The sequence below is a fragment of the Bacillus sp. FSL K6-1006 genome (assembly GCF_038593175.1).
Classification (GTDB): Bacteria; Bacillota; Bacilli; order Bacillales; family Bacillaceae; genus Bacillus; species Bacillus safensis.
Map to the genome: position 1 here is coordinate 228355 of NZ_CP151970.1, position 115343 is coordinate 343697.

General features: G+C 42.5%; 107 protein-coding genes (1 of these 107 running past the window's edge). 71 read left to right on the top strand and 36 right to left on the bottom strand.

The genetic code is table 11. From position 1 onward, the window contains the following. The first annotated feature begins 39 nt into the window (after positions 1-39). On the top strand, positions 40-867 hold the full coding sequence (locus NSS65_RS01310; RefSeq protein WP_034283114.1) for an aldo/keto reductase: 828 nt from the start codon (positions 40-42) through the stop codon (positions 865-867). Between the two features lie 51 nt (positions 868-918). On the opposite strand, the gene NSS65_RS01315 is transcribed toward NSS65_RS01310, so the two are convergent. Then, on the bottom strand, positions 919-2001 hold the full coding sequence (locus NSS65_RS01315; RefSeq protein ID WP_144496774.1) for an iron-containing alcohol dehydrogenase family protein: 1083 nt from the start codon (positions 1999-2001) through the stop codon (positions 919-921). Between the two features lie 197 nt (positions 2002-2198). On the opposite strand from NSS65_RS01315, the gene NSS65_RS01320 reads away from it, so the two are divergent. After that, positions 2199-3167 (top strand): rhodanese-related sulfurtransferase, encoded by a 969-nt coding sequence (locus tag NSS65_RS01320; RefSeq protein ID WP_039176148.1) that lies wholly within the window; start codon positions 2199-2201, stop codon positions 3165-3167. Between the two features lie 343 nt (positions 3168-3510). Then, positions 3511-5130 (top strand): APC family permease, encoded by a 1620-nt coding sequence (locus NSS65_RS01325; protein WP_034283122.1) that lies wholly within the window; start codon positions 3511-3513, stop codon positions 5128-5130. 35 nt (positions 5131-5165) lie between these two features. Here the strand turns inward: NSS65_RS01325 and NSS65_RS01330 are convergent, their stop codons facing one another. Further along, entirely contained in the window at positions 5166-5366 is a 201-nt protein-coding gene (locus NSS65_RS01330; protein WP_144496773.1) for a hypothetical protein, read from the bottom strand. 185 nt (positions 5367-5551) lie between these two features. Between NSS65_RS01330 and NSS65_RS01335 the strand changes: the two genes are divergently transcribed. The 5 genes from NSS65_RS01335 (at position 5552) to arr (ending at position 10821) form a co-directional block, all read left to right on the top strand. Continuing rightward, on the top strand, positions 5552-6388 hold the full coding sequence (locus NSS65_RS01335) for a PRD domain-containing protein (RefSeq protein WP_024424409.1): 837 nt from the start codon (positions 5552-5554) through the stop codon (positions 6386-6388). 235 nt (positions 6389-6623) lie between these two features. After that, entirely contained in the window at positions 6624-8480 is a 1857-nt protein-coding gene (locus NSS65_RS01340; protein WP_034283128.1) for a beta-glucoside-specific PTS transporter subunit IIABC, read from the top strand. A gap of 19 nt (positions 8481-8499) precedes the next feature. Next, positions 8500-9921 carry a glycoside hydrolase family 1 protein gene (locus NSS65_RS01345; RefSeq protein ID WP_342467331.1) on the top strand — a complete coding sequence of 474 codons (1422 nt, stop codon included), beginning with the start codon at positions 8500-8502 and terminating at the stop codon, positions 9919-9921. Positions 9922-10080: 159 nt separating this feature from the next. Beyond that, positions 10081-10293, top strand: coding sequence for a hypothetical protein (locus NSS65_RS01350; protein ID WP_342467332.1), 213 nt, complete (start codon positions 10081-10083; stop codon positions 10291-10293). A 111-nt stretch (positions 10294-10404) separates the two neighbouring features. Next, the gene (gene arr / locus NSS65_RS01355; protein ID WP_217008858.1) at positions 10405-10821 is read left to right on the top strand and encodes an NAD(+)--rifampin ADP-ribosyltransferase; all 417 of its coding nucleotides are present in this window, start codon (positions 10405-10407) and stop codon (positions 10819-10821) included. Between the two features lie 57 nt (positions 10822-10878). On the opposite strand, the gene NSS65_RS01360 is transcribed toward arr, so the two are convergent. Genes NSS65_RS01360 through NSS65_RS01385 form a run of 6 tightly spaced genes read right to left on the bottom strand, consistent with a single transcriptional unit; the run spans position 10879 to position 18366 of the window. Beyond that, complete coding sequence (locus tag NSS65_RS01360; RefSeq protein WP_342467333.1) at positions 10879-12798, bottom strand: PRD domain-containing protein; 1920 nt, start codon at positions 12796-12798, stop codon at positions 10879-10881. Then, the gene (locus NSS65_RS01365) at positions 12795-13679 is read right to left on the bottom strand and encodes an ROK family protein (protein ID WP_214755583.1); all 885 of its coding nucleotides are present in this window, start codon (positions 13677-13679) and stop codon (positions 12795-12797) included. Before NSS65_RS01365 ends, NSS65_RS01360 begins: the two co-directional genes overlap by 4 nt. A 56-nt stretch (positions 13680-13735) precedes the next feature. Then, positions 13736-16399 carry a mannosylglycerate hydrolase gene (gene mngB, locus NSS65_RS01370; RefSeq protein WP_342467334.1) on the bottom strand — a complete coding sequence of 888 codons (2664 nt, stop codon included), beginning with the start codon at positions 16397-16399 and terminating at the stop codon, positions 13736-13738. Between the two features lie 28 nt (positions 16400-16427). Then, entirely contained in the window at positions 16428-17546 is a 1119-nt protein-coding gene (locus NSS65_RS01375) for a PTS fructose transporter subunit IIC (protein WP_065215390.1), read from the bottom strand. A gap of 35 nt (positions 17547-17581) precedes the next feature. Then, a complete protein-coding gene (locus tag NSS65_RS01380) occupies positions 17582-17911 on the bottom strand; it encodes a fructose PTS transporter subunit IIB (protein WP_046313689.1) in 330 nt (109 codons plus the stop codon). After that, complete coding sequence (locus NSS65_RS01385; RefSeq protein ID WP_046313691.1) at positions 17908-18366, bottom strand: PTS sugar transporter subunit IIA; 459 nt, start codon at positions 18364-18366, stop codon at positions 17908-17910. The genes NSS65_RS01380 and NSS65_RS01385 overlap by 4 nt, the downstream gene beginning before the upstream one ends. A gap of 242 nt (positions 18367-18608) precedes the next feature. On the opposite strand from NSS65_RS01385, the gene NSS65_RS01390 reads away from it, so the two are divergent. Together NSS65_RS01390 and NSS65_RS01395 are read left to right on the top strand one after the other, a co-directional pair. Beyond that, positions 18609-21275 carry a S8 family serine peptidase gene (locus tag NSS65_RS01390; protein WP_342467335.1) on the top strand — a complete coding sequence of 889 codons (2667 nt, stop codon included), beginning with the start codon at positions 18609-18611 and terminating at the stop codon, positions 21273-21275. Between the two features lie 107 nt (positions 21276-21382). Next, positions 21383-21865, top strand: a complete 483-nt coding sequence (locus NSS65_RS01395; RefSeq protein WP_061110437.1) for an Ig-like domain-containing protein — start codon at positions 21383-21385, stop codon at positions 21863-21865. A gap of 308 nt (positions 21866-22173) precedes the next feature. Here the strand turns inward: NSS65_RS01395 and NSS65_RS01400 are convergent, their stop codons facing one another. The 3 genes from NSS65_RS01400 to mmuM all read right to left on the bottom strand — a co-directional run bounded on the left by NSS65_RS01400 (position 22174) and on the right by mmuM (position 25295). After that, positions 22174-22794, bottom strand: coding sequence for a hypothetical protein (locus NSS65_RS01400; protein WP_024427434.1), 621 nt, complete (start codon positions 22792-22794; stop codon positions 22174-22176). A gap of 112 nt (positions 22795-22906) precedes the next feature. Then, positions 22907-24310, bottom strand: coding sequence for an S-methylmethionine permease (mmuP, locus tag NSS65_RS01405; protein WP_024427433.1), 1404 nt, complete (start codon positions 24308-24310; stop codon positions 22907-22909). A 46-nt stretch (positions 24311-24356) separates the two neighbouring features. Then, entirely contained in the window at positions 24357-25295 is a 939-nt protein-coding gene (gene mmuM, locus NSS65_RS01410) for a homocysteine S-methyltransferase (protein WP_065215435.1), read from the bottom strand. A gap of 336 nt (positions 25296-25631) precedes the next feature. Between mmuM and NSS65_RS01415 the strand changes: the two genes are divergently transcribed. From NSS65_RS01415 to NSS65_RS01430, 4 genes are all read left to right on the top strand, one after another. After that, on the top strand, positions 25632-26462 hold the full coding sequence (locus tag NSS65_RS01415; protein WP_034283328.1) for a YitT family protein: 831 nt from the start codon (positions 25632-25634) through the stop codon (positions 26460-26462). Between the two features lie 99 nt (positions 26463-26561). Further along, positions 26562-26879, top strand: a complete 318-nt coding sequence (locus tag NSS65_RS01420; protein ID WP_024424392.1) for a PadR family transcriptional regulator — start codon at positions 26562-26564, stop codon at positions 26877-26879. Further along, positions 26872-27459 (top strand): DUF1700 domain-containing protein, encoded by a 588-nt coding sequence (locus tag NSS65_RS01425; RefSeq protein ID WP_326134897.1) that lies wholly within the window; start codon positions 26872-26874, stop codon positions 27457-27459. Before NSS65_RS01420 ends, NSS65_RS01425 begins: the two co-directional genes overlap by 8 nt. Continuing rightward, positions 27456-27626: a hypothetical protein gene (locus NSS65_RS01430; RefSeq protein WP_183002034.1), complete on the top strand. Its 171-nt coding sequence runs from the start codon at positions 27456-27458 to the stop codon at positions 27624-27626. The genes NSS65_RS01425 and NSS65_RS01430 overlap by 4 nt, the downstream gene beginning before the upstream one ends. Before the next feature lie 584 nt (positions 27627-28210). On the opposite strand, the gene NSS65_RS01435 is transcribed toward NSS65_RS01430, so the two are convergent. The 3 genes from NSS65_RS01435 to NSS65_RS01445 form a co-directional block, all read right to left on the bottom strand. Next, positions 28211-28414, bottom strand: a complete 204-nt coding sequence (locus NSS65_RS01435) for a hypothetical protein (RefSeq protein WP_034283153.1) — start codon at positions 28412-28414, stop codon at positions 28211-28213. Positions 28415-28430: 16 nt separating this feature from the next. Then, positions 28431-29123 (bottom strand): hypothetical protein, encoded by a 693-nt coding sequence (locus NSS65_RS01440; RefSeq protein WP_326134898.1) that lies wholly within the window; start codon positions 29121-29123, stop codon positions 28431-28433. Between the two features lie 657 nt (positions 29124-29780). Then, positions 29781-30998 (bottom strand): multidrug effflux MFS transporter, encoded by a 1218-nt coding sequence (locus tag NSS65_RS01445; protein WP_041116512.1) that lies wholly within the window; start codon positions 30996-30998, stop codon positions 29781-29783. Between the two features lie 213 nt (positions 30999-31211). Here NSS65_RS01445 and NSS65_RS01450 point away from each other — a divergent pair, with 213 nt between their 5' ends. Then, positions 31212-31760 carry a GNAT family N-acetyltransferase gene (locus tag NSS65_RS01450; protein ID WP_326134899.1) on the top strand — a complete coding sequence of 183 codons (549 nt, stop codon included), beginning with the start codon at positions 31212-31214 and terminating at the stop codon, positions 31758-31760. 47 nt (positions 31761-31807) lie between these two features. On the opposite strand, the gene NSS65_RS01455 is transcribed toward NSS65_RS01450, so the two are convergent. Further along, positions 31808-32011, bottom strand: coding sequence for a hypothetical protein (locus tag NSS65_RS01455; protein WP_041116516.1), 204 nt, complete (start codon positions 32009-32011; stop codon positions 31808-31810). A gap of 111 nt (positions 32012-32122) precedes the next feature. On the opposite strand from NSS65_RS01455, the gene NSS65_RS01460 reads away from it, so the two are divergent. Further along, on the top strand, positions 32123-32662 hold the full coding sequence (locus tag NSS65_RS01460; RefSeq protein ID WP_342467336.1) for a DUF402 domain-containing protein: 540 nt from the start codon (positions 32123-32125) through the stop codon (positions 32660-32662). A gap of 39 nt (positions 32663-32701) precedes the next feature. On the opposite strand, the gene NSS65_RS01465 is transcribed toward NSS65_RS01460, so the two are convergent. Then, positions 32702-34315 carry a S8 family serine peptidase gene (locus tag NSS65_RS01465; RefSeq protein WP_326134900.1) on the bottom strand — a complete coding sequence of 538 codons (1614 nt, stop codon included), beginning with the start codon at positions 34313-34315 and terminating at the stop codon, positions 32702-32704. 187 nt (positions 34316-34502) lie between these two features. Here NSS65_RS01465 and NSS65_RS01470 point away from each other — a divergent pair, with 187 nt between their 5' ends. The 4 genes from NSS65_RS01470 to NSS65_RS01485 all read left to right on the top strand — a co-directional run bounded on the left by NSS65_RS01470 (position 34503) and on the right by NSS65_RS01485 (position 38989). Beyond that, positions 34503-35984, top strand: coding sequence for an amidase (locus NSS65_RS01470; RefSeq protein WP_326134902.1), 1482 nt, complete (start codon positions 34503-34505; stop codon positions 35982-35984). Positions 35985-36021: 37 nt separating this feature from the next. Continuing rightward, positions 36022-36594, top strand: coding sequence for a TetR/AcrR family transcriptional regulator (locus tag NSS65_RS01475; RefSeq protein ID WP_231293947.1), 573 nt, complete (start codon positions 36022-36024; stop codon positions 36592-36594). An 80-nt stretch (positions 36595-36674) separates the two neighbouring features. Further along, positions 36675-37697 (top strand): quercetin 2,3-dioxygenase, encoded by a 1023-nt coding sequence (locus NSS65_RS01480; RefSeq protein ID WP_081123937.1) that lies wholly within the window; start codon positions 36675-36677, stop codon positions 37695-37697. Between the two features lie 158 nt (positions 37698-37855). Further along, entirely contained in the window at positions 37856-38989 is a 1134-nt protein-coding gene (locus NSS65_RS01485) for a zinc-dependent alcohol dehydrogenase (RefSeq protein WP_326134903.1), read from the top strand. A gap of 23 nt (positions 38990-39012) precedes the next feature. Here NSS65_RS01485 and NSS65_RS01490 read toward each other — a convergent pair whose 3' ends face one another. Further along, positions 39013-39450 (bottom strand): MarR family transcriptional regulator, encoded by a 438-nt coding sequence (locus tag NSS65_RS01490; protein ID WP_012008812.1) that lies wholly within the window; start codon positions 39448-39450, stop codon positions 39013-39015. A gap of 261 nt (positions 39451-39711) precedes the next feature. Here NSS65_RS01490 and NSS65_RS01495 point away from each other — a divergent pair, with 261 nt between their 5' ends. From NSS65_RS01495 to NSS65_RS01510, 4 genes are all read left to right on the top strand, one after another. Further along, a complete protein-coding gene (locus NSS65_RS01495; RefSeq protein WP_041116520.1) occupies positions 39712-41220 on the top strand; it encodes an AMP-binding protein in 1509 nt (502 codons plus the stop codon). Between the two features lie 66 nt (positions 41221-41286). After that, the gene (locus NSS65_RS01500; RefSeq protein ID WP_058837256.1) at positions 41287-42669 is read left to right on the top strand and encodes an amino acid permease; all 1383 of its coding nucleotides are present in this window, start codon (positions 41287-41289) and stop codon (positions 42667-42669) included. 100 nt (positions 42670-42769) lie between these two features. Beyond that, a complete protein-coding gene (locus NSS65_RS01505; protein WP_025092526.1) occupies positions 42770-43135 on the top strand; it encodes a VOC family protein in 366 nt (121 codons plus the stop codon). A 307-nt stretch (positions 43136-43442) separates the two neighbouring features. Then, positions 43443-44303 (top strand): alpha/beta hydrolase, encoded by an 861-nt coding sequence (locus NSS65_RS01510; RefSeq protein WP_034283180.1) that lies wholly within the window; start codon positions 43443-43445, stop codon positions 44301-44303. 39 nt (positions 44304-44342) lie between these two features. Here NSS65_RS01510 and NSS65_RS01515 read toward each other — a convergent pair whose 3' ends face one another. Together NSS65_RS01515 and NSS65_RS01520 are read right to left on the bottom strand one after the other, a co-directional pair. After that, on the bottom strand, positions 44343-45770 hold the full coding sequence (locus NSS65_RS01515; protein WP_070326641.1) for an alanine/glycine:cation symporter family protein: 1428 nt from the start codon (positions 45768-45770) through the stop codon (positions 44343-44345). A 33-nt stretch (positions 45771-45803) separates the two neighbouring features. Further along, positions 45804-46784, bottom strand: a complete 981-nt coding sequence (locus tag NSS65_RS01520; RefSeq protein ID WP_024427212.1) for a glutaminase — start codon at positions 46782-46784, stop codon at positions 45804-45806. Between the two features lie 496 nt (positions 46785-47280). On the opposite strand from NSS65_RS01520, the gene NSS65_RS01525 reads away from it, so the two are divergent. The 3 genes from NSS65_RS01525 (at position 47281) to NSS65_RS01535 (ending at position 50787) form a co-directional block, all read left to right on the top strand. Next, positions 47281-48567 carry a sensor histidine kinase gene (locus tag NSS65_RS01525; protein WP_326134905.1) on the top strand — a complete coding sequence of 429 codons (1287 nt, stop codon included), beginning with the start codon at positions 47281-47283 and terminating at the stop codon, positions 48565-48567. Positions 48568-48571: 4 nt separating this feature from the next. Further along, entirely contained in the window at positions 48572-49510 is a 939-nt protein-coding gene (locus NSS65_RS01530; protein WP_034283187.1) for a response regulator, read from the top strand. 191 nt (positions 49511-49701) lie between these two features. Continuing rightward, entirely contained in the window at positions 49702-50787 is a 1086-nt protein-coding gene (locus NSS65_RS01535) for an SEC-C metal-binding domain-containing protein (RefSeq protein ID WP_065215376.1), read from the top strand. A gap of 46 nt (positions 50788-50833) precedes the next feature. On the opposite strand, the gene NSS65_RS01540 is transcribed toward NSS65_RS01535, so the two are convergent. The 4 genes from NSS65_RS01540 to NSS65_RS01555 form a co-directional block, all read right to left on the bottom strand. Beyond that, positions 50834-51874, bottom strand: a complete 1041-nt coding sequence (locus NSS65_RS01540) for a DUF4352 domain-containing protein (protein WP_034283192.1) — start codon at positions 51872-51874, stop codon at positions 50834-50836. Positions 51875-52187: 313 nt separating this feature from the next. Continuing rightward, positions 52188-52844 (bottom strand): response regulator transcription factor, encoded by a 657-nt coding sequence (locus NSS65_RS01545; protein ID WP_061110424.1) that lies wholly within the window; start codon positions 52842-52844, stop codon positions 52188-52190. Next, positions 52841-54055: a sensor histidine kinase gene (locus NSS65_RS01550; RefSeq protein ID WP_326134907.1), complete on the bottom strand. Its 1215-nt coding sequence runs from the start codon at positions 54053-54055 to the stop codon at positions 52841-52843. Before NSS65_RS01550 ends, NSS65_RS01545 begins: the two co-directional genes overlap by 4 nt. Positions 54056-54073: 18 nt before the next feature. Then, positions 54074-54595 (bottom strand): DUF1453 domain-containing protein, encoded by a 522-nt coding sequence (locus tag NSS65_RS01555; protein WP_326134908.1) that lies wholly within the window; start codon positions 54593-54595, stop codon positions 54074-54076. A 102-nt stretch (positions 54596-54697) separates the two neighbouring features. Between NSS65_RS01555 and NSS65_RS01560 the strand changes: the two genes are divergently transcribed. After that, positions 54698-55627, top strand: a complete 930-nt coding sequence (locus tag NSS65_RS01560) for an aldo/keto reductase (protein WP_024424368.1) — start codon at positions 54698-54700, stop codon at positions 55625-55627. A 32-nt stretch (positions 55628-55659) separates the two neighbouring features. Here the strand turns inward: NSS65_RS01560 and NSS65_RS01565 are convergent, their stop codons facing one another. Both NSS65_RS01565 and NSS65_RS01570 read right to left on the bottom strand, forming a co-directional pair. Beyond that, positions 55660-56625 carry a GHKL domain-containing protein gene (locus NSS65_RS01565; protein ID WP_326134909.1) on the bottom strand — a complete coding sequence of 322 codons (966 nt, stop codon included), beginning with the start codon at positions 56623-56625 and terminating at the stop codon, positions 55660-55662. Between the two features lie 11 nt (positions 56626-56636). Then, complete coding sequence (locus tag NSS65_RS01570) at positions 56637-57338, bottom strand: LytTR family DNA-binding domain-containing protein (RefSeq protein WP_025092773.1); 702 nt, start codon at positions 57336-57338, stop codon at positions 56637-56639. A 161-nt stretch (positions 57339-57499) separates the two neighbouring features. Here NSS65_RS01570 and NSS65_RS01575 point away from each other — a divergent pair, with 161 nt between their 5' ends. Together NSS65_RS01575 and NSS65_RS01580 are read left to right on the top strand one after the other, a co-directional pair. After that, on the top strand, positions 57500-58240 hold the full coding sequence (locus NSS65_RS01575; RefSeq protein WP_025092774.1) for an ATP-binding cassette domain-containing protein: 741 nt from the start codon (positions 57500-57502) through the stop codon (positions 58238-58240). Continuing rightward, the gene (locus tag NSS65_RS01580) at positions 58240-59415 is read left to right on the top strand and encodes an ABC transporter permease (protein ID WP_326134912.1); all 1176 of its coding nucleotides are present in this window, start codon (positions 58240-58242) and stop codon (positions 59413-59415) included. Before NSS65_RS01575 ends, NSS65_RS01580 begins: the two co-directional genes overlap by 1 nt. Positions 59416-59471: 56 nt before the next feature. Here NSS65_RS01580 and NSS65_RS01585 read toward each other — a convergent pair whose 3' ends face one another. The 4 genes from NSS65_RS01585 to NSS65_RS01600 all read right to left on the bottom strand — a co-directional run bounded on the left by NSS65_RS01585 (position 59472) and on the right by NSS65_RS01600 (position 63716). Continuing rightward, complete coding sequence (locus tag NSS65_RS01585; protein WP_326134913.1) at positions 59472-60023, bottom strand: hypothetical protein; 552 nt, start codon at positions 60021-60023, stop codon at positions 59472-59474. A 16-nt stretch (positions 60024-60039) separates the two neighbouring features. Then, positions 60040-60906 carry an SAR2788 family putative toxin gene (locus tag NSS65_RS01590; protein ID WP_326134914.1) on the bottom strand — a complete coding sequence of 289 codons (867 nt, stop codon included), beginning with the start codon at positions 60904-60906 and terminating at the stop codon, positions 60040-60042. A gap of 15 nt (positions 60907-60921) precedes the next feature. Then, positions 60922-61809: a S8 family serine peptidase gene (locus NSS65_RS01595; protein WP_052470340.1), complete on the bottom strand. Its 888-nt coding sequence runs from the start codon at positions 61807-61809 to the stop codon at positions 60922-60924. A gap of 845 nt (positions 61810-62654) precedes the next feature. Beyond that, complete coding sequence (locus tag NSS65_RS01600) at positions 62655-63716, bottom strand: DUF4352 domain-containing protein (RefSeq protein WP_024424362.1); 1062 nt, start codon at positions 63714-63716, stop codon at positions 62655-62657. Between the two features lie 527 nt (positions 63717-64243). Between NSS65_RS01600 and NSS65_RS01605 the strand changes: the two genes are divergently transcribed. Together NSS65_RS01605 and NSS65_RS01610 are read left to right on the top strand one after the other, a co-directional pair. Further along, a complete protein-coding gene (locus NSS65_RS01605; RefSeq protein ID WP_024424361.1) occupies positions 64244-64672 on the top strand; it encodes a cell wall hydrolase in 429 nt (142 codons plus the stop codon). A gap of 119 nt (positions 64673-64791) precedes the next feature. Further along, positions 64792-65571, top strand: a complete 780-nt coding sequence (locus tag NSS65_RS01610; protein ID WP_034283207.1) for a glucose 1-dehydrogenase — start codon at positions 64792-64794, stop codon at positions 65569-65571. A gap of 20 nt (positions 65572-65591) precedes the next feature. On the opposite strand, the gene NSS65_RS01615 is transcribed toward NSS65_RS01610, so the two are convergent. Both NSS65_RS01615 and NSS65_RS01620 read right to left on the bottom strand, forming a co-directional pair. Further along, on the bottom strand, positions 65592-66632 hold the full coding sequence (locus NSS65_RS01615; RefSeq protein ID WP_098677396.1) for an acyltransferase family protein: 1041 nt from the start codon (positions 66630-66632) through the stop codon (positions 65592-65594). A gap of 210 nt (positions 66633-66842) precedes the next feature. Then, complete coding sequence (locus NSS65_RS01620) at positions 66843-67835, bottom strand: LLM class flavin-dependent oxidoreductase (protein WP_034283209.1); 993 nt, start codon at positions 67833-67835, stop codon at positions 66843-66845. Positions 67836-68241: 406 nt separating this feature from the next. On the opposite strand from NSS65_RS01620, the gene NSS65_RS01625 reads away from it, so the two are divergent. From NSS65_RS01625 to NSS65_RS01695, 15 genes are all read left to right on the top strand, one after another. Next, positions 68242-68844 carry a TerD family protein gene (locus NSS65_RS01625; RefSeq protein WP_061110417.1) on the top strand — a complete coding sequence of 201 codons (603 nt, stop codon included), beginning with the start codon at positions 68242-68244 and terminating at the stop codon, positions 68842-68844. A gap of 20 nt (positions 68845-68864) precedes the next feature. Further along, positions 68865-69446: a TerD family protein gene (locus tag NSS65_RS01630; RefSeq protein ID WP_039176267.1), complete on the top strand. Its 582-nt coding sequence runs from the start codon at positions 68865-68867 to the stop codon at positions 69444-69446. A gap of 39 nt (positions 69447-69485) precedes the next feature. Beyond that, a complete protein-coding gene (locus NSS65_RS01635) occupies positions 69486-70064 on the top strand; it encodes a TerD family protein (RefSeq protein WP_007498343.1) in 579 nt (192 codons plus the stop codon). Between the two features lie 139 nt (positions 70065-70203). Further along, on the top strand, positions 70204-70983 hold the full coding sequence (locus NSS65_RS01640; RefSeq protein ID WP_034283214.1) for a TerC family protein: 780 nt from the start codon (positions 70204-70206) through the stop codon (positions 70981-70983). A 99-nt stretch (positions 70984-71082) separates the two neighbouring features. After that, entirely contained in the window at positions 71083-72270 is a 1188-nt protein-coding gene (locus NSS65_RS01645; RefSeq protein ID WP_111927571.1) for an HpcH/HpaI aldolase/citrate lyase family protein, read from the top strand. Further along, entirely contained in the window at positions 72260-73591 is a 1332-nt protein-coding gene (locus NSS65_RS01650) for a phosphoribosyltransferase family protein (protein ID WP_144496797.1), read from the top strand. Before NSS65_RS01645 ends, NSS65_RS01650 begins: the two co-directional genes overlap by 11 nt. Then, on the top strand, positions 73584-74693 hold the full coding sequence (locus tag NSS65_RS01655; protein ID WP_046313744.1) for a cysteine protease StiP family protein: 1110 nt from the start codon (positions 73584-73586) through the stop codon (positions 74691-74693). Before NSS65_RS01650 ends, NSS65_RS01655 begins: the two co-directional genes overlap by 8 nt. Then, positions 74690-75505, top strand: a complete 816-nt coding sequence (locus tag NSS65_RS01660; protein ID WP_120208450.1) for an HAD family hydrolase — start codon at positions 74690-74692, stop codon at positions 75503-75505. The genes NSS65_RS01655 and NSS65_RS01660 overlap by 4 nt, the downstream gene beginning before the upstream one ends. A gap of 70 nt (positions 75506-75575) precedes the next feature. Beyond that, on the top strand, positions 75576-77192 hold the full coding sequence (locus NSS65_RS01665) for a YceG family protein (RefSeq protein WP_041116552.1): 1617 nt from the start codon (positions 75576-75578) through the stop codon (positions 77190-77192). A gap of 14 nt (positions 77193-77206) precedes the next feature. Beyond that, the gene (locus NSS65_RS01670) at positions 77207-78301 is read left to right on the top strand and encodes a toxic anion resistance protein (protein WP_034283225.1); all 1095 of its coding nucleotides are present in this window, start codon (positions 77207-77209) and stop codon (positions 78299-78301) included. Positions 78302-78700: 399 nt separating this feature from the next. Beyond that, on the top strand, positions 78701-79969 hold the full coding sequence (gene opuAA, locus NSS65_RS01675) for a glycine/proline betaine ABC transporter ATP-binding protein OpuAA (protein ID WP_034283228.1): 1269 nt from the start codon (positions 78701-78703) through the stop codon (positions 79967-79969). A gap of 10 nt (positions 79970-79979) precedes the next feature. Continuing rightward, positions 79980-80825, top strand: coding sequence for a glycine/proline betaine ABC transporter permease subunit OpuAB (gene opuAB, locus NSS65_RS01680; RefSeq protein WP_034283343.1), 846 nt, complete (start codon positions 79980-79982; stop codon positions 80823-80825). Continuing rightward, positions 80825-81706: a glycine betaine ABC transporter substrate-binding protein gene (locus tag NSS65_RS01685; RefSeq protein ID WP_034283229.1), complete on the top strand. Its 882-nt coding sequence runs from the start codon at positions 80825-80827 to the stop codon at positions 81704-81706. Before opuAB ends, NSS65_RS01685 begins: the two co-directional genes overlap by 1 nt. A gap of 107 nt (positions 81707-81813) precedes the next feature. Continuing rightward, positions 81814-82566: an alpha/beta hydrolase gene (locus NSS65_RS01690; RefSeq protein ID WP_098677402.1), complete on the top strand. Its 753-nt coding sequence runs from the start codon at positions 81814-81816 to the stop codon at positions 82564-82566. 110 nt (positions 82567-82676) lie between these two features. Further along, positions 82677-83399, top strand: coding sequence for an SDR family oxidoreductase (locus NSS65_RS01695; protein ID WP_034283231.1), 723 nt, complete (start codon positions 82677-82679; stop codon positions 83397-83399). 48 nt (positions 83400-83447) lie between these two features. Here the strand turns inward: NSS65_RS01695 and NSS65_RS01700 are convergent, their stop codons facing one another. Beyond that, the gene (locus NSS65_RS01700; RefSeq protein WP_098677403.1) at positions 83448-84575 is read right to left on the bottom strand and encodes a M20 peptidase aminoacylase family protein; all 1128 of its coding nucleotides are present in this window, start codon (positions 84573-84575) and stop codon (positions 83448-83450) included. Positions 84576-84728: 153 nt separating this feature from the next. Between NSS65_RS01700 and NSS65_RS01705 the strand changes: the two genes are divergently transcribed. The 3 genes from NSS65_RS01705 (at position 84729) to NSS65_RS01715 (ending at position 88990) form a co-directional block, all read left to right on the top strand. Beyond that, positions 84729-86159: a YfcC family protein gene (locus NSS65_RS01705; RefSeq protein WP_034283233.1), complete on the top strand. Its 1431-nt coding sequence runs from the start codon at positions 84729-84731 to the stop codon at positions 86157-86159. A 217-nt stretch (positions 86160-86376) separates the two neighbouring features. Continuing rightward, positions 86377-87324, top strand: a complete 948-nt coding sequence (locus tag NSS65_RS01710; protein WP_070326655.1) for an L-lactate dehydrogenase — start codon at positions 86377-86379, stop codon at positions 87322-87324. A 43-nt stretch (positions 87325-87367) separates the two neighbouring features. After that, the gene (locus NSS65_RS01715; protein WP_098677404.1) at positions 87368-88990 is read left to right on the top strand and encodes an L-lactate permease; all 1623 of its coding nucleotides are present in this window, start codon (positions 87368-87370) and stop codon (positions 88988-88990) included. Between the two features lie 44 nt (positions 88991-89034). On the opposite strand, the gene NSS65_RS01720 is transcribed toward NSS65_RS01715, so the two are convergent. Continuing rightward, positions 89035-90024, bottom strand: coding sequence for a LacI family DNA-binding transcriptional regulator (locus NSS65_RS01720; protein ID WP_024424341.1), 990 nt, complete (start codon positions 90022-90024; stop codon positions 89035-89037). 109 nt (positions 90025-90133) lie between these two features. On the opposite strand from NSS65_RS01720, the gene NSS65_RS01725 reads away from it, so the two are divergent. From NSS65_RS01725 to NSS65_RS01755, 7 genes are all read left to right on the top strand, one after another. Next, complete coding sequence (locus NSS65_RS01725; protein WP_098677405.1) at positions 90134-91459, top strand: DegT/DnrJ/EryC1/StrS family aminotransferase; 1326 nt, start codon at positions 90134-90136, stop codon at positions 91457-91459. Next, the gene (locus NSS65_RS01730; protein WP_098677406.1) at positions 91434-92300 is read left to right on the top strand and encodes an HAD-IIB family hydrolase; all 867 of its coding nucleotides are present in this window, start codon (positions 91434-91436) and stop codon (positions 92298-92300) included. Before NSS65_RS01725 ends, NSS65_RS01730 begins: the two co-directional genes overlap by 26 nt. After that, the gene (locus tag NSS65_RS01735; RefSeq protein ID WP_098677407.1) at positions 92297-93343 is read left to right on the top strand and encodes a Gfo/Idh/MocA family oxidoreductase; all 1047 of its coding nucleotides are present in this window, start codon (positions 92297-92299) and stop codon (positions 93341-93343) included. Before NSS65_RS01730 ends, NSS65_RS01735 begins: the two co-directional genes overlap by 4 nt. Before the next feature lie 54 nt (positions 93344-93397). Beyond that, positions 93398-94588, top strand: coding sequence for an MFS transporter (locus NSS65_RS01740; protein ID WP_098677408.1), 1191 nt, complete (start codon positions 93398-93400; stop codon positions 94586-94588). Positions 94589-94680: 92 nt separating this feature from the next. Beyond that, entirely contained in the window at positions 94681-95310 is a 630-nt protein-coding gene (locus NSS65_RS01745) for a LysE family translocator (RefSeq protein ID WP_024424337.1), read from the top strand. 104 nt (positions 95311-95414) lie between these two features. Continuing rightward, positions 95415-95798 carry a UPF0715 family protein gene (locus tag NSS65_RS01750; RefSeq protein ID WP_034283242.1) on the top strand — a complete coding sequence of 128 codons (384 nt, stop codon included), beginning with the start codon at positions 95415-95417 and terminating at the stop codon, positions 95796-95798. A 191-nt stretch (positions 95799-95989) separates the two neighbouring features. Then, complete coding sequence (locus NSS65_RS01755) at positions 95990-96748, top strand: YqcI/YcgG family protein (RefSeq protein WP_098677409.1); 759 nt, start codon at positions 95990-95992, stop codon at positions 96746-96748. On the opposite strand, the gene NSS65_RS01760 is transcribed toward NSS65_RS01755, so the two are convergent. Further along, positions 96743-98059 (bottom strand): amino acid permease, encoded by a 1317-nt coding sequence (locus NSS65_RS01760; protein ID WP_034283246.1) that lies wholly within the window; start codon positions 98057-98059, stop codon positions 96743-96745. The genes NSS65_RS01755 and NSS65_RS01760 overlap by 6 nt on opposite strands. 112 nt (positions 98060-98171) lie before the next feature. Between NSS65_RS01760 and NSS65_RS01765 the strand changes: the two genes are divergently transcribed. The 9 genes from NSS65_RS01765 (at position 98172) to NSS65_RS01805 (ending at position 108066) form a co-directional block, all read left to right on the top strand. Continuing rightward, entirely contained in the window at positions 98172-98768 is a 597-nt protein-coding gene (locus tag NSS65_RS01765; protein WP_034283248.1) for an urea carboxylase-associated family protein, read from the top strand. 198 nt (positions 98769-98966) lie between these two features. Next, positions 98967-99788, top strand: coding sequence for an ammonia-dependent NAD(+) synthetase (gene nadE, locus NSS65_RS01770; RefSeq protein ID WP_061110406.1), 822 nt, complete (start codon positions 98967-98969; stop codon positions 99786-99788). Positions 99789-100105: 317 nt separating this feature from the next. Continuing rightward, positions 100106-100963, top strand: a complete 858-nt coding sequence (locus NSS65_RS01775; protein ID WP_098677410.1) for a citryl-CoA lyase — start codon at positions 100106-100108, stop codon at positions 100961-100963. Continuing rightward, the gene (locus tag NSS65_RS01780; RefSeq protein WP_098677411.1) at positions 100960-102393 is read left to right on the top strand and encodes an aldehyde dehydrogenase family protein; all 1434 of its coding nucleotides are present in this window, start codon (positions 100960-100962) and stop codon (positions 102391-102393) included. Before NSS65_RS01775 ends, NSS65_RS01780 begins: the two co-directional genes overlap by 4 nt. 9 nt (positions 102394-102402) lie before the next feature. After that, positions 102403-103176 (top strand): type I 3-dehydroquinate dehydratase, encoded by a 774-nt coding sequence (gene aroD, locus NSS65_RS01785; RefSeq protein WP_098677412.1) that lies wholly within the window; start codon positions 102403-102405, stop codon positions 103174-103176. Between the two features lie 38 nt (positions 103177-103214). Next, positions 103215-104975 (top strand): thiamine pyrophosphate-binding protein, encoded by a 1761-nt coding sequence (locus NSS65_RS01790; protein WP_034283256.1) that lies wholly within the window; start codon positions 103215-103217, stop codon positions 104973-104975. 23 nt (positions 104976-104998) lie between these two features. After that, entirely contained in the window at positions 104999-105379 is a 381-nt protein-coding gene (locus tag NSS65_RS01795) for a cupin domain-containing protein (protein ID WP_034283259.1), read from the top strand. Positions 105380-105504: 125 nt separating this feature from the next. Continuing rightward, the gene (locus NSS65_RS01800; RefSeq protein WP_080701232.1) at positions 105505-106707 is read left to right on the top strand and encodes a CoA transferase; all 1203 of its coding nucleotides are present in this window, start codon (positions 105505-105507) and stop codon (positions 106705-106707) included. A 45-nt stretch (positions 106708-106752) separates the two neighbouring features. Further along, complete coding sequence (locus tag NSS65_RS01805) at positions 106753-108066, top strand: MFS transporter (RefSeq protein ID WP_025092799.1); 1314 nt, start codon at positions 106753-106755, stop codon at positions 108064-108066. A gap of 39 nt (positions 108067-108105) precedes the next feature. Here NSS65_RS01805 and NSS65_RS01810 read toward each other — a convergent pair whose 3' ends face one another. Then, the gene (locus NSS65_RS01810) at positions 108106-109464 is read right to left on the bottom strand and encodes a hypothetical protein (protein WP_326134929.1); all 1359 of its coding nucleotides are present in this window, start codon (positions 109462-109464) and stop codon (positions 108106-108108) included. Between the two features lie 148 nt (positions 109465-109612). Here NSS65_RS01810 and NSS65_RS01815 point away from each other — a divergent pair, with 148 nt between their 5' ends. The 5 genes from NSS65_RS01815 (at position 109613) to NSS65_RS01835 (ending at position 114904) form a co-directional block, all read left to right on the top strand. After that, positions 109613-110386, top strand: a complete 774-nt coding sequence (locus NSS65_RS01815) for an IclR family transcriptional regulator (protein WP_034283265.1) — start codon at positions 109613-109615, stop codon at positions 110384-110386. Positions 110387-110471: 85 nt separating this feature from the next. Continuing rightward, complete coding sequence (locus NSS65_RS01820) at positions 110472-111029, top strand: shikimate kinase (RefSeq protein ID WP_003214270.1); 558 nt, start codon at positions 110472-110474, stop codon at positions 111027-111029. 344 nt (positions 111030-111373) lie between these two features. Then, positions 111374-112321 (top strand): dihydrodipicolinate synthase family protein, encoded by a 948-nt coding sequence (locus NSS65_RS01825; protein ID WP_034283267.1) that lies wholly within the window; start codon positions 111374-111376, stop codon positions 112319-112321. 77 nt (positions 112322-112398) lie between these two features. Then, on the top strand, positions 112399-113406 hold the full coding sequence (locus tag NSS65_RS01830; protein ID WP_041116583.1) for a LacI family DNA-binding transcriptional regulator: 1008 nt from the start codon (positions 112399-112401) through the stop codon (positions 113404-113406). A 121-nt stretch (positions 113407-113527) separates the two neighbouring features. Then, complete coding sequence (locus NSS65_RS01835) at positions 113528-114904, top strand: MFS transporter (protein WP_041116585.1); 1377 nt, start codon at positions 113528-113530, stop codon at positions 114902-114904. 222 nt (positions 114905-115126) lie between these two features. On the opposite strand, the gene NSS65_RS01840 is transcribed toward NSS65_RS01835, so the two are convergent. Next, a protein-coding gene (locus NSS65_RS01840) for a class I SAM-dependent methyltransferase (protein WP_326134934.1) crosses the window boundary here: on the bottom strand, positions 115127-115343 show its end. 557 nt of this gene lie beyond the right edge of the window; 217 of the gene's 774 nt are visible here — the last part of the coding sequence; the start codon falls outside the window, past its right edge — the gene reads right to left on this strand; it ends in the stop codon at positions 115127-115129.

The window sequence follows — 115343 nt, forward strand, 5'->3', positions numbered from 1 at the left end:
TAGTGCTTGGTAAGTAAAAAGGAAGCGGAGGTTTGTTTGATGAGTGGATTAACAGATACAGTCACATTAGCAAACGGAGTAAAAATGCCGAAGCTAGGCTTTGGTGTATGGCAGGTAAAAGATGGAGATGAGGCTGTAAATGCAGTCAAAGACGCTCTTGAAGCGGGCTACCGCAGCATTGATACAGCAGCCGCCTATCAAAATGAAGAAGGGGTAGGCAAAGCCATTCAGCAATCAGGTATCTCGCGCGATGATCTATTCATTACGACAAAGGTCTGGAATAATGATCAAGGCTATGAATCAACACTCGAAGCCTTTGAAACAAGTATGAACAAGCTGGGATTAGATGTATTAGATCTTTATTTAATTCATTGGCCAGTTGAAGGCAAATATAAAGAAACATGGAAAGCGCTAGAGAAACTATATAAGGATGGACGCGTTCGAGCGATCGGAGTGTGTAATTTCCATCAGCATCATTTAGAGGATTTATTGGAAGAGGCAGAAGTTGTGCCAATGGTGAATCAAATCGAGCTGCATCCGAAGCTGACGCAGGAGCCTTTACGAGACTACTGCAAATCGAAAGGAATTCATGTAGAGGCGTGGTCGCCATTAGGCAGCGGGAAGCTTCTAAACCATCCTGTTCTCCAGGATATCGCGAAAAAACATGACAAGTCAGTAGCGCAAGTGATTCTTCGCTGGGACTTGCAGCATGGCATTATCACCATTCCAAAATCTGTGACGAAGAGCCGAATCATCGAAAACACACAAGTCTTCGATTTCGAGCTGTCCGCACGTGAGATGGGTGTCATTGATCAGCTCAATGAAGATGAGCGCACAGGTCCAGATCCAGATAACTTTGATTTTTAATCGAAAGAAAAGCACAGGTGCGATGCCTGTGCTTTTTTATTTCCCTCATCTTTAGACAGATTTTTGGGGGTGATAGGTCTCAATGATTTGAATGGCGTCAACAATCTGTTCTTTAGAATAGTCTCCAATTAAACAAAAGGTTTCATCTTTACGTGCCGCATGGTTTGCTACCGTAAGGGCCGCTTCTTCCAGTTGAGTTGTCATACCAAGATCGCGCATATTTCTAGGTAATCCGAGAGTTTTGTAGAGTTCAAGTAATTCCTCAACCTCGGACATTCGGTTTTCTGCGGCAAGCTGGACGAGGATGCCATAAGCTACTTTTTGTCCATGTAACACATGATGCGTTTCTTCAATAAATGTCAATCCATTATGAACGGCATGGGCTCCTGCCATTCTTCCATAGCGTCCCCCATAGCCGCCGACTGTTCCTGCTAACGTAATAATCGTATCTGTCACATCTGCGAATGCTTGTGAAAGCTGACCTGTTTTTAAGCTGTTGACAGCTTCTTCACTATGAGAAAGAAGAATGTCTCGAACATATACCGCCTGCTTTAGTGCTGCATGTACCATGAGCGGCAAGGCGCCTTTTGTGTTACGAATAATCGCTTCTGCTTCATACCATTTTGCCAGCGTATCACCAATTCCGCTTTGAAGATAGGAAAGAGGAGAGGAAAGCAAAAAAGTATGATCAATTAAGGTGAGGTAGCTGGATCGTTTATGATAATCAACTCTCATGAAATTTCCTTTGTCATCATAAATGACGCTGAGAGGTGTAGACGCAGCACATGTGCCGGGAATCGTTGGCACCATGATGACTTCGATTTGAAGAACGTCTGCAACTGATTTTGCGGTATCTAAAATCGTTCCGCCCCCGATGCCGATGATCACATCTGACCCGTTAAGCTCTTCTGCGATCTGTGTGACCGCATTAGGTGAACTGTATCCTTTGTGCTGAATGAAAGGCCACTCGGACGGCAGCTTTGTGTATTGTGAAAAAGCTTGGTATGAATCATATCCTGTCACTACAGCAGGTGACTGAAAAGGAGAAACAAGGGATTCAAGTTCATGATAGATTCCCTTTTGAGAAATAAATTGGTTAGGGCCGCTTCTGACAATATCTTCTGGCTGGATCATGGATCATTGCTCCTTTACACATCATATTGTTCATAAATCATCTCATTTTACAGAAAGTTCTGTCAAATAGTCAAATATATGAGAAGAAAGGCCCTTCCGTTTTATGGAATTGAGCCGCCGACATTGCCTTTAGGTATGTATTTCCTGTATGATAAAGAATGGTATGTTTTGATTAAATTTAAGAGGTGTTTATATAGATGGAAAAACAATATCGCGTTTTACTTTACTATCAATATGTCCCCATTGAGGACCCAGAGACGTTTACAGCAGAGCATTTAGCATTCTGTAAGGAGCTTGGTTTGTTAGGCCGTATCCTCGTATCAGCAGAAGGCTTGAACGGAACGGTTTCTGGAACTATTGAGCAAACGGACAAGTACATGCAAGCGTTAAAAGAAGATCCGCGCTTTGCGTCTATGCCGATCAAAATTGACGAAGCAGATGGTCATGCGTTTAAAAAAATGCACGTCCGTCATCGGAATGAACTAGTGAACCTCAGCCTTGAGGATGATGTGAATCCGTTGGAATTAACGGGGAAACATCTTAGCCCGGTTGAATTTTACGAGCAAATGCAATCACCTGATACTGTTGTGATTGATGCGCGTAATGATTACGAGTTTGATGTTGGTCACTTCAGAGGGGCAGTTCGTCCTGATATTGAGACATTCCGTGAATTACCTGAGTGGATTCGTGACAATAAAGAGATTCTTGAAGGCAAAAAAATCCTGACTTATTGCACAGGCGGCGTACGCTGTGAGAAGTTTTCAGGCTGGTTAAAGCGTGAAGGCTTTGAAGATGTTTCTCAGCTTGACGGCGGAATTGTCACTTACGGAAAAGACCCAGAAGTACAAGGGAAGCTATGGGACGGTCAATGCTATGTGTTTGATAATCGCTTAACAGTACCAGTGAATCAAACAGAGCATGTGGTTGTCGGAAAAGATTTCTTCACTGGTGAGCCTTGCGAGCGTTATGTGAACTGTGCGAACCCTGCATGTAACCGTAAGATGATTGCCACTGAAGAGAGTGAGCATAAGTATATGCGCAGCTGCAGTCATGAATGCCGCACAAGCGAACGGAACCTGTATGTGAAACAGCACAATTTATCTGAAGAAGAAGTTCAAGAAAGACTAGCTGTTATTGAAAAAGAACAAGCGATTTCACAAGGATAGAGGGAACCCCCTTTATCCTTTTTTTCTTTACATGGCGTGGGTTAGAAGGGAGAGGAAGTCATTTCCTCTATTTTTTTTTGTTTTGTTTTTTTCAAAATAAGGGTAAAGGTAGTTATTCAGTCTAATAGATTGAACAGGTGAAAAAGCGCTTTCTTTTGAAATAAGCATGTTCGACTATTTCAGAAAATGAAGAATTGAGAGATAATATAACAGGCGAAAAAATGAACAAGAGTAAAGGTTCATTAGAAGAAATATTTGCCAGTAAAATGAAAAGTGAGCTGCTTTGAAAGAAAGACGCTTGCTTGACACATGCTCTGTATTTTAATCGAAAGGTGTTATGAACATGAATCATTTGCATCGTAGGATGGGAACTTTCGCTTTAATGATGGTAGGTCTTGGCTCAATCATTGGTTCAGGATGGCTCTTCGGTGCTTGGCGTGCTGCTCAAATCGCCGGTCCTGCTGCTATTTTATCCTGGTTGATTGGGATGGTTGTGATTTTATTTATCGCTTTGTCTTATAGTGAACTCGGATCGATGTTTCCAGAGGCAGGCGGAATGGTGAAATATACGCAATATTCACACGGATCTTTTATTGGGTTTATTGCAGCTTGGGCGAACTGGATCGCCATTGTCTCGGTGATACCAGTGGAGGCGGTTGCTTCCGTCCAGTACATGAGCTCATGGCCTTGGGAGTGGGCAAAGTGGACATCTCATTTGGTCACAAAAGGGGTATTGACGACAGAAGGTCTTATGGTTGCCAGTGTGCTGCTTGTGATTTACTTTCTGCTTAATTATTGGACAGTTGGGTTATTTTCAAAAGCAAATACATTCATTACCGTGTTTAAAATTGTCATTCCAGGATTAACAATTGGTGCGCTCTTATTCGTAGGTTTTCATAGTGAGAATTTTACTTCTGGAACAAGTATTGCCCCTAACGGCTGGGCGAGTGTGCTGACAGCTGTTGCGACATCTGGGATTGTGTTTGCCTTCAATGGCTTCCAAAGCCCGATTAACATGGCCGGTGAGGCAAAAAATCCAGGCCGGTCGATTCCAATTGCCATTGTCGGATCGATTTTCATTGCGACTGTGATTTATGTCCTTTTACAAGTCGCCTTTATCGGTGCTGTTGATCCATCTATGATCGTGAATGGATGGGGTCATTTGAATTTCAACTCGCCATTTGCGGACCTTGCCATTGCGCTTGGGATTAACTGGCTTGTTCTGATTTTATATGCGGATGCGTTTGTGTCGCCTTCTGGTACGGGAATTACGTATACCGCAACGACGTCTCGTATGATTTATGGAATGGAAAAAAACAAATACATGCCAAGTGTGCTTGGCCGTCTGCACCCTATTTACGGCGTGCCTCGTCCAGCAATGTTTTTTAACTTAGCCGTATCGTTTATCTTTCTGTTTTTATTTAGAGGCTGGGGTGTACTTGCTGAAATTATCTCTGTCGCAACACTCATTTCTTATCTGACTGGACCAGTGACCGTCATGACGCTGAGAAAGACAGGGACAGATTTATATCGACCGCTTCGAATAAAAGGACTCAGCATCATTGCTCCTCTCGGTTTTGTCTTTGCCTCATTGACACTGTATTGGGCAAGATGGCCGTTAACAGGTCAGGTGCTGTTCATTATTCTCATTGGTCTTCCTATCTATTTTTACTATCAAGCAAAAGCGAAGTGGAAAGGCTTCGGCCGCAACTTTAAGGCGGGTGCTTGGATGGTTGTGTACCTGCTTGTGATGATGACGATTTCCTGTCTTGGCAGTGATAAATTCGGCGGTTATAACATCATTCATTATGGCTGGGACATGGCACTGATTACGGTGGTAGCTCTGCTATTTTATATGTGGGCACTCAAAAGTGGATATGAAACAGAGTTTTTAGAGGATGCGAAAAAAATCAATGATGAGCTGCGTGCTTCTCAGAAAGAAGCTGCAGCAACCAAAGAATAAAGAAACGGCTGCCTGAACATTCCGGGCAGCCGTTTTTATTTGGCTGAATGATGCATCACATGCCGTTTCAGCCAAGTGGTGACGCCGCGCAAAACGGCCGCTGTGACAAGTGAAATGAGCACATATCTCCAAAGCTGGCCTAAGCCTTGTCCACTCAGCCAGAATACGATGCCTAGAATGATGAGGGTAAACATGAGCAAGAATAAAAATGATGCAGACCAGAAAAAAGATTTCACAGAAGGTCACCTCCTCAGGAGTATTGTATGCAGGCAATTGAAGGAACAGACCAGCTATGAAAGGGTAGAATCATGGTGAAATCTATTGCAAAAGTCAGATAAAAGCACCAAGTGATTTGACAATTGTGTTAAGATGAGAGCATATTTTGAGTAAAGTTGTTGGTCATAGACGGAGGTGTTTGGAAATGCAGATTCAAAAGGTTCTAAACAATAATGTCATTAGTGTCATAGATGAACATGGAAAAGAAATCGTCGTCATGGGCAGAGGCATCGCTTTCCAGCGACGTCCCGGGGACCCGGTGGACGAATCGTTGATTGATAAAGTCTTCCGCCTGGAGGATCATTCCGTTCACGAGCGGATGAAAATGCTGCTTCAAGAGGTTCCGTATGATGTGGTCAAGGTGACCGAGGAAATGATCCAATATGCACATACAAAGCTGAACCGAAGATTAAACGAAAGTCTGCATGTATCGCTGGCAGACCATATTCATTACGCCATCGAACGGCTGAAGAAAAATCATCTGATTGAGAATTCGCTTATTTGGGAGATTAAACGCTTATACAAAGATGAATTTCTTGTGGCAAAGGACTGTCTTGAGATGATTGAAGAGCGTCTTCATATTGAACTGCCTGAGGATGAAGCAGGTTTTATTGCCATGCATATCATTAACGCAGAGCTCAATGAGGATATGAATACGACGGTCAATATCACAAAGGAAGTTAATGCCATTCTCACCATTGTGAAATATCATCTCAACATGGAATTTGATGAGGACTCGCTTAACTTTTACCGTTTTCTCACGCATTTGCGCTTTTTCGTCCAGCGTCTGATCAATGAAACACTCCTTGTCAGCGAAGATCAGGACTTATATCAGCTGATCAAAGTGAAATATCCGAAAGCTTACGATTGCGCAAAGAAAATCGCAGAATATGTCTATCAAACCTATCACCGAGATCTTACATCAGAGGAGATGCTGTATCTATCAATTCATTTGAATCGACTGATCAAACGAGAAAAATAAAGATAGATTTTAAAAGAAAGCGTTGACATGAGAAAAGGTGAGTGGTACTATTTGCTCATAAACATAAAAGAATACGGTTTCACAATGATCGTCTTAGAGGATTGTGACTGTTCGGCAGGCAAAACCTAAACGTTCACTGAAAAAGCGCAACAGCAAGCTGCGACTATTTTTGGTGCCCGTTTAGGTTTTTATTTTGCCCAAAAACGTATTTTTTTGAAAAAAAGGGGGTTTTTTCATGAGTTATCGTCAATTAGCAGAAGACATTATTAAACACATTGGTACAGAGAAAAACGTTCATTCATTGGTGCATTGCGCCACAAGGCTTCGCTTCACCTTAAATGACAGATCAAAAGCAGATAAAGCGGCCATTGAAAAATTAAATGGCGTCGTTACCGTTATGGAAAGCGGCGGCCAATTTCAAGTGGTCATTGGCAATACCGTACCAGAGGTATATCGAGAAATTGGAGAGTTTACGAATCTATTAGAGGATTCCGCTGCTTCATCTGCAAAATCAGGTGAAGAGAGCACAAGCCTTTTCGGGAAATTCGTCGACATTGTATCGGGGATTTTCACACCACTTCTCGGTGTCATGGCGGGAGCAGGTATTTTAAAAGGTCTCTTAGGCATCTGTATCAACGCGAAATGGTTATCTCCTGAAGATACGTCGTATCAAATTTTATTTGCTGCATCTGACAGCTTGTTCTACTTCCTGCCATTATTGCTCGCATTCACTTCTGCTAGGAAGTTTAAAGCGAATCCGTTTGTCGCTGTGACGATAGCAGGTGCACTGATTTACCCAACCATTCAAGAATTGTCAAAAGGCGGCGGAGATGTGACATTCTTCGGGATTCCAGTCGTCTTAATGTCTTATACATCTACGGTCATCCCAATCATTTTGGCAGTGTTTGTCATGGGGTATATCGAACGTTTCTTTAACAAAGTCATTCATGAAAGTGTCAAAAACTTTATTACTCCACTCATTTTGCTTGTCACGGTTGTTCCGCTGACACTCATCGTATTCGGACCATTTGGTGTGTATGCAGGGAATGGCATTGCAGCTGTTTTGCTGAAAGTATTCTCCTTTAGTCCTACACTTGCAGGTGCTTTAATTGCGATGGCTTGGCAGATTCTTGTCATCTTCGGTATCCACTGGGGACTTGTGCCAGTGATTTTAAATAATATCGCAGTCCATGGGAAAGATCATATCAAGCCGGCCACTGCGCCAGCTGTATTTTCACAAGCCGGTGCTTCCATCGGTGTTATGCTGAAAACAAAGAATAAAAAACTGAAATCACTGGCTGGATCAACAGCAGTTTCTGCTGTGTTTGGGATCACAGAGCCAGCTGTATACGGGGTCACACTTCGTTTGAAAAAACCATTTATTGCAGCTGTTATCTCTGCTGGGGTCGGCGGTGCGATTATCGGTTATTCACAAAGTATTGCAATTGCGTCAGGCCTTCCAAGTTTACTGACACTGCCGATTTTCTACGGTCAAGGATTTACAGGGTTCATCATCGGTATCTCGGTCTCGTTCGTCCTTTCGATCATCTTAACTTATTTGATTGGATTTAAAGATCCAGTAGATGAAGATGAAACGCCGGCCGCTTCTGCACCGGTAATTGAAAACGAACATGGGGTCAAAGCCGCTCATGTGAAAAGTCCTTTAAAGGGCGAGGTCATCAAGCTGGAGGAAGTGCAGGATAAAGCATTCTCATCTGGTGCATTAGGAAAGGGCGCAGCCATCATTCCATCAGAAGGAAAGCTGTTTGCACCAGTATCAGGAGTCGTGACAACGGTTTTCCCAACAGGCCATGCGTATGGTCTAACTTCTGAAAGCGGAGCAGAAGTACTCATTCACATTGGACTGGATACCGTACAATTAGGTGGAAAGCATTTTACCCCGAAGGTTGTTCAGGGGCAAACCATCACAGAAGGCGAACTGCTTGCTGAGTTTGACATAGAAGCCATCCAAGCAGCCGGCTTGTCCGTCACAACACCAGTGATTATTACCAATTCAGGTGAGTTTAGCGATATCATTGAAACAGAAGAGAAACAAATCACACCAGGGCAATCATTTTTACATCTAGTTTAATCAAGAGGAGGAAGAAATCATGAGATATTCAACACTAGCATCATTTCCAAAAGACTTTTTCTGGGGCGGATCTACTTCCGCCTATCAGGTAGAAGGTGCGTGGAATGAGGATGGCAAGGGGCCTTCTGTCATTGACATGAGAGCAAGTTATCCTGAAGGGACAACGGATTTTAAAGTCGCAAGCGATCACTATCACCGTTATAAAGAGGATGTGAAGATGTTTGCGGAAATGGGCTTGAAGGCTTATCGCTTTTCCATTGCGTGGACACGGATCATTCCAGATGGAGATGGGGAGATCAATCAAAAGGGGATTGAATTCTATCATTCTCTCATCGATGAATTGCGCCGCTATGACATTGAACCAATCGTGACAATGTATCATTTTGATCTGCCTCATGCGCTTCAAGTAAAGGGCGGGTGGTCTAACCGCGGGACAGTGGATGCGTTTGAACGCTATGCAGAGGTGCTATTCAAGGAGTATGGTCAGAAGGTAAAATATTGGCTGACCATTAATGAACAAAACATGATGATCTTACATGGATCAGCGCTCGGTACACTTGATCCAAATTTAGAAAATCCGAAAAAAGAACTGTATCAGCAGAATCATCATATGCTCGTTGCACAGGCAAAAGCCATGACGCTTTGTCATCAAATGCTGCCTGAAGCGAAAATTGGACCAGCGCCAAACATCGCGCTCATTTATCCGGCTTCTCCAAAGCCTGAAGATGTGCTTGCTGCGGCGAATTACAATGCGATCCGAAACTGGCTTTATCTTGATATGGCGGTGTTCGGCCGTTATAACAACCTCGCTTGGGCGTACATGAAAGAAAAAGACATTCTTCCTGCCATCGAAGAGGGAGATATGGATATATTGAAAAGCGCGAAGCCAGACTTCATTGCCTTTAACTACTACACTTCTCAAACGGTTGAAGCGAGTAAAGGAGATGGCAACGACGAATTTGCACGCGGCGGAGATCAGCATTTGAAATCCGGTGAAGATGGCGTCTACAAAGGCGGCAACAACCCATTCTTAAGCAAAAATGCGTTTGGCTGGGAGATTGATCCTGTCGGCTTCCGTTCAACGATGCGCGAGATTTATGACCGCTATCAGCTGCCGCTTATTATCACGGAAAACGGATTGGGTGCTTTCGACAAGTTAGAAGAAGATGGTTCAATCCAAGATGATTATCGAATTGATTATTTAGAAAAACATATTGAACAAATCAAATGGGCGATCACAGACGGCGTTGAGGTATTCGGATACTGCCCGTGGTCAGCCATCGACTTAATCAGCACACACCAAGGATGCTCCAAGCGCTACGGGTTCATCTACGTCAACCGCGACGAATTTGACCTAAAAGACCTCAAAAGAATTCGCAAAAAGAGTTCTTATTGGTATGAAACCTTGATTCAGCAAAATGGAGACAACATCGGGAAGTAACATATCAAAAAGCCAATCACCTTATGAGCGGGTGGTTGGCTTTTTTTCTTTCTTCACTCTATTGGTAAGATCATATTGTTCGAGTTGTTCTAACATGATAGTCTGATGATATATTGTAAAAATTGGATAAAAATCCATTATCAGAAAGGGGTTGTTTATATGATGACGATTTTTTTTATGTTCTTCACATTGTTTTTGATTTTTTATGGTTTGAATTATATAGGACAGAAATTAATTGCGAAGGAATATCCAATGAACCATGGATTGATTGTGATACTGTCAGCTGTGGAAGGTATTCTTGTTTTCGTCATTGTTGGTGTGAATGCGAAATTTCCGTTTTTATTTACAGTACTTATGTCTGTTCACATCTAACTCTCTACTATCATTATACCCCGAATTTAATCTCATTTATAGACTGTTTCTCGCCCAGATCAGGCCGTATACTGTTATACGCAAGTCAAAAACGATAAGGGGTGTGGCTGTATGAATGACAAGCAAAAGGTGTTAGATCCCGGGCCGTTTTTTCATGGGACAAAAGCGGAATTGAAGATTGGAGATCTGCTTGAACCGCTTTATTTATCCAATTATCAGGATAAAAAATCGAACCATATCTATTTCACCGGAACACTAAACGCGGCCAAATGGGGTGCTGAATTAGCTAGGTCTGATGCGAAAGAAAGAATTTATATTGTAGAACCGTTAGGCGAGTTTGAAAATGATCCAAATGTGACTGATAAAAGATTTCCCGGCAACCCAACACGTTCTTATCGATCGAAATCTCCGTTGAAAATAGTCGCAGAATTAGGTTCTTGGGAAAGACATTCCGATGAAGAAATCAATCATATGCTGAGCTCCTTAAAAAAATTAAGTGAAGAAGGAAAAAATGTCATATACGATTGATGATGTATATCTAAATAAAAAGGCCGCCTCATGAACTGGGCGGCCTTTTGTTTGATCTTATTGAAATAGCGCATCCATCAGCTCATTAAATGTGTTGGCTTGCTTGAGGGAGTGAATGCGGTCTGGATTGTCCAGTAAATCGACGGCCTGTTCAAAGAATTGGTTCATACAGGCAGCGTCATCCTTATGAATCGCTAATAAAAAGACAAGTGAAACTTGGTCGCCCTGCCAGTCAATTGGCTGTTTTAAGTGTGCGATGGCTACAGAGGAGGTGCCTTCATTTGTGATAAGCGGATGCGGCATTGCAATACCGCTGCCAAGATAGGTAGACGACATTTGCTCACGCTCAAACACCGAGGGCCGAAAAGAAGACGATACTAGCTGATGCGCCTCTAAACGGCTGCATAATATATCTAATACCTCATCCTTGCTGCTTAGATCAGCATTCATGAAAGTCAATCGCTCTTGAAAAAACGCCATCAGCTCTTTTGAGGGTGCCCCGTGTCCATTTAATAAATGAATGACTTCATTCACACGCTGTATATCATGATGTTCAAAAAAGGCGCTGACCTGAATGACTGGTTTCCCCTTTGATGTGAGAGGCACGGTTGTGATGATGACGTCACACGGCAAAGAGGAGCTCATGAGATAATCCTGATAGGAATAGAGCTCAACAATGTCAAGCTCGTGCTGAAAGGCTGCCTTCAATTTGATTTCAAGCAGTCTGGCCGTCCCTAGTCCAGACCCGCACACGATAATGGCTTTCTTTTTTTGCGAGGTGTCGAGCTGACTTCTTTCAATTGAAGCAGCGATATGCAGGGCAACATATGCCGCTTCATCTTCATTTGGCGTCCGCACCAGCTGTAAGGCATTCAGCCCGCTGACAGCCAAATCAAACGGATAAGGATAGGACGTCTTGATCTCATGCAAAAGCGGATTTTGTAATGATACGCCATATTGGATGCGATTTAATAACGGCTTCATATGAAGCATTAAGTCTTGCTGCAGGATGCTGTCATCAGCAAAACGATGGCCGCTTGTTTTTTCAATGTGCTGTAGAAAGACTGTAACCGCCTGTTGAACTTCCACTGTCGTCTGATGCTGGGCGGCTTCTTTCCACGTTTGGTTCGCCAATAGATGCATGACTAAGTAATCTGTTTCATCCTCTGATAAGGTCACATAAAAAGTGTCACTCACCTGCTGTATGATTTTTTGTGCAATTCTCATCAAAACGGGTGATCTTTGTGTGCGGACGGTACTGGCGGATATCCGCTGGTTTTTTCGTGTTTGCTGAATCGCAATGGCTAAGTGAATGACTAAATTTTTTAAGGCAATGTCTTTAATGAGCAATGACTCTTGATGCAGGTTCGTCAACACAATAGATCGAATGGTTTCAAGAGATATATCAGGAAAATGGAGCTGCTCCCGCTCGGTGATATGAGAGAGAGCAGGCTCTTCTTCAAGAAGTAAGTCTGCATAGCACGTTCTTTTTTGCAGCTCATCTCCTTCAATCTTTAAGCCAAATCCAGGCTTTGACACAAGGGTCATGCCGTAACGGGCTAACATCTCTCGTCCTTTTTTTAAATCACTGCTGACCGTCATGCGGCTGATAAACAGTTCTTCAGCCAGCTGGTCAATTTTTAAGTAATCTGATTGAAGCAGCAGCTTTCTCATCATAAATCGTACACGCTCTTCTGGCATGACGGGGACAAGAGAGCGGGCAGGAAGCTTTTGCTGATGTAGCCAAAGCAGGAAAGCGTCTTGGTCACTCGTTAAAAGAGTATATCCCTTTCCGCGGATCGTTTTAATCATAGCGCCAGCTTCCTTTAAATACTCATTTGCCTCCTTGATTAAATTGCGGATAGAGCGGTCAGATAAGCGAAAAGAGGCAGTGAGCTCCTCCAGCTTCACGAACTCCTTTGTTTCAAATAGCCGCTGAATCAGCTGATAGGTTCGAGGATCTGCCGTCATCATCATTGCGCGGCTCCTTGCGCCTGTAAGGCATCAGTTCCAAGAGCGATGGCGCCCATTAAACCAGATAATCCATCAAAGGATGGTTTTGTGATAATTTCATGTAAAGGCTTTGGCAGCTGCAAATAGCCGCGAAGCCTCTTGTCTGTTTCATCAAGAATAAGCGGCAGCATAGCCGGCTGTTTCATCACGCCTCCACCTAGAATGATGCGTTCTGGTGAAAGGGTGAGCAGCAGGTTAGCAGTCATTTGCCCGAGATAGTAAGCATGAAGTGACCAAGCAGGATGATCCTCTGGCAGCATGGGTGCCAGTGTATGATAGCGTCCTTCTATGGCAGGTCCAGATGCCAGTCCCTCTAAACAGTCATGATGTATAGGGCAGCAGCCTCCGTAAGTGTCATGAGGATGCCGCTGAACGGTGATATGACCCATTTCTGGATGCAGCAATCCGTGAATCAGGCGATGTTCAATATAGGCACCGCCGCCTATTCCAGTCCCAACAGTAATATAGACCAAGGAGGCAGGCTTTTCTGCTTCAGTTGAAAAACGGGCTTCTCCGAGTGCTGCACAGTTTACATCGGTATCAAGCTTCATCGGGAGCCCAAGGGCTTGTTTTAAGGTAGAGAGGATAGGGAATTGGCGCCAGGCTGTTTTTGGTGTGTCTAAAATCGTCCCATAGCGTGGGCTTTGCTCTCTCACATCGACAGGTCCGAATGCCCCAATTCCAATGGCATCGACACGATGCTTTGTAAAGTAATCGATCACTTGCCGGCATGTTTCATCTGGATTCCCTGTTGCAAAGGAAGTCATGTGTTCAATCGTTCCGTCTGTTGTTCCGTAGCCGCAGACAAATTTCGTTCCGCCTGCTTCAATGCCTCCAATTCGCATGATCAATGCCCTCCATTAAAGAGGGGCGGAATCCATTGGATCCCGCCCCTACATGTTCATTTTTTCTTTACAATGTAGGTTTGTACCTGACAAGGTGTAAGCGGTTCAATGTGTAATGATCCATGTTGTGCTTTGAGTATATGTCCTTCAGGTGTTTCTCCTAAATTCGCTGTTTCTCCGTGTTGTAGAGATGAACTATTGATTGAAGCGGCTGTTTGACGCGTTAAATATGGATTGAAGAGACGAATGACAATGCCTGTTCCGTGCTCTTCTTTTTTCAGAGCGCTTAGAATGGCTCCATCTGTCTCGATGTCAAGCAGGCTATAAGTAGATTGTAAGTCTTCTTTTTCATCTCGGAAAGAGAAAATTAAACGACCGTTTAAAAAGTCTGCCCGCTCGTAGCATTGAACAGGTGTGGTATACCGTTTGGCAAGCTGCGCTAGGTGTCCCTCGCTGACTGCATCCTTGCTATAGTGCATACCAAATGTGAATGACAGTGCACCTTGCAGCTGAGCGTCAGGCGTATCCACAATTTTTTCCCCAGATGCGCGTCCTGGACGGTAAAGAAGGTTTTCTTTCCCCATTTTCCCGAAACAGCGGAAGAGCGTATATGCAATCGTTGTATAGCCTTCTCCTGTGATCTGATATTCTCTCACGCAGTCGGTCAACAGAGCGGCACCATATGCTTCATCACGAAGTGCAGCAAAGGATTGCATCGGTTCAATGGTGATCGGTTTTTCTTCCCAATGTTCATTGTTCCACCATTCAAGCTCTTGCGTCAGCTCTGTTGGGCGTTCGATTGTACCAAACTGTTGATCGCTCAGTGATACGTTTGATGCGATGCCTGTATCAAAAAGAACACGCAAGCGATGGTCCAATGCATGGTTATCAACATTTACATGAAAACGGATGACAGCATCGTCTTTGTTTAATGCCACCTTCGCTGTGATCGGAAGTGAAGTCGCAGCCAATTGCTTAGAGCGCTCCTCTAGGTCGTAAGGGACAGTGAGCTGAAGCTTGATGGTCAGCTCTTGCTGCAGACCGCTTTTAGCCACTGAGATGTCTGCTGATGAAAGATCCTTGGATGACACATACAGGTCCTCACGAGGGGGTGAATAGTTGTAGGAATCCCCATCATCTCCGTTGTCTTCAAAGATCATTTGCTCAGAGAATGTCCGGCCAGTTTGCTTATCTGTGATGTCCAGTGATCCGTTGTCATTTGCCGCAATGCGATAATACATATTTTCAATCACTCGTCCTTCAGTTTGTTCCCATGCCGATTCGCTTGATTCATCGAAAACCATGCTGACCTGTGTATAACCAACTGACGGTAAGTTGATGGCTTCAATCAGCAGAACGGCTTTCCATACTTGCTTTGGCATGTACACTTCTTTACTTGGGTTAAGAGAAATTTGCTGTGCCAGCACATAATCTGTGACATCGGTTTTGCTTTTCACTGTGTACTGAAGCGTTCTTCCATTAGCATCCTTTAACGTAAATGGACGTTCCGTGATAAAGGTTTCGACTTCAATGACATCAGAACGCTTTGAAGGCAGGGTATTGAACAACGTAAATGTGATTTCTTGCTCTGCTTGCAGTCGAATAGCGATGAGACGCATGTGCAAGTCCACAAGATTCTCGGCGATTTCCTTTGCCTGTTTGTAGCGGAAGAAGACGTCTTGATTCGTCGTGTCACTATTACAGCCGCCAATGCTGTCATGCGCTGCATTTTCAAACATGAGGTACCAAATATCGCGAACCGTATCATGCGGATAGTCGTGTCCGAGAGAATAGCTGATCGTGAGGATGGGCTCCATCACATTCACGAGATAGTTTTCAATTTGATTGTTTAAGATTTTTAAATCCGCTCGTGTTGAAAAAATAGATTTATGAATCCGCATATGCTTCGCATGAATGAGCTCTCCGTGTAATGTCTCAAAAGATGTCCGCTCTTTTTTCACGGCTGCAATATAATCTTCTAAACTGCTGATTTCATAGTGATGCTCGTCAAGTTCATTGGCTTTTTCTAATAAGTCAGGCAGGTTTTTGCGAATCGGTGCTTGGTCAAAGCCATTCGGGAAATAGACATTCTTTGTGGTTGCCTTTGCTTGCAGCGCACCAATCTTTTCAGATAAAAAGGCTTGTAAGTCCTCATCTTTCTCAGGGATATTTCCACCGTAGTAGTAGCCGAATGGCAGGTTCACAGCAAAGACTTCACTGCCGTCAGCACCGCGCCAATTGAATTCAGTATGGTTCGTCATATGGTCAGAAACGCCGCGCCAAAATGCCGTATCGACAATGCCGAAGCCGCGATAAATTTGAGGCATTTGTGCGGATTGACCGAAGGAATCAGGGACATAGCCGACTTTCATCACGTGGCCGAACTGCTGACAGCGTTCAATCCCATATTGCAGGTTCCGCACAATCGATTCACCTGAAATGACGAGCTGGTCGGTTTGGGTATACCATGGGCCGATGATGAGACGTTTCGCTGTGACAAGCTTTTTGATTCGATTCTCATCCTCTGGACGCCATTTCAAATAATCATCTAATAAGGAAGCCTGGGCATCGAGCATGAAGTAATGGAACCTTTCATCTGTTTCAAGGGTATCTAAGATGTCCATTACGCTTTTCATTAAGTAAATACGGGAGCGGGAGGTGGTGAAATACCATTCCCGGTCCCAGTGAGTATGTGGAATCACATGTACATTGACAGTCATTGATCAACGACACCTTTCTTCGTTCAAATTATCCTTCTAGCACAAGGTCAAAATCGTCTTCTTCTTTCTGCTTCTGATCATGTTCCGGCGTTTTTGGCTCTTTTTTCTCAGAGAAATTCACAAGCAGGTTGGCGCCAATACCGATGACAAGTGCGCCAGTAAGGGCTCCGATTAAATAAGCCCACCAGTTTCCGACTGAGAAGAAGCCGTATAGCCCGCCAATTGGCGGCATGATGTCATGAACTCCTAATAATGCAGCGACCCCGCTTCCAGCAGCACATGCGACAACATTGAGCGGAATCAATTTCAAAGGATTGACGAGGGTAAAAGGGATCGCCCCTTCCGTAATACCGATAATCCCCATGACAAGGCCGCCTCGTCCGGCTTCTCTAAAGGTTGGGGAGAAGTTGCGTTTTCGAATCAATGTCGCAAGCCCGTATCCAAGAGGTGGAATGACAATCGCAATATTGACGAGAATGGCAGGGAGGTAGACACCTGATAGGAAGAGGGCGTTACCAGCCATCCAAGCTGATTTATTCACCGGTCCGCCAAGATCGAAGCCAATCATCGCCCCTAAAATGAGAGCGAGCGCGAGTGTGCTTGTTCCATCAGCCACCATGCCTTTGATCCATTCAATTAATGCCGTGTTCAAAGCACCTAATGGTCCGCCCAGAAGAACTGACATAAGAAGTCCGGTTAAGCCAACGGTAATGAGCGGCAGGATGAGCAGAGGGACGAGCCCGGCTGCAGAGCCTTGAATTTGAATTTTTCTTTTCACAAAAAGAGCAACATATCCTGCGAAGAAGCCTGCAATGACGGCACCAATAAATCCAGCATTGGTTGAGCTGGCGAGGGCACCGCCGATAAAACCGGCTGCAAGGCCTGATTTATCCGCTATGGAATAGGCGATAAATCCAGCAAGCAGGACGTTCATTAAGCCAATACCTGTCCAGCCGACCTGCTCCATTAAATAGGCGCCGTGCAGTATGCCGCCAGCATCCTTATAGGGGTTTAAATCTGAAACACCAAACCCTAATCCGACCAGTTTTGCTAAACCAACGATTAGTGAGGCGCCGATGATTACAGGAAGAATATAAGAAATACCGGTCATAAGATGGCCTTCAATGACTTTTAATTTTGCTTTCATTTTCTTTGCTCCTTTCTATATGGCATTGCTCATGTTTATTGAGATTCAGACTTTTTCTTTTCAACAAGTTCTACAGCTTTGGTGATAATTTGCTCGGCATTTTTTAAGGCACGTCCGATCTCGACACGTACAGTGGGAATGCCTGAGAAGCGTTCCGCATCGTTGATATGCTGATTTGAGGCAATGATGCAGAGGTCTGCCTTCTGCGCTTCCTCTGCTGTAATGCCGTTCACCTGTCCCATAATCCCTTGCTGTTCGATTTTGATCTCGTGTCCGAGCTGTTTACCTGCATTTTCTAACGCTTTGGCTGCCATTGGAGTATGAGCTAACCCTGCTGGACATGAAGTGACACCGACAATTTTCATTGTGTAATCCCCTCTTTCAATTGTTGTTCAATGACGTCGTAATAGTAATCAGCTGTTTGACCTGGTTGAATCTTCTCGATAAAAGCAGGTTCCATTAGACTGGTCGCAATACCTGACAGTAATTTCAGATGTGTGACATTTGCTTCTTCTAGTGGAACGAGCAGTGTAAATAAATAGCTTGTGGGCAAATCGTCGAAGCTTCCCCATTCAATGGGTTGTTCAAGTTCTAAAAAAAGAAGTGAAGCCGTTTGTACAGCGGAGCTTTTTGTATGTGGAATGGCGAAGCCTTGCTGAAGTCCTGTTGAGACTTCGTCTTCGCGTGTCAACAAATCTGCTAATAGCCCCGCCTGATTGTTTGTAATCTGAAGGTCTTCAGCTTTCTCGGAAATGTATTGTAAAATCTCATTCTTTGATCGTCCGTTTACTTGTGTGAAAACATGATCTTTTTGGAACAAGCTGATCCCTTCTCTCTTGTTTGTTAAGCGCTTACAAGTTGATTGTAATGTACTTTTCCGCATGGTTAAATAGCATCATTTTCCGTTTGAAATGGCAAAAAGTTTATGAAGCTATCCGTCTTGCTGACTGAATATCTCAAATCCTAGCTTAAAACGAGTTTAATTATGTAAAAAACAGATTCTACTAAATGTATTTCTGTGATATTCTTCCAAGGTATCATAAAAGATAAGGGGGTCTTTTCATGTTCAAAAAGCAGGTCAAATCCTGTGTGATCGTACTCATGGCCATCATTCTATGTATGGCAGCATTACCTGGATACGAGGCAGCAGCTGCCACTCATGGAACAAGTGTCAATGAAGCCATTGGGTTAAAAAATGGTGAAGTCATCTCAGGTACATTACAGAATGAAAAGGAAGAGTCGTGGTATCAAATCACGCCATCTGCACAAGAGGTGGCAAAACATACCCACATGCAAATTTCTGTGAAAAGTAAACAAGTGCTGTCCGTATCGGTCTATCCAAGTAAGGACAGAGCGATGAAGGATGACACATATTCAAGATATCGCGTGGACACAGCAAGCGGAGAGACAGAGATCAACTTCCCGCATGCATGGTCAGGTCCCTATTATGTCAAAGTGCTCTACTTAGGGTCGGAGGAAGACAGCCGTGATGAGGAAGAGGATGCGGCATATACAATCGGATATAAAGGAGCTAACCTTCCGCCTTCTGAACCTGTTTTTCCTGAAGAAGATGAGCCTGAAATCATCATTATTGAGAAAAAATACGGGCGTGAAATTCTTCAATCGATTCGTACAATTGAAGATAAACGATTCAATGAAACGGCAGAAGGTCAAAAGCTTTCACGTCTGCTCCAAAAGACAAAGCCGTTTCTCAAATCAAAGCTCATCAAACATCAAAAAGAGCAGCAAAAGGTATACAACCATCTGCTCACATTAAAAACACTGCTAAGTGACGTAGAGAAAAATGGTGCATTTAGTGGTCATATCGTAACAGAAAAAGAACAACAGGCGATCGGGTCCCTTTTTGATATGCTCAAAGAAGCAAGTCCGGCATATTTAAAAAAGGAATTAGAAGCCGTCAGTCAAAAAATGGGCATCGATCAGCTTGAAGGAAAGTCAGTTGGTTATGTATTAGAGAAACAAAAGCTTGTAAAAGAAGAGAAGGTTAAAACGAATAAGATCATTTTTAAATTAAAGGATGGCCAAACACTTCAATCTGCGAAAAAGAAAATGAAAAGCTACGGCATCCAAGAAAACCGTGTGACCTCACAGTCAGTTAGTCCTTTATTCAAAGGAATGTATGTCTATGATGTGCCAGCCGGGCAAGAATCAGCTGGAAAGACACTAAAAGCAGGCAAAGCGGTCATCAAAAGCACGGCAAGAAAGCTCTCCAGCATGCCAAATGTTGAATTTGCAGAGCCTGTTCAAACCTATCGTGCGCTAAGCAGCGACGCGCAGTATGGTTATCAGTGGCCGCTGAAAAACAGTGCGCAAAACAGCGGGAAAAAAGGCGCTGACGTCAAATTTGAACAAATGAATACACTGATTGGCACAAGCAAAATGAAGCAGACATTAATTGCTGTTGTGGATACAGGTGTAGACAGCCGTTTGACAGATTTAAGCGGGACTGTTCGTACAGACTTAGGTGCGAATCTCATTGGACGAAACAAAGATGCGATTGACGACAATGGACACGGTACGCATGTGGCAGGCATCATTGCCGCAAAATCCGATAATCATTACTCAATGGCAGGCCTTAACCAACATACCGGCATCATTCCGGTGAAGGTGCTGGATGCCTATGGCTTTGGCGATACAGAGCATATTGCACTTGGGATCAAACATGCAGTGGACAAAGGCGCAAAGGTGATCAACATGAGCCTTGGCGGCTATTACAGCAGAGTGATTGAATATGCAATGAATTATGCTGCACAAAGAAATGTACTAGTGGTCGTGGCAAGTGGAAATGATGGCGTACCAGAAATGGGCTACCCTGCGACGTCAAAATACGCAATGGCGGTTGGCGCAAGCAACCGTATGGATATTGCCGCTGAGTTTTCAAGCTATGGCAAAGGACTGAGCATGTCAGCACCAGGGTCGGATATTCCGAGCCTCATGCCTGATGGGAATGTCTCATACCTGAGCGGGACATCAATGGCGACACCATATGTGGCAGCAGCAGCAGGGTTACTGCTTTCTAAAAATCCATCTTTAAAGCCAAATCAAGTGAGAAATCTTTTGCAAAGTACAGCAGATGACATCTCATTTAAATCGATTGATGGAAAAGACGACGTTTTCTATGATGAAAACGAGGAGCCAATTGTCGATCCGAAAATCCCAGGAATTGATTGGATGACAGGACATGGCAGACTGAATGCATTTGCTGCATTAAGTGCTGTCGAATTAAATGCATCAGTGAACAAAGTGGAAGATCAGCATCAAAAGGTGACAGGTAAAGCAAAAGCCGGCGCTGCTATTTCTGTGTATAGAGGCAAAACCCTGCTAGGAAAAGGCACAGCAGGCAAAAAAGGAACCTTTAGTGTGAAGATTAAGCATCAGAACAAAAACAAGGTCCTTCACATTAAAATGTCAAAAGGAAAGGCCGCTACGACGCTCAAAACCGTCGTGAAAAAAGGCAAAGCACCAGCTAAACCGAAAGTGAGCAAAGTAACCATTAAAAGTAAAGCGGTCAAAGGGACTGCGGGTGCAGGCTTGACCATTAAAGTGAAAAACAAATCAAAGAAAGTCATTAAAACAGTCAAAACCAATAGCAAGGGCGCATTTACTGCCCAAATCAAGCCGCAAAAAGCCAAAACAGTTTTGTATGTGACCGCATCAGATGTGAGAAAAAGAGAAAGCAAAGCGGTAAAAGTGGTTGTGAAAAAATAAAAAAAGGACTTCCCTTTCTAAAAAAAGGGAGGTTTTTTGTTTTTAACTGGAAAAATACCAATTAATGTCGATAGTAATATAGTAGGAAAAAAAAGGAGGATTTATCGATGAAAAAAATCATGTTTGCTTTCTTTCTATCATTGCTTCTCGTATTCCCAAGCTTTGCACATGCTGAAGAAACAGGTGCAGTACCAGCATCCGTTCAAGTAACAAGTGTCACAGCAGCCGATAGTGGAATAGTGAATTACGGCTATGGCAGTAAATATCGCGTGGGTTCTTATTATCCAGCTACGTTTAAAGGGACACTCAAAGATGCAAGCGGAAACCTCATGCCTAATCAGCCGATCAAGCTTTATTTTGAAGCAGCCATCAAATCATATGCTCAAACAGCGACAGGCACAACAGACGAGAATGGACAGTTTTCACTGACGTTTCAAGTTCCTGCAGGTGCAGGCTACCAATCATACAATAATGCAGGCTGGTCAACACATTACTACGATATCGTTCCAGTGACGTTCACGTCAAACGACATCAAACTATCTTCAAATGTCACAAGTGTGTACCATTTGGCATATACATCACGTTATTAATCTCATAGAAAAAAAGGATGTCATCAGGTGACATCCTTTTCTTTTTGTTAGCAAACCTGCTGGGCGGCAACCGAAAGAGTCGATAAACAAACACTCATCAGCCGTTATTCCCAGATTCGATCGAGCATTTAACTTTTAACCTTGAGCTTTGATAGATAAGAACTTTCACACTTGAACTTTGATCCTTGAACATTCAGCTTTGAGCTTTTATCAAGGATCATCCTAAGATGATCATCAGATGAGGAGGGAATGACCTTTCCCTCGAAGGTGTTTAGTCCTATCGATTTTCGGCTCACTAACAAAATCAATTAATCAATCTGTATTTTCGTTAGTGTATTGCTTTCAGACAAGGAAAAATCAACTTCCATTTGGAAATCTTCAATTTCTTTCGAAAGCTGTTCAATTTTCACTCGAAGGCGAAGCGGATCGATAATCACCGCCTCATTTTCAGCTAGAAAAGACTTCACGATCTCTTGGTTGGCAGCCGCTTGTGTCTTTCCATCTTTCCCAAACAAGGTTTCTAAATGCTGATCAAGTCTCATTTTCACATCTTCATTCGTTTGTTCAGCTTTGTCGACCAGCTCTTTGTACACCTGTTTCATTTTCCGTAAATAACGAATATCGTAGTCTATCGACGTCTTTCGTTCAATCGCTTCTGCCACCGTCATACGGACACCCGCCACATCAATCATTGTGGTTGCATTTGATACAACGATGGCTGATTTGATGGCATTCCGGCGTTTGATTAAAGCTCGAATCGATTGATCATCAGCCTTCGCCTTTTTTTCAATCTCTTCTTGATTCTGAAATCCGTGCTGTATATGTTTCCCGATCATCAATCCACCGAGTACGGCTTCATCAACGGTTCGGTTGATTCTTTTATCTAACATTTTCAGTTCACTTAATGCTCTTGTAATGGTCATTTCCATATTCACGACAACTCCCTTGGTTCATCCTGAAATCATAGATTCCTATCATATACCAAAGTGTGCTTCTTTTACTAGCGATATCCTTTTTTGTCAGATGAAAAAACCCTGATGTTTATACACCAGGTTTTTCTCGCTTTTTCTGAATCCAAGCTGTCACGTAATAGGCAGCATAGCAGAGCGCAATGAAAGGAATGCCGCAGATGAGGGCAATCCGCTGATTTGGATCAAAGGCAATACCGATGACAGATGCAAGACATAGGAGGAAGGCTGCAATCGGAACTACTGGATAGAGCGGTGTTCGAAAGGATAAATCATGAAGCTGTCCGCCTTCCTGTAAAAATCTTTTCCGAAACATAAATTGTGAGGCAGCAATCCCCATCCATACGACCACAACGGCCAGTCCAGAGATTGACACAAGGACAAGGTATACCGTTTCTGGTGCGATCACGCTCGATAGCAAAGAAAGAATCCCACCGATCATACTTAAAATGAGTGCATTCAAAGGAATGCCTTTTGACGTCAGCTTCGCTAGTTTTTTAGGAAGTGTCCGTTCCTCAGAAAGCGACCAAAGCATACGAGATGATGCGTATAATCCTGAGTTTGCGGCAGATAAGATCGCGGTCAGGATGACAAAATTCATGAAATCTGCGGCATAAGGAATCCCGATACGATCAAATACCACGACAAATGGGCTTTTGATCACCCCGGCTTCTTCTACTGGAATCAAGCCAGCCAACACAACGATCGTTCCAACGAAAAACAGGACGAGACGCAGGACGGTTGTGCGAATGGCTCTTGGAATGGTCTCGTCAGGATTGACGCTTTCACCCGCAGCAATCCCAATCAACTCCGTACCTGAAAAAGCAAAATTGACCGCAAGCATCGTCATTAAAATCGGTAAAAAGCCGTTTGGGAAAAGTCCGCCTTCGCCAGTGAAATTAGAAAAGAACGGAGCGGCCTCACCGCCCTTTAGTGGGATCAAACCAAACATGGCAGCTCCACCAAGAATAATAAAGAGAATAATAGCCATCACTTTAATACTGGAAAACCAAAACTCTGATTCTGCAAAAAACTTGACTGTAAATGCATTCAGTAAAAAGATGAGAAGAGCAAAAACACCACTCCACATCCAAACTGAAGTGTCTGGAAACCAGCGCTGCATTAATAGTCCTGCGGCTGTAAATTCCGAACCGAGTGCCACTGTCCATGTCAGCCAGTATAGCCAAGCAACCGTATAGCCTGTACCAGGTCCAATGTATTTTGTTGCATACGTATGAAAAGCCCCTGTGACCGGCATTGCGACAGACAGCTCACCTAAACAAAGCATCACGAGGTAGACAATTAAAGCCCCGACAAGATAGGCAAGAATGGTCCCCGCAGGTCCGGCCTGATTGATGGTATACCCAGAGCTTAAAAAGAGCCCTGTTCCAATGACGCCGCCTAGAGAAAGCATGAACAGGTGCCGGCTCGTCATTTTTCGTTGATATTGTTGTGACTGATCTTTTGCTTGTTCCATGTCTTCCCGCCCTTTTGCTTAGAAGTATGTGTGATGATTCATGATGCTACGATGTGGTTCGTTTTAAGATGTCATTGATATCTTCTGGGGTCGTCCGGCAGCAGCCGCCGATGATATGCGCGCCGTCTTTGTACCATTGATGCGCACATTCCCCAAAAGTAAGATGAGACGTATCTCCGTTCCATACTTTTTCTTCAGGATCATATATTTCACCTGAGTTTGGATATACCACAATCGGTTTGCTCGTTCCCTTTTTCATTTCTTGAATAAGAGAAGTAATAAATTGCGGCGGCGTACAGTTCACGCCGACGGCAGCGATTTGTTCATAAGGCTCAAGCGCCTGTACACATTCTCGAATGGAATCACCTTCACTAATGTGCAGGCCATCCTTTGCGCTGAATGTGATCCAAGCAGATACACCGCTGAATTCATCCTGCAGCAGCTTTGCAATGGCAGTTGCTTCAATCAGACAAGGAATCGTTTCGCATGCAAGAATATCTGCACCCGCTTCTACTAATGCCTGAATTCTTGGTCTGTGAAAATCAATAAGAGCCTGCTCTGAGAGTCCATAATTTCCTTTATATTCTGAACCATCAGATAAATAAGCGCCGAATGGCCCCACAGATCCAGCAACAAATGGTTTTGTCCGTCCTTCACGACGCGCTTCATCCTGCCAAAAAAGATCGCGTGCCTCTTTCGCAAGAGTGACAGAGCGTTTCATGAGTTCAATCGCTTCTTCTTTTGTATAGCCTTTTTCAGCAAAGCCTTCAATCGTTGTTTGGTAGCTGGCGGTTGTTGCGCAGTCAGCACCTGCTTTGAAGTAGTCTAAGTGTACTTGCTGAATCAATTGTGGCTGTTCAATAAGTATTTTGGCTGACCATAAACGATCGTTTAAGTTACAGCCCTTTCGTTCAAGCTCTGTTGCTAATGCACCGTCTAAAATCAAAGGTGCGTGAGCCTGTAAACGGCTTTGAATAGGATTCATCGGAATCAAACAGCCTCCTTTTTAGATCGGAAATGATGGATATGATATGAGGCAGTAGTTTAAATGACTAAAGTGTTTTTGTCAAGGAGAGGAAAAAGCATCATAGGGCGGAAAAACCCTGAAAACATGCGGGTTTTGATGCATAAAAATGCAGTCAAAATAATAGAAAACCAAGTCATTGACAGCCTCTGAAAAGAGATATATATTATGGAAAGATTGATTTCAGAAAGCTTCATCAAAAGGCGCCGTCTTTTGATTTTTATGTTGTCCAACGACTGTCTTCTTTCGTGCAGAAAGAGGGTTTTTTATATGCTTAAAAAAGGAGGAAAGAAGAAATTGAAAAAATGTGTAAAAGATATAGCGATGATTCTAGTTGGTTCTTTTTTATTTGCCGCAGCAGTGAACATGTTTGTCATTCCGCTTGAATTTGGTGAAGGCGGCGTCACGGGGCTGTCCATTATTTTTTATTATTTGTTTGAGATTGCACCGTGGCTGACGAACCTCGTGTTTAATGCCATCTTACTGCTTGTCGGCTATAAGTATTTAGACAAGAAGACCACGATTTATACTGTGGTTGCCGTCGCAAGTAACTCTCTATTTTTGCACCTGACCACAACATGGGTCGTGAATGTTCATGAATTGATCATTGGAGCGATTTTTGCAGGAATTATCATCGGAATTGGGATTGGTCTTGTGCTCAGAGCAGGTGGAACAACGGCGGGTTCTGCCATTCTCGGAAGAATTGCCAACAAGTATTTAGACTGGAACGTGAGCTATGCCATCTTGTTCTTTGATCTGATCGTTGTATTTGCTTCCTATTTTATTATTGGTGCGGAAAAATTAATGTTTACCATTGTGATGCTGTACGTGGCGACAAAGGTGATGGACTTCGTGATAGAAGGACTTAACACGAAAAAGGCAGTGACGATTATTTCTTCATGCAAAGATGATATTGCGGAAGAAATCAATCACACCTTAGATCGAGGCGTAACGATTTTAAACGGACGCGGTCATTATTCAAAGGAATCGAAGGAAATTCTTTACGCGGTCATTCAAAAGCAGGAGCTCATGCGCCTTAAGAAAATTATTAAGAAAATAGATCGAGACGCATTCGTTGTTGTCCATGACGTACGCGATGTGTTCGGAGAAGGATTTGTGAATATATAAAAATGAAAAGACCCTAAAAAGGGTCTTTTTTTTATTCTCCATACCTCTTGTCACACAATACTATGTAATGTATAGTATAAATAGTTAGGGGTTGTAAACATGAATGCACAATTAAAAAAAGGATTACTGGAATTTTGTGTACTGGCGGTATTAAAGAAAGGCGATTCCTATGGTTATCAAATCATTAAAGATATGTCCCATTGTATTGAGATTTCAGAATCGACATTATATCCGATTTTAAAACGTTTAGAGCAAAACAATTATGTGGAGACCTATTCCCAGGAACATAACAGTCGATTAAGAAAATACTACCGCATGACAGAAAGCGGGCGGGAGCATATGGCGCAGTTTTTAGAGGAATGGGATCAGGTGATGGCGATTTACGACTTTATTTCTGGAGGACAGGGCAATGAATAAAAAAGAATTTTTGAGCAGCCTAAAGAAGCATCTGCATCTTCTAGGCGAAAAAGACAGTGATCGGTTTATCGAATACTACGATGAAATGATTGAGGATTATCAGGAAGATGGCTATAGTGAACAGGAAGCGGTTCAGCAAGTCGGACAGCCTGCTATGATCGCTGAAGGGATTATGAAGGAACAAGGTATAAAAACCGTTCAGGTGCCGACGTTTGGAGAAAAAGCCACAAGACTCTCCATTCTCATTTTAGGCTTTCCGTTATGGGGCAGTATTCTAGCAACAGTCTTCCTGCTGATTCTTTCTGTGTATATGGTGATTTGGTGCATTCCACTCGTGACAGGTGCATTGACGCTTACTGGTCTGCTCGGCGGTTTTTGGAGCATCATTGGTTCTCCATTTATTTTTCAGGACGGTTTGCATGTGGTGGTGACGCAGGTTGGCGTTGGTATTCTTCTATTAGGTATCGGATTATTAAGCGGCATAGCCACGGCGTATTTGACAAAGCTATTTGTGCAAATGACTATTCAAACAACTAAGGCATTCATGGGAATGTTTAAAAAGAAGGTCGTGAGAGTATGAACGTGAATGATTTAAAAAAGCAATGCATCAAATGGGGGATCATCTTCACCGTTGCCGGAGGAATTGTCATGACAATTGGTTTTGGACTATCAGGCTTTGATTTAGATGCATATTACAACAATGACGAGAGTAACGTGTTCCGCACCATCAATTGGAGCAAGCCATAATAAATGAAAAAACCCGCTTATGCGGGTCTCAGCGTGTAGACAAACCCCGGCAAGATTGCCAATGCATATAAGGTGAACAAATCTGTGTTCATGATGGATCTTGTAAAGTGAAATTATAGAATATGAAGATAACAAAAAAGAGCTTGCATAAGCTCTTTTTTATTTTGCCTTCTTAATAATTTTATTTTTTTTAGAAAGTGCAACAAGAGCTGCTGCCTGTTTTTTGGTCATGTATTTTTCGGTTTGTCTGGCCATTGTCTTCAATCCTCTCTTTAGATGTTTCTTGTTACTCATCCTTTTCAAATATTCTTTGTTCCCTCTATCTTGGACAGTATGCTTTAATATGACCATTTGACCCAGTGAACATGATATAAGAAAGCAAAAAACTTTAAAAGAGAAGGGGGAGGTAGGATAATGTGTTACCGTTGAATGATCCCTCTGGTGTCTTTTTTATTGTAAAAATGTTATTGAAATACAGGTCCCTGTACAATACCTGAATTCAATTGAAACTAAACAGCCAGACATCGAAAGATTTTCGACAACTGGCTGTTTTTATAAAGGTATATTTATCCCTTAGAGAGGATTTACTTTTTATCACTTAAGTGATTCAAACGTTTTCGAAGAACTAGGGATGAGACAGTGAAAACTGTGAATGCGCCAGCTGAACCAGCAGCAAACATCAGCACAAAGTTTTCGTTTGGGTCTTTGAATAACAAAGAGACCGAGAGAACTAAAGCCGCACCACTAATTCCTAATCCTAATATTGACATCGCTAATAATTTATTCATAGAAACACCCTCAGACTCATAATTTGAAACAAGCAACTACTGCACCCATCCCACCAGCTCCAAGAACTGCATATGCGCCAATACATGCTGCACATATTGGAGCAGTAACCGGCGTTGGAGCTGCACATGAACCAGCACAACCAACCGCAATTAAATAAGCCGCACCACTACCAATTCCAAGCACTGATGCAATGCAAGCTGCTTTTGCTTTTACGCCCTGTGTTTGAATTTCAGGAGGATTTTCTGCAAGTAATTCTTCATCTGACATATAAGATAGCTCAGTATCAACTGACTTTACAAGAGAACCATCCACATAAGTCTCAACCTTGAAATTACCCTTATCATTCTTTGTCACCAACATTTCATTTGCCTGTAAGACGGTATGATCCTCATCAATGAAAAGAGTGATATTACTAGGAAGGCTATAATCTCCATTTATAGGAACTGTAACAGCTGTAACTCCACCACCCACTTTATAAACACTGGATTTTTTCAATCCGTATGTATCTACAGGTGCTATAGCTTTAACTTCCCCGTTCTCTATAGTATCAAGCGCTATATTGACCATTTCAGTGGCAGCATCTCCCTTGATTGGAACAATTGAAGAATCACCTTCTTTCGCAGAAATCCCTGCAGTTGAAGAAAAACTAAAACAAATCAGGGAAAAAATCAATATTAATTGCAAGAATGATTTTTTCTTCTTAGACATAAAAATTGCCTCCTATTTATATTTTTGTTGCATTTAACTATTTATATGTAAATATTATATTTACCTTCCTTATTTGGTATTTTTGCAAAAATGAGTAATAACACCTAATTATTGTCCGTACAATCGACATTATTAATAGTATTTGCTTTTAAGAGAATAATTCTAAATCACTAGTAAAAGGTGTAGAGGTTACAAAAATTATGTGGGGAATATAATTTGTAATGATTCAGAAGAGTTGTGGAAAGAGAAAGAGCGATGTAAAAAAAGACATATTTATGAAGTACTTAGACATGTTAGGGTGTATCGATAAATACCATGATATTTCTTTAAAGAGAAGTAAAAGGAGACTTTTAAACTTCACAGCTGCAAAATGGAGATCAAAACTCGCTATATTCTTTCTTCAGACGCAATTTTAAATTGAGACCTAAATTAGCGAGATAGCTATTGATTTGCCAGTAGAAACTCAGTATCCGTATATGATATATAGTGTTTCGCATTCTTTGTCAGTTCTGCGCTCCGGTGCTCACGAATGTCAAATTCGCTCCGCTCCGATGCTTGTCCTTCCTAGGGCTGCAAAGGTTTTCTATCACGCTGAAAAGAAGACAAAGAGCTAAAATCAAGATCATTTTAGCCCTTTGTCAACAGTCTGAAACCCGCTTATGCGGGTCTTTTTTTCGCTCGGGCCACAAAGAAGAAATAACAGCAAAGTGCGCCTAGATCACAAAGCATAATGATCAGACCCATTGGAAAGGCTGTTTGGCTTCCGGCTAGTCCGACAAGAGGTGTCATGCAGGCGCCTAGCAGCATTTGCGCCACACCGATCAGTGCAGCTGCACTTCCTGCATGCGCTCCGTGATGCTGCATCGCAAGAGACGGGGCAGAGGTGCCGACAATTCCAACGCTTGAGACAACAAAAAACAGCGGAATCAGAATACCGTACAATCCTGCATCAATTGAGATCATGAAAAATAAAGTGACTCCCCCTAATGCAGCTGTCAGCAATCCAATGCGAAGGACTTTCTCTTCACCAATTTTCGCAGCAACTCGGGCAAATACTTGTCCAGCCGTGATGATCCCAAGACTATTTACCGCAAAGGCCGCACTAAATCCTTGTGGAGAAAGGTTGAAAATATCTTGAAGCACAAACGGTGAACCAGAAATATAGGCAAACATCGCTGCGAAGACTAGACCTTGTGATAGGGCATATCCAACAAAGAGACGATCGCTCGCTAGAATTTTCATCGCACCTAGGATCTGTTTGAAGCCCCCAGTCTGTCTGCGTTCCGCAGGTAAGCTTTCTTTCAATGAAAACATTGATCTTAGGAGCATTAGCGCTCCGAGGATTCCTAGAAGAACAAACACACCCTGCCACGTCGTGAACCGTAACATTTGTCCGCCCACGATAGGTGCCGCTGCCGGAGCAACCCCATTGACTAACATCAGCAATGCAAAGAATTTCGTCATTTCTGATCCTTCATAATGATCTCGTACGATGGCTCTTGCAATGACAATGCCTGCTGATCCAGCAAGTCCTTGAATCAATCTAAGAAGAATGAACGTCCAAATCGATGTGACCACTGTACAAAGAAGGGATGCCGCAATAAAGATGGTCAAGCCAATCATCAGCGGTTTTCTTCTGCCGATCGTATCGCTGATCGGGCCTGCAATCAGCTGGCCAAGCGCCAGTCCAATGAGACAAGCCATCAGACTTAATTGAGACAACGCCGTGCTTGCTTCAAAGTCACGGGCGATATTAGGTAAAGCAGGTAAATACATATCCATTGCCAGCGGAGCAAGGGCGGTTAAAGATCCGAGCAATGCGGCAAGGAGAAATCGATTTTTTTTCGATTCTTGGGGATAAGATAAAGAACTCATATGATGACAACACTCCTCGTATACTTCCTCAACACAGCATAATGAATCAAGCGTTCCTTTTCAATGAAAATTTTTCAAAGATGATTTCGTGCAAAATGATTGATCTTTCGAATGAGACTCTTTACATTGAATGAGTAGAGAAAAGAGTAAGGTGATCGCATGCAGTGATTGCATGATACGTATATCCACTAATAGAGAGCAGGAGGTGCTGACATGAAGCAGCAAGAGCTGATCATTCGTCAAGCAGTCAAAGAAGATCATGAGGCTATCACACGCGTGCTGATCAAATCCTATGCACAGTATGAACCTCAATTTACAGAGGAAGGCTGGCAAAATTATTCTGCCGCGCTTGCAGCAGCTGTAGATAATCCGAACATGGAGCTGATGCTTGTGGCGGAGCTTGGCGGCAAAGTCGTAGGGACGCTTCAAATGTTCCGCTCATCAGAGCAAGCGTATGATAAACCCGAAATGGGCATTACATCAGCCATCGTCCGGTTTTTAGGAGTAGATCCCGATGTGAGGGGAAAAGGCATTGCAGAGTCATTGCTGCGTAAAAGTATTGAACTGACGCAATCATGGGGCGAAAATGTCCTGTATCTTCATACATCTGATAAAATGCAGGCCGCCATTCGCTTATATGAACGAATGGGCTTTGAGCGTGCGCTTGATAAAGAATTTGTGAACCAAAATGGGACACATGTCAAGAGCTATCAATATGTGATCAAGAAAGAACAGCCGGCAGGTTCATCAAATCACACGTAATAAAAGGAAGAGCAAGTCCTGCACGGGCAGCTCTTCCTTTTTTCAATTTACGCCCACAGTGCCAGCGCCCAATATGATACCCCCCAGGATATTAAACCGAACATGACAAAGAATTTTAACATGCGCTCATAAGGAGACAGCTTTCGTTCTCTCTTCGTTTTCACCAGCTGCCAATAAAGGACATAGCCGCAAATCATGAGGATGATTTGTCCAAGCTGTGTAAAGTTTTCAAGAATCGTGATTCCGTTCATTTCTTTCACCTCATCATAGGTCTTCCATAAGTAAATACGGCAATCCTTTATTTCTTCAGAAAAAATCGGTGTATACTGGAAAGAAACGAGATGTTTAGAGGGAGTTGTGACATGTTGTTTTCGCTGCATGCGGGTCGTTGGGTTGAAGTCATCGAGAGAAAAATCAAATACGATCAGAAAGTTGTGGAACATACCTGTCAGCTGTTAGATGCACAGGGACAGCAGGCTGTGCTGTTTCACAAGATTGAAGACCCATTTACGATGAGGGCAGGTGCTGGTTTTCTGACCATTCCAAAAGGGAGCTATACGACCGCCTATTATTGGAAGGATCGTCCTTATAACATATATTTCTGGAGAGATGATCAAGGAAAGGAACTAGGATCTTATTTGAATATGGTGGGAGATACACAGTTCAACGGGCAGCTGGTCATGTTTGAAGACCTCATTATTGATCTTCTCGTTCTTCCGAATGGTGATGTCTTTGTGCTGGATGAAGATGAATTGCCGGAGAGTTTAACGGATTTTGAGAACGGCGCAGTACGGCGGGCATTAGAAGGCGTGACGGCTTCGTTAGAAAGCATTCTCGATCAAGTGAGGGCAGATGCCGAAGGGAAATATCATCACAGCTTGTTTGAGCCAATGTTGAAATAGAAAAAAACGATTCCTCGATGAAAGGAATCGTTTTTTCTGTTAAACCTTAATACGGTTTAATCGTTTTTGTAAATTGGTTTTTGTTTTGGAGGCTTTTAGCTGTTTGACAGCGCTTTGAGCCGTTGCTTTTGTTTTCTTTGTTCGTTTGGCTTCTGCTTTTTTGACCTTTTGTTTAGCATCTGTCACTTTCTTTTGATAAGCGACTTGTTTTTTGACTTTGTCAAGCCGGTTTTGCAGGCTTGTTTTTTCTTTGCCTTTGTTTAGTTTTTTGATGGCCGTTTGAGCACTTTTAATAGCGCTCTGTGTTTTGTTCTTTTCGGCTGCTTTGACCTTTGCACGTGCCGATCGGATATCAATGGCTGCTTGGACTTTCTTCACCCGTTCTGTGAGTGCTGTTTTTTGCTTGCTTGCAGTGAGCCGGCCAATTCTCGTTTTGGCTTGATTGACATCTGCCTGCTTTTTAGATGTTTCGGCTTTTTTGACAGCACTTGCCGCAGCCTTTAAAAAGGTGGATTGCGTCACATATTGCACGCGGCCATAGCCGAATTGCGGATCCTTCCCTTTTGCACCAAGATCCACTGTATAGCTGCGCAATAAAGTGCGAAGCTGTGCATTTGTTTTCTTCGGATGAAGCTGCTTTAACAGTGCCAGCATTCCTGTGACATGCGGTGCAGCTTGTGATGTCCCCGTTGCATACCAATATTCATTTTTTAAATAAGTGCTGATGACGTTCTCGCCAGGGGCAGAAAATTCAATCCCTTTCCCTGTATTCGAGATAGACGCAAGTTTGTCTTTGTCAGTCGTTGCAGATACGGCAATGACACTATTGTAAGCGGCAGGGTAGCTAATATGATTCTTTTTTCCATCATTTCCGCTTGCAGCAACCACGAGCAGTCCTTTTTTATAGGCTTCATCTACTGCTGAACGCAAGATGGGGATATTGTCTTCAAAGCCTAAACTTAAATTAATAATGTCCATCTTGTTGGTAATCGCCCAATCGATGCCTCGAAGCAGACTATACAGGTCGCCTTCTCCCTTTTTATCTAACACTTTCACAGCATACAGCTTCACACCAGAAGCAACGCCGACTGTTCCATAATCGTTATTAAGCGCACCAATCGTGCCGGCGACATGTGTGCCATGTCCTTCATCATCTTTATAAGAGGATGTGTAGTTCACGAATGATTTACCGCCGGATACCTTTAAATCCTCGTGTGAGAAAATGCCAGTATCTAAAACGGCTACTTTTACATTTTTACCAGTGACGCCTTCTTTTATTGCTTGCTTGATATTTAGTTTTTGCAGATTGTAAGATTTTTGTACCAATGCATCCTGATTAGTAGCAGCGGCTGTTTTCTTCACAGTAGAAGCCGCGAGTTTAACCTTTACGTTTTTTGAGACGTAAGCGATGTTTGGGTCTTTTTTGAGTGAGGTGACCGCTTGTTCATCTGCTGTCACAGCGACAGCGGGAAGATGTATGTACTGTGCGTTCACTTTCTCACTTTCCTCAATCGCTGTTTGTTTTCCTTTTTGATTTTTATAGACGATGATGACATCTGTTTCTTTTGGCGGTGCAGCTGCCTGCGAATGGAAGGGCAAAGCAGTTGTCAACGCAAGAAGAAACGCAATGACGATAAGTAATTTCCTTTTCAATGCGTGGCTCCTCTCATCCGATGATCTCGGTCTTTTTTTCTCTATTATATCGGAGAAAGCAGAGGGATGGGATAGTAGAATTGTCGTCTTGTTCAGAAAGTTATTTTTACAAGTAACCTGAAATTGAAATTCATAGAATTCTAGTAGACAATAGAGACATCATGATAAGAGAAAGAAGGACATGCTGATGAACGTAAAAGAGTATATGACGTATGATGCGGCTGGCTTGGCAGCACTTGTGCAGAATAAGCAGGTAAAGCCCGAGGAGCTTATGCAGGCTACATTTGATAGATTGAATGAGGTCAATCCAGAACTAAACGCTGTGATACGGACGAGACAAGAACAAGTTTTAAAAGACATCAAGGAGTTACATGAGTATCAGCCATTTGCTGGTGTTCCGTTTGTGCTGAAAAATATATCGCAAGGGATTAAAAATGAACCGCTGACAGCAGGAGCTTTGCTGTTAAAGGATGTAAAAGCAAATTCGGATTCGCACTTTGTTGATCGGTTGAAGCAGGCTGGTTTTCTCATGATCGGACATACAAATACACCGGAATTCGGTTTAAGAAATGTGACAGAGCCTGCTTTACATGGTCCAACGAGAAATCCTTGGAATACGGACTATTCTCCGGGCGGCTCAAGCGGCGGGACAGCAGCAGCTGTTGCAAGCGGCATTGTACCTGCTGGCGGAGCAAGTGATGGCGGTGGTTCCATCCGGATTCCAGCATCCTTTACCGGTTTGTTCGGCCTTAAGCCCACGCGGGGAAGAACGCCGGTAGGCCCAGGCGCAGGAAGGCAGTGGCAAGGGGCTTCCATCGACTTTACACTCACAAAAACAGTACGGGACAGTGCAGCCCTTCTTGATCTACTTCAAGTCATTCAGCCTGAAGCTGCTTTCCAAACTCCGTTATACGATGGCAGTTACCAAGAGGATCTGGCGAAACGTACATCTTCTATGCGAATTGCTTACAGCGTAGAATCTCCAGTTGGCACGAAGGTCAGTGAGGAGGCGAAGCGGGCGGTTCAGCAGACAGTGAAATGGTTGAGTGAGCAGGGTCATCAAGTAGAAGAAGCCAAGCCAGAAATTGATGGGGTTCATCTCATGCAGCAATATTACGTGATGAACAGCGGAGAAATGTCTGCGTTATTCACTTCCTTGGCTCGTTCGTTAGGGCGTCCAGTAAAGCCGGAGGAAACGGACATCGTGGCATGGGTGCTGGCGGAGGCTGGCAAGAATGTGACCGCTGCTGCTTATACAGAAAGTCTTGATGCGTGGGATCGGGCTGCTGCACAAATGGCATCATTTCATCAAACCTACGATCTCTATGTGACACCAGCTACTGCCTATTCAGCTCCAAAGGTAGGTGAGCTTATGCATTCAGATCAGGAAACAGCCGCACTTTTACGTGTGTCATCCCTTTCAATGCAAGCACAGCAGGATCTTATTTATGACATGTTCCTCAAGAGCTTGACCTACACCCCATTTACACAGCTTGCCAACTTAACAGGTCAGCCATCAATGAGTGTTCCTGTTCATCTGACTAGCGCGGGCATGCCTTTAGGGGTACAGGTGACAGCACCTAAAGGAAAAGAGGACTGGCTGCTCAGGCTTGCGGCGGAAATGGAGACATCCTCGATTTGGAAAGGAACTAGTCAATTAAATCGATAACGCATGATCAGCGACTTTGGTCTATGGAGGGAAAAGAGTGTCACACGTGAGTACGAAGGACAAAATCATTCAAACGGCAGCACTTCTTTTACGTAAACAGGGATACCATGCGACAGGATTGAATCAAATTATCAGAGAGAGCGGCACACCTAAAGGCTCTCTTTATTATTACTTTCCAAATGGAAAAGAAGAGCTGGCTATTGCATCTGTTGAACACATTAGTCAAAAGGTCATTAATCAAATTGAAGAAGGCTTTGCCTATTCGGATGACCCATATATCGCCATCGATCGTTTTATGACAAAGATCATTCGAGGATTTATGGAGAACGAAAGTGAAAGAGGGATTCCAATTGTCTTGCTGGCGGCAGAGTCCAAGCCTGAAAACGCGCAGCTTCATGCTGCATGCAAACAAGAAATGATCCGCTGGCAGGAGCTTGTAAAAGAAAAGCTAATGAACAGCGGGTATGAAGAAAACAAAGCGGATGAGCTGGCTTCTCTCCTTCACTCAATGGTCATCGGGGGTTTATCGATGACCACTGCACTCAAACAAACGACCCCTTTAGAACACGTAAAAAGGTACCTTAGACATTTATTTATGCGAGAAGAGTAAAATCTCTCGCATATTCTCTATCTATTATATCAATTGGTCTATATAATATAGATAGTCAATTTGTCACGAGGAGTGATGGGATGTCGGAGCAACCGCAATCGATGAAGCAATCCGAAGGTACCTCTTTTTATACCGTGTCTGGTTCCGGAAAGCTGTATGGGCTGGAGAATCAGCTTGTTCATATGCTGGCAGAAGCAAATCAAACGAATCAGCTGTTTGAGCTTGCCTTAATCACAGGGGGGAAAGGAGCTTATTTCCCGCTGCACTGTCATGAGCACTTATTTGAAACTATTTTTGTGCTGGAAGGAAAGCTTGAAGTGATGCTGGACGGTAAAAAATACATGGCCACAGCCTTTGATTATATTCATATCCCGCCCAAAACGATTCATGGCTACAGAATGCATAGTCATAAAACAAGATTTATTTCATATACGCTGGGCGGAAAAATGACAGATGTCTATCAGCAAATTGGAAAGAGGCTTTTTCAGAATGAATGGTCTATGACTCATCATGCTTTCGATGCAGCCAGTTTTCAGCAGGCTGAAAAAGAAAGCGATATCATCCTGATGCATGGAATCAGAGAACTGTCTAATACAACGAGGCCCTCCGTTTTATTTCATAGTCAGCTTCCTCACGAGGTACAGCCTTATGTATTAGAGGCTGGTGAAGGGAAGCAATACATCATTGATGGTCAGATTCATGAGCTGATTGCAACAGTAGAAACAACAGGAGGCGGATTCAGTCATTTTGTGGTTGAAGGAGCGAAGGAGAAATATTTCCCGCCGCATTATCATCAAGTTCATACAGAAGCAATCTATTGTGTTGAAGGGAAGATGAACCTTCATTTGAACGGAGAGGATATTTGCTTGATGCCGGGTGACTTTGCCTATATCCCGCCGGATACGATTCATTCTTATGAATTTGTGTCTCATTCAAATAAAATGTTGGTTTTGCTGCTTCCAGGAGAAATTGAGCAGGTGTATGAACAGTTTGAAGAATCTCCAAGCCCAAGTATATGTCCTTATTTTATTCAAGAAGGGAACTTCATGTTCGATCGGGAGACTTCAACTCAATATGATTTGTTTTTTGTCGAAAAGGAATAAGTGTGTAACGCGTTACACAACGTCATGAGTCTGTCGAAACAATCGACAGGCTTTTTTTGTTTTTTGCCTCCTCCACATAAATTGTTCCTTTGATGAATGAACCATTCATTCAAGGTGAAGCTATGTAAAGATGATTTGAGCTAAAGGAGGAAGTGCATGTGAGAGCTGTTACTTATCAAGGGAAAAATAGCATTGCAGTGAAGAAAGTAGATGCACCGTCGATTCAAGATCGGGAAGATGTGATCATACGTATTACATCAACAGCAATTTGTGGATCAGATTTACATTTGTATCAGGGGAATTCCCCGCTTCCAATCGGCTATGTAATTGGGCATGAACCAATGGGGATTGTGGAGGAAGTTGGCCCGGATGTCACAGCCGTAAAAAAGGGAGACCGTGTCGTCATTCCATTTACAGTTGCATGTGGTAAATGCCAATATTGCGATCATCACTTAGAAAGCCAATGTGACAACTCAAACCCGCACTACGATTCGGGTGGGCTTTTTGGCTATAGTGAGAAATATGGGAACTATCCCGGAGGACAGGCAGAGTATTTACGTGTACCTTTTGGCAACTACACCCCGTTTAAGATTCCAGAGGATTGTGAGCTGGAGGATGAACAATTGCTCTTCTTATCAGATGTCCTGCCAACCGCCTATTGGAGCGTAGAGCACGCAGGTGTGAAAAAAGGCGATACGGTCATCGTGCTAGGCTGTGGTCCTGTTGGGTTAATGGCGCAGCAATTTGCTTGGCAAAAAGGGGCAGAACGTGTGATTGCCGTCGATTACATTGATTACCGCCTGAGGCATGCAAAACGAATGAGCGGCGTGGAGGTCTTTGATTTTACAGAAGATCCCGACATGGGAGAAACGTTAAAGGAGCTCACCAAGGGCGGAGCCGATGTTGTGATTGATTGTGTGGGAATGGACGGAAAGAAGTCGCCGCTTGAAAAAATTGAGCAAAAACTCAAGCTGCAAGGCGGAACGATCGGACCCATTCAAATTGCCACAAAAGCCGTTCGCAAATGTGGAACAGTGCAGATGACGGGTGTGTACGGCGGCCTGTACAACATGTTTCCATTAGGCGCTTTTTTCGCAAGAAACGTCACCCTGAAAATGGGCCAAGCCCCGGCGAGAGGATACATGTCAAAGCTCTATCAAAAAGTGACAAGCGGTGAAATTGATCCTAGAGCGATTATTACTCACAAATTGCCATTAGATGAAGCTGCTCATGCGTACCACATCTTCAATGACAAACAGGATGATTGTATAAAGGTCGTTTTAAAGCCATAAAAAAAGAAGGCTTAGGAGTATTCCTAAGCCTTTAATGTGTGCTCGTCCATCATTTTTTCGATTAATTCAAAAAATGTTTTTTTATCTTCCTCTGAAAGGTGGTTGAACAATTGATTCACAAGCAGCTGGCGATTGTCGATCATTTGTTTAGCAATTTGTTCACCCGATTCAGAGAGTTCAATCCACACAGTACGGCGGTCATTATTATTTCGAGAGCGGATGATCAGCCCTTCGTCTTCTAAGTGATTGAGAGCGGTTGTTGTTGCAGAGGGAGATAATGAAACTTCCTGCAGAATATTTTTCACAGTACATGATTGATGGCGGTAGATGATACGTAAAATAAACCCTTTAACATTCGTGACGTTTTTCGGAATATTTTCTTCATCTATTTGTTTCGTCGCTTTTAAATACTTTGTCAGTGCATGGTCTAACAAACTTGCCTCTAGCTCGAAATGTTGCATTCTCCATACCTCTTTTCCTATTGCATTCGCATTTCCGATCAATTACTAGGTCTATCTTATCATAATAATCAACATGATTTAAACCAAAATGGAAGACGGCTATAAAATTACCTATATTATCAATTAATATAAAGAACAATTCCAAAATGAAATGATTTTACTTTCAGCTGTTTTTATTTTAGAATGTGAATGAGATAAAATCTGCCAACCCAATTCGCTGGAAATTGGCTATTGGAAATCAAACGTTTGGAGATGAAGATATTGAATACTTTACAGGCATTACTCAACGACAGAATGGAACGCTCTTCACAAATTGAGGCGGTAACTGGCGGAGGGGTGTCTTATACATTTGAAGAATATGCAAAACGCATCGACCAGCTTGCTCATTACTTACATCAAAAAGGAATTCGAAAAGGTGACCGCGTTTGCTTTATTTGTCAAAACCATCATCACTTTTCAACGATTATGCTGGCAGCCATTAAAGCAGGTGCAGTCGCAGTTCCGCTTAGCTGGCAGCTTACTTCGTTTGAGCTGGAAGGTATTTTGAAAAAAGCAGAGCCAAAGGCTTTATTTTTTGACCGAGAATTCCGTGACATGATTGCTGCGGTGAATGTGTCTTTAGACAACTGTCTCATGGTGGAATCTGGTGTAAATGCGAAAACAACGCAGCTGTTTGAAGACATATTGGCTTCAAATGATGGCAGTGATCTTGCGGAAGAGGTAACAGAAGAGGATCTAGCGATGATCTTATTTACCTCTGGGACAACGGGGAATCCAAAAGGCTGTATGGTCGGACATGGACGAATCTATCAATTTTTAACAAGACGCGGGAATCGAGGATTTGACTTGAAAGGGAAACGGTACTTGGCAAGTCACCCTCTCTATCATATGAGTTCAATTAATCATCTGATCGCCGCTGCCATTGAGGGGTATACGCTAGTTTTCTTACATGATGCAACACCGAAGCGCATTTTAGAAACGATCGAAAAAGAAAGAATAACGTTCATGATGGCTTTCCCATCAGCTTATACGTACATGCTGGAAGAAATGAAACGCGGTTCGTATGACCTTTCATCCTTTGAAATTGCGATTTCTGGCGGTACGAAGGTGCCGGTCCGTTTGATTAAGGACTACAAAGAAGCAGGCATTCAGATGATGCATGGCTACGGAAGCACGGAAGCATGGGTTGTCAGTGCGTGGCATCCTGCGATGGGCGAGGATAAAATGGGCTCTGCTGGTAAAGTGGATCCAGATGTAGAAGTGAAAATCGTTCATCCTGAGACTGAGGAAACACTGCCAGCTGGAGAAATTGGCGAAGTCGTCATGAGAAGCCCATTTTATTTCTTAGGCTATTATCATCAGCCTGATGCTACTGCGAAGGTGCTCAAAGATGGCTGGTTCCATATGGGAGATGCAGGCTATCTAGATAAAGACGGGTTTCTATTTATCACAGGCAGATACAAAGATGTGATTTTATACGGTGGGGATAATATCTATCCTGATCAAGTAGAAGAAGTCATTGAACAAATTCCAGGTGTGATTGAATCAGCTGTCATCGGGGTGCCGGACGAATTGTATGGTGAAGTGCCAAGTGCATATATCGTAAAAGACGAATCCGCCGATTTCTGCGAAGAAGATGTGGTGAACTATTGTCAGGAACGTTTGGCAGATTACAAAGTGCCATCCATTCATTTCATCAGTGAGCTGCCAAAAAACAAGCTTGGTAAAATCATGAAGAAAGATTTACGTGAATTGGTTGTGAATGCTTAGTACCTATTCTGCTATAATGAAATTTGAATGATTTTTTGTTTTTCTAACGTTTTGGAGGGAAAGGGTTTGCGACATATTCTTCGTAAGAAACACATTCACGATTTGTTGGAACAGAGCAGACAGCAAAAGGTAAAGAAAACGCTGGGCGGGCTCGATCTCACGCTTCTTGGTATAGGGGCAGTGATTGGTACAGGGGTTATGGTGTTAACTGGTATTACAGCGGCTAAAGATGCAGGACCGGCTGTCATTTTCTCCTTTGCGATTGCAGCCATTGTGTGCAGTTTGGCAGCACTTTGTTATGCAGAAATGGCTTCAGCGCTTCCTGTATTCGGCAGTGCATACATTTATTCATATACGACCATGGGCGAGCTTGTAGGCCATTTGATGGGCTGGACCTTATTGTCTGTCTATATGCTGACTGCTTCAGCTGTTGCCAGCGGCTGGTCGAGTTATTTCAACAGCCTGCTCGAGGGATTTGGAATTTCGATTCCGCATCAATTTTTAGCGGGGCCGGAGCAAGGCGGATATATGAATCTGCCGGCGATTATCATTGCTTTACTGATTGCGTGGATCTTATCTAGAGGAACGAAGGAAAGTAAAAAATTTAATAATATCATGGTGTTTGTGAAACTCGGTATTATTGTTCTTTTCATTGTAGTAGGCGGCTTTTATGTACAGCCAGCCAATTGGCAGCCGTTTATGCCGTTTGGCGCAGAAGGCGTCATTGCCGGTGCTGCTGCTGTATTTTTTGCCTTTTTAGGGTTCGATGCAATTTCTGCTTCAGCAGAAGAGGTGAAAAATCCGCAGCGGAACCTGCCAATTGGGATCATAGGTTCATTACTTATTTGTACGATCATTTACATTGTCGTTTGTTTGGTCATGACAGGCATGGTGCACTATACAAAGCTGAATGTCACAGAGGCTATGTCCTATGTCCTGCAAAGTGTACATCAAAATAGCGTGGCTGGTATTATTTCGGTTGGTGCGGTCATTGGATTGATGGCTGTGATTTTCGCCAATAATTATGCGGCAACTCGAATTGCCTATGCGATGGGCCGAGACGGACTTTTGCCTAAAGTGTTTTCAAAAACAAACAAAAGTGATACGCCTGTTGCTAGCATATGGATGATTGGCGGAATGACAGCTGTTATTTCAGGCTTTATTGATTTGAAGGATCTGTCCAACTTAGCGAATATCGGTGCGTTATTAACGTTTGCCATGGTCAGTTTATCTGTGCTTATTTTGAGAAAGACACATCAGCAGCTTGAGAGGGGCTTCAGGGTTCCTTTTGTGCCGGTTTTGCCGATTATATCAATGGGCTGCTGCTTGTTCCTTATGCTCAACTTACCAGGCCGGACATGGCTTTACTTTGGGGTTTGGCTGTTAATCGGTGTCGTCATGTATGCAGCGTATTCAAACAAACACAGTGAATTAGCGAAATCTTCATGAGAAAAAGGTGCAAATCCGTTGACGATTTGTGCCTTTTTTCATACGATTTGGGATAAGCTATAAAAGAGATGATGGACGGAACAAGAGGAGGATGAGGGATATGATAAGTGTTAGTCCTTATATTGTTGTAGAAGATGTGAAAGAATCTCTTCAATATTATCAAGGGATTTTTGGTGGGGATATTCAGATCTTAAATGAACACCAGGACCGTGTCCTGCATGCTGAATTGCATCTTGGGGAATCACTGCTTCATTTTTCAGATACATTTGGACGCACGCCAAAGCCAGAGAATCTCAGATTGATCATGCAGTTCGACAATGAAGAAGAACTAAAGGCTGTCTATGAAGCGCTGGAAGCTGATGGAGATGTACTGGTCGAATTACAGGATACCTTCTTTGGCGCACTTCACGGACAAGTACAGGACCGGAAAAATGGGTTGATCTGGGTTCTGAATTATATGAAATAGACGAAGACCTTCACGAGTGTGAAGTTTCAGCGTGTAGACAAACCCTCGCATTCGGTGTCAGGTCTGCGCTCCGGTGCTCACGAATGTCCAATTCGCTCCGCTCCGGTACTCGCCCTTCCTAGACTGCAAAGGTTTTCTATCACGCTGAAAAGAAGACAAAGGGCTAAAATCAAGATCATTTTAGCCCTTTGTCAACAATCTGTACCTTCACGAGTGTGAAGGTTTTTTTGTGAGTGTTTTTATTTTCTGAAAAATGGAAAATATGCTATGTTGGAAGAATAAGGACAAGGAGAAGGGTGGCAAAGGAATGGAACAAATTGAGTTTCAATCAATCCAAACAAATGGTGTAACACTTCATACAGCAATGGCTGGACCGGAAAATGGCCCGCTGCTTGTGCTGCTCCACGGGTTTCCTGAGTTTTGGTACGGCTGGAAAAATCAAATCATCCCCTTGGCTGAGGCAGGCTATCGTGTTGTTGTTCCTGATCAAAGAGGCTACCATCTAAGTGACAAGCCAGAAGGAGTCGAATCCTACGTATTAGATAAACTGAGAGATGATATTGTGGGTTTGATCAAGACGCTGAGCCCGAACCAAAAGGCGATTGTCGGCGGACATGACTGGGGCGGAGCTGTTGCTTGGCATTTGGCTTCAACCCGTTCTCAATATGTCGAGAAATTAATCATTGTCAATATGCCGCATCCGCGGGTGATGATGAAGGTTCTTCCTTTTTATCCGCCGCAGTGGAAGAAAAGCTCCTATATCGCTTTTTTTCAGCTTCCGAATGTTCCAGAGGCAGCACTTCAAGAAAATCACTTTCAAAAGCTGGATGAAGCCATTGGGCTGACGGCAAGACCGCATTTGTTCACGAAGGAAGATGTCTCAAGCTACAAGCTCGCTTGGACGCAGCCAGGCGCCTTGACCTCAATGCTGAATTGGTATCGAGCCATCAAAAAAGGCGGCTTTGAAAAGCCGATTTCCAAACGAATTCTCGTCCCTGTTCGCATGATCTGGGGGATGGAGGACAAATTTTTAAGCAGAAAGCTGGCGAAGGAAACGATCAAGATCTGTCCAAATGGCCAGCTGATCTTTGTCGATGATGCTTCTCATTGGATCAATCATGAGAAACCAGAGGTCGTCAACAAACTTATACTTGAATTTTTGACATAAAGAAAAAAGCTCTGATCAGTTGACCAGAGCTTTTTTGATTTATCCGATTTGATTCTTTTTCAATGTAGCAGGTTCGTCGTCCCAGCATTCAATTTTCTCATTGTTTGGAACGGCATTTTTATAGAAAACAGGATCTTTGCCTTCTTTTTTCTGTCTCGTGTAGTCCTTCAGTGCTGCGAAGGCGACCTTAGACAGCATGGTAATGGCGATGAGGTTGACGATGACCATGAGTCCCATGAAGAGATCGGCTAGACCCCAAACGAGAGGAACAGTGGCAACCGCACCGAACAGAACCATTCCAATAACGGCAATTCGATAGATGTTCAGCCAAATTTTATTCGCTCCAAGGAATTCAATGTTCGTTTCCCCATAGTAATAGTTACCGATCAATGTACTGAACGCGAATAGGAAAATCATGATGGCAAGGAAGCCAGAGGCCCATGGTCCAATATGCTGACTAAGAGAAGCCTGCGTTAATTCAATTCCTTGCAGGTTTGTTGTTTTATACGCATCAGAAAACAGAACAAGGAAGGCAGTGCTTGTACAAATAATTAACGTATCTGTTAACACGCCGAATGCTTGGATTAATCCTTGTTTAACAGGGTGGCTGGTGACAGCCGTTGCTGCTGCGTTAGGTGCACTACCCATACCGGCTTCATTTGAGAAGAGACCGCGTTTAATCCCTTGTAATAAAGCACCGCCTAGCGTACCCCCAGCGAACTGTTCAAACCCGAAGGCGTGTTTCACAATCGTGCTGATGACACCAGGAAGTTCCGTGATATTTGTGACAATAACAAAGAACGCAATTCCAATGTAAGCTACTGCAAGCACAACGACAATGTATTCAGAAGCCTTTGCGATCGCTTGGATGCCTTTGAAAATGATCGCTGCAAAAATGACAGCCATCACAATACCGACGGTTAAACGGTCTAAACCGAAGGAGTTTTTAAAAGCGACAGTGATCGTATTTGATTGAACCGCATTAAAGACGATTCCAAAAGAAATCGTAATCAGGATCGCAAATAAAATCCCCATCCAGCGCTTGTTTAACCCTTTTTCCATGTAATAAGCAGGTCCACCGCGGAAACCTGTTTTGTCTTTTACTTTATATACTTGAGCTAGTGTACTTTCAACGAAACTTGAAGCAGAACCGATAATGGCTACGATCCACATCCAAAAGATGGCACCAGGGCCGCCAATGGCAATAGCGATAGCAATCCCTGTGATATTCCCTGTCCCTACACGTGCTGCCATACTGATGGCAAATGCTTGGAACGGTGATATTCCCTCTTTTTCTTTTCTTCCTTCCTTCAGGACACGCAGCATTTCTTTGATCATTCTTACTTGCAGGAAGCGTGTTCTATATGTGAAGTACACCCCAACACCAAGTAACAGAGCAATCACAATATAAGTCCAAATAAAATCATTTGTATGTGTTAAATAAGATAGCAAAGCTTTTTCGTTCATAACATCACCTCTTCGAATTCATCACTGTTCTTTTTAAAAAATACTGAGATCCCACTCTTTGGCGAGCTTTTTCAGCATCATGACACCGGTAATACTATTTCCGCAATCGTCAATGGCGGGACCGTAAATGCCAATTCCACAGCCTGTCTGAAACGGGAACTCTCTTCTTGCGCTTGGCGGAACGCAAGCCATAATTCCTCCAGACACACCACTTTTGGCTGGAACGCCTACAAAAGCAGCAAAATTCCCAGACGCATTATACATGCCGCATGTCAGCATCAATGCCTTTGTTAGTCTGGCGATATCCTTTGGGATGACTTGGACTTGTTTAAAGGGATGGTAGCCATCACTTGATATAATCAGTCCAATCAAGGCGATGTCCTCTGTTGTGACCTCGATGGAACATTGCTTTAAATACACTTCTAACGTGTCCTCGACATCCGATTCTAAATAATTGGTTTCCTTTAAATAATAAGCAAGTGCCCGATTTCGATGTGCAGTTGCCCATTCTGATTGATAAACCTCTTCATTAACAGAAGGACGCTTACCTATTAAGTTTTCGATTAAATCGAAAATATATGCTAGCTTTTCTGTAGAAGTCTTTCCGGGAAGGATGGAGGATACGGTAATAGCTCCAGCATTAATCATTGGATTAAAGGGCTTCCCTGGTTTATGCATCTCAAGACGGTAGATGGAATTAAATGCATCACCAGTTGGCTCTACATCTACCCGATCCAAGACGTAAGGTACGCCTCTTCCTAAACAGGCAGCTATAAAGCTGATGACTTTTGAGATACTTTGTAGGGTAAAGGGAACGTCCCAATCACCATATCGTACAGATGATCCATCTGGGCCTATCACGCTGATACCAAGTTGAGAGGAATTCACTTTTCCAAGTGCTGGAATGTAGCCAGCATTCTGCCCGTTTGTGTAATACGGACGTATTTCTTCTGCCCATTGATCAACAGAAGACTGGCATGCGTGTTGTGTATTTTTAGAAATTGCTGTTTTCATACGATTCCTCCAATCAAAAATCAAAAAGTACCCTATTGAATTGGCGGATGACAAAAAATGCGATCAAATAGGCACGAAAACATGTTACACATCTTCAAAGAACTTGTCATGCGCTGCTTGCACCACTCCTTTACACCTAAATATATGTACAAATGAAGGCATTGTCGGCGGAAAAACAAAAAGGGTTTTTAGTGAAAATTCAGAAAACGCTTACATATAGTTTCACTAAAATTGTTCATTCAATTTATCTTGGAAACTACACAATCTGACGTAAATCTACAGAAAAACTTACAAATAAAAATCAGTCTGTCGATTATTGTCGTCAATGCTCAAAACACTGAATAGCTGAAAGGTCACCTTGCTGCCCCGGAGAATAGTCATAAAAAAGGGTTTTGAGGATAAAAGGAGCAGTGAAAATTATTTTTTTGTACATTGTGGAGAAAAGAGACTCCTTGTATACTGTGGCTATGCAAACAGGGGAAGGGATGTCAGTCATTTGAGTTTAAATCAGCTTGTCAAAAAGGACGCATTCATTTTAATTTTTATGATGGTCATTGTGCCGCTTGCAGGAGAGCTGAAGTTTTATCCTGTGAATGAGACGTTCCGCATCAGCTTTGGCGCACCTGCGTTTTTCTTTTGCTTATTACTCTTAAGAAAATCTAGACCGCTATTGCCGGGATTTTTAACAGGCGCAGCTATTGTGCTTTTTCGGGTAGGCTTAGATTTGATTCAGCAGAATGCTGATCTGGCTTCTTCATTTTATCAGCAATTCCCAAGCTTCTTTTTCTATTTCACTTATGCTTTCCTGTTTTTTGCTGTCCGTACGGGACGCTTTAAACAGCGCTCTATTTTCATTGGGATCATCGGTTTGATGATCGAATTAGTTGCTGATTTTGTCGAGCTGTTTGTACAATTTTTAGTGTTTGATACAACGATGACCTTATCAAAGCTGAGCGATATGTTCCTCATTGCGTTTGCTCACAGCTTTGTGGTGATCAGTTTTTTTAATATGATGAAGCTGTATGAGGCGCAATCAAGAGAAAAGCAGATCATGAAACAAAATGAGCATATGATGATGGTCATTTCGAATTTATACGAAGAAACGGTGCATTTAAAGAAAACGTTAAAACATACAGAGCATATTACACAGGAATCATACCGGCTTTACCGTCTGCTGCATGAACACGAAGCAGGGAAAAAATTGAGTCAGGAGCTGTTAAAGCTTGCAGGAGAAATTCATGAAGTGAAAAAGGATAATCAGCGTATTTATGCTGGGCTTTCAAAGCTGATTTCGAAGGAAAATATGCAAGACTATATGAAGGCGGAAGAGCTCGTTCAAATTGTGATCCGCATTCAAGAGAAGTATGCTTTATCTCTTGGGAAAAACATCTCCTTTACATCTGATATAAAGGGCATTCATCTGCATGATTATCATGTGTTTATTTTCTTATCGCTGATTAATAATTTAATGGCCAATGCAGTCGAAGCAATAAAAGATACCGGGATGATCTCACTCGAATTGAAAGGAAGTCATGATAAAATAGAGATTCGGATTGAAGATGATGGACCAGGGATTCCTAAAAAAATGAGAGAGATTGTGTTTGATCCAGGGTATACCTCCAAATTTGATGCATTTGGAACACCGTCTACTGGGATTGGCTTATCCTATGTGAGAGAGCTGGTACAAGAGCTTGGCGGTCATATTCAAATCGAACCAAGAGAAACAAAAGGTACAGCATTTCTGCTTGTCCTTCCTATACAAAATTTAATACAGAGAGGGTGAGTGTATGCGATTCTTCATTGCAGATGATGATCGTGCAATACGCTCGATTTTAGGTCAAATCATAGAGGATGAGGATTTGGGAGAGGTCGTAGATGAAGCGGGTGACGGAGTTGGATTAGAGGCACATTCACTGAACCTCAAGAAAGTAGACATCCTTTTGATTGATCTTTTAATGCCTGCTAGAGATGGCATTCAAACCATCCGCCATATCCACCCTGAATTCAAAGGCAAGGTCATTATGATTTCCCAAGTAGAGGCGAAAGAGATGATGGCAGAAGCCTATGAACTAGGGATTGAATATTATATCCATAAGCCTGTCAATCGCATTGAAATCGTCAGTGTGATTCGAAAAGTCATGGAGCGTATCAAGCTGGAAAAATCGATTTACGATATACAAGCTTCTCTTCGCCACGTGCTGCCATTAGAGCCTGTGATTTCTCAAGGTGCGGGCGCTGAGGCGAAGAGAAGGACGATGAAAGAAGCTGGGGAATTCCTCTTATCTGAGCTGGGAATTGTCGGCGAGAGCGGCTCTAAGGATTTACTGGAGATACTCATCTACTTACATGAAACACAGTCCGCCAATTCTCATGAGGTCAATTTCCCGCCGCTAAAGCAGCTGTTTATCAAAACAGCAGAAAGAAAACTGGCTCATGATGCAACCGATGTAGAGGTGATGCGGGAAGTGAAAGCGGCGGAACAGCGGATTAGACGAGCTATTCATCATTCCTTGAATCATTTTGCCTCACTAGGATTAACAGATTTCTCAAATCCTAAGTTTGAGCACTACGCGTCGAAGTTTTTCGATTTTACCGATGTCAGCCAAAGAATGAAAGAAATGCAGAAGACATCTTCTCCCGCAGGATCGACGGGCAGAGTCAATACAAAGAAATTCGTACAAATCTTTTATTTTGAGGCAAAGCAGTTATTCGAAGGAATGAGCTGAGGAAAATCTGTTGGTATGATTGGAGAAAATAAACAGAGGAAGTCTGTCTTTCCTATGATCTATCGTGATCTTCAGGTGTTTTTATAATTTAACTGATCATTCTGATTTTTCTTTTTTCTTGAAAATAAAACCCTCCTGTGCAATCGTTTGTTAAAATAGTGAGGTTAGACTAGAATGTCGGAGGTTTTATTTTGGGAAAAATTAAACGAAATGCGCTCTGCCCTTGCGGAAGCGGAAAAAAATATAAACATTGCTGTGGTCAAAAATCAGGCGGAGAACAAACGTCTGAGCTTGTGTTTAAGGAAGCTGTACAAGTTCAAAAGGATTTAATGAATTATGCTTTTTCTAAGCATCAAAGAGCGATCAATCAATTCATTAATGAGTTTTCTTTCCTTGCAGATATGGATAAAGAAACGCAACAAATCTCAGTTTTCCATTTGAGTGTATGGGGCATCTTCTTCCGTCCATTAACTGATCAGAAAGAGACCATTTTCCAAGAATTCCTGACGAAGAAGGCAGAGGATATTACCCGTCCGAAAACAAGACAAGTGGTCCAGTCTTGGACAGACATGGAGCCATCATTGCTTTTATTAAATGAAAAAACGGACGAGTCTCTTTACTTTGAGAATATGATAACAGCGGAGAAGGTTGAAGTAGATGTAAAACCTGATCAAACGGTACTACCTGAAAAGGGAAGTCTCGTGCTTGGTTTTCCTGTTCAATTTGAAGATAAGGCAGAGTTTTTCATTCAATACACGATGTTTGCGAAAGAGTTTACAGATACTCTCCTTCTTCAGGTGCGCCAGCTTGTTGACGCATATGAAGCAAATGGAGGAGCGCGCAGCACATTTATGAGAGAATCATTTCCTGATGTGCTGAAGTGTATGTTTGCGAAGCAAGAAGTAGAAGAATCAGAGACACCTGCTCAAACAGAAGGCGATGCAGGTCTATCAGCAGATCGTATGGACTGGGCAAGTGACGTCCAGCTGGAAACAGCTAAGCTGATTGAAGACGGAATGAAGGAGCACGGTGACCAAAGCCTGACAGATGGTGCTTTAACGGTTTGGAAAGCCTACTGTGATCAGAAATCACCTGTGATCCGTAAAGCAGCGTCATTTGCTGCCGGAATCGAATACTACATTCATTCACTTGCAAGCGATGCCCCGCTATCTCAAGCACAAGTAGCGAAAAAGTATGGTATTAGTGCGTCGACTGTATCGAGCCGTTTTAAAGATATCGAAAAAGCGGTGAAAGAAGAGCAAGAGGCGACAGTATAATCTAAAAAAAGACGCGGCTCCTTCAGAGGCCAGCGTCTTTTTTAGATTATCTCGTTTTAATAAAACCACTCATGTACTGCTCTGTATTATAATCATTGAGGTCAATTTTCCATTGACCCTCCCCATTACGTTTCATTTTCACTTCATATTCAGCTGGGCTGGAAACGGGAGGAAGTTTTTCGAATTCAGATGCGTACATGTTTAAGCTTTTTTTATACAATTCTTCTTTTGAACGGATTTTTCCGTTGTAAAACTCGTCTCTTTGCTTGTCTAGCTTGTCTTTTAAGTTAGAAGCATCAATGCCTGTTACTTGAGCGACAACCTTTGCTTCGTCATCAGAGATGGTTTTCACACTTGTTTCTACTTTCGCTTTATCCTTCATGGTGTTTTGAATGCGTTTGTACATCGACAGAATATCTCGGTCACTCACTTCATTTCCGTATATTCCTGCACTTCTTTTGAAGTCTTTTACAAACATCTCATGGTATTTATTGACGACATCCGATTGGTTGTCACCCGTTAAATCTGCGAATTCATCGTTCTTTTTATCAAAAACAATAATATCGGTATAAGCGGATAACGCTTTTGCTGGGTTATCCAGCTTTTTTGCTGAATCTAGTATTTTGTTTCCATCTAGGTCGATTTGGATGGAATCACTGTTTTTCTTGATGCTGTCCTGATAAACAAACTGATATTTTTTCCCTTTGTCTACTAGGAAATAAAGTGCTCCTGAAAGTGACTTGCCTTTGTTCAATGAACCAAGGTCAAGACGGTCTTTGCTGCCGTAGAATTTTAAATCAGATACTTTGGCATCGTCCTGATAAAGGGAGAAGTCAGAGTTATATAATGAAAGGGCTTTGTCACCTTTATTTGTGATCGTCAGATTGACTTTTAGTACCAATTCATTGTCTCTCAGGGTAGTTGTTGAGTCTTCTGGTAACGTATATTCGTAGCTATTAACTTTTACCTCTGCTGTTTTCGTTGACTTTTGATCAGCGTCGGTTGATTTGGCTGAGCTCTGGCAGGCTGCAGAGATGATCATCACGAATGAAATCATGAGGAGTGCACTTATTTTTTTAAGATTCACAGTTGATGCTCCTTTGCTTTTCTTTCGTCATTTCATTCCCGCTATCTGACTAAGAAAAAAGAAACAGATAGAATGGTATATTCGGGTGTTAAAGGGGAAAATATCCTAATGACGATTTGCACTATTCATTCTATCGAAATTCATTCATGATGAGGAATAGGTTTTAGTCCCTATTTTTGATCATTTTTAACACAATCATCTATAAAACAAGGAATTAAATAAGCACAATATACTAGTTAATAAGTATTGATTTATAGATTTATTTTAGGTTTTAAATGTTTTTTGTATAAAAATCTTGAAGTGAAGGTAGTTTTTATTTCACGAGGCGGTGCCGGATGGCGAAGACGACAGCCTGTGTACGGTCTTGTGCATTGAGCTTTTGTAAAATACGGTGCACATGCGTTTTTACCGTACTTTTGCTGATAAATAATTGATCAGCAATGTCTTCATTCTTTAAGCCATAGGCCATTTGCTGTAATACATCGCGTTCACGTTCTGTGAATGATTCGTGAAGCAGATGAGTGTGATGTGTATCATTTGCCTGCTGAAGAGCTCGTGCCATCATGTGCTCAGAGGCTGCCGTTCGAAAGACAGATTCACCAGCAAAGGCGGTGCGGATGGCCTCAATTAATTCCTCAGGCATTGTATCCTTCAGCAAATAACCGACTGCCCCTGCACGAATTCCGTCAAAGACGTATTCTTCCGTATCAAAGGTCGTGAGAATCACAACTTTTACATCTGGATGCTTTTTTAAAATGTGCTCTGTTGCTGTGATGCCATCCATTCCAGGCATTTGTACATCCATCAGCAGTACGTCTGGAGTGTTGGTCGAGCAAAGCGCAACCGCCTCCTGACCGTCTGACGCCTCCCATATGACGTTAATATCCTCTTGAGCGCTTGCAATATAACGAAATCCTTGGCGGATCAGCGGCTGATCATCAATAATGCCAATCTTAATAGGGTTTGTCATGCCTTGGAGTCCTCCTTGATAGGAATTTGAATATGAATACAGAAGCCGTGCGGCTCGCGTATGGACGTCTTGAGGGAACCGCCTGCTGCGTCACACCGTGCCTTCATGCCTGACAGCCCAAAGCCAAATGAAAGATCTTTTTCGCTGGTCAAATATCCATCGTCTTCAATGTTCATCATCAGCTCATGCTGGTGGTTATATAGTGTAATGGTCATCGCGGTCGCCTTGGCATGGCGAATTGTATTGGTGATGGCTTCTTGTAAAATGCGGTAAAGCAGTTCAGAAACGGAGAGCGGCCATTTTTTATACGTAAGCTGCTCTGTATGAAAGTGAATGTCAAGCTCACCCGATATCTCTCCTTGCTTGATGAGGCTGCGAAGTCCGGCAAGTCCGAGACCTGCATCATCTGACGCCATATGATGAACCACAGAACGAACCTCGGTGAGACAATTTTTGGAAATATTGATCAGCTCCTGAAACGTCTGCTCCATCTGCTCTGGTTCTTCCTGCTTTAAACGGTAGGGCAAAGACTGCAGCTGGACAATCATCGAGGTTAATTGGTGTCCGATGCTGTCATGCAGGTCACGTGCAATTCTGCTTCGCTCCTCCAGCACTGCAAATTGGAGAGATTGAACGGTCGCTTCTTCAAGCTCCATATGCGCCTTTTTCAATTGTTCATGGGCTTCTGATAATTCCTTGTGAACCAATTGCAATTCTCCGAAGTGTTCTTCCTTTAATTCCTGTTCACGCCGCCGCATTCTAGAAATCAAAACAAGTGTATACACAAGCAGCTGGAATAGCGGGAGAGTGATCACCATGTTCCAAGAAAAATTGTTTACATAATAGCTGATCCCACTAGTGAAAAAGATGATAGCAAATAGATAGGGGTGATGCGCCTCTGAAAAACGAAAAGCGATAAAGCCAATCATAAAAAAGGTCAGCCCAATACTGTCTTGAATCTGACCTGTCACCAGCCACAAGAGATGTGTCAGAATCCACATTAAGAAGAGCATAGAAAATTGCTTTTTAGGTGACAGCTTGCTTTTTGGAAAAAGACAAAGGAGAAACACCAAATAGACGAAGGTTCGAAACACCAATTCGCCTATTGAAAGGGGCTCATACATTTGAATATACATATAGATCAATACAAGGCCTAATACGAATTTTCGCCTTATTTGACCTAAAAGCTTGAGCGGCTGCTGAAGGTTCATATCAAAAACTCCTGTCTGTCAGTTTATAGCAGCAGATGCCTTGATGTTCATATATTTTTTTAAAAGAATAAAACGTAATCCGATCATACTGCCGATTGGAAGGAATGTCAGGCCATTTGCGAAAATAAGCAGGGAATGACCGCCATCCTGTACAATTGAACCTACTGTCATCCGGATAAGGATGATTCCGATGAAAAAAAGTGTTCCATAGAGTGAGCTGGCGGCGGTGATACGCCCCGACTGTTGATCATATGTTACTTTGTATAGTTTACCTCTCCATAGCCCGATTGCAAAACCTGTGAGTGCAAAGACAATCATTGCAAGCAGGCTCATCGCCGTAATTTCAATATGCTGGGTAAAGGAATAAAAGAGTGTGCCTAATAAAATGAGCGGTCCTATGAGAAGCCTGATGGGGCGGATTTCTTTTTCCTTGCCCGTTCTTAAAAGCAGAATAATCATAATGATGACAATTTGAATGGTCATGAGAAGATCTCCTTTTCGTTTTAGTCTATCTTCATCATACGCATCTTCTATTTTCACAGCGTCCACCTGCAGGTTGATTTTTAGAGAGCGGTATACTTGAATGTTGGAAATGATTCGTGGGAAAATAAGGATGATTATGTAGATAAGGGAGATGAGCTTTTGAAAAAGGTAACGCTTGGACGAACTGATTTGCAGGTAAATCCGATAGGGCTTGGTACGAATGCAGTAGGCGGGCATAATTTATTCCCGAATCTTAGTGAGGATGCTGGACGGGAGCTTGTGGAGACCGCTCTTGATCAAGGTGTCAATTTCTTAGATTCTGCTTTTATTTATGGGCTGGGCCGTTCAGAGGAATTAATCGGTGAGATCATTGCCAAAAGAGGCGGCAGAGAAAAGCTTGTCCTTGCGACAAAAGGAGCTCATAAGGAAGTAAACGGGCAAATTGAACTTGATAACAGCCGTGATTTCTTAAGAGAGCAGGTTGAAAATAGCCTGAAACGACTGCAAACAGATTATATTGATTTGTACTATATGCATTTCCCAGATGGACGTACGCCGCTCGAAGAAGTAGCAGGCACATTAAAGGAATTGAAGGACGAAGGGAAAATCAGGGCAATCGGTGCATCAAACCTTGATTTTGAACAGCTTCAAGCCTTTAACCGAGATGGCTACTTAGACGTGCTTCAATCAGAGTATTCTCTACTGAAACGTCAGGCAGAGCAGGATCTTCTTCCATACTGCGTCGAGCATGGTATTTCCTTTATTCCTTATTTCCCATTGGCATCAGGCTTGTTGACTGGGAAATTTACAAAAGATGCGACATTTGATGATATTCGAGCAAAGGACCCGCTTTTCCAAGGCGATGCTTTCCTTTCAAATCTCGAAAAAGTAGACAAGCTGAAAGCCATTGCTCAATCAAAGAATGCAGAAACAGCACACGTCGCACTCGCTTGGCTCTTAGCGCAGGATGGCATTGATGCTATTATTCCAGGGGCAAAACGAGCAGACCAAGTGCTGCAAAATCTAAAAACAAACGATGTTCAATTAACAGAAGAGGAAATCAATCAAATCGATAAGATCTTCTCTTAACACTAAAAAAAGGTGCAGCTATGCACCTTTTTTTATGACATGGTGAGAGGGATTTTGATGACGAGCCGCAAATTTGGAGAACGGTAAGTGAAATCAAGTGTACCGTCTGCCTTTTCAACAAGCTGTTGAATGATATACGTCCCCATGCCTTGATGATCGCCGCCTTTTGTCGAACGGCCAAAAGTTTTGAATAAATGATCTAGCACGTGTTTTTCTATACCTTTTGTGCTGTTTTCACAATGGATTAAAAATAGCCCGCTCCGAATAGAGGTTGTGACTGAGATGCTGCCCTCTTTTCCGGCTTGCTTCGCTTCAATTGCTGCATCTAGAGCATTATCAAGCAGGTTGCCAGTAAAACTAACCTGATCCGCCTTTGAAAAAGGAAGCGATGAAAAGGGTGCTTGAAGGTCTAGTGAAAGTGCAATGTCCTCTTTCTCAGCCCGCTCCAAAAAGGAATGTAGAGTTGAGGCTAAATATGCATTTTCGCCTTTCATCCATGGGAAATGTTTGACGTATTGCTGAATCAAATCTTTGATCTCACGCTCGTCGTTCGACGAGGAAAAGGCATTTAAATGTCTGGCTGTTTCATGATGTTTACTGCGCATCTCAAGAAGTAATTCGTTGGTTCTTGATTCTGCTTTTATGAGCTCTTGAAGCCGTCCATTTAACTGTTTTTCTGTCTGCATCACCTTCAATGAGAGGATATCAACTGTCACCATCATGATGAGCGCCAAAAGATAGGTCAGCCCATTCGGTTGCGTTACAAACAGCAAAAGACCTGCGCAGGTGATGAGTACAAAAGCGCCTAATATCACATCACCACTCGTATGAGGCAAAAATCTTTTGTACATGAAAAATGTATAAACACACATCGTGCAAAAGGTAAGAAGCCACAACACAATGGATGGTAACGGCAGAAAGGCTTCAGCAGCTGCATGAAACGCAAGACCTAACCATATGAGGGCATAAATGCGAAATCCAAGATAGAAAGCGTTCACGTTCGTTCTCCTTAAAAATAGTATTTCTTAAAGAATTCTAATTGCTGCTTGGTCATCATGGCTTTTTTATCTGTCCCTTCAAAAGACACGATATACGAATTTTTAGCATACGCCGAGAAATTTTTAATGTAATGAATATTGATAATAAACGATCGGTGGGAGCGGATAAAATCCTTTTCAGCCAGATCGCCTTTTAGCTCATTTAATGTCTGATAGGTCTGGATATCTCCTGTCGTTGTTACGATAGTTGTTGACCGGCCTGTTCGCTCAACAAAAATAACATCCTTTTTCTGGAGCACATGAATATCTGACTGCTGCTTAATGAGAAGCCGTCCATGAATGCTCTTCTCCTGCTTGGTGGACATATAACGCTCTAAGCATTTGGCAATTCGATCAGCTTGGTAGGGCTTCATAATATAATCATGTACATTCAAATCAAACGCATGGACCGCATATCCACTGTTTCCTGTCACAAAGACCACATCGACATTCAGTGCGTGAGAGTGAATGAGGTCCGCTAATTCATAGCCGGACATTCCAGGCATTTCAATGTCAGCGAACAACAGATCAATGTCTCCTTTTTTAACCTTCTCATATGCATCCTCTGCTGACTGCGTGACAAAGACGATGTCCACAGCCTCCATCCTGCCTACAATGGCGTGCAGCTTTTCTAAATCTACTCGGTAATCGTCGACGAGACCTACTTTTATCATAAAAATCACCTATGACCATTCTTATTATTTGTCTATTTTACCATTTGTTTTTTTGAAATAGATCATTTCAAGACAGAAAAAGGACGTTTCGCGACATTTTTATATCAGGCAAGCGTTATTTTTTCTATCATAGACTTAGAAAGTTGAAAGGGGCGAACCACATGATTACTCTCAGCGATTGCAGCTGCTGGTTTAAAGATAAGAAAAAAGTCGTAAAAGCGATGAAACACATGACGTTCTCCGTGAAGGAAGGGGAAGTCGTTGGCATTCTAGGAGAAAATGGTGCAGGAAAAACAACATTATTGCGCGCCGTAGCCACATTATTAGAGCCTACACATGGAACAGTCACTGTCGCAGGCTTTGATACAGTGAAAGAAGCAACAGAAGTGAAAAAGCGGATTGGTGTCTTGTTTGGCGGAGAGACGGGGCTTTACGATCGTTTGACGGCAAGAGAAAACCTTGAATACTTTGGCAAATTATATGGCTTAGATCAGCATGAAATCAAAGCAAGAATAGAGGATTTGGCAAAGCGTTTTGGGATGAGACAATACATGGATCGCAAAGTGAAAGGATTCTCAAGAGGAATGAAACAAAAGGTGGCGATTGCCAGAACGTTAATTCATGATCCTGACATTATTTTATTTGATGAGCCGACAACAGGCTTAGATATCACGTCGAGTAATATTTTCAGAGATTTTATCCATCAGCTCAAGCAGCAAAATAAAACGATCCTCTTTTCAAGCCACATCATGGAAGAAGTCAGCCAGCTTTGTGACAGTGTCATGATGATTCATCAAGGAGAGCTTGTTTACAAAGGGACACTTCCAGAATTATATGCACAGGAACAAAGTGAAGACTTGAACTATATCTTTATGTCGAAGCTCGCTAGGGGGATTTCATAATGTGGAAAACCGTCTTTTTGAAAGAAATGACAGATGCGCTAAGGGATCGAAAAACGTTGCTCTTAACCGTACTGATTCCTCTTTTGACCATGCTTGGGCTGGTGTTCTTTTATGAAAGCATGATTGCAGATCCAGGGGATAAAGCCTATACAGTCGCCATCAATGAACAGCTTCCTGCCGAAATGAACCAAATGATCAAAGAGGTCAAAAACCTAAACCTTGAAACATTTGATGATCCGCAGCAAGCCGTCAAGGATGGGGAGGCAAATGCTTACCTGGAAATGCCGAAAGAGGCAGGCGATATGCTCAAGCATCAAAAGCCATTCGCCATTAAAATTCATGGATATACGACAGATGATGATTCGGTGATCACCGTTCAAATGCTGCAATCATTGCTGGAGCAGTATCAAAACCAGGTGGTCGAGAAGCGCTTAGCAGCGGATCAAATCGATACGTCCGTTATTCATCCGTTTGAAGTGCAGTCCGTTGATGTAGAAGAAGGTGATGAAGGGGAAAACGGAGTGACCGCTATGCTGTTGTCGATTCTCCTTCCAATGATTTTGGTGACCTCCGTGATCTCAGGTGCTTTGCCGGCAGCGCTTGATATTGTAGCAGGTGAAAAAGACCGAAAATCAATTGAAGCCTTATTCCTGACGCCGGCCAGCAGACTCCAGATTCTCATCGGAAAATGGCTCGCTGTCTCTATGTTCGGTATTTTAAGTGGAATTGTGGCGATCGGGATGCTGCTTCTATCCACTTTGCTCTTTACAGAAAAGCTGAAGCAAGCTCTGAACTTTGGTGATCAAATGTGGAGCATTATCGGCGTCATGTTTGCGGCGCTTATCATCTTCTCCTTCATGGTATCCATGATTGAATTGCTGCTCAGTGTGATGTCGGGTTCAGTCAAAGAAGCGCAATCGTACATGTCCATGATCATTACGCTAGGTGTGCTCCCAATGTTCTTTACCATGAGAGCGGGTGCTACGCAGCTAGATACGTATTACTTTGCCATCCCATTCCTCAATATTCATGCGCTGTGTAAGCAATTGATGTTTGGTATCATCGATCCAATGTCCATCGCCCTGACACTCGGCTCCTCAGCCTTGGCAGTCTTCATCCTGTTTGTCATCGTCAGAAGCTTGTTTATGAAAGAGAAATGGATGCTTGCGAAATAAAGAAACGCCCTCTTTGATAGAGGGCGTTTTCAAGTGAATGCCGATCATCGTATTTTTCAGTTTAAGAAACCGAATTGATCCAAGTTCTCTAAATAAAATTGAAAATACTCGTCATGAATACCATCAGGATATTCTTCTAACCCATTTTCGATAAGTGCACCTTCAATTAAAGCATTTATATACCTATTAAGCTTTTCGCAACTATCTCTTACGGTAAATTCTGAAACATATAATCCATCTTTACTTTCTAAAATGATATCAATTCTTCTACCTTCTTGTTCATCAAGCAATAAGTGATTATACTCCCATTCTTTTACTCTTTTAGGGTTTAACGGATGAAGACGATTATGAAGTACTTGTTCACGATGATCCTTTTTTTCCTCATTCGAAAACAATTTAATCAATATACTCGGATCATCAATGACAAAACATTTAAATATCTTAGTATATTCAAAGTGATCATCATCTACTAAATCTAAAATCTTTGTTTTTGAAAATTCTCTAGCTTTAAATTTAGACGTTATCATTTCAACGACTTGTTCTTTAGTAAAAATCAATTGATCTTTTTTATATAAATATTGTTTATATAGCTTTTCGTAATTATACATTATTCACCTCTATTAACTATTTAACAGGACCTCCGTAGAATGAATGAGCCTTTGGAGTTCTCTTATAGGGATGCCAGTGATAATAATAACCTTTCTTCGGCTTACCTTTGTATCTATCTACTTCTTTAAATGGTTTACCTTTTGTATTAGCTCCAGCTGCAACAACTTCTGCTTGACTAGAAGAAATAGACCAAATATCCTTTTTTGACTTCATTCTAGCGATTGCTTGCGATTTACTTAGTCCTTTTCCAACATATACTCCGCCTCGGATAACAGCTTCATAATGATTATATTTTTTTTTGCTTTTAGACCTGTGCTTGTTGGCTTCTGTAGCAATTACATAACCAGCTCCTGCAACAACAATCACTGCACCAGTATGAAATAAAGCAGTCATAACTGCAGGTGTTATTGCTATTCCCACCGGTATTAAAAAGGCGAATGAAGCTGTACCTTCCTCTGAATTATAGGTGAAAATTTCCTCTGTTTCAACATCTTCAAAAGTCGCTTCAAACTCATCGTTTTTAAATTGGTTAATTTTTATTTCATATTCCTTTGATATTTCTTCACCAACTTCATTGAATTCTCTTGTAGTTAAATTAAAACTATCTGCACCAGGTTCTACATTGAGAGTAGCTTCAACCTTATTTCCTTCCGCGTCATTCATTGAAGTATCTAAAACCAATTCATCATTTGATATTTCAAAATTATCAACAGAAATATTTTCTTCAGATAAACTATCTTCTAACATCTCTGAAACAACTTCTTCATCAACAATCATATTATTATCAATTTCTTCTGCCTTGGTATGATTGTTTGGAAATAGACTAGCAACTAAGAAAAACACCAGTAATATTATAATTTTACTTTTAACTTTTAACCACATATAACAATTCCTCCGTTATTTTTTAAAATTGAAATCCTGAATAATCTTACTTTTATTATCCAGCATTTCCGTAGATGAACTCTCCAGATAGGTATAAACCTGTGAAAAGCTCTTTTCATCTTTATTAATTTTCTCTTTATAAAGATAATCGGCAATTACGCCCGTTATGTAAGCTGTCGAATAAGAAGATCCTGTATAAACAGAATTTCCTCCTTTATTATTTAACGATAAAACATTAACACCGGGGGCAAAAAAATCAACTTTTCCTATAGCAGAGAATTGTGGTACTTTATTCTTTGAATCAATTGCCCCGACAGAAATAACATTATCGTAGCGAGCTGGAAATTGACTATTTAAACCATAAGTATTACCACTAGCAGCAACAATAATAATTCCTTTTTTTACGGCATCGTCCACTAACTCCCTTAATTCGGGGAAATCCTTTTGAAAACCTAAACTTAAATTAATAATATCTACATTTTGAGATATAGCCCACTTAAAACCATCTATAAAACCCTGTCTTTCAATCTTTCCATCATTTTTGATCACTTTAACAGAATATAGTTCGACATTTTGTGTAACGCCAGTAACTTCACTGTTAGTGTTGTTTGCTGTAATTATTCCTGCGATTGATGTACCATGACTTAATTTATTTTCAGACTCAATGGATGAATCTATCGGATTAAATTCTTTTACAATCTTACCTTTTAAATCTTTATGATTCTTATTTATTCCACTATCTAAAACCGCGACTTTAATTTTTTCATTTAATTCTCTCGTACTAATAGTTTCATTTTTTAAATTATCTTTTAGCAAAAAACTAAACACTCCAAAGAATAAAATCACCATTATAAAAACAAATAAAATCAACCATTTCTTTAACTTTAGAATTTTATCAATCATATCTTCTCACTCTTTCAATAATCATTTCCTCCTAGCCTTTTTTAATAATCGATCGTACCCCCAATAAGTCTTGGTATGTTTCTGAATTTTCATGAAAGATATCACTAATGTATCTCTAAATAAGATTTTTTCGACAACATCAGATAACTCTTTTTGTAAATCGAGTATTTGATAACATAACTTTTTTCTCTTTTGTCAACTAACTTCTAGTAGTCTAATAATATTTTGAGATTTGAATTGTTGGATAAACAATATTATTGAGTTCACATTAGTATCTATACATTCGAAGGTTTCAGAAGCTAAGACATTTTATTAGACAAGATCATTTTCCATGGTAAATTTTCTCTTTGATGTGGTTACTAATTCTAGCATAATAATAATGATAAAAAGTTTAAAATTACCTTAAAAATGAGTATAAAGAACCTTTTTTTGAATACATTATAAAAATGAAATTATTTATATCTCGAAGAGTTTTATTAAGGAATAACTTAAATAGAAAAAGAGTGGGTGAATGAAAATGATGGTTTACTTTTATAATGAGTGGCTAGATTTATAATATAGTTCAATAGAAATAAAGAGTGAGGAGAACCTTTTTTTATTTTGAGTTTACATGTCATATTTAACACAAATAAGCAGAAAAAAATCTTAAGTACAAAAAAGAATAATCAGGATTGAATATCTCATAGTGATCAAGCTAAAGAAATGGAACACTGATTATAGAAAGAAATGTTGTCAAGGGTAAGATAACTTGACTATATTCTGGTTTTTGATGATAGAGGGGGTTCACGATCACCAAACCAGGTGATAAATCATAACAAAAAACCCCCGGAATCGGGGGTTTTTCTTTAGTTCTTGATGAATTTCTCAACTAATGAGCTTGTTTTGTAGTCGTTCAAATCAAGTTTCCATTGGTCGATATCATTTTTCTTCATGTTGACTTCTACTGTTTCTTCAGAAGACGATGGTCCTAATTTTTTAAACTCATCTGGGTAAATTGATAGTAAGTATTTTTGCGCTTCATCATAAGAAGCTGAACGGTTTTTGCTGTAGAACTCAGTCGCTTTCTCTTTCAAACGATCGACAAGCGGACTTGCATCGATTGGTGTCAGAGTCACAGTCACGACAGCTTTATCACCACTGATGGATTTTGTTTTTGTTGAAACTTTTGATTTTTCAGCTAATGTTTCTTTCACAGCTTTCAGTAGCTTATCAAGGTTTTCGTCCTTCGCTGAGCTAGAAGAAATACCTGAAGAAGTGATGTAACCTTGTTTGAATGATTTATCAAATTCGTTCACAACAGTTGATTTGTTATCACCTGTTAGTTTTTCGAAATCATCGTTTTTCTTACCAAAAATCATCACATCAATATAAGAAGAAAGAGCTTTTGCAGATGCTTGTAGTGTATCTGCTTTTTTCATTAAGTCTTTTCCTTTAATATCGAATTCTAGTGTTTTGTCATCTTTTTTCGATCCGCTTCCTGGCTCTGTGTAAACAAGCTGATAATCTTTGTCTTTGTCAACAACAAAGAAAAGACCGCCTTTAGTCACTTTGTCTGCATTTAAAGAGCTTGAAGATAATACTTCGTTATAGTCATCTGGAGAGATTGTAGATACCTGTGCGTCATCTTGGTAAAGCGTGAAGTTGCTTTTATCAACATTGAGAGGCTCTTTGCTGATATTTTTTACAGATACATTCACTTTTAGTACATACTGATCATCCTGTACAGATGTATCGTATTGAGGTGGTAATGTGTATTCAGCACTTTCTACCTTTACCTCTGCTGCATCAAGAGATTTTTTGGTATCGTTTTCTTTCGCAGCTGTTTTGTCTTTTCCACCACTACAAGCAGCAGCGACAACAGTTACACACAAGATCAGAAGAAACAGGGATAATTTCTTTTTAAACATGGCGTGTTTTCCTCCTCGGGTTTATGGTGAATTTCATTGAAAAGCTGTAGTTCATATCATTCTTTTTGCACAAAAAGAAAAATACTGTATGTTTTTTACTGTAGAATGAAGCGAAAGTACTGTCAATACCTCAGTGCGTTTCCGAGGTTGATTGGCTTCAAGTAGTAAAAATGACACTAAGTTGAGAGGAGAAACTTGTAATTTATTATTTGATATCTCCTGTAGAAACTCAACATTTTATATTTTAAGGTTTTGAGTCGGATTATTGAATAGGTTCAAATGACTGTTTTTGAAGATGATGTCGCAATTAGAAGGATTTTTATGACTTGTAAATGAGTATATAGTAATGAATATTTCTTCCTGTTATGTATATGGTCACTTGGTTTGAGTGTTGTTGGCAGCGAGACACATGTCCAGCAAATTTAGACAGGCTGCCGACACTGAACATGCTTTTTCATGTAAAAATGGCAGTCATCTACACAGAAACACTACATAAAATAAAAGAGAAACGAACTGGAGGTGGATATATGGCAGTGGTAAGAGCGACAAGCTCTGATATTGATTTAATGGCCAGACTGCTGAGAGCAGAGGCAGAAGGTGAAGGGAGGCGAGGGATGCTGCTCGTAGGAAACGTGGGCATCAATCGTTTGCGTGCCAACTGCTCTGACTTTAAAGGGCTGCGTACGATTCCACAAATGATTTATCAGGAGCATGCATTCGAAGCGGTCACGCATGGTTACTTTTATCAACGAGCACGAGAAACGGAAAAAACACTTGCGCGGAGAAATATTAACGGAGAACGTTTTTGGCCGGCAAAATTCAGCCTTTGGTATTTTAAACCGCCTGGCGATTGTCCGGCGACTTGGTACAATCAGCCGTTTGTGGCAAGGTATAAGTCGCATTGCTTTTATCAGCCAACCGCCGAAACGTGTGAAAATGTCTATAACACCTTTTAGCTTGATGAAACGCACAATCCTCTTAGAGTACGAATACAGAGGGTTGTGTTTTTGTTTTTTCCAAAATGGGTAACCATTGTGTATCAACAAGATGAAGCACGTGAATGGAGGAAATAAAGATGTATCAAGATTTAAAAGGGAAAACAGCCATTGTCACAGGCTCTTCAAAAGGAATTGGACAAGCGATCGCATTGCGGTTTGGACAAGAGGAAATGAATGTGGTTGTGAACTATAAAGGCGATGAAGATGGAGCTGAAGAGACCGTACAAGCCATTCAGAAGCACGGAGGTGGGGCGGTGAAAGTACACGCAGATGTCTCCAAAGAGGAAGGCATCCAAGCCATCATGGATACAGCACTGGAGCATTTCGGTACAGTAGATGTATTCGTCAATAATTCAGGCTTCAACGGCGAAGAAGCGCTGCCGCATGAGATGACGCTGGAGCAATGGCAAAACGTCATCGATGTGAATATCACAGGTGCATTTTTAGGCGCAAAGGCTGCGCTCGCCTATATGATGGAGCATGACATCAAAGGGTCCATTTTAAACATTTCCAGTGTCCATCAGGAAATTCCGCGCCCGTTCAATGTTCATTATTCCACTTCAAAGGGCGGAATGAATATGATGACGAAGACGCTGGCTCTTGATTATGCCGAAGCAGGTATTCGAATCAACGCGATTGCGCCGGGTACCATGGCAACCGAATCGAATGATGATTTACAGGATGAATTGAAAAAACAAAAGCAGCTTGAGAAAATTCCGATGAGAACCTTTGGTGAACCGAAGGAGATTGGGTCCGCTGCTGCATTCCTCGTTTCTAAGGAAGCGGCATATATCACAGGCACCACCTTATTTGTGGATGGCGGAATGACACTTTATCCTTCTCAAATCAATGATTAATCCAAAAAACATCCGCCTGTTCATCCGGCGGATGTTTTTTGTCCGTAGCGTTGTGCGGCTTTGGCTGTTTTGCCGAGCAGCATCGGATACTTGCTCAGGAAGGAGATACATGGCACCATGAGCAGCAATGTGCCGATCGTATAAAAAAGTGTCCAAGAGAGCTGTGCTGTATCAGCAATATTGATACCAAGTCCATAAAAAACAAATGCTTTCATGATATCGATGCCGGCAAACTGCAAGACAAGAATGACAATAGAATTTCGCCCTAGATACGTCAAAATAGGGGAAGTTTTCAATTTAAAGCTTAAATAAATCACGGCAGCTGAACCGAGTAGAGCACATGCATAGAAAATAAAGAGATCACCGTAGTCGTTGACGCGCATATCGATCCGTGAATTAAAGCTCTGCATGTAAGCCGTTAGCACAAGCAGACCTGTACATAAAAGAAGGGTTGGATCTGTTTTTAATTCCACAAACCATTGCTTTGCTAAAAATCCAATCGAATAAAACACAACAGCTGTCAAGGCGACATTGGCGTTCCAAGGAAGACTTTGATCTAAAAGCAAGGTAGAGGCATATCCAGCACCTCCGCAAAGAACAGTCAGCAAGATCACGGCAGCGGGTTTTCCTTTAGAAAGACGATGCATAAAGAAAAATAAAATTTCCACTAAAAAGAGCGTTGTTAAAAACCAAATCGCTGGGTTATGTGTGAGTCTTGCTTCATCTGCATTGGATATGAAAATACCTGTAAACGGAACGAAAGGGTCAATATCCGTTTGTCCCTTGAATGCGAAGAAGCGGGTAACAGAGAACCAAAATACATACGTAATGATGGAGAAATAGAGATAGGGCAAGAGTAAGCTTTTGGCTTTTTTCTGAATAAATGACAGAGCAGGGGATGAGGATGATCGAAACATCATGCCTGATAGTAAAAAGAAAAGCGGCATATGAAAAGAGTAAATGAATTGCTTGAGCGAATCTGGAATGGGCACATGCGCCATGACCACGAGCAGAATGCCAATTCCTTTAGCTGCATCTACCCAATCGAGTCTCTTTTTCATGTCTGTCATCTCCTTCTTTCTCAGCGGCGTAAACCGGTCATTGAATATGTACCTCTACTATATAAAAGGTACACCTCTTATGCGTTTACAGTTCGCTAACGATTAGAAGACACATTTGCGATCAGATGACAGACGGAAGGATTTTGACATCTTGATGTTACATTTCCCATTTTTTATGACAATGTAAAAAAGAAGCCTGGAAAGCTGGCTTCAAAATAATTCTGCTATTCTCTTGAAGGAACGTTGTTTTTCAATCGGATCAAAGGAATTGTTCAGAATCATGATGTCATCCGTTTGATAGCGGTCCATCAAGATCTGTAATTGCTCTTTCACCGTTTCCTTTGAGCCGACAATCATCCGCTGGCGGTTTTGCAGCACTTTTTCCTTTTCCTGTGTGGTGTAGTGATAGGCATTTGCTTCTTCTATAGAAGGAACGCGGCTGTCCAGTCCTTTTTCAACACGCAGCAGCCATAAATCTGTACTGCTGGCGATCCTGTCTGCTTCTTCATCGGTTTCACCGCAGATGACAAAGATGGCAAACATAGATTGTGGCTGGCTGGAAAAGACGGATGGAGAAAAGTGTGATCGATACGTCTCAAATGCTTGTGTGCCGCGTGCAGGATGGATAAAGTGGCCAAAAATATAGTTGATTCCAAGCTCCGCCGCCTGCATGGCACTATTTTCTCCCAGCCCAAGCAGCCAAACCGGCGGATGAGCATCAACAAGCGGAGCAGCTTTCACGCCTGCATGCGGATGGCCAGAAGGCAGGCTGTCTGATAAGTAAAAAAGAAGGTCCTTCAGCTGGCGGTCAAACTGAGACAGGTCTTTATGCACGCCGTCCGTCAAAGCGAGTCTCGTCCTTTCAATCCCGCCCGGAGATTTGCCGACTCCGATCTCAATCCGTCCAGGATAAAGGGCTTCAAGCTGCCGCGTGACCTCTGCTACTTTAAAAGGACTGTACTGAGGAAGTAAAATGCCGCCAGATCCGGTACGCAAGGTTGATGTATGAGCCGCAATATGAGCCATTAATATTTCAGGCGCTGTACTAGCGAGCCCTCTTGTGCTGTGGTGTTCAGCAAACCAATAGCGTTCATATCCAAGCGTTTCAGCCAGCTGAGCCAGCTGCGTTGTGTGAATCAATGTCTCCTGCGCTGTCTGACCTTTAGGAATGGCGACTTGATCTAATATATGAAGTGATGGCATCATCAACATCCTTTCATCAACATGCTGAATATAAGTATAAAGAAATCCATAGGTGGAAGGAAACGAAAGGGTTTATCCTTTGCTTTTATCTTTTCTATATCAACATATGAAACCACATCAATACACTCGTTATCAGCAAGAGCTGTTCATCGGGAACTTTCGACAATGTTTCACATGAAACACTTCATTAACGATATGAACCATTTCCAATGTGCATCTTTCGTTAAAAAAATATAAAGTGTTTGAAACCTATATTGAACATAGATCGTATATACTAGTAAATAGAAAAAAGAGTAAGAGGCTCCAATGTCATTTCATGAATTTTGTCGAATTTTCATGTATGATGATTTTAATAGGGTCCATCGCTTAATAAATAGATTTTTATTATGCTGGAGGAGTGATTGATTTGGCGATTACATTAGAAAAAGGTCAACGTATTGATTTAACAAAAGGGAAAACAGGGCTAACAAATATTCTTGTTGGACTTGGCTGGGACCCTGTATCAAAAGGCGGCGGATTTTTAGGGAAGCTGTTTGGCGGCGGAGGCGGCGCTGATGTTGACTGTGATGCTTCAGTGCTCATGCTGAAAAATGATAAGTTTACGGAAAATAAAGATTTGATTTATTTTGGCAACCTAAAAAGCAAATGCGGCAGTGTGGAGCATACAGGTGACAACCTGACTGGTGAAGGAGACGGAGATGATGAACAAGTCCTCGTCAACTTGAGCAAGGTGCCGGGTAATGTGAATAAATTGGTGTTTGTCGTCAACATTTATGATGCCCTTAGAAGAAACCAACACTTTGGTATGATTCAAAATGCTTACATTCGCATCGTTGATCGTTCAAACAATCAAGAATTATTGAAATATAATTTAAAAGATGACTATGCAGGAAAAACTTCGTTAATCGTCGGAGAACTTTATCGCCACGAGAATGAGTGGAAGTTTGCGGCGCTTGGAAATGGTACAAATGATGCGAAGCTTGCCGATATTACGAGAAACTATATTTAAACAGAAGGGAGAGGTTCCTAGTGGGAATTTCTTTAGCGAAAGGCCAAAAAATTGATTTAACAAAAACGAATCCGGGTTTAACAAAAGTAGTCGTCGGTCTTGGCTGGGACGTCAATAAGTATGACGGCGGACATGACTTTGATCTAGACGCAAGTGTATTCCTTTTAGATGCGGCAGGTAAAGCAAGCTCTCCATCTGACTTTGTCTTTTACAACCAAACAACTGGCGGAGGCGGAAGTGTCGTACATACAGGCGATAACCGCACTGGCGAAGGGGACGGAGATGACGAGCAGGTCAATGTTGACCTTGCAGCTGTACCAGCAAGTATTGAGAAGATTTCATTTGTCATTACGATTCATGATGCAGAAGCACGCAGTCAAAATTTCGGACAAGTGTCTAACGCATATGTACGTATTTTAAATGCAGCATCGAATGAAGAACTCATTCGCTACGATTTGGCAGAGGATTTCTCAATTGAGACAGCCATTATTGTAGGTGAATTATACCGTCATGGCGGGGAATGGAAATTCTCAGCTGTCGGATCAGGCTATCAAGGCGGTCTTGCCCGCATTGCAACGGACTTTGGCTTAGATATCGGATAACGATAACTTCCTATTTTCAAAGACAGGAGAGATACGAATATGGCGATTCAGCTTTCAAAAGGACAACGTGTCGATTTAACCAAAACCAACCCAGGGCTGACGAAAGTGATGATCGGTCTTGGCTGGGATACGAATAAATATTCTGGCGGAGCCGAATTTGATTTGGACGCTTCGGCTTTCTTGGTGGATGCAAATAATCGTTGTCAGCAAGATACAGATTTTGTGTTCTATAATAACCTTCAGCATCCGAGCGGCAGTGTCACTCATACAGGTGATAACCGTACAGGTGAGGGAGATGGAGACGACGAGCAAATTCTCGTTGATTTCTCGAAAATTCCTGCTAACATTGATCGTATCGGAATTACAGTTACGATCCATGATGCAGAGGCGCGCAGCCAAAATTTTGGACAAGTCTCTAATGCATTTGTTCGTGTTGTAAATGAAGAGGGCGGGGAAGAATTGATTCGCTTCGATTTAGGGGAAGACTTCTCAATTGAAACAGCTGTTGTGGTATGTGAATTGTACCGACACGGAAGTGATTGGAAGTTTAACGCGATCGGAAGCGGATTCTCTGGCGGACTTGCAGCTCTTTGTCAAAATTATGGGTTAGAAGTGTAAATAAGAGAAACAAATCAATTCAAGAGGTGCTGTCAAAAGCTCATATGAGGGCCTTTCCTAAGTGAGAAAGAAACAGCGATCAAGAATAGCAGCAGGCGAAAGCCTGCTGATGCTTCTACACTTATAGGAGGAAAACCAGTTGGACATTTTGAAACATATGTTGGATACATATGCCTCGTTTTTTGATTGGCATATGTGGGCAGAGGTATTAACAGACCCTGTCTCTTGGGGGCTTATTGGGACGCTTGTCGTGCTTGAAGGATTGTTATCTGCAGATAACGCACTTGTATTAGCTGTAATGGTGAAACATTTACCAGAAAAGCAGCGTAAAAAGGCATTAACCTACGGATTAATTGGCGCTTATTTCTTCCGTTTTCTATTCATTGGCGTAGGGATGCTGCTTATTAAGTTCTGGTGGATTAAGGTCCTCGGAGCTGCTTACTTAGCATGGCTTGTTATTAAGCACTTCTGGTTAGGTGACGGCGATGATGAAGCGAAGGAACTGAAAAAAGAAGGCTGGATGGTTCGTGTCTTTGGTGTGTTCTGGGCAACCGTTATTTCTGTTGAAATTATGGACCTTGCCTTCTCGGTTGATAGTATTCTTGCAGCATTCGCTGTATCTGAGGAAGTATGGATTCTACTATTAGGCGGAATGCTTGGAATTCTCATGATGCGTACAGTCGCGCAGTTATTCCTTGTTCTCATTGACCGTATTCCAGAGCTCGAGAATACAGCGTTTATTCTCATCGGGATCATTGCGATCAAAATGGGCTTGAGTGCTGCTCACATTGAAATCCCGCATCTTGTATTCTTTGCGATTATTATCCTAGCATTTATCGGAACGTTTATTGTTCATAAAATCAATAAGAAGAAACATCAAGAAGTGACAAACGAAGCTGCGGCTTCAAAAGAAGAATAGGACGATCAAAAAGGAATGGAGTTGATTAGCGGCTCCATCCTTTTTTGAATCATCAAGTCATTTGTTCGATTTTCTCTCAACAACAGGAGGTGGCACAGCATGCGGTATTTTCAGTTTTTATCAGAGGCGAGGCAGCGTGATATTTTTTTCAAACGGCCGGGGGCGATGCATTTGATGACGCCAAGGCACTTACTTGCGCATGCATTAGGTGCTACTTTGTATATGCCTGCGACAAGACAGGATATAGCAGACATGCTGCTGTCGCAGAAATATGAAGCGCTTTGCTCTGTTGTATTTTGTTTAGAGGATGCCATCGGTGATCAAGAAGTGGAAATGGCTGAACAGAATCTAGTGGTACAACTCGCCAAACTGTCGGACAAATTAACGCATACACCTGAAATGGCTGAACAAATGCCGCTTTTATTTATCCGGGTTCGTTCGCCGAAGCAGCTCCTCAAAATGGCAGCTTTGCTTGGTTCATCTCTTCGTTTATTGACGGGTTTTGTATTTCCAAAGTGTTCTATTCATAATGCGAAGGATTATTTGGACAGCTTGAAACAGGCGTCCGCACAAACGAAGACAACGCTGTACGGTATGCCCATTTTGGAAACACCCGATTTATTAGAAAAAGAAACAAGATATACGGTGCTGTCTGAGTTAAAGCAGATCATGCTGAATGATGAAGAATATATTTTGAATATTCGTATTGGGGCAACGGATCTTTGCGGCCTATATGGCATTCGCCGTGATCGCGACACCACCATTTATGAAATCAGATTGATTGCTGATTTGATCACAGATATTATCAATTATTTTGGCCGTTCCTTTGTTGTATCAGGTGCTGTATGGGAGCATTTTGGCCCTGCACGAAAGGAGCAAAAACCTTTCATCCGTGCGCTCTCTAAGGGCGGTGAGCTGCCCTTATCTGAATTCGATGACGTACAAGGTTTACTCAAAGAGACAAGACTCGATGTAGCCAACGGCATACATGGAAAGACAGTGATCCATCCAACACATCTCAAGCCAGTTCAAAGCATGTACGTTGTGACAAAGGAAGAGTACTTGGATGCATTAAGCATTCTGGAACATGCTGACGGTACAGTTGGCGTGATGAAGAGTGCCTTTTCTAATAAGATGAATGAAACGAAGCCCCATTACAGGTGGGCAGAGCACATATTAATTAAGTCAGACATTTACGGGGTGTTTCATGAAAATAGAAGCTATATCGACATACTCACAGAATCAGAAGCGGCATACGCTGAACATCTTGGAACATATGGAGGTTGAGCTTGACCTCAAAGAAGGTGCGCTTCAGCTGGAAAAAGAGCATCTTTTTGAGATGGCGGCAAGGGTGAACAAAAAAAGAGCCTTTTTATTCGTTAGTAAGGTGCTTGGAAAGCATATTCCTGTTCATCCAGTAAAACCGCTTCTTGTCTCGGGTCTTTTAGCGATGGCATATGCCAAAGCGCAAACGGGAAAGACGCCCCCGCACCAAGATCTTATCGTCGAGGCACTCAAGACGGATGATCACACGGTGTTAACGGCAGCCTATGAAACACTCAAAGAAGAAAAGCTTTCAGCTGGCAATGTGCCTGTCGTCATCGGCTTTGCGGAAACGGCAACAGCCCTTGGACATGGTGTGTATGATGTGATAGAAGGCGCATCATACATTCATACGACACGTGAACAGCTGCTGGGTCTTGATCCGTCATTGGTATTTGAAGAAGAACATTCGCATGCAACAGATCAGCTTTGTTATGCAGACGAAGCATTACTTCGCACAGACCGCCCCATCGTGTTAGTAGATGATGAAGTCACGACAGGCCGTACCAATATCAACATCATTCGTGACCTTCATGCAAAGTATCCAAGGCATTCTTATACCATTCTTTCCATTTTGGACTGGCGGACGGAGGAGCATGAGAAAGCCATGTGCCAGCTTGAAGAGGAGCTTGGAATTCACATCACATCATTGTCTTTATTAAAAGGGCAGATGATTTTTCGAGGCAAAACGCTCGATGAGCCAGCTTATTCGTATGAGATTGCAGAGCAAGAGAAGCAGCCAAGTATCTCTTTTCACTCTCTTCAATCTTTCTTTAAGCAAGTGCCGTATTCATTTTCTCATGCAGCGAATTCGGCGGGTCATTCGCCATATATACATGAAACGGGCCGTTTTGGTTTAAAGGCAGCAGATACGGAAGCGCTCGACCAAGCAGCTGCTGAAGCGGGATTGAGGCTGCGGCAGGAACGCAAAGGAAAACAAACACTCTGCTTAGGGACAGGTGAGCTGATGTATGTGCCGATGAGACTGTCTGCACACATGGGGCAAGGTGTTCTCTTTCATTCAACAACGAGAAGTCCTATTCACCCAGTCGAAAAGGATGGATACGCTGTCCAAAATGGGTTTACCTTTATGAATCCAGAGGATGCCCGAATTCAGCACTACGTGTACAACATTCCAAAAGGTGAATATGATGATGTATTTCTCTTTTTTGAGAAAAAGGTTTCTCAGGAGGCATTGCTTCCGCTTGTTCACTTATTTGCTGAGCGGCATGTGAAGCATGTGCATATTGTGACTTTATCAGACGAGGTGAAGGTGAATGGCTAATGTGTATACAAAGATGGGGAGCTATCCAGAGCAGGATGTAACCTTCTTACTCAAAGATTTATCCTCTATTGAGATGGAGAAAAGTACAGAAGAGCGGGAGCGTTCAATTCAGAGCGGTGCACATTATTCAGAAATGCTGCCAATTGAGTACAAACCAACGGCATCTTATATGACTTTATTCTATCAATCTCTTGAAGAAAGTAAGGAAAAGGTAGCAGAAGCAGTAGCTGTTGTAGCAGAACAGATTGTGAAGAAGCGAGGCTTCCAAACCGTGCTTTGCAGTTTGGCGCGTGCGGGGACACCGATCGGGGTGCTGATCAAACGATATATTCGAAAGACGTATGGTGTCGATCTGCCTCATTACAGCATCTCTATTATTCGCGACCGCGGAATAGACGAGAATGCACTGCATTATATGCTGAAAGAACATCCAGGTTTTGAAATTGCTTTTATCGATGGATGGACTGGAAAAGGTGCGATTTCGAAAGAGCTCCAAAAAGCTGTTTTTGATTTTGAAAAAAAGTATGGTGTACGTCTCTCGAGTGAGCTGGCTGTGCTGGCAGACCCCGGCTATTGTACACATGTATACGGAACGAGAGAGGACTTTCTCATTCCAAGTGCCTGCCTGAATTCGACGGTGTCTGGACTTGTCAGTCGTACGGTACTAAACAACCGCTGGATCAATGCCGATGATTTCCATGGGGCAAAGTATTATAAAGAGCTGCTCGATGAGGATGTGTCCAATCTGTATGTGGATACGATTGAAGAAGCATTTTCCAGCCTTGAACCAAATGTACAAGAGAAAGCAGAAACCATCCTTACGCAGGGGACGCCGGCAGATTGGCGGGGAATGGCATCCATTGAAGCAATCGGTCAGGAGTTTCAAATTGAAAATACCCATTTGATTAAGCCGGGTGTTGGTGAGACGACCCGCGTGCTGCTTAGAAGAATCCCGTGGAAAATCTTAATTCAGCCTGGATCTCAGGAGAAGCTGAAGCATATTTTGCTTTTGGCTGAGGACAGAGGTGTTCCTGTCATTGAATATGCCAATATGTCCTACACGTGCTGTGGATTAATTCGTCCGCTGGAGCAAACGTCATGAAGACATATGCATTTGCCAGTGATTTAGACCGGACGCTGATTTACTCACATCGAGTGCTTGAGCAGTATGCGTATGAAGGAGAGTACGATTTAGTTGAGGTGCTGGACGAAAGGCCGCTTTCCTATATGTCTGTTGAAACGAAAAAATCTTTGCATACGATTCATCAATCAGGCTGGTTCATTCCAGTGACGACAAGAACAACTGCACAGTATGAACGAATCACCTTCTTTGAGCAAGAGCTTAAACCTGAGTATGCTGTCACAACAAACGGGGGCTGTATTCTTCATCATGGCAAGCCGCTTGAGGATTGGCAGGCCATTGTTGATGAGAGACTTAGGGAGTGTATGCCAGTCAGAGAGATGCTGAGGGCGATCTCCGAGCTTCCAGTTGCGGCATGGGTGAAGCGTACCCGTACAGCAGAGGGAAGATTCCTTTATTTGATTATGAAAGAGGAGTATCTATCTCACATTCCGCTTGCTGAATTGAAGCTGTGGGGTGAGGAGAGAGGATGGCAGGTTTCTCTTCAGGGACGGAAGCTTTATTTTATTCCCCAGCCGCTTAATAAGTGGGATGCTGTTGCTTTTCTAAAGGACAGGCTGCAGCTAGAATACGTCTATGGTGCGGGTGATTCCCTGTTAGATGCGGGGCTCATTCGTCAGTCAGATATGGGCTTTGCCCCAAGACATGGAGAAGTTCTAGGCTTTGATCCAGAACTTGAGCCGACAGCAGCATCTGGCATGGCCGCAGCAGATGAAATCACCGCTTGTGTCATCGAGCAGATGATGAACGCAAAAAAGCCTTCGATTCGATAGCAGAAGTAGAAGGCTGAATGATATGATAGTAGTAGCTTTCGAGAAAATATAGGAGAAAGGAAGGAGCGGCGTGAGTTATAAAGAAATCAATGTCACCCATACACGGGCGGAGCAGGAAGCCTGGAAAAACGTGCTGAAAAAGCCGCTCCCTGAAAGAGACGGTTATGTAAAGGACGAGCATACGCTGTCCTTGCCGCGTCTCGCCGCCCGGGTCCTTGGAACTCCGCATGATGCAACCGATTATTTTATTTATTTACATGAATTATACGAAACAGACGGCATGCATATTTTAAGTGAAACACTCAATCGCCATATTGAGCCGGAGCATTTTCAAGCACTGCAGCGTATTCATTTGATTAACCAAGAAGAAAAGGGATTGTCCGTAAATCGCTTTGTGGCTTTTTTAGATGGTGAACAGCTGATTGTACGCCATCCAAACCCTGTGATGAACCGGCATATCCGTCTTTCATTGATCAAGGTGTTTGAGCATTTCAAGCAGCTGCACGAGGGTGGATTTCAGCATCCTGATTTCCGCCGGGTCCTGCTGGATGTCGTGAAGTTTTCAAATAATCATCTAGGTCCATGGCTGAAGGAAGTCAATATCGAAGAAAAAATGCCGGCTGTTATTTGGTATGGAGAGGCGAATAAAAGTCAGCTTTATTTTCTTTACTATGTCATGCTGATTGGCTGTGATGTTGTCCTATTTCATCCAGAAGGCAAGGATTCGTTCCGCGAATTAGATCCAGAAGAAAAGCTGACTTTTATTGATCAGTACCCGGGAACTTCAAAGCTTGAGCCGTTCCCTGCTGAAAAGCCTGAGAGGAAATCAACGGTGGCGTACCGCTCGACAAGAGAGCTTGAAGAGGTGCTTCACACGGAAGATTCAATGCTCTATAAGCCGTGGCAATTCAGAGATCATACTCCTCATTCCATTACACTCAAGACAACGTATGATGAGCTGTTTTTAATTGCAAAGGAACGATCCTTTATCCGCCCGAATTTCAAAGCAGACCGAGACACGATACAGATTCCAAACCTCTTTGCGAAAATGATGGGTGTCACACGAGACAAGCGTGAATACTGGGATCGCATTCACACGTTAATGGAAGGGAAAGAGACGAAGACCATTCGCCATTTTCCTTTTACGAAAGAAGTGACATCGAATTATCAATTTCATTATCAGCATGCACTTTCTTCTGCTGGAGAGATTGATCCTGACTTATTAATGAAAAGCAATGTGTGGCAGTTTTCTCATCTATATGAGGGTACGCAGCGTGCGATTGCAGAGGCGATATCTCGAATCTGTCAGCATCCGAAGCTATTAAAAGAAGGCAATGAAACCGAATTAGATGTCCGTATTTATTTATTCAAGCAGGTTCTGCATTTAAGCCAGGATCTCATTGAACTGATTCAAACCTTTGATTACGCACAAACCGTACCGAAAGTGATTTTATACCATACAGAATATAATGGTGAGCTGACTCGCTCTGATGCGGCCGCCCTGATTTTCCTAAATGAAATGGGTGTGGATCTCTTCGTATATCATCCGGCGGGATATCAGTGTATCGAACGGTATATCGATGACCAATTATTTGATACCCATTGGCTTGATGAGATGGTCATGAACCAGGAGTTTAAAGAGCCGTCCATCGTTAGAAAGTTATTTCAATCCATTAAAAACCGATAAGGAGATCAAAGCTTATGACAAATACAAACGGAAATGACATCATTTCAATTGATAAAGAGGAAATCACGATTGAGAAAGCAGACGATATTCGCGTTCAGCTTCGAAATGAACCAGAAGTGCAAAATATTGCGAGACAGATCGATGCGAAAAATCAGCTTGAACTTCTTGAATACGGAAAACAGCCGGCCGTTGAAATCTCTAAGTTCTCTGATCGTATCCTTTCAATGATGCGTTCAACAAGTGTCACTGACTCAGGAACAATGCTGACGCAGCTTGGCAAGATTATGGATCGCTTTGATAAAAATGATTTTGACGAACCGAAGGGTGGTTTGTTGTCAAAAATCTTTAAGCGCGGCGGCAGCATGATTGAAAAGATTTTTAGTAAATATCAAACCCTCGGTGCAGAGATTGAAAAAATTAATGTAGAAATTAGTAAATATAAAGATGAAATGACCAAATCGACTGTGACGCTTGAAGAAATGTATGAGCATAACATTCAATACTATATGGAGCTTGAAAAGTATGTCGTAGCCGGTCAAATGAAAATCGAAGAATTAAAGCAATTGGTTCCTTCATATGAAGAAAAAGCAGCTAGTGGAAACCAGCTGGCGCAGATGGAGCTTGATACGCTTCGTAATGGCATTCAAGCGCTTGAAGAGCGTGTGTATGACCTTGATATGGCAAGAATGGTGGCGCTTCAAACAGCACCGCAAATCCGTTTGCTTCAGCGCGGGAATACGAAATTAATCGGGAAGATCAACTCTGCCTTCATCATCACGATTCCAATTTTCAAAAATGGGATCATTCAAGCTGTTACAGCGAAGAGACAAAAGCTTGTGGCTGATTCTATGAGTGAGCTGGATAGAAGAACAAATGAAATGCTGAAACGAAATGCTGAAAACATTTCAAGTCAAAGTGTGGAGATTGCCAAATTATCTGGCCGTCCAAGCATCGACATTGAAACGATCGAATCTTCCTTTAATACAATTGTACAAGGGATGAAAGAGACGAAACAGATCGAAGAAGAGAACAAGCGATTACGCGAAGATGGAACAAAACGTATGCTTGAGCTTCAAGATAATATTAAGCGGGCTGCCCTGGAGTCCTAAAAAAACAAGCTGTCTGTAACTAAAGTTGCAGGCAGTTTTTTTATGAATTTAAATAAAATTTGAGAAAAAAGGTTTTTATGTGACCATTTTCGGGTAAATCCTGTTCAGGGGAATGGTTCGCCCATGATTCAAAAAAACGCTATAACGAGGATTCGACTTATTTTTTAGTACAATTAGGAATTTCCAGTAAAATATTGTCTGATGAGAGGAAATACCCCGTAAAATATGTAGTTTATGAAGCATTCTATAGGATTTACGAGTAATACGGCGTATAAACTCTAATGACCAGACCTCTATATGGAATTCATACATATTGTGGGGAAATAAGCGAATTCTAAAGATTGTTCGCATCATAACGCTTATGTTACGGTTATAAAGATGCTAATTTGGAGGGAAAATATGAATTCTGAAGAGAGAAATATCAAAATCAAGATAAATAATGTATCTAAAATTTTCGGTAAAAATGCTAAAAAAGCATCTCAAATGCTTGAAAAAGGGAAAACAAAAAGAGAAATCCTAAAAGAGACCGGCGCAACTGTTGGTGTCAATCGAGCAAATTTTGATGTTTATGACGGCGAGATATTTGTCATCATGGGGCTATCAGGGAGCGGAAAGTCCACACTTGTGCGGATGCTAAACAGGTTAATCGAACCAACCTCCGGTGAAATATATATTGATGGGGATATGATAACAAATATGTCAAAGGATCAATTGCGTGAAGTCAGACGGAAAAAGATCAGCATGGTTTTCCAAAACTTCGCATTGTTCCCGCACCGTACAATTCTTGAGAACACAGAGTATGGTCTTGAATTGCAAGGTGTAGATAAAGAAGAGCGCAGATCAAAAGCGCTTGAATCTTTAAAGCTTGTTGGACTTGAAGGCTTTGAAGAGCAATACCCAAATCAATTAAGTGGTGGTATGCAGCAGCGTGTTGGATTGGCACGTGCTTTAGCAAATGACCCTGACATTTTATTAATGGATGAAGCATTCAGCGCACTAGATCCATTAATTCGGAAAGATATGCAGGATGAATTGCTTGAGCTTCATACATCTGTAGGAAAAACGATCATTTTCATTACCCATGATTTAGATGAGGCGCTTCGTATTGGTGACCGCATTGTACTCATGAAGGACGGAAATATCGTTCAAATCGGAACACCAGAAGAAATTCTGATGAACCCATCGAATGAATATGTTGAACGCTTCGTTGAAGATGTTGACCTTTCTAAAGTATTAACCGCTGGTCATATTATGAAACGTGCAGAAACAGTTCAGATCGATAAAGGGGCACGTGTTGCGCTTACGCTCATGAAAAACCTTGGGATTTCGTCTATCTATGCAGTAGATAAGAAAAAGCATTTATTAGGTGTTATTTCTGCACAAGCAGCGAAAAAAGCAGCAGAAACGGGAGCGTCGCTTGAAACTGTTCTTGATAAAGAATTTACCACAGTATTGGAATCAACGTATTTAACAGAAATCTTTGATGCAGTGTCTGATGCGGCAAACATTCCAATTGCAGTTGTAGATGAGAAAAACAGAATGAAGGGCATTGTGGTCAGAGGTGCATTGATTGGTGCATTATCAGGAAATGATGAATATATCAACATGTCTTCTAACAAGCTAGAGGAAATTAAGACACAAGAGCCTTCTGCACAGGAGGTAGAATAAGATGTTTAGTATGAGTGATTTACCTAGAATTCCGTTCGCGGATTATATCGATCGATTTGTTGACTGGTTAACATTAACGTTTGGTGGTTTCTTTGATGGCATCACAAATGGATTAGCTGGAACAGTAAATGGAATTGTAGCTGCACTTGGCGTCATTCCATCCATTATTTTAACCCTTATCTTTGCCGGCATTGCTTGGTGGATCAGTACAAGAGGAGTTGCTCTTTTCACACTTATTGGATTTTTACTGATCGACTATTTAGGCTACTGGCATCCAATGCTTCAAACACTTGCACTCGTTTTGACCGCTGTGGTCATTTCCATTGTGATCGGGGTTCCGATCGGTATTTGGGCATCACAGAAGGAAACTGTGCGTAAAATTGTGACACCTATCTTAGATTTAATGCAGACAATGCCTGCATTCGTTTATCTATTACCAGCGATCTTTTTCTTTAACATTGGGGTTGTTCCTGGGGTTGTGGCATCGGTTATTTTCTCCATGCCGCCAACGATTCGTATGACCATTCTCGGTATTAAACAAGTACCAGCGGATTTAATTGAAGCAACTGAAGCTTTTGGTTCAACGACATTCCAGCGTTTATTCAAAGTTCAGCTTCCACTTGCAACAAAAACCATCTTAGCTGGTATTAACCAAAGTATCATGCTGGCTCTATCCATGGTCGTTATTGCGGCAATGGTAGGTGCACCAGGACTTGGTTCAGAAGTATATAGTGCGGTAACGCAGCTGAAAACAGGTATTGGTTTTGAAGCAGGTATTGCCATTGTTATTGTGGCGATTACACTCGACCGTATTACACAAAACATTAAAACGAAAAAAACCAGGGGGAATGCTTAATGTGGAAAAAGTCTCTCTACATTGGGATGACCGCCCTGCTCGTCTTTTTACTAGCCGCTTGCGGTGCACAATCGGATTCAAATGCAAGTGCAGCACAGCAGGTCAATAAAACGATTATTGGGATTGATCCGGGTTCAGGTATTATGGCCCTAACCGATCAGGCCAAAAAGGATTATGGCTTAGAGGATTGGACGGTTGTGTCTGCATCAAGTGCAGCCATGACGGCAACGCTCAAAAAATCATACGACCGTAAAAAACCAATCATTATCACTGGCTGGAATCCACACTGGATGTTTTCCCGCTATGATTTAAAATATTTAGATGATCCAAAAAAATCTTACGGTGAAGCGGAAGAAATTCATACGATTTCACGTAAAGGCTTTGCGAAGGATCAGCCGGAAGCAGCTAAAATGCTTAGTCAATTTAAATGGTCTCAAGATGACATGGGCGAAGTCATGATTGATATCCAAGATGGTGTGAAACCAAAGGATGCCGCCTTAAAATATGTGAAAAAACATAAAGACCAAGTAGCGAAATGGACAAAAGGCGTGAAAAAGTCGAATGGTGGAAAAGTGAATCTTGCCTACGTTGCATGGGATAGTGAGATTGCAAGTACCAATGTTGCAGCAGAAGTATTGCGTGAACTCGGGTTTAAAGTAACTTTGACTCAGGTTGAAGCAGGTCCGATGTGGACAGCAATTGCAACCGGAAGTGCGGATGCATCATTATCCGCTTGGCTGCCAAATACGCATAAAACGTATGCAGCGAAGTTTAAAGGAAAATATGATGACCTTGGTACAAGTATGAAAGGTCTTCGAATGGGGCTAGTTGTCCCGACATATATGAAGAACGTAAACTCCATTGAGGATTTGAAAAAATAGTCAATGATGTAGTGGTTCCCTTATAATAGAAGGGAGCATGTTGAAAAAGCAGTCTGCTCAAAAAGCGGCTGCTTTTTTCTTATATAGAAGGATGGAGTTGTCGGGCGATGGATAAGTCAATCATGATTTTTCTGCATGGTGGAGGAGTAAGCAGCTGGATGTGGCAGGAGCAGGTTGAAATATTGAAAAACACGTATGAATGCTTTGCCCCTGATCTCATTGGACACGGGACAAGAGCAAAAGAACAGATATTTTCAATGAATGAAAGCACCCGTGAAGTCATCTCATGGATCAAGGAAAACGCGAATGGCCGTCAAGTGATTCTGATTGGATTTTCTTTAGGTGCGCAGATTGCCGTTGATGTGTTATCAAGAGAGCCGGATATCGTAGACATAGCAGTTATCAATAGCGCCCTTGTGATGCCTTTGCCATGGCTCCACTTCATGGTGAGACCCCTCTTGCCACTGACGTATCCATTATTAAAAAAAGATTGGTTTATTCAGCTCCAAGCCGAAAAGATGGGGCTCCCGCAACATGTACTGCATCATTATGCGGCGGAATCGAAACATCTGCAAAAGAAAACCCTTCTTACGATGTTTCAAGAAAACCTCCATTACAAGCTCCCAGACACGTTTCAGCAAGCGAAGGCACGTATTCTTGTCACAGTGGGAGAAAAAGAAAAAGGCATCATGAAACGGTCAGCAAAAAAAATAACGAATTCACATCCGAAGGCAACAGGCGTCGTTGTTCCCGGTATTGGGCATACATTTACTTTTGAAAAGAAAGAACTTTTTACAGAAATGGTCATAAGCTTTATAGAGGCACGTGCATTACCAGTCGAATTAAAGGAAATCCAGTAGCTGCGCCACTCAATAAGTGAAGACGAGCATAAAAGGGGCGCCGGGCTCTTAGAATCTGTATGATATAGGTATAAAACGCTTACAGTTTGTGTGTCCTAGAAGGAGGAGCTATGAGTAAAAACTATATCATATTCGGTGCAAGTCAAGGGTTAGGAGATGCTTTTGTAAAGGGTCTTCCATCAAGTGGAGATACAGTTTGGATTGTGTCGCGAAGTGAACCAAGCAGTTTGAACATAGATGACGGTGTACATAGAATTTGGCTGAAAATCGACTTATCAAGCCAAACACATATCCCTTATATGCTCGAAGCACTTGAGAACAAGACGATTGATGTACTCATCTATAACGTCGGTTTATGGGAAAAACGAGGCTTTGAAGACGATTATTCCTTTGATCACGATCAGCCAGAGGATATTGCACATTTAATCAATGTGAATGTCACCTCAACCATTACGTACATCCAGGCACTGCTTCCTCACGTAAGGAAATCGGAGAATGGAAAAATCATCGTCATTGGCTCAACGGCGGGTCTCGATCATACGAACCTGCCGCAGGTCTCGTTTGTTGCATCTAAATTTGGCCTGCGCGGAATTGTGAATGCACTGAGAGAGCATGTGAGGAAAGATAAAATATCCGTCACCTGTATCAATCCAGGAGAACTGGCGGCGGAGGTTCCGTATGAAGATGGAGCCGAAAAGGCCATCACTCTTTATGATGAAACGAGAATCCCTGTTCAGGATATTGTGGAGCTTGCGAGATGCGTGATTCATTTATCAAGGGTATCTTGCGTGAAAGAAATCAACGTTCCAGCCATGGCAGATCTGAATGCGTAATATAAAGCAGACCACCCGCCCTGAAGAGAAGGCGGGTGGCTTTTTCATTTATGATGAATGCTGCTGGAGTGTTTGATAGACAGCCTCGGTCAAAATCTCAATGCCAGTAAAGATAGCAGAGCGGTCGAAGGTCATATACGGATGATGAAGACCGGGCTTTAAATCACAGCCTAAACCGAGCATCGTGGATTTGATATGCGGAAGCTTTGCTGCGTAAAAGTGAAAGTCCTCTCCACCTGTTGTGACGATCGGGGGATCAAGCTGCTCTTTGCCTAAAACCTGTTCAATTGCATGAGACATGATCTGGACAGCTTCTTCATTTAAGGTGGCGGCAGGCAGACGATGGTCTGTTGAAAGTGTAATGGAAGCGCCAAAGGCATCCGCTACAGAATGAACCGCTCTTTCAATTTCTTTTTCTAGTTCATCCATCACTTCGTTTGTTTGTGCCCGTACATCTAATGTAAAAGAGGCTTTGCCTGGGATGATGTTTGAGCTGCCCCCGCCAGCATGTAAATTGGTCATTTTGACAGAATGCGCGACTCTTGGATCGACATGGATATGCGCGAGTCTCTGCACGAGGGTTGAAGCCACTTCTATTACGTTGACGCCAAGGTGTGGACGTGCACCGTGCGCTTCCTCGCCAATAATGGTGCCGACGTAATGATTACTTGATCCGTGCAATATAGCAGGAGCGCAGCGTCCGTTTAATGTTTCTTGGATTGGGCGCACATGTACGCCATATAAGAAATCGACATCTGCGAGCACACCTTTTTCAATCATTTTCAGCGCCCCGCCGCCTCTTTCCTCGGCAGGCTGAAAGATGAAACGGATCGTGCCGTTCGGGCGTTCTTTTTCCTTTAATGCCATGAAGGTGCCGAGAGCCATTGTCATGTGTGCATCGTGGCCGCATGAATGATTGGCTTGAAACTCACCATCTACTTCCTGCCAAAGTGCATCAATATCGGCTCTCACAGCGACCACTGGTGCGCCTTCTCCAATTTCACCGATCACCCCTGTACAGTCGTCAAATGTTTGAGTTTTGCAGCCCAATTTTTTCAATATATCTTCAATATAAGCAGTCGTTTCTGTTTCTTCCCAGCTGATTTCTGGATGGGCATGCAAGTGTTCAAAGATGTCTGTCACGGTTTGTTTCATTTCGTTTGTCAAAGTTGTCATGAGAAGCCTCCTTGCTGACAGATAATCTGTCAAAACATTATTTTAGTGAAATAATATTGATCTTAAATATCAACAGTGTTTATAATATAACACATCATTTGATTATTCTGAAAATTAAGTGAAATTCCGATCGGGACAAAGGGGTTTTGACACATGAAAACAGCGACAGTATCAGCACCAGAGAAACAAAAACGAAAACTTCAAATGCCGGATGCGTATGTTCTCTTATTTATGATTGCACTGATTTGTACAATAGCAACGTATTTTGTACCAGCGGGTGAGTTTGACCGAAAGACATCTGGGGAGATCACAACAGCCGTTCCTGGCAGCTATCACCGTATTGATCAATCACCAGTGAGTCCAGTTGGCTTTTTCACAGCGATACAAGAAGGAATGGTAGGGTCCTCTTCTATTATTTTTCTGATTCTATTTACGGGCGGAACCATTGCCATTTTGGAGAAGACAGGTGCTATTAACGGGATGATTCACCATGTCATCAGCCGGTTTCAAACGAAGCAATTATTGTTTATTTGTATTGTTGGGGGATTATTTTCAGTCCTTGGAACGACCGGAATTGTCGTGAATTCTGTCATTGGGTTTATTCCAATCGGCATCATTGTGGCACGATCCTTGAAATGGGATGCTGTAGCAGGAGCCGCTGTCATATACATCGGCTGTTATGCAGGGTTTAACGCAACGATTTTATCTCCATCTCCATTAGGTTTATCACAAACAATTGCAGAGCTGCCGATCTTTTCCGGCATCGGCCTGCGTGTCATTATTTATCTTTGTTTTCTTATTTCTAGTATTGTGTACATCTATTTATATACAAGACGTCTGAAGAATAAAGAAAAGGGAAGCATTCTTGGCGATCAATGGTTTCCTGCTAAGGGGCTTGGCGGAGCCGATGCGGAATCTGTGGACAAGCCTGCATTTACTGGCAGACATAAGCTGATTTTAGCGGTGTGCGGATTGTCACTTGGAGGTTTCTTATATGGCGCACTTCAGCTTGGCTGGACCGATAAGGAAATGGCGGGTGTGTTCATTTTTATGGCTATCGTCGCTGGACTGCTCGGCGGATTAGCTGCCAATGATATTGCGAAAACGTTTATTATCGGGTGCCAAAGCCTTGTATACGGCGCACTTATTGTTGGGATGGCACGCTGTATTTCGGTCATTTTAGAAAACGGGAAGCTGCTTGATACAGTGGTCAATGGCTTGGCGAGTATGCTGACAGGCTTTAGTCCCATCGCTGGTGCGATCGGGATGTATATTGCGAGTGCGCTTCTTCACTTTTTGATTTCATCAGGATCAGGAGAAGCCGTTGTCTTTATCCCAATTCTTGCGCCGCTCGCTGATTTAATGGGCATCACAAGACAGGTCGCTGTAGAAGCGGTAATGCTTGGTGAAGGGGTGGTCAACTGTATCAATCCGACTTCCGGTGTGTTGATGGCTGTGCTTGCTGCAAGTGGTATTCCTTATGTAAAGTGGCTGCGTTTTATGGTGCCGCTTGCCCTCATTTGGTTTGTCATCGGTCTTGTATTTATTTGTATCGGGGTCATGATCAACTGGGGACCTTATTAAATATGTAGGAAGCTGCCGACGAGCGTTTGGCAGCTTTTTTCTTGTGGAAATATGTATGGAGCGGGCGCTTTGAAAGCACAATAAATGTGTTCACAAATTCGCTACATATTTTTTTTGAGCAGCCCCCTTGCAAAAGTTTGTGAAATGTTGCACAATAAGAATGTGAAATACTTCACATAAGAAAAACAGCCTAGTTTTACTCAGGAGGATGAGATAAATGACAAACGAAAAAGTAAACAAAGTAGCCCTTATTGGAGCAGGTTTCGTCGGCAGCAGTTATGCCTTTACATTAATAAATCAAGCAATCACAGATGAATTGGTTGTCATCGATTTGAATCAAGACAAAGCAATGGGTGACGTGATGGATTTAAACCACGGAAAAGCATTTGCGCCGCATCCTGTGAATACATGGTATGGAGATTATGAGGATTGTAAGGATGCAGATATCGTCTGTATCTGTGCTGGTGCAAACCAAAAGCCAGGTGAAACAAGACTTGACCTTGTTGAGAAAAATTTAAATATATTTAAAGGCATTGTAGAAAACGTGATGAAAAGTGGATTCGACGGTATTTTCTTAGTGGCCACAAACCCAGTCGATATTTTGACATATGCGACTTGGAAATTCAGTGGTCTTCCAAAAGAACGAGTGATTGGCAGTGGTACGACGCTTGATACGGCAAGATTTAGATACATGCTCAGTGAGTACTTTGACGCAGCGGCACACAACGTGCATGCGTACATCATTGGCGAGCATGGAGATACAGAGCTTGCTGTTTGGAGTCATGCAAATATTGGAAGTGTGCCGATTACAGAATTAATGAAGAGAAATGATCAATACAAACAAGAAGACTTAGATGAAATCATGGAAAATGTCCGTCATGCCGCTTACCAAATCATTGAGAAAAAAGGCGCCACTTATTACGGTGTAGCAATGAGTTTAGCCCGCATTACAAGAGCGATCCTGCACAATGAAAACAGCATTTTAACTGTCAGCACTTACTTAGATGGAGAGTACGGAGCAGAAGATGTCTACATTGGTGTACCTGCCCTTGTGAATCGAAATGGCGCAACAGAAGTAATGGAGCTCACACTGAACGACACGGAGAAAGAAAAATTTGCACACAGTGTGAATGTGTTAAAAGAGATTTTGGCTCCTCATTTTTAATCAATCAAAAGCAACCTATCTGAGCAGAAAAGGATGAATCACTATGTGGCAGCAAATATATGATCCGTTTGGTAATGAATTCGTCAGTGCATTGGTGGCAATGCTCCCAATCTTGTTTTTCCTTCTTGCATTAACCGTTTTTAAGCTAAAAGGTGTTTTAGCCGCTTGTTTTACCTTAATCGTCAGTTTTGTAACAGCTGTTTTCTTCTTTCATATGCCAGTTGAAAAAGCATTATCTGCTGTGCTGCTCGGTATATCTAATGGGCTGTGGCCGATTGGATATATCGTCATCATGGCGGTATGGCTCTATAAAATTGCCGTGAAATCTGGTAAGTTCGATGTCATTCGATCTAGTATTGCAGGAATTTCTCAAGATCAACGTCTTCAGCTCTTATTAATTGGTTTTAGCTTTAATGCATTTTTAGAAGGAGCTGCTGGGTTTGGTGTACCGATTGCGATCAGTGCCGCTCTCTTAACAGAGCTTGGGTTTAAACCGCTGAAAGCTGCGATGCTCTGCTTAATTGCCAATGCTGCGTCTGGTGCATTTGGTGCTGTAGGCATTCCAGTGATTACAGGGGCGCAAATGGGCAATATGACGCCGCTTGCGTTATCTCAAACCCTTGTATATACGATCCCGTTTATTTCATTCTGTATTCCGTTCCTCCTCATTCTGATTGTAGATGGATTCAAAGGAATCAAAGAAACGCTGCCAGCCTTGCTGGTTGTGAGTGGAACCTATGCCATTTTGCAAGCTGTCACAATGGTGACGATGGGACCTGAGCTTGCCAATATTATTTCTGCCTTGGCAAGTATGGGAGTTTTAGCTTTATTTCTTCGGAAATGGCAGCCAAAACACATTTATCGTGAAGAAGGAGCGCCAGATATTGAACAGAAACAAACGTATCGCGGCGTTGAAATACTGAAAGCATGGTCTCCGTTCTATATTTTAACTGCTGTTATTACGGTATGGAGTCTGCCGGCATTTAAAGCATTGTTTGCTGTAGGAGGACCGCTTAACTGGACGACCATTTTAGTGAAAATGCCCTTTTTACATCAGCAAATTGTGAAATTACCACCAATTGCCCAAATGGAAACACCAATTGATGCGATCTTTAAAATTGATGTCATCAGTGCAACGGGTACTGCCATTCTGATTGCGGTCATGCTGACAGGGCTGTTTAGCAGACATATTACATTAACAGAAGGCGCTGTCTGCTTAAAAGCAGCGGTGAAAGAGCTTTGGGTTCCTGTTCTTACTATTTGTTTTGTCATGGGCTTTGCCAACCTGGCAAACTTTGCTGGACTAAGTTCAGCCATTGGACTTGCTCTTGCCAAAACAGGCGATTTGTTCCCGCTTGTCAGTCCGGTGCTTGGCTGGATCGGCGTGTTTATTACGGGATCTGTCGTGAGTAACAACGCCTTATTCGGTAACCTTCAAGCGGTCACTGCTTCTCAAATCGGCTCACAAGCAGGTTTGTTAATTGGGGCGAATACGACCGGTGGTGTGATGGCGAAATTAATTTCTCCACAATCTATCGCTATCGCTACAGCAGCTGTTGGAGAAACAGGGAAAGAATCTGAGCTCTTCAAAAAGACCGTGAAGTACAGTTTCATTCTGCTAGGTATTGTATGTATATGGACATTCATTCTTGCTCAATTTGTATAGGTTGATAGATTAAAAAAGACTGAGATCTCTCTCAGTCTTTTTCTTTATGTAGATTCTCTTGTCACGAGCCGGGTAGGCAACTGGATATGTTCGCGCTGTAATGGTTTTTGGTCTTGCAGGAGCGCGATCATTTGCTGTACAGATCGCTGGCCAAGCTCTACGATCGGTATGTCAATTGTGGTGATCGTTGGAGCTGTCACCTCACAAATGTCTTGGTTGTCATAGCCGATGACCGCTAGATCCCCGGGGATTTGATAGCCGTATGAAATAGCCTGTTTAATGAGTCCTGCTGCGACTTGATCATTGCCGGTGAAAATGGCATCAGGCGCTTCCTTCATGTGATGGATGACCTCCATTAAGCGAAAGCCGTCTTCAATGGTAAAAGCCTCTCCAAAGAGCCAATCATCTTGCAGCGGCAAACCGTGAGCAGAGAGTGCATCAAGATAGCCCTGTTTCCTTTGTTTCTGCGCTTCACTGCTTTCTGTATCAAAGCAAAACCCAATCGATTTTCGCCCCGACCGAATCAAATAGTCCACCGCTTTATAGGCGGCTTCCCGTTCATCGTATCCAATAATCGGGATGTTTGCTGTTTGGTGATATTCATTTGCCATGACAATGGGGCCGTTCGTTAAAAATGGCTCAATTTTCTCCCACGTATTTTCTAACGCACCCAATATAACCCCATCGACTTCTTTTCTTTTTAATAATTGAAGCCCTTCAAGCTCTAATGCTTCTTGATAAAACGTCTGGAGCACGATGGCTTTATATCCTTGATCCAGTGCTTCCTTTGAAATGCCTTTAATCAATTGTGCAAAAAAAGGATGGTCCACAGCTGGAACAGACACAGCAATGGTTTTTGTCTGATGTGACCTTAGTGTGCGGGCTGCTGAACTCGGTGTATATTCCATTTCTTTCATCACCTGTAAAATGAGCTGCCGCTTTTCTTCTGACACATATGGGTGATGGTTTAGCACTCTGGAAACGGTGGTGGTTGAAACCCCGCAGCGTTTGGCAATTTCATAAATTGTACACATATTAACAAATCCTTTACACAAAGTTATTGTTCTGAAATCGATAACATCATTTACAATGTGAAACAAGTTAAATATTAACAAAAGGAATTGATTAATTGGAGGGAATGGAATGCAAATATTGACGAAGATATCAGGTAAAAGCAAGGATTATCTTCCTTTGCTGGATATGATCAATCAAGGTGTTCAAGTTAAGGCCGATTCAGTTGAAAAGCATCTAGCAAATGAAAAGCTGGTGACGTTCCTTGAGCAAGATATAGAGCGCACAGGTTTGGAAAAAATTCTCTTCCATTATAAACAAAATAAGGAAAAAAAGATACCGTTTCTGCCAGTTGACAAACTGATTTCAGAAGATGAAATCGATGATATTATGCAGGTGCTGAAGGAAGTATTGAGCTCTGGCCGTTTTACTTCAGGGCCATATATTCCGACATTTGAAAAGGCGATTGCTGAGTACTTAGGGAAAAAATATGTCATTGCCACGTCAAGTGGAACAGATGCATTGATGATCAGTCTCATATCAGCAGGCGTCCATCCAGGAGACGAGGTGATTTTGCCGGCCAATAGCTTTGCTGCAACAGAAAATGCAGTGCTTGCCATTGGGGCTGTTCCGGTATATGCCGATATTGATCCTGAAACCTACTGCCTCTCACCGAGTGAAATAGAGAAGCATATCACAGATAAAACGGTATGCATTCTACCGGTTCATTTATATGGAAAGCAAGCGGATATGAAGGAGATTTCGGCGATTGCGAAACAGCATGGGCTGAAAATCATTGAAGACGGCTGTCAGGCGATTGGCAGCAGCGGCCTTGGCGCTTATGGAGATGGACTTGTTCTCAGCTTTAATCCATACAAAAACCTTGGGGTCTGCGGAAAGGCAGGAGCCATCGCTACAAATGATGAGGCCTTAGCGGAAAAATGCATGGAGATCAGCTATCACGGCTTTGAAGCTGGAAAGAAAAATGTCAAACGCAGTGACTACGGCTTTAATTCGAAAATTGATAATTTGCAGGCAGCGATTGGACTCGAACGAATGAAGTATTTAGGACTGCAAAATTTCAAACGTTTTTACTTAGCCAAGCGATACATTGACCAGCTGCAAACGGTTGAGGATGAAGGATATATGAAGCTCCCGACGCTGACAGATGATCATGTATGGCATCTATTCCCGATTAGAGTGCTGAAGGGAGAACGAGATGAACTGGCAGCGAAATTGCTGGAAATGGGCATAGAGACGGATGTCTATTACCCGGTTCTATCGCATCAGCATCAAACAAATCTTGTTTCTCAAAAATATAGACAAACGACACTTCCACACACGGAAAAAGCTGCGCAGCAATTACTTCACTTGCCGCTTTATCCAGGAATGCCGCTGCAAGATCAGGAGAAGGTCATCGAGGGGGTTCATCATGTTATCAAGTCTTCCATTCAATAAAAAACTGCTGAATCTGCCGAAGAATCCGCAGTGGATCGTCTTCTGTGATTTTGATGAAACGTATTATTCTCACGGAATGACAGAGGAGCAGAGAGAGGATGTCAAGCGGCTGGAAGCCTTTGTAGCAGAAAAGAGTGAAGCGGGACAGCTCTTGCTGGGCTGGGTGACGGGAAGCAGCCTCGATTCTGTCACGAGCAAAATGGAAAAAGGCGGGTTTCATCAATTCCCGCATTTCATTGCGTCGAACTTAGGGACTGAGATTGTATATACGTCGGATGCCGATTTTGGACAGCCAGATGCAGAGTGGATGAAGCGGCTGGATGCACAGGGCTTTTCAGATGAAAAAATCGAAGACATCCTGGAAACCATCCGAGAAAAGGGCATTTCCCTTAGACCGCAAACGCAGCTGGGCAGTTCAGGGTATAAGAAGAATTTCTATTATCAGGAGCAGGATGAACGGACAGATCTTCATCATCTCTCATTTATCCAAACACTGGCTAAAGAGCGAGGCGTGGCGGTCAACATCAACAAATGCAACCCGCTTGCAGGAGATCCTGCGGATTGCTATGATGTCGATTTTTTACCAGTCGGAACAGGGAAGGATGAAATTGTCCGTTTTATGCTGAACCAATATGATTTATCGAAAGATCAAGGCTTTGCCTTTGGTGATAGCGGGAACGATTTGCGGATGCTTCAATCCGTCACACACGGCTTCCTTGTCCAAAATGCGACAGCCGAAGCCAAACGGCACCATCACCAAATTTGTCATCATGGGTATGCAAAAGGAATCTATGAAACACTGAAAACAGTGATGTATAAACATGAGGAGGCACATTCATGAAGAAAATTGGAATTGTTGGAGCAGGGAATATTGCAAAAGCACATGCAAGAGCATTATCAACGATCAAAGGTGCAGAATTATCCGGTGTCTATGATTTGCATGAGTCGGTCGCACAGGGATTCATTAAACAATACGGCGGACGTGTGTATTCAAGTATCGAGACATTGGCAGATGCATCTGATGGAATGATCATTGCATCCCCTAATTTTTGTCACAAGGACCATGCCCTTCAGTCGCTAAGAGCAGGACAGCCGATTTTATGTGAAAAACCGATGGCTGTGTCGCTGAAGGAAGCGAAGGAAATGGTGGAGACAGCCAAACAGTTCCAAGTTCAAGCCAGTATGGGCTTTAACTATCGTTATTTATCCTTTGTGAATATATTGAAAAACTTGATTGCCAACGGTGAATTAGGCCGCATTTTAACCGTCAGAACTCATTTTAAGAAAAACAGTGCCCTTAGAAGAAAGACTTTTTCATGGAGAGACAGCGGTGAAAGTCTGCGTACGAGCGGTGCACTAGGGGATCTTGGCATTCATTTGATTGATATGCTGTGGTACTTATTTGGCAGTGAAATGAAGAAAGAATCACTTAACACCAAGATGCTGACACATGTAAAGGAAAAAGAAGAGAAAAAGGTTCAGGTGGATGATCATACCGAAATTTTCGGGCAGATGGAGAATCAAGTGTTCTTTCATTTGGTGACATCCAAAAGCACGCAGCCTGAGGAATGTGGATTTAGTGTAGAAGTCGTTGGTCATGACAAGGTATTCAAATACCATACGAACATGAAAAACGAATATGAGATCAGTGATGGATTGTGTGTGGAGCGTCATCAAATGCCGCAAACTTTGCTGACAGATCCGCCAAATGAATTTTACGGATGGTCCGATACATTCCGCGATCAGCTGATGCATTGGGTGAATACTGATCCATACCCATCTCATATGAAGGTCGCTGATTTTGAAGATGGTTATCGCGCGCAGGCTGCGCTCAATACATGCTTTGAGAGGGAAGAGGCAGTCGTCTCTGCCCAGGCATATTAAAGAGGTGGAGCGGAGGATGTGATGACTCCGCTCCTTTTTAGAGGAAGTGAAAAGATGAAAAAGGTATTTTATTTTGGCTGTGTCTTTTATTTTTTTATTGGGACCATTCATGTGTTTTTTGGCAGCTTAACGCCTTATTTGCTGTCGAGTTACGATAAAGGCCCCGGGGAATTATCATCTTTAATTTTTTTTCAGTTTATTGGTTTTTTGACAGGCGTTCTGTTATCCCCCATTCTAGTGAGAAAAAAAGGCTATGGCGCTGTGCTGACCATGGGTCTTTTGCTGATGATCGGCTCACTTCTGCTGGGGCTATTGGTGCCAGGCTGGACAACGCTTGTGCTGGCAGGTTTTTTTCTTGGGAGCGGCGCAGGCAGTCTTGAGACAACAGCTGGGGCATATGTCATTTCGATGGCAAATAGTGCAAAGCGAATCAGTATCATGGAGGTCTTTTTTGGATTAGGTGCGCTGTTATTCCCGCTAGTGATTCTGCTGACTGTCACAGAACAGACATGGCAGTATGTGTTTTTATTTCAGGTGGGTGCGCTGACATTTTTCCTTATGCTTTGGCTTGTTTTTATGAACAAACTGCCTCACGGACAGATGGATGCTCCTTCCACAGAAGGGACGAGGAAACCGTCCTTGCTTGTTGATCGAAATAATCGAATGATTGTGGTGATCATGATTTGCTTTGCCTTTTTCTACGCAGGGATTGAAACGAACTTTGCGAATTTTTTGCCGTCGATCATGCTGGAAAAAGGGGGAGAAAATTGGGGCCTCTTTGCGGTCTCTACTTTCTGGACAGCGATCGTCATTGGCAGAACCGTAATTGCGAGAAAAGCCGATCAGCTGCATCCGCTGCGTTTTTTAAAGCTAAGCGCATCTCTGATGATTCTGCTGCTTGTGATATTCGCTCTGACAACCCACATCACCGCGCAGTTGATTCTCATCTTTTTCATCGGCCTTTGCGCAGCGGGCATGTTCCCAATCGCACTGACAGCATCTGCCTTAATGATTGAAAATGCCATCGATGAGGCGACGAGTTATTTTATTGCAGCCGCAAGCTTAGGCGGAGCCTGCTTGTCCTTTTTGATTGGATTTAGTCTGGAATGGGCAGGAGCGGCAAGTGCCGTCTTTGTATTTGCCTTCTTAGCTGTTCTTCTGTTTGCAGCTACGATTCAAATGAATCGTTCTAAGAAAAAAGAAACAATACACGCGCAGCAGTCGGCACTGAAAGCAGACCGCTAAGCATCCGCCTGAAATGATGACAAAGGACTTGTACTAAAACGCAGAAAGTTTGAATAACATGTACAAGTCAGCATCAAAAGGAGGACGTCTATGTGGCGGTGTTTTTTGGTTATATCTTTTTAGGGTTGTCACTTTCAGCGCCTGTTGGGCCAGTCAATGCAGCCCAAATCGACAGAGGGATTAAAAGTGGATTTTGGCATGCGTGGATTTTTGGTGTAGGGGCTATGGCTGCGGATATTGTCTATATGCTTCTCATCTATTTTGGTGTCGCCCAGCTTTTGACTGCACCTCTTGTAAAAACCTTTTTGTGGCTGTTCGGCTTTTTCGTTTTGACCTATACCGGCATTGAAAGTCTGCGTAAAATCAATTTGCAGGAGAGTCCGAAAAAAGACAGCGAAAACACATCAATTGGCAAATCGTTTATGACCGGATTTTTCATTTCTCTTTCTAATCCGCTCAGTATTTTGTTTTGGCTTGGCATCTATGGCAGCATCTTAGCCAATACGATCGAAAAGTATGGAGCTTCCCAAATGCTCATGTACAGTATGGCTATTTTTATCGGCATGCTGATCTGGGATTTCAGTATGGCGCTGCTTGCTAGTTCGTTTAGGCGTTATTTAAGTGAACGTGTTTTACATGGCTTATCTGTTCTTGCAGGTCTATCTTTACTTGGTTTCGGCGCCTATTTTGGGTATCAGGGGATCATGGCGTTGATTGGGTAGAAAAACAGACTGACATATTCAGTCTGTTTTTTTGTAAGGATTGACAGACATAACACATTCTTGAATAATGGTGGAATATTAAATGGTTTGAAGGAGCTTCTGCTATGCGTATGTTTTTGCCAGTATTCAACTATGTGTGTATGTTGATTTTATCAGTCATCACAGCAACATTCGTTTATACGTTTTTATTCATGCCGCCTGAAGTGGGCTTTAGTTATGTGGAGATGACCAGTCTGTTCATTTTGTCCGCTTATGTCATTTTTGCTGCACCGATTCAGTTTGTTTTACACCGGCATCCTAAGAGGTTTCGAAGCCGTGACTTACTGATTTATTTTATTGCGGCATGGCTGGTTTGTTCGGCTTTGGCTTTATGGATTGATTATGGGCTTGTTGTGTTCATGAGCTATAAAGTCTATCTGTTTAGCTTCTGCGCAGCCCTTATTTATTGGGTGCTGGATTCCGTTTTTTTGATGAATAATCGATCGTAGGTATGGCGAAAGGCTCTCTATTAACTTACACTAGTCTGATCATACATAATAGAATTAAAGAAACAAATACCTGCTCAATTTGAATAGAAACCCCATTTTGTCATGCGCTAGGAAAGTCGTGGAAGGACAGTCACCACAGCCATTTGCACCTCATAGGCTATGGAGAAGACGCTAAAACGAGGTGTAAAGAAATGGCCCAGCTGTATGCAAAAAGTTGCCTTGATCAAAATCTACGATCACTAGAAGAATGGAAGCAGGATGCTTTCACACAATTTGGCAAGATGGTAGGAGATGAAGCCGATACATTCCCATGTGTACCCGGAAGACAGGGATTTTTTCTCGATCATTTACGCTATGGGTTTGTCGGTGACCCTAGGAAAGAGGAAGCGGTTGATGAATTAGCCCAGCTGCTGAGAGAATATCAAGGCTGTGCGAAAGAAACCGGTCAATATGCTTCATTTATCTGTTTTTTTGAAACACCGCAGGACTTACAGGAAAGTTCGCTTGAAGAGTTTGAGCAGCAGTTTTGGTCGCTGCTTAAGCGGCTGCATCATAAAGATGAAGAACCGTGGCCTGAGGAGATCCCATTAGATACTCATCATCATGAGTGGGAGTATTGCTTCCATGGTGAGGCGTATTTTATTTTGTGTTCCACACCTGCTCATAAGCTCAGAAAAAGCCGCCACTTCCCTTATCTCTTGATGGCATTTCAGCCTAGGTGGGTGTTTGAGAAAATGAATGGATCGACCAAGTTTGGACAAAAAATGAGCCAGCTCGTTCGCAAGCGGCTCAAAGCATATGATGAGGTCAGTGTTCATCCATCATTAAAATGGTACGGGGATCCGACCAATCATGAATGGAAGCAATACTTTCTCCCAGATGAAGAGGCGGAGAAACCAGCCTCCGCCAAATGTCCATTTACTGCATTAAAAAACATGATGAAATTATGATGCGGTCTGATCCTGCTTCCACTTTTTCCTCATAAATAGCACCATGATGGCAATCACTGCAATGATCCCAAGGCTGATAAAAAAGCCAGGTCGTCCGCTTGCCTCTGTTAATGTGCCTGATACAGCGGCTCCAATTAAGAGCAGCGCAAGAATCATTTCGCACGTTTGGCGAGTGGATGGCTTGGATAGCTTTTTACTTGAGAACAGAATAAAAATCCATGTGTACAGCAGGGTAAGACCGGCTGCTGTTGTGAGATGCTCGTAGATGTGTTTGGACAAAAAGAGTGCAAGCAAAATTGAGACAATTAAGCCAGCAGCAGTTAAGATAATCGAAGACCATCTCACATGCGATGGATCTTTTTGTTTAAAACAAGCAGGTGCATCCTGATGCTCTGACATTGTGCCGAGCAGCGTTGTGACCGCATAGAGAGAGGCAACCAGTGTCGAAAAACCAGCAATAATGAAAATGCCATTAAAGATATGAAGAAAGATCGATAAATGAAACGGCTCTAATGAAGTAATAAATGGACTGCTGTTCTCATTAAAGGCTGTCACTGGGACAAGCAAGAGAGCAAGTCCGATTGAGACGATATAGATGACTGCTAGAATGATCAGCATGACACGTCCAGCTTTTGCCGCATCCTTCGGGTCCTTTAAATGAACCGCCATCAGCCCCATGACTTCAATTCCCCCAAATGCATAAAATGCGTAAATCAATCCATTCCAAAGACCAAGCGGACCAAGAGGCATCCATTCGTGATCCTTGTTAGGCAGATGAAGGGTCGGTTTATGTTCTGTCAAAATGCCGAATAATACAAGCACCGCAAGAATCATAAATAGAAAAATCGCCGCAGTTTTCAGTACCGCAAGAACATTTTCTGTCTTTTGAAAAGAAGAAAGCCCAATGATAATCACGAGCAGGGCAAGAGCGGAATAAATCGCAGAAAACACCCAAAGCGGAACAGAAGGAAACCAGTGGCGGGTAAACAGAGAAATGGCGGTTAACTGACTTCCTGTAATCAGCATTTCTGCAAACCAATACACCCAGCCATTGCTAAACCCTGCCCAGCGTCCGTATGCTTTACGAGCATAGGAACAAAATGACCCTTTATCAGGATTATCAGCTGTCATCGCAGCTAAATGTTTAAAGACGAGATATGTTCCGACTGCAGCAAGCAAAAAAGAGATGCAGACGGAATAACCGGATTTTGTAATGGCGATGCTGGAACCAAGGAAGAACCCAGTGCCAATTGTACAGCCGACTCCGATGAGAGAAAGCTGCCACCAAGATAAAGATTGTTCTTCTTTCAATGCAAGTGCAACACCTTTCTATTTCAATGACATTAGCTTGTGACCGCGTCTTTTTTTTATACATGATCAAGGGGACATTTTGGGCATACTGTCATGGAAAGGAGTGCATGTGATGAACGGAGAACACGTCATTTTACCAAAGGGTAGACTCGGTTTTCGTTTAGGAAAAGGCCAATGTATGCGAGTGGTTGATGTCGAAGGCCAGCAAGTAGCAGATGTGATGGCCTATCATGAAAAAGATTTTTATGAAAAATTTGACCAAGGTGCGACGATGGACAGTTTGTTCTCGTCTAAAGTGAAAAAAGGCGATAAGCTTTATTCTAATTTATATAAACCGATGTTTACGATCATTGAAGATACAGTAGAATGCCATGATTTATACATGCCCGCCTGCCGGCAAGAGATGTATCAGCTTTTATACGGCCGGACGCACTTAGAGGTCATGCATACATGCTACGACAATTTGCGGACTGCCTTTGAGCCCTTTGGAATTCCAAAGGAGGATATGTACTATCCTTTTAACGCCTTTATGAATACAGTCATTGATGAAAAAGGAAAGCTGTCTGTCGAGCTGCCAAAATCGCTGCCCGGTGACTACATTCGCCTGCGGGCTGAAATGGACCTCATTGTGGCCGTGTCTGCATGTCCTGCTGATATTGGGAAGTGTAATGGATCAAGCTGTACATCCATACGGGTAGAAATCGATTAAAAAAGAAAAGGACCAGTCAAAAAAGACATGGTCTTTTTCACTTGTGAATGTTTGATTATCTAAGAAATAGGGGAACGTCTAACAAAATGTTCTTGATGAAAACATGGTATAATGAAGATTCAAAAAACGTTATTAAATCAATGAATTGGGAGTAAAACCTGTTCTCTTCATGTAGAGGATGCTTAGGAGGAAAAGTGTATGAGTTTGCAGAAAAAGATCAGCCAAGAGTTGCATGTGCAGCCCTCAATTGACCCAAAGCAGGAGATCGAAAAACGGGTTGGATTTCTAAAAGAGTACTTGAAAAAAACCGGGGCAAAAGGATTTGTTCTCGGTATTAGCGGCGGGCAGGATTCAACGCTTGCTGGACGTCTTGCACAGCTTGCTGTCAGTGAGCTTCGTCAAGAAGGAAAAGAGGATGCGGTCTTTATTGCGGTACGCCTTCCGCATGGTGTGCAGCAGGATGAAGATGATGCACAGCTCGCCCTATCATTTATTCAGCCAGACAAGTCGTGGAAATATGATATTGCACCTGCCGTGTCAGCATTCAGTGATCAATATCAAAAGGAAACGGGCGGCCCATTGTCTGACTTTAATAAAGGAAATGTCAAAGCTCGCATGAGAATGATCGCGCAATATGCTGTCGGTGGTGAGGAAGGATTGCTTGTCATCGGTACAGATCATGCAGCTGAAGCAGTAACTGGCTTCTTCACGAAGTATGGTGATGGCGGTGCAGATGTTCTCCCGCTCACAGGTTTGACAAAACGCCAAGGACGGACGCTTTTAGAAGCGCTAGAAGCACCGGAACGCCTGTATTTAAAGAAACCAACAGCCGATCTGCTGGATGATAAACCTCAGCAAACGGATGAAACAGAACTCGGCATTACGTACAATGAAATTGATGATTACTTAGAAGGAAAATCAGTCTCAGATCAAGCAGCAGAAGCGATTGAAAAGCGTTATGTTCAATCAGAGCATAAACGCCAAGTACCCGCTTCCATGTTTGATGACTGGTGGAAATAAAAAGAAACCTCTCCGATGATGGAGAGGTTTTTTTATGTCGAATTTCAAGTGGATTTGACAAAATAACCAAAAGTTCATTAAATTAGTAGAACGATATACTTAAGTCCATTTAACTAAATATCGCTTTTTTTGATCAAAAAAAGCAGACATAATTAGTTCGATTCACTTAATTTCACTTCTATTGACAGTATTTTCAGAAAAAATAATTGACGAACAAAAAGAATGCGCTTACAATGAAACCACATTCCGAAAAGTGAAATTAGATTCCACTGAATGGAATAAAGGGGTGATTCACCTCCAAATAAGAAGCTAAAGGAATGATTCACACAATGAAAAATCGAAGTGCACTGGAAATTTACAAAGAGGGAGGCGCATGGTGGGAGACTGAGATTAGTCATATTCAAAAAAATTCAATTGAACTACGAGGGTATCCGATTGAAGAACTGATTGGTGAATTGTCGTATCCACAAATGCTCTATTTACTGCTTGTTGGTGAATTATTGGATGATTCAAAAGCAGCTCTTTTTGAAAGTGTTCTTGTCGCAGGTGCGGACCATGGACCAAGAGCGCCATCTATTGCAGCAGCTAGAATGGCGGTGACTTGCGGCATTTCGTTTAATTCCTCTGTTGCAACAGGGGTGAATCTATTAGGTGACATTCATGGCGGAGCCGGAGAGAAGGCCATGCGTATGTTATACGAGGCCAAAGCGGTCTACGATGATCAAAAGGATATACATTCTGCGGCAAAGCAAGTGTGTCAAACATGGTTAAATCGCAAGGAAAAAATCCCGGGAATCGGCCATCAGCTTCATGATGATGATCCGAGGGTGAGACGACTATATGAGCTGAGTCACACATATGTCCAGCAAGGTCTTATCAGCGGCACATATTTACGGTTGGCCGAAGCGATTAGACATGAGCTTGAACAACTGAAAGGGAAGAAAATCACGATGAATATAGATGGTGTATCTGCTGCCATCCAATGTGAATTAAACATTCCAGCAGAAGCAGCAAAAGGCATTTTTTCCTTATCCAGAGGAATGGGCATCGTGGCGCATGCATATGAGGAGCTCACAAAGGGAGCCCTCGTGAAAGGACCTTGTCCGAATGAAGAAAGATTGGTTCGTTATGCAGGACATGGAACGCGGCACTTGAAGGAGGGAGAAAAAATTTGAGTGGTTTAAAAGCGTTGTCATATATAAACGGCGAGTGGCTGGATACAGGTCGTGTCAAAACAGATATCATCAATCCTTACTCAGGAGAAAGGATCGGAACATCCTATCTCGCCTCATCAGAAGACATAGAACAGGCACTTTCTAGTGCGCAGCAGGCTAAAAAACAAATAGCGGAAATATCGGCAATCGAACGCTCAAAGCTTCTAACAAAAGCAGCCACCTTGCTTGAAGAACAAAAAGACCATTTTGAAAAACTGATTTCGCTGGAATTAGGCAAACCGCTTAAAAATACAAGAGATGAAGTTTCGCGATCAATTGAGACGCTGGCGCAGTCTGCGGAAGAAGCGAATCGATTAATAGGTGAGACCATTCCTGGCAATGTATCATCACGCGGACAGGGAGCAATGGCCATGACATTTAAAGTACCAGTCGGAGTTGTGCTGGCGATTACCCCTTTTAATGCACCGCTCAACTTAATTTGTCACAAAGTCGGTCCGGCCTTTGCGGGAGGGAATGTCATCATTTTGAAGCCCGCACCGCAAACATCAGCTGTTGCCACAGCGTTTGTCAAACTCCTTCTCGAAGCAGGATTTCCTCAGGCTGGTTTGCAGCTTGTGATTGGCGGGGTCGAGGCCGGGAAACAGTTAGTCACTGATGAAAGAACGAATCTCATCTCTTTTACCGGCGGGGCTGCCGGAGGCGAACACATTACAACCTTTGCGGGATTGAAAAAGGTCCTGCTCGAACTCGGAGGGAATGGCGCGACGATTGTTCATCACGATGCAGATATTGAACAAGCCGCATCCATGTGTGCCAAAACAGGCTTTAGTAATTCCGGTCAAAGCTGTATTTCTGTTCAAAGAATTTATGTCCATCAGGAAATGATGCCGTCGTTTACTGAGGTATTAAAACAAAAAGTAGAGCAGCTTGTCGTTGGAGATCCGCTGTCCAGCGAGAGTGATATCGGCTGTATGGTTGATGTCCAGGCGGCAAAGCGTGTTGAGGCATGGATACAAGAGGCAGAGAGCATGGGTGCCCAGATTTTATGCGGGGGGAAAAGAAATGGAGCGAGCATCACACCGGCTATTTTGCTAAACCCTCCGAAACAGGCCAAGGTCGTCTGTGAGGAAGTGTTCGGCCCAGTTGTCAGCATTCTCCCTTATGAGGAGCTGGAGGAGGCAATTAAAGAAGCAAATGATAGCCGATATGGTTTGCAGGCAGGGATCTTTACGAATCAGCTGGATGTGGCGTTGCACGCAGCAAAAGAGCTTGAAACTGGCGGGGTTGTCATCAATGGGACATCGAATTTTAGACTGGATCATTGGCCTTATGGCGGGATTAAGCGAAGTGGCCTTGGAAGAGAAGGTCCGCGTTTCGCCATTGAGGAGATGACCGAAACCAAAATGGTCGTGCTTCCACAGGGTTTGTGAAAGGGGCGTATGGATGTGAATGCATTTCAGCAAAGGGTAAAAAGTGTGCAGGCAGGCGGTCAGCCAATGATTTGTACGCCGCTCATCGGACAAACAAAGGAAGAATTATTTCATGAGGTCGAGGTGTTAACTGAGAAAAAGCCTGATGTGATAGAGTGGCGGGCGGATTTTTTTCATCACCTTCATGACAAGGAACAAGTGATAGAAACCCTTAAGGGAATGGTAGAAAAGGCAAAGGGTATCCCATTTTTATTCACGATTCGCTCTGAAAAGGAGGGCGGCGAAAGTATATCACTCTCAGAATCTGAGAAGGTTTCTCTGCTTGCCGAGCTTTGTTCCACTCAGCTTGTGGACGCCGTTGATTATGAATTGATGCATGATGTGACACATATACAGCAAGTCAGTCAGGCGGCTAAAAGAAATGGGGTCACCTTGATTGTGTCGTATCACGATTTCCAGCGTACCCCTGAGGTAGATCGTCTCGTGCAGCTATTCGTCAATGCAGAATCAGTCGGCGCCGACATTGCAAAGATCGCAGTGATGCCGTATTCCTATGACGATGCATTAACACTGCTCTCGGCGACCAGCCATGCGAAAAAGCAGCTGTCAATTCCCGTTATTTCAATGGCAATGGGGGAATACGGGGCTTTTACAAGAATGATTGGCGGACTTTTTGGATCTGTCATGACCTTTGCTGTAGGGAAAGAAAGCTCAGCTCCCGGGCAAGTGGCGATACAGGATTTGAACAATGTTCTATCTATTGTGTTTTCAAAGAATAAGTGAGTAGCAGATTCATAGCTGCACCGTGAGAGGAGAGAAACATGAAGAAGAATATTTCTACACAGGTTATTCAGTACTTAGAAAATCGGGGAGTCGAGCATATTTTCGGTCTCTGCGGTCATACGAATATTGCTTTTTTATCAGCGCTTGAAAAAAGCTCGATTCAATTTGTAAATGTCAGGCATGAACAGATAGCGGCACATGCAGCTGATGGTTATGCGCGGGCAAAGAAACAGACGGCTGTTGTTCTCAGTCATCTAGGACCCGGACTCACCAATGCGGCAACAGGGGTAGCGAATGCAGCACTTGATTCCATTCCAATGGTTGTCATTGCAGGAGATGTCCCAAGTCATTATTACGGAAAGCACCCACATCAAGAGATCAATCTTCATTCCGATGCCTCTCAATACGAAATTTACCGGCCGTTTGTGAAAAGAGCATGGCGAGTCGATATTCCAGAATTATTTCCAGAGATTTTATCAAAAGCATTTCAGTTAGCTGAAAGCGGCCGTCCTGGCCCGGTGCTTATTTCTGTTCCAATGGATGTGTTCTCAAAGGACCTAGATGTGTCCTTGTTTGAACAAATCAACCATCATACACACACCATTGAAAAACCTTCTATTGATGATCAAACGGCCAATCGGATATTGGATCGATTGCTGCAGGCAGAAAGACCGCTCTTATATGTAGGGGGAGGCATTATTTTAGCTGATGCAGCTGAAGAATTAAAGGCATTTTCTGATCATCTGAGTATCCCTGTCGCCCATTCTTTGATGGGGAAAGGAGCCATGCCGGATGATCATCCAATGACTCTTGGAATGACAGGGTTTTGGGGGACAAAATTTATCAATGATCAGTGCAAAGAAGCAGATTATATATTGGCTTTAGGCACCCGTTTTGCTGAAGCTGATGCGAGCTCGTGGGAATCAGATTATACATTCCGTTTCCCATCAACCAAGCTCATTCATATTGACATTGACCCGAATGAAATTGGACGTAACTATCCTGTTGAAATTGGAGCAGTAGCCGATCTTAAGCAAGCCTTGACTGTACTCAATCGAGTGGCGAGAGAGAGACTGCCAAAAGGGCTGGATCGTCCTGAATTGAAAAAGGAAATTGCGTTATATCGTAAGGATTTTCAGGCTAGCAATCTGACGAATGTTCAAGATGAATCCTTCCCAATGAAGCCGCAGCGTATTTTGCAGGAAGTACGGGAAGTATTGCCGCCAGATGCCTTTATTACAACGGATGTTGGCTGGAACAAAAATGGGGTCGGACAGCAATTTCCTGTGCTCACGCCAGGTACCATTTTAACGCCAGGCGGCTTTGCAACGATGGGATTTGGAGCACCTGCCGCACTTGGGGCAAAGATTGCCCAGCCTGACCGTGTTGTTGTGTCACTCGTTGGAGACGGCGGCTTCGGTCAAAATCCATCCGTTCTTGCAACAGCAGTTGAAGAGAACATTCCTGTTGTGTGGATTGTGATGAATAACAGTGCATTTGGAACAATAGCCGGTTTGCAAATGGCGCACTATGAAACGACGTACGGCACTGTTTTCAGAAAAGGTGGAGAAAGCTATTCACCGGATTTTGCTGCCGTTGCGAGAGGTTATGGGATGAAGGGGATTAAAATCACCTCTGCTTCTGAATTCAAAGAAGCTTTAGCTGAAGCCATTGCTTCTCAGGAGCCTTGCGTTATTGATGTAGCGATGAAAAATGATCCTGTTCCTACGGATGGACATTGGAATATTAATGACATTTATTCACCAAATTCAAAGCGCTCACATGTCAGCGTGAATTAAACAGAACGAGGGAGGAATTAACAATGAAAATTAAAGTATTGAATCCGTTTCAAGATGGGAACCCATTATGGTTAGGCTTAGATCGTCCAGAGGAGCAAATGATTCGAAAGGTATTTCAAACCATTACACCAGATACTGTTGGATCAGAGCATATGATGGCGGGTCTCACCATTTTTGAACCAGGGGAAGCAAGTTCAGTGCACAATCACCCGGGTTCAGAGGAATTTGATTTTGTGATTAAAGGATCTGGCGAAGTCATTTGTGATGGAGAAAGGCAGTCCTTTAAACAAAATGATTTCATGTTCATTCCAGACGGTGTCCCGCACCAGCATGTCAATACAGGAGATGAACCTTTATGGCTCATTTGGCTCTACACACCGCAAGGGCAGCTTCCAAAGGATTAAAAACCTGCACCGGTAAGTCCTCCTTTTGGATCATCAGGGCTTTCCGGGTCAATCAGAAAGATGAAAAGGGCTAAAATTAGGAATGATTTTAGCCCTTCATCACTTGAATGAAAGGGAGTCAAGCAATGAATATGAATACACCGCTCGAAGGAATAAAAATATTAGACGTCTCTACGATGATTGCTGCACCCTATGGCGCGGTGCTTCTAGGGGATTTTGGTGCAGAGGTCATCAAAGTCGAAATTCCTGGCAAAGGCGATACGCTGCGGCATGTCGGCCCTTTTGCAGATGGAGAACCACTTAGATGGTCAGGTCTCTCGCGGAATAAGAAATCCCTTACACTGGATCTGCACAAAGACGAAGCAAAGGACATTTTTAAAAAACTTGCTGGTCAGGTCGATGTGCTGATTGAAAATTTCCGCCCTGGAACACTGGAAAAATGGGGCGTTGGGTACGATGTGTTAAAAGAAATCAACCCTCGTTTAATTATGATTCGTGTATCGGGTTATGGTCAAACGGGCCCGTTTAAGGACAAAGCCGGATTTGGAACACCAGCGACGGCGTTTAGCGGCTTTACATATATTCAAGGGTTTCCAGACCGGCATCCAGTCAGCCCTTCCTTTTCTCTCACTGATTATATTGCTGGCATCTATGTGGCGTTTGCTACTGTGACAGCGATGTATTACAGGGATACACATCCAGAAGGAACTGGGCAAATGGTGGATTTGGCCCTCTATGAATCTGTGTTTCGTATGTTAGAGTTTTTGGTTGCAGAATATGACAAGCTTGGGAAGGTGCGTGAGCGTTCACCGGGGCTGAGCGGACATTCAAGCCCTGCCGGTACCTATGAGACAAAGGATGGTCATTATTTGGTTCTTGTGACGAGTACAGATTCGACCTTCAATCGATTGGCAGAGGCGATGAATCGATTAGATTTACTAGAGAATGAAAAATTCGCGGTCAATGCATCCAGGCTGAAGCATAACAAAGAAATGGATGCGATCGTTTCGCAATGGATCGCGTCGAAAACAAGGGATGACGTATTAGAAATTTTAGATACACATGGCGTACCTGTGAGCCCAATCTTAAGTATTCGAGATATTTTTGAGCATCCACAATTTAAAGCACGAGAGAATATCGTCGAGGTGCATCACCCTCGTCTTGGAAAAGTGAAGGTGCCTGGGATCATTCCGAAGTTTGAAAAAACACCTGGAAGTATCCGTCACATTGCACCTGATTTAGGCGAACATAATTATGAGATTTTAACAAATATGCTTGGCTTAACAGAAGAAGAGTGTAAGCAGTTAGAAGAAAAAGGGGTAATTTAATACGCTCAACCGAACCGCACGCTGCGGAAACAAAGGAGGATGGTTATGAAAGTGCATTCAGAACTGAAGGGGAATGAATTGCAGCCCGCATATGTGAAACCAACGAAAGCCCGTTTTGGCATATTGATTCTGTTGTTTTTTATTACCGCTATTAATTATATTGATCGAGCCAGTGTATCCATTGTTGCTCCTGCGATTCAATCTTCATTGCAATTAAATCCTGCCTTATTAGGCTTGATTTTTTCGGCATTTAGCTGGACATATACAGCGATGCAAATACCAGGCGGTTTTATTCTCGATAAATTTGGCTCAAAGGTAACGTATGGGATATCACTCGTTACTTGGTCTATTTTCACAGGCTTACAGGCGTTTGCGAACAGCTTTGCCTTTTTATTCGGCTGCCGTTTGTTTATTGGGATTACAGAATCTCCCGCTTTTCCTGCAAATAACCGTATTGTCACCACATGGTTTCCAAGGCGGGAACGGGCTTTTGCAACAGGTGTTTATACTGCTGGAGAGTATGTGGGTCTTGCCTTTGCGACACCTCTTCTATTTTGGATCATGACGACTTTCGATTGGAGAACCGTCTTTATTACGGCAGGTGCGCTCGGTATCATATTTGCTTTCTTTTGGTACAAGTATTATCACGAACCGAAAGAGCATCCGAAGATAAATGAAGATGAGTTAGAATTAATCCGGCAAGGCGATGGGCTGACAGTCGCATCACAGGAGAAGCTGAAATGGGCGGACTTTGCCGCCCTTCTAAAATATCGTAAATTGATCGGGCTTTATATTGGGCAATTCTCTGTTGCGTCTACCCTTTTTTTCTTTTTAACGTGGTTTCCGACCTATTTGGCAGAGGCGAAAAATATGGCGTTTCTCAAGGTAGGTTTTGCTGCTTCTCTTCCTTATATTGCTGCATTCTTTGGGGTCTTGTTTGGAGGTTATGTGTCTGATTGGCTGCTCAAAAAGGGCGTATCAGTGAATGTAGCCAGAAAGCTGCCAGTAGTGGTGGGCTTGCTGATGACGAGTACCATTGTTTTAGCAAACTTTACAACAAATATCCCGCTTGTGCTGACCATTTTATCCATCGCTTCATTTGCGCAAGGACTGTCTAATATCTCTTGGACGATGCTGTCTGAGGTGGCACCGCGGGAAATGGTTGGGCTGGCTGGCGGCGTATTTAACTTTTTTGCTAATTTAGCTGGGATCATCACTCCGCTGATTATCGGATTCATCGTGTCGGCGACAGGCTCCTACAATGGAGGAATTTTATTCGTCAGTTTAGTCGCTTTAGGCGGGGCATTGTCGTACATCTTTATCGTAGGTAAAATTGAACGTATTCAATTAAAACCATAGTGAGAAAGCAAAAGAGAACTCAAGGGTGAGTTCTCTTTTTTATGTATAAAAGATAACGGTGATGATCGCTGCACATGCGATGCCCATGCTGATATAAAGGCTGGCAAACCATATATTCCAGCGAGTGATACGGTAAGGGTTGACCTTCATCAAATCAGCCAATAAGGAGACAGAAACATTAAAAGGGCTAAACATAACAGTTGATGTGCCAGCAACGATCAGCATGATTGCGATCGGAAGAGCAGGCAGTTCATGGATGACTGGTGCCATCATGCTGACTAACAAAGCAAGCGAGACAAGCGGGTGAAAACCGCAAAGGGCGGTGATCAGAAAATACAACCCAATGACACAATAAACCCAAATGGCATGGTCTGATATACTGACAATAAATGCTTGAATCGGCTGCATACTGTTTGTCGCAAGGAGCATATCGACAAAGAAGCCTGCACTTAAAAATAGACACATATAGTTGGAGAGCTGACGGGTTCTTTCTTTCCAATGAGGCAGAGAGGCAGCGATATATTGTTTTCTTTTTTTGATAATAGAAGAGAATAATAGAGCAAATGGAATAATCGTCAGTACTACAGCGAATAAATAGCCTTTCCCAATCCATGCATCGACAAGTGAGACGACTGTCATAAAACCTAGCAGCATGAAAGCGAGCTGAAGGGTTTTTCGCTTAATTCGATGAGGATTGGCGTTTGTTTCTGAAGACTGAATGATGTTTGGTAATCGTTTGCTTTGACGAGAAAAAAGCATCCAATCTATCGCCAGCACGACGACCATTAAACCAAAAGTAATAGGTGCAATTTGATAATATTTTAGTTTGGTTGCATCAATGGTGACGCTTACCAGCACTTCAACAGGACTCCAGCTTAAACATAATGCATATGACCTCAAGAGGTTGCGTGTATAAAGATGTTGTTTCACTTGTTCTTTTAGAGATTCGAGCGACGGTTTGAGCGATGTATATAGTAAAGGAATCGTCGCGATATTTAAAAACATGCCGAGAATATGCGTGACAAATGAACTCTTGCGATAAAGCTGGTTTGAGCTCGTTGTATGCAGTGTGAGCAGTTTATTTAATTGTGTATCGAAATGTCCAACATGTATGAGAGAATGAATAAAAGGCAGCATGAAAAAGAGAGAAAGCAAGCCCAGCATGGAATGAAAGTGAAGAAAAAACGTGTGCAATGGCTGGCCGGATAAGAAGAATAAGAACAACCCAATGATGAGAAATACAGCACCTGTTTTCAAATAAAGCCCATTTGCTTTCTTAAAAGAAATGGTGAGCGAGGCAGCGGCCAGCAGACCAACAAAATAGGAGAGTATAGGAGCAGGAAATAGTTGATGAACAATATATAGACTGATAAGAAGTGTAAAAACGAGCAGGTACATTCAAATATCTCCTCCATCAAATATCTTCAAGTGATTTTATTCTGACTGGTGGAATTTGTTTTCTTTTAGTGGAACGTTTAAAATGGATTATAGCAAAATCGATCGTTGATGTCGATAAGAAATCAAAGGGGAAAAGGAGAAAATGAACATGGCTGATAAAAAGTCAAAAGAAGAATCAGGACTGCGTACAGTTCAGCGTGCTTTGGATATTCTTTATTGTTTTAGTGAAGAACGTCAAGAGCTGACGCTAACGGATATTTCAAAAGAGATGAATTTAGCAATGTCTACGACAACGAGACTGCTCAAGGCGCTTGAAATGAATCATTTTGTGGAGAAGAATCAAGAAACAATGAAATACCGATTGGGTCAAAGGCTTTATCTCCTTGGATACATTGCAGGAAAGTCCATTAAATTGAGGGAACTGGCTAAGCCACTCATGTACTCACTTCGTGATGAAACAAAGGAAACCGTCAACCTGTATGTACTGGATTCAACAAGCAGGGTTTGTATCGAACAAGCGGAAGGGCTGCAATCGATTCGCCATCTTGTCAAGATTGGTGAGAAGCTGCCATTGTACGCAGGTGCAGGCGGAAAGGTATTATTGGCATTTCAAAGTGAAGAATTTCAACAAAAAGTATTAGCGTCTGAGGCTGATCATGTGAAGAGAGATGACTGGCAAGAGGAACGTAAACATATTCTTGACACGTATACTTCTTGCAGTATCGATGAACGAGAGGTAGGATCTGCGGCAGTAGCGGCACCAGTCTTTAACATTCATGGAGAAGTGAAGGCTTGTTTATCCATATCTGGTCCAACCCATCGGTTTACTGAAGAAGTCATTCCTAAGCTGCAGCAAAAAGTGAAAGAACAGGCACAGAGGCTTTCTGAACAGCTCGGCTACGTCGTCAAACACAATTTTTAAGATTGCCTATCTTTTCGCGCTCCATTTATCATATAATAGAAACATTATGTAGCATTCCTTGTCGTAGGGAGGACGTGTCACGACCATGAAAATCAATAGAGAAATTCCTGTAAGACAGCGGAATATTGTCCTCATTGGCTTTATGGGTGTTGGGAAAACAACCATTGGGCAGCTGGTTGCCAAAAAGCTATATAGAGATTTTATTGATGTCGATCAGGAGATTGAGAAAAAGTACAACATGACGATTCCAGAGATGTTTCAGCAAAAAGGAGAAGCATTCTTCAGGCAGGCTGAAAAGGATTATATCGTCGATTTATGTGAACATACACAGCTCAAGATCGTTTCCCTTGGAGGGGGGGCATTCAAACAGGAAGAAATCAAACGCGCCTGCTTGAAGCATTGTACCGTTCTTTTCCTTGACTTGTCTTGGGAGAATTGGAAGCAGCGGCTTGATATTTTAATTGAAAACCGCCCTGTTCTTCACAACCGGACGCTTGATGAGATGAAAGAGCTGTTTGAGGAGCGCCGGGAGATTTATTCTCTTCATAATTCAAGAGTGGAAACAGATCATTTAGAGGCTGAGGAAGTCGCCAATTATATTGTGGACACACTCAAGCTTGGCTGGGATTTATATTCGAAATAAAAAAAGTCTACCGTTTAGGATAGACTTTTTTTCTATTGAATTCTTTTCCTTCGTACATATGATGATGTTTTGACAACCAAAATGTATTTATCCTTTTTTTGGTGTGCAGCCGTTTGGAAAAAGCGGTGATCCTCCTTCAATCAGTTCATGATGATGAGGTTTTTGATATAGATCATTTTCTTTTTCGGAAAAATAAAATAGTATCTAAATTTCAATAAGAGTTTTTTGAATTATTATAATCTTTAAAAAATAATGTTGACAACTTCCGTGAGGACATTCTATGATTGTTTACGTAAACGCTTACGGTAAACGTTTACTATAATCGAATGGGGAGGAATTTGTTGATGAAAAATAAAGAAAAATGGAGCGGTGTATTCCCGGCTGTCTTAATTCCTTTTAAAGATGACTATTCAATTGATGAACCTGCATTTCGCAAGCTTGTTCGCTGGGTGGCGGAGCACAAAGGGATTAACGGGATCGTTGTCAATGGACATACGGGCGAGATTATGACCCTGCTGCCACATGAACGAGCTGAAGCTGTGCGTATTGCAGCCGACGAATTAAAAGGGGAAGTACCTGTCATTTCAGGGGTTTCAGCTGAAGGGACAATTGAAGCAATCCAGCATGCAAAAGCAGTTCAAGAAGCTGGCGGAGAAGGTATCCTTCTCATGCCGCCGCATTCATGGCTGAGATTCGGTATGCAGCCTGAATCACCTGTCCAATTCTTTAAAGATGTTGCAGAAGCGATTGACATTTCAATCATCGTCCATCAATATCCAACGTGGACAAAAACCTCATATACAACGAATCAAATACTAGAAATGTCGGAAATTGAAAATGTTGTCTCATTCAAAATTGGTCAAAGAGACATGGCACAATATGAAGTCGATGTGCGCGCACTGAAAAAGCATGCACCAGATGTATCGCTGCTCACATGTCACGATGAATATTTATTGCCAACATTAGTTCAAGGGATTGATGGGGCGCTTGTCGGTTTCGGCTGTTTTGTGCCAGATTTGATCGCTGAACTTGTGAAATGTGTGGAAGAACAAGACCTTGCAGCAGCTAATAAAGTGTACGATAGAATCTTTGAATTAAAGCATGCTGTATATAAAATGGATGAACCTTCCTCTACCTCTCATCTGCGAATGAAGGAAGCGATGTTCCAGAGAGGCTTGATCAGCAGTTCGCTTGCTAGGAAGCCGGTATTACCTTTAACTCAAAAGGAAAAAGAAGAGATTCGCCAGGGCCTTCAAAGTGTTGGTTTGCTTAAGGAAAACGTCAGTAGATAACAGACCATTGATTTCATGATGAAGGTGAGTCAGGTTATAATAGGGTATAAAACAACAGACTCCCGGAGGTATGAAATGTGTCAGTAAGTATTAAAGATGTAGCATTGAAAGCAGGAGTGTCTATAGCCTCTGTTTCCCGAGTATTAAGTGGTAAACCAGGAGTAGGTGCTCAAACGGCTGAAAGAATCAAACAAGTGATTGATGAGTTAGGCTACCGCCCTAATTTAGGAGCGAGAGGGCTCGTGAAAAGAAAGACTGGGAATATTGCTGTAGTGGTTCCCCGCGGTTCATATATTTTGAATAATCCATTTTTTTCAACGATTTTAGATGGAATAGCGAAGGAATTAGATGAGACCGAATTCAATATGCTGATGTCATTTACATCTGTTCAGCAGCAGCGGTTACTTGAGACGCAGGCTGTAGATGGTGCCATTTTATTTTCTCCAAGAAATGAAGAATTGAGCATGGATTGGCTAAAAAGTTTGGCTATTCCCATTATCGTTGTCGGAAGTTACTTAGAGGATTCACCATTTCCATGTGTCAGGCCAGATGATGAAGAAGGTGTTTGTCAATCTGTAACGGCCTTATTTGATAAAGGTCATCGAACCATTGGGCTGGTCAATGGTCCAATGAGTTCGATGCATAGCGTGAGGTACTACAAGGGGTATGAGCGCACACTGAAACGTTTAGGATTAACAATGAACAAAGAGCTTGTGTTTGAGTTAGATGAATTTGATGGGGGAAAAGTAGTAGAAGTGGTTTCTCAATTTCTCCAAGGAAACCAGCACATGACTGGAGTTGTTTGCTCTTCAGATTTTTTGGCGATAGGGGTCATGAAAGCGGCAGAAAACGCAAATGTGTCAATACCTCATGATTTGTCTGTCGTTGGTGCCGATGATGTGCCCATTGCAAGTTTTCTAACCCCTTCTTTATCTTCTGTTCATGTTGATTTAGTTGGAATGGGAAGAAAAGCTGTTTCTTTACTAACACAGTTGTTGGAAGGAGAACAGTTAGAGGCGATGGAGCATATTTTCCCTATGTATTATATAGATCGGGGCACCACGGGAACGCCAAAAAAGATGTGATAGATGCTGAAAACTCGTATGAACGCTGCAGAATTTCAGCTTGATTTAAAATGTAAGCGATTTCTTCAGCGCTCTTCGGCATGTACTTTTGCATCATTTCCTCTAATAAGGAGGAGATACCATGACGTTAGAACTCAGCGGAAATTCAAATTCTCGTGATGAGCAAGTTGTTGATAGAGCTTCACAGCTATTGACCAGGATGGAAAGTGTGCCTTTTTCGAGGTGGCATTTAAAACCTCGGATCATTATGGGATCTGCTACCTTTTTTGATGCTTTTGATGCGCTATCTTTAGCGTTTGTTCTCCCGGTCCTCATCGGCATGTGGAATTTATCACCTGCACAGATTGGTCTTCTTATTGGGTCTGGTTATATAGGACAAGCGATTGGTGCTATTTTCTTTGGATGGTTAGCAGAAAGGCGCGGCCGTGTTTTTAGTGCAAAATGGACGGTGTTCCTCATGTCTATTATGAGTATCGCATGTGTATTTTCAGGTAATTTTATGGCCCTTTTTATTTTCCGTTTTATACAAGGGATTGGAGTCGGAGGAGAGGTGCCGGTAGCAGCCTCATATATTAATGAGTTGTCCCGAGCCCAAGGAAGAGGTCGATTTTTTATGCTTTATGAGATGATTTTTCCATTAGGATTAATGATTTCAGCACAAATTGGCGCATTCGTTGTACCTAGCTTTGGGTGGAAATGGATGTTCTTGATTGGAGGCATTGGAGGTTTAATCGTCTTTGTATTCTTTTTCATGCTGCGTGAATCGCCAAGGTGGCTTATTTCGAAAGGCAGGTTAGATGAAGCCGAAAGAATTATTGAAGAAATTGAAGCTAGTACTGACAAACGAATGCCTGTCGCAAATCAAGTATCCAGCAGTACTGAAAAAGGCGACTGGAAAGAGCTATTTTCAACTTTTTACCGTAAAAGAACATTGGTCGTATGGGGACTATGGTTTTCTGCCTACTTTGTATCGAATGGTTTAAATAACTGGTTACCGAGTCTTTATAATACTGTTTACCATTTGCCAGTCGGAGATTCATTAAGGGCAGCATCTCTCACAAATATTTTACAGACCATAGGGGTATTCGCTTGTGCGTTTTTAATTGATAAAGTAGGACGAAAGCGCTGGGCAACCATTGCATTTGTATTAACAGGTGTTTTATTAACGGCTTTATGGATCAGCGGAGCGACTTCACCAGAAAGCGTCATCTATTTAGGGTCTGCTGCTTACGGAATGATGGGGACAATTACAGTTCTCCTCTATCTATATACACCTGAAATTTATCCGACACGTATGAGGGTGATTGGAACGGCATTTGCTACAGCGTGGCTTAGGCTGGCCTCAGCGATCGCTCCTATTATGATAGGTTTTATTTTAGAGGTAAGCGGTGTTTCAACTATTTTTATTCTTTTTGCAAGTGTGACGGTAGTGGGAGCAATTCTTGCTTTTAAAATGATAGAAACGCGCGAGAAAGTATTAGAGGATATTGCGCCGTAAGTTACGCGTGCAGTGAAGAACTTATTCCAAAGAGGGTAGGTTCTTTTTTTATTCAGAGGATCTAAAATGCCTCACCTATCTTCGTTCATTTATCATATAATAGAAACATGATCTAGCACTCCTTGTCGTAAGGAGAGATGTGTCACGAACATGAAAAGCAATACCTGTGAGACAGTGAAGATTAAAAAAGTCTACCGACAATGGTAGACTTTTTCTATAAGGTCAATTCTTGATTCCCTGAATCAGTGCAGCTTTTAAACAGAAAGAAATGGGCTGATGGTGTGCATCGAATTGAAGCTGAAACAGCTGCTTTGTGTCAGGGTCTGCGGCTTGAAGGTGGGAAACGATCTCCTTTTGAATATTCTCTGGCGTGCGTCCACGTATAATCCAGTCCCGATAATTAATATGCAGGTCCCAGGAACGAATCTCTTTCTGAGTC

What these genes read in the sequence shown, in the direction of transcription:
- NSS65_RS01570 (WP_025092773.1), bottom strand. Translation starts at nt 57,338, where the DNA reads ATGATAAAAGTAGGTCTCGTCGACGATTACCGAGTAGATTTAGAAAAG.
- NSS65_RS01740 (WP_098677408.1), top strand. Translation starts at nt 93,398, where the DNA reads ATGAAAAAGGTATTTTATTTTGGCTGTGTCTTTTATTTTTTTATTGGG.
- NSS65_RS01545 (WP_061110424.1), bottom strand. Translation starts at nt 52,844, where the DNA reads ATGACAAACCCTATTAAGATTGGCATTATTGATGATCAGCCGCTGATC.
- NSS65_RS01615 (WP_098677396.1), bottom strand. Translation starts at nt 66,632, where the DNA reads ATGAAAAAGAGACTCGATTGGGTAGATGCAGCTAAAGGAATTGGCATT.
- NSS65_RS01710 (WP_070326655.1), top strand. Translation starts at nt 86,377, where the DNA reads ATGACAAACGAAAAAGTAAACAAAGTAGCCCTTATTGGAGCAGGTTTC.
- NSS65_RS01805 (WP_025092799.1), top strand. Translation starts at nt 106,753, where the DNA reads ATGAAAGTGCATTCAGAACTGAAGGGGAATGAATTGCAGCCCGCATAT.
- NSS65_RS01620 (WP_034283209.1), bottom strand. Translation starts at nt 67,835, where the DNA reads ATGCCATCACTTCATATATTAGATCAAGTCGCCATTCCTAAAGGTCAG.
- NSS65_RS01425 (WP_326134897.1), top strand. Translation starts at nt 26,872, where the DNA reads ATGAATAAAAAAGAATTTTTGAGCAGCCTAAAGAAGCATCTGCATCTT.
- NSS65_RS01375 (WP_065215390.1), bottom strand. Translation starts at nt 17,546, where the DNA reads ATGAAAGCAAAATTAAAAGTCATTGAAGGCCATCTTATGACCGGTATT.
- NSS65_RS01800 (WP_080701232.1), top strand. Translation starts at nt 105,505, where the DNA reads ATGAATATGAATACACCGCTCGAAGGAATAAAAATATTAGACGTCTCT.
- opuAA (WP_034283228.1), top strand. Translation starts at nt 78,701, where the DNA reads ATGAATTCTGAAGAGAGAAATATCAAAATCAAGATAAATAATGTATCT.
- NSS65_RS01765 (WP_034283248.1), top strand. Translation starts at nt 98,172, where the DNA reads ATGAACGGAGAACACGTCATTTTACCAAAGGGTAGACTCGGTTTTCGT.
- NSS65_RS01585 (WP_326134913.1), bottom strand. Translation starts at nt 60,023, where the DNA reads ATGTATAATTACGAAAAGCTATATAAACAATATTTATATAAAAAAGAT.
- NSS65_RS01435 (WP_034283153.1), bottom strand. Translation starts at nt 28,414, where the DNA reads ATGAATAAATTATTAGCGATGTCAATATTAGGATTAGGAATTAGTGGT.
- aroD (WP_098677412.1), top strand. Translation starts at nt 102,403, where the DNA reads ATGGATGTGAATGCATTTCAGCAAAGGGTAAAAAGTGTGCAGGCAGGC.
- NSS65_RS01670 (WP_034283225.1), top strand. Translation starts at nt 77,207, where the DNA reads ATGACAAATACAAACGGAAATGACATCATTTCAATTGATAAAGAGGAA.
- NSS65_RS01605 (WP_024424361.1), top strand. Translation starts at nt 64,244, where the DNA reads ATGGCAGTGGTAAGAGCGACAAGCTCTGATATTGATTTAATGGCCAGA.
- NSS65_RS01430 (WP_183002034.1), top strand. Translation starts at nt 27,456, where the DNA reads ATGAACGTGAATGATTTAAAAAAGCAATGCATCAAATGGGGGATCATC.
- NSS65_RS01470 (WP_326134902.1), top strand. Translation starts at nt 34,503, where the DNA reads ATGAACGTAAAAGAGTATATGACGTATGATGCGGCTGGCTTGGCAGCA.
- NSS65_RS01510 (WP_034283180.1), top strand. Translation starts at nt 43,443, where the DNA reads ATGGAACAAATTGAGTTTCAATCAATCCAAACAAATGGTGTAACACTT.
- NSS65_RS01490 (WP_012008812.1), bottom strand. Translation starts at nt 39,450, where the DNA reads ATGCAACATTTCGAGCTAGAGGCAAGTTTGTTAGACCATGCACTGACA.
- arr (WP_217008858.1), top strand. Translation starts at nt 10,405, where the DNA reads ATGAATGACAAGCAAAAGGTGTTAGATCCCGGGCCGTTTTTTCATGGG.
- NSS65_RS01335 (WP_024424409.1), top strand. Translation starts at nt 5,552, where the DNA reads ATGCAGATTCAAAAGGTTCTAAACAATAATGTCATTAGTGTCATAGAT.
- NSS65_RS01315 (WP_144496774.1), bottom strand. Translation starts at nt 2,001, where the DNA reads ATGATCCAGCCAGAAGATATTGTCAGAAGCGGCCCTAACCAATTTATT.
- NSS65_RS01380 (WP_046313689.1), bottom strand. Translation starts at nt 17,911, where the DNA reads ATGAAAATTGTCGGTGTCACTTCATGTCCAGCAGGGTTAGCTCATACT.
- mngB (WP_342467334.1), bottom strand. Translation starts at nt 16,399, where the DNA reads ATGACTGTCAATGTACATGTGATTCCACATACTCACTGGGACCGGGAA.
- NSS65_RS01700 (WP_098677403.1), bottom strand. Translation starts at nt 84,575, where the DNA reads ATGACAACTTTGACAAACGAAATGAAACAAACCGTGACAGACATCTTT.
- NSS65_RS01825 (WP_034283267.1), top strand. Translation starts at nt 111,374, where the DNA reads ATGAAAAATAAAGAAAAATGGAGCGGTGTATTCCCGGCTGTCTTAATT.
- NSS65_RS01340 (WP_034283128.1), top strand. Translation starts at nt 6,624, where the DNA reads ATGAGTTATCGTCAATTAGCAGAAGACATTATTAAACACATTGGTACA.
- opuAB (WP_034283343.1), top strand. Translation starts at nt 79,980, where the DNA reads ATGAGTGATTTACCTAGAATTCCGTTCGCGGATTATATCGATCGATTT.
- NSS65_RS01365 (WP_214755583.1), bottom strand. Translation starts at nt 13,679, where the DNA reads ATGCGAATTGGAGGCATTGAAGCAGGCGGAACGAAATTTGTCTGCGGC.
- NSS65_RS01460 (WP_342467336.1), top strand. Translation starts at nt 32,123, where the DNA reads ATGTTGTTTTCGCTGCATGCGGGTCGTTGGGTTGAAGTCATCGAGAGA.
- NSS65_RS01350 (WP_342467332.1), top strand. Translation starts at nt 10,081, where the DNA reads ATGATGACGATTTTTTTTATGTTCTTCACATTGTTTTTGATTTTTTAT.
- NSS65_RS01820 (WP_003214270.1), top strand. Translation starts at nt 110,472, where the DNA reads ATGAAAATCAATAGAGAAATTCCTGTAAGACAGCGGAATATTGTCCTC.
- NSS65_RS01815 (WP_034283265.1), top strand. Translation starts at nt 109,613, where the DNA reads ATGGCTGATAAAAAGTCAAAAGAAGAATCAGGACTGCGTACAGTTCAG.
- NSS65_RS01480 (WP_081123937.1), top strand. Translation starts at nt 36,675, where the DNA reads ATGTCGGAGCAACCGCAATCGATGAAGCAATCCGAAGGTACCTCTTTT.
- NSS65_RS01695 (WP_034283231.1), top strand. Translation starts at nt 82,677, where the DNA reads ATGAGTAAAAACTATATCATATTCGGTGCAAGTCAAGGGTTAGGAGAT.
- NSS65_RS01705 (WP_034283233.1), top strand. Translation starts at nt 84,729, where the DNA reads ATGAAAACAGCGACAGTATCAGCACCAGAGAAACAAAAACGAAAACTT.
- NSS65_RS01635 (WP_007498343.1), top strand. Translation starts at nt 69,486, where the DNA reads ATGGCGATTCAGCTTTCAAAAGGACAACGTGTCGATTTAACCAAAACC.
- NSS65_RS01610 (WP_034283207.1), top strand. Translation starts at nt 64,792, where the DNA reads ATGTATCAAGATTTAAAAGGGAAAACAGCCATTGTCACAGGCTCTTCA.
- NSS65_RS01390 (WP_342467335.1), top strand. Translation starts at nt 18,609, where the DNA reads ATGTTCAAAAAGCAGGTCAAATCCTGTGTGATCGTACTCATGGCCATC.
- NSS65_RS01735 (WP_098677407.1), top strand. Translation starts at nt 92,297, where the DNA reads ATGAAGAAAATTGGAATTGTTGGAGCAGGGAATATTGCAAAAGCACAT.
- NSS65_RS01730 (WP_098677406.1), top strand. Translation starts at nt 91,434, where the DNA reads ATGTTATCAAGTCTTCCATTCAATAAAAAACTGCTGAATCTGCCGAAG.
- NSS65_RS01720 (WP_024424341.1), bottom strand. Translation starts at nt 90,024, where the DNA reads ATGTGTACAATTTATGAAATTGCCAAACGCTGCGGGGTTTCAACCACC.
- NSS65_RS01400 (WP_024427434.1), bottom strand. Translation starts at nt 22,794, where the DNA reads ATGGAAATGACCATTACAAGAGCATTAAGTGAACTGAAAATGTTAGAT.
- NSS65_RS01715 (WP_098677404.1), top strand. Translation starts at nt 87,368, where the DNA reads ATGTGGCAGCAAATATATGATCCGTTTGGTAATGAATTCGTCAGTGCA.
- NSS65_RS01810 (WP_326134929.1), bottom strand. Translation starts at nt 109,464, where the DNA reads ATGTACCTGCTCGTTTTTACACTTCTTATCAGTCTATATATTGTTCAT.
- NSS65_RS01600 (WP_024424362.1), bottom strand. Translation starts at nt 63,716, where the DNA reads ATGTTTAAAAAGAAATTATCCCTGTTTCTTCTGATCTTGTGTGTAACT.
- NSS65_RS01320 (WP_039176148.1), top strand. Translation starts at nt 2,199, where the DNA reads ATGGAAAAACAATATCGCGTTTTACTTTACTATCAATATGTCCCCATT.
- NSS65_RS01345 (WP_342467331.1), top strand. Translation starts at nt 8,500, where the DNA reads ATGAGATATTCAACACTAGCATCATTTCCAAAAGACTTTTTCTGGGGC.
- NSS65_RS01660 (WP_120208450.1), top strand. Translation starts at nt 74,690, where the DNA reads ATGAAGACATATGCATTTGCCAGTGATTTAGACCGGACGCTGATTTAC.
- NSS65_RS01515 (WP_070326641.1), bottom strand. Translation starts at nt 45,770, where the DNA reads ATGAACGAAAAAGCTTTGCTATCTTATTTAACACATACAAATGATTTT.
- NSS65_RS01655 (WP_046313744.1), top strand. Translation starts at nt 73,584, where the DNA reads ATGGCTAATGTGTATACAAAGATGGGGAGCTATCCAGAGCAGGATGTA.
- NSS65_RS01445 (WP_041116512.1), bottom strand. Translation starts at nt 30,998, where the DNA reads ATGAGTTCTTTATCTTATCCCCAAGAATCGAAAAAAAATCGATTTCTC.
- NSS65_RS01310 (WP_034283114.1), top strand. Translation starts at nt 40, where the DNA reads ATGAGTGGATTAACAGATACAGTCACATTAGCAAACGGAGTAAAAATG.
- NSS65_RS01580 (WP_326134912.1), top strand. Translation starts at nt 58,240, where the DNA reads ATGTGGAAAACCGTCTTTTTGAAAGAAATGACAGATGCGCTAAGGGAT.
- NSS65_RS01650 (WP_144496797.1), top strand. Translation starts at nt 72,260, where the DNA reads ATGGAGGTTGAGCTTGACCTCAAAGAAGGTGCGCTTCAGCTGGAAAAA.
- NSS65_RS01360 (WP_342467333.1), bottom strand. Translation starts at nt 12,798, where the DNA reads ATGATGATGACGGCAGATCCTCGAACCTATCAGCTGATTCAGCGGCTA.
- NSS65_RS01685 (WP_034283229.1), top strand. Translation starts at nt 80,825, where the DNA reads ATGTGGAAAAAGTCTCTCTACATTGGGATGACCGCCCTGCTCGTCTTT.
- NSS65_RS01645 (WP_111927571.1), top strand. Translation starts at nt 71,083, where the DNA reads ATGCGGTATTTTCAGTTTTTATCAGAGGCGAGGCAGCGTGATATTTTT.
- nadE (WP_061110406.1), top strand. Translation starts at nt 98,967, where the DNA reads ATGAGTTTGCAGAAAAAGATCAGCCAAGAGTTGCATGTGCAGCCCTCA.
- NSS65_RS01575 (WP_025092774.1), top strand. Translation starts at nt 57,500, where the DNA reads ATGATTACTCTCAGCGATTGCAGCTGCTGGTTTAAAGATAAGAAAAAA.
- NSS65_RS01795 (WP_034283259.1), top strand. Translation starts at nt 104,999, where the DNA reads ATGAAAATTAAAGTATTGAATCCGTTTCAAGATGGGAACCCATTATGG.
- NSS65_RS01530 (WP_034283187.1), top strand. Translation starts at nt 48,572, where the DNA reads ATGCGATTCTTCATTGCAGATGATGATCGTGCAATACGCTCGATTTTA.
- NSS65_RS01690 (WP_098677402.1), top strand. Translation starts at nt 81,814, where the DNA reads ATGGATAAGTCAATCATGATTTTTCTGCATGGTGGAGGAGTAAGCAGC.
- NSS65_RS01420 (WP_024424392.1), top strand. Translation starts at nt 26,562, where the DNA reads ATGAATGCACAATTAAAAAAAGGATTACTGGAATTTTGTGTACTGGCG.
- NSS65_RS01505 (WP_025092526.1), top strand. Translation starts at nt 42,770, where the DNA reads ATGATAAGTGTTAGTCCTTATATTGTTGTAGAAGATGTGAAAGAATCT.
- mmuP (WP_024427433.1), bottom strand. Translation starts at nt 24,310, where the DNA reads ATGGAACAAGCAAAAGATCAGTCACAACAATATCAACGAAAAATGACG.
- mmuM (WP_065215435.1), bottom strand. Translation starts at nt 25,295, where the DNA reads ATGAATCCTATTCAAAGCCGTTTACAGGCTCACGCACCTTTGATTTTA.
- NSS65_RS01520 (WP_024427212.1), bottom strand. Translation starts at nt 46,784, where the DNA reads ATGAAAACAGCAATTTCTAAAAATACACAACACGCATGCCAGTCTTCT.
- NSS65_RS01325 (WP_034283122.1), top strand. Translation starts at nt 3,511, where the DNA reads ATGAATCATTTGCATCGTAGGATGGGAACTTTCGCTTTAATGATGGTA.
- NSS65_RS01590 (WP_326134914.1), bottom strand. Translation starts at nt 60,906, where the DNA reads ATGTGGTTAAAAGTTAAAAGTAAAATTATAATATTACTGGTGTTTTTC.
- NSS65_RS01725 (WP_098677405.1), top strand. Translation starts at nt 90,134, where the DNA reads ATGCAAATATTGACGAAGATATCAGGTAAAAGCAAGGATTATCTTCCT.
- NSS65_RS01455 (WP_041116516.1), bottom strand. Translation starts at nt 32,011, where the DNA reads ATGAACGGAATCACGATTCTTGAAAACTTTACACAGCTTGGACAAATC.
- NSS65_RS01775 (WP_098677410.1), top strand. Translation starts at nt 100,106, where the DNA reads ATGATTCACACAATGAAAAATCGAAGTGCACTGGAAATTTACAAAGAG.
- NSS65_RS01450 (WP_326134899.1), top strand. Translation starts at nt 31,212, where the DNA reads ATGAAGCAGCAAGAGCTGATCATTCGTCAAGCAGTCAAAGAAGATCAT.
- NSS65_RS01395 (WP_061110437.1), top strand. Translation starts at nt 21,383, where the DNA reads ATGAAAAAAATCATGTTTGCTTTCTTTCTATCATTGCTTCTCGTATTC.
- NSS65_RS01595 (WP_052470340.1), bottom strand. Translation starts at nt 61,809, where the DNA reads ATGATTGATAAAATTCTAAAGTTAAAGAAATGGTTGATTTTATTTGTT.
- NSS65_RS01440 (WP_326134898.1), bottom strand. Translation starts at nt 29,123, where the DNA reads ATGTCTAAGAAGAAAAAATCATTCTTGCAATTAATATTGATTTTTTCC.
- NSS65_RS01790 (WP_034283256.1), top strand. Translation starts at nt 103,215, where the DNA reads ATGAAGAAGAATATTTCTACACAGGTTATTCAGTACTTAGAAAATCGG.
- NSS65_RS01755 (WP_098677409.1), top strand. Translation starts at nt 95,990, where the DNA reads ATGGCCCAGCTGTATGCAAAAAGTTGCCTTGATCAAAATCTACGATCA.
- NSS65_RS01835 (WP_041116585.1), top strand. Translation starts at nt 113,528, where the DNA reads ATGACGTTAGAACTCAGCGGAAATTCAAATTCTCGTGATGAGCAAGTT.
- NSS65_RS01750 (WP_034283242.1), top strand. Translation starts at nt 95,415, where the DNA reads ATGCGTATGTTTTTGCCAGTATTCAACTATGTGTGTATGTTGATTTTA.
- NSS65_RS01550 (WP_326134907.1), bottom strand. Translation starts at nt 54,055, where the DNA reads ATGAACCTTCAGCAGCCGCTCAAGCTTTTAGGTCAAATAAGGCGAAAA.